The organism is Winogradskyella sp. A3E31 (assembly GCF_046720935.1).
Classification (GTDB): Bacteria; Bacteroidota; Bacteroidia; order Flavobacteriales; family Flavobacteriaceae; genus Winogradskyella.
This window is the reverse complement of record NZ_JBHNWH010000004.1, coordinates 173,015-279,281: the sequence shown is the minus strand read 5'-3', so window position 1 is coordinate 279,281 and position 106,267 is coordinate 173,015. Positions and strand designations below refer to the sequence as shown.

90 protein-coding genes (1 of these 90 only partly in view) are annotated in these 106,267 nt (G+C 35.8%); 23 read left to right on the top strand and 67 right to left on the bottom strand.

Annotation, left to right across the window (positions count from 1 at the left end; genetic code table 11):
* Positions 1 to 295 precede the first annotated feature (295 nt).
* From ACFEMA_RS07215 to ACFEMA_RS07200, 4 genes are all read right to left on the bottom strand, one after another.
* Positions 296 to 2,257, bottom strand: coding sequence for a putative porin (locus tag ACFEMA_RS07215; RefSeq protein ID WP_411767402.1), 1,962 nt, complete (start codon positions 2,255 to 2,257; stop codon positions 296 to 298).
* A gap of 115 nt (positions 2,258 to 2,372) precedes the next feature.
* Positions 2,373 to 3,137 carry a hypothetical protein gene (locus ACFEMA_RS07210; RefSeq protein ID WP_411767401.1) on the bottom strand — a complete coding sequence of 255 codons (765 nt, stop codon included), beginning with the start codon at positions 3,135 to 3,137 and terminating at the stop codon, positions 2,373 to 2,375.
* Positions 3,138 to 3,148: 11 nt separating this feature from the next.
* Positions 3,149 to 4,639 carry a RagB/SusD family nutrient uptake outer membrane protein gene (locus ACFEMA_RS07205; protein WP_411767400.1) on the bottom strand — a complete coding sequence of 497 codons (1,491 nt, stop codon included), beginning with the start codon at positions 4,637 to 4,639 and terminating at the stop codon, positions 3,149 to 3,151.
* Between the two features lie 11 nt (positions 4,640 to 4,650).
* Positions 4,651 to 7,686, bottom strand: coding sequence for a SusC/RagA family TonB-linked outer membrane protein (locus tag ACFEMA_RS07200; protein ID WP_411767399.1), 3,036 nt, complete (start codon positions 7,684 to 7,686; stop codon positions 4,651 to 4,653).
* A 204-nt stretch (positions 7,687 to 7,890) separates the two neighbouring features.
* On the opposite strand from ACFEMA_RS07200, the gene ACFEMA_RS07195 reads away from it, so the two are divergent.
* From ACFEMA_RS07195 to ACFEMA_RS07180, 4 genes are all read left to right on the top strand, one after another.
* Complete coding sequence (locus tag ACFEMA_RS07195) at positions 7,891 to 8,493, top strand: ribonuclease HII (RefSeq protein ID WP_411767398.1); 603 nt, start codon at positions 7,891 to 7,893, stop codon at positions 8,491 to 8,493.
* A gap of 31 nt (positions 8,494 to 8,524) precedes the next feature.
* Positions 8,525 to 10,897 carry a ribonuclease HII gene (locus ACFEMA_RS07190; RefSeq protein WP_411767397.1) on the top strand — a complete coding sequence of 791 codons (2,373 nt, stop codon included), beginning with the start codon at positions 8,525 to 8,527 and terminating at the stop codon, positions 10,895 to 10,897.
* Between the two features lie 80 nt (positions 10,898 to 10,977).
* Positions 10,978 to 12,546: an OmpA family protein gene (locus ACFEMA_RS07185; protein ID WP_411767396.1), complete on the top strand. Its 1,569-nt coding sequence runs from the start codon at positions 10,978 to 10,980 to the stop codon at positions 12,544 to 12,546.
* 152 nt (positions 12,547 to 12,698) lie between these two features.
* Entirely contained in the window at positions 12,699 to 13,748 is a 1,050-nt protein-coding gene (locus tag ACFEMA_RS07180; RefSeq protein WP_411767395.1) for a nucleoid-associated protein, read from the top strand.
* On the opposite strand, the gene lipB is transcribed toward ACFEMA_RS07180, so the two are convergent.
* Entirely contained in the window at positions 13,718 to 14,443 is a 726-nt protein-coding gene (gene lipB, locus ACFEMA_RS07175; RefSeq protein ID WP_411767394.1) for a lipoyl(octanoyl) transferase LipB, read from the bottom strand. The two genes, ACFEMA_RS07180 and lipB, sit on opposite strands and share 31 nt — an antisense overlap.
* Before the next feature lie 16 nt (positions 14,444 to 14,459).
* A complete protein-coding gene (locus ACFEMA_RS07170) occupies positions 14,460 to 14,618 on the bottom strand; it encodes a YqaE/Pmp3 family membrane protein (RefSeq protein ID WP_411767393.1) in 159 nt (52 codons plus the stop codon).
* A gap of 119 nt (positions 14,619 to 14,737) precedes the next feature.
* Here ACFEMA_RS07170 and ACFEMA_RS07165 point away from each other — a divergent pair, with 119 nt between their 5' ends.
* The 4 genes from ACFEMA_RS07165 (at position 14,738) to ACFEMA_RS07150 (ending at position 20,943) form a co-directional block, all read left to right on the top strand.
* Positions 14,738 to 15,784: a response regulator transcription factor gene (locus ACFEMA_RS07165; RefSeq protein WP_411767408.1), complete on the top strand. Its 1,047-nt coding sequence runs from the start codon at positions 14,738 to 14,740 to the stop codon at positions 15,782 to 15,784.
* Between the two features lie 109 nt (positions 15,785 to 15,893).
* Entirely contained in the window at positions 15,894 to 16,298 is a 405-nt protein-coding gene (locus tag ACFEMA_RS07160) for a DUF1573 domain-containing protein (RefSeq protein ID WP_411767392.1), read from the top strand.
* A gap of 296 nt (positions 16,299 to 16,594) precedes the next feature.
* Positions 16,595 to 18,286, top strand: coding sequence for a lysine--tRNA ligase (gene lysS, locus ACFEMA_RS07155; RefSeq protein WP_411767391.1), 1,692 nt, complete (start codon positions 16,595 to 16,597; stop codon positions 18,284 to 18,286).
* 269 nt (positions 18,287 to 18,555) lie between these two features.
* Complete coding sequence (locus tag ACFEMA_RS07150; RefSeq protein WP_411767407.1) at positions 18,556 to 20,943, top strand: zinc-dependent metalloprotease; 2,388 nt, start codon at positions 18,556 to 18,558, stop codon at positions 20,941 to 20,943.
* A 100-nt stretch (positions 20,944 to 21,043) separates the two neighbouring features.
* On the opposite strand, the gene ACFEMA_RS07145 is transcribed toward ACFEMA_RS07150, so the two are convergent.
* From ACFEMA_RS07145 to ACFEMA_RS07120, 6 genes are all read right to left on the bottom strand, one after another.
* Positions 21,044 to 21,865, bottom strand: coding sequence for an alpha/beta hydrolase (locus tag ACFEMA_RS07145; RefSeq protein WP_411767390.1), 822 nt, complete (start codon positions 21,863 to 21,865; stop codon positions 21,044 to 21,046).
* Positions 21,825 to 22,703: an alpha/beta hydrolase gene (locus ACFEMA_RS07140; protein WP_411767389.1), complete on the bottom strand. Its 879-nt coding sequence runs from the start codon at positions 22,701 to 22,703 to the stop codon at positions 21,825 to 21,827. The genes ACFEMA_RS07145 and ACFEMA_RS07140 overlap by 41 nt, the downstream gene beginning before the upstream one ends.
* 30 nt (positions 22,704 to 22,733) lie before the next feature.
* Complete coding sequence (locus ACFEMA_RS07135) at positions 22,734 to 23,306, bottom strand: GDYXXLXY domain-containing protein (RefSeq protein ID WP_411767388.1); 573 nt, start codon at positions 23,304 to 23,306, stop codon at positions 22,734 to 22,736.
* Positions 23,303 to 24,595 carry a DUF2157 domain-containing protein gene (locus ACFEMA_RS07130; RefSeq protein WP_411767387.1) on the bottom strand — a complete coding sequence of 431 codons (1,293 nt, stop codon included), beginning with the start codon at positions 24,593 to 24,595 and terminating at the stop codon, positions 23,303 to 23,305. Before ACFEMA_RS07130 ends, ACFEMA_RS07135 begins: the two co-directional genes overlap by 4 nt.
* 78 nt (positions 24,596 to 24,673) lie before the next feature.
* Entirely contained in the window at positions 24,674 to 25,156 is a 483-nt protein-coding gene (locus ACFEMA_RS07125; protein WP_411767386.1) for a hypothetical protein, read from the bottom strand.
* A 31-nt stretch (positions 25,157 to 25,187) separates the two neighbouring features.
* Positions 25,188 to 25,655: a hypothetical protein gene (locus ACFEMA_RS07120; protein ID WP_411767385.1), complete on the bottom strand. Its 468-nt coding sequence runs from the start codon at positions 25,653 to 25,655 to the stop codon at positions 25,188 to 25,190.
* A 308-nt stretch (positions 25,656 to 25,963) separates the two neighbouring features.
* Between ACFEMA_RS07120 and ACFEMA_RS07115 the strand changes: the two genes are divergently transcribed.
* Entirely contained in the window at positions 25,964 to 27,448 is a 1,485-nt protein-coding gene (locus ACFEMA_RS07115) for a hypothetical protein (protein WP_411767384.1), read from the top strand.
* 90 nt (positions 27,449 to 27,538) lie between these two features.
* The gene (locus ACFEMA_RS07110) at positions 27,539 to 27,994 is read left to right on the top strand and encodes a hypothetical protein (RefSeq protein WP_411767383.1); all 456 of its coding nucleotides are present in this window, start codon (positions 27,539 to 27,541) and stop codon (positions 27,992 to 27,994) included.
* 37 nt (positions 27,995 to 28,031) lie between these two features.
* Here ACFEMA_RS07110 and hemL read toward each other — a convergent pair whose 3' ends face one another.
* Genes hemL through ACFEMA_RS07095 form a run of 3 tightly spaced genes read right to left on the bottom strand, consistent with a single transcriptional unit; the run spans position 28,032 to position 31,051 of the window.
* The gene (gene hemL / locus ACFEMA_RS07105; RefSeq protein WP_411767382.1) at positions 28,032 to 29,321 is read right to left on the bottom strand and encodes a glutamate-1-semialdehyde 2,1-aminomutase; all 1,290 of its coding nucleotides are present in this window, start codon (positions 29,319 to 29,321) and stop codon (positions 28,032 to 28,034) included.
* 4 nt (positions 29,322 to 29,325) lie between these two features.
* On the bottom strand, positions 29,326 to 30,138 hold the full coding sequence (locus tag ACFEMA_RS07100) for a glucosaminidase domain-containing protein (RefSeq protein WP_411767381.1): 813 nt from the start codon (positions 30,136 to 30,138) through the stop codon (positions 29,326 to 29,328).
* A 1-nt stretch (position 30,139) separates the two neighbouring features.
* A complete protein-coding gene (locus ACFEMA_RS07095) occupies positions 30,140 to 31,051 on the bottom strand; it encodes a 1-aminocyclopropane-1-carboxylate deaminase/D-cysteine desulfhydrase (RefSeq protein ID WP_411767380.1) in 912 nt (303 codons plus the stop codon).
* Positions 31,052 to 31,496: 445 nt separating this feature from the next.
* Between ACFEMA_RS07095 and ACFEMA_RS07090 the strand changes: the two genes are divergently transcribed.
* The 5 genes from ACFEMA_RS07090 to ACFEMA_RS07070 all read left to right on the top strand — a co-directional run bounded on the left by ACFEMA_RS07090 (position 31,497) and on the right by ACFEMA_RS07070 (position 36,369).
* Positions 31,497 to 31,661, top strand: a complete 165-nt coding sequence (locus ACFEMA_RS07090) for a DUF5522 domain-containing protein (RefSeq protein ID WP_411767379.1) — start codon at positions 31,497 to 31,499, stop codon at positions 31,659 to 31,661.
* A 3-nt stretch (positions 31,662 to 31,664) separates the two neighbouring features.
* Positions 31,665 to 33,665 (top strand): urocanate hydratase, encoded by a 2,001-nt coding sequence (locus ACFEMA_RS07085; RefSeq protein ID WP_411767378.1) that lies wholly within the window; start codon positions 31,665 to 31,667, stop codon positions 33,663 to 33,665.
* A gap of 16 nt (positions 33,666 to 33,681) precedes the next feature.
* A complete protein-coding gene (locus ACFEMA_RS07080) occupies positions 33,682 to 34,248 on the top strand; it encodes a DUF4136 domain-containing protein (protein ID WP_411767377.1) in 567 nt (188 codons plus the stop codon).
* A gap of 116 nt (positions 34,249 to 34,364) precedes the next feature.
* The gene (locus ACFEMA_RS07075; protein ID WP_411767376.1) at positions 34,365 to 36,041 is read left to right on the top strand and encodes a SulP family inorganic anion transporter; all 1,677 of its coding nucleotides are present in this window, start codon (positions 34,365 to 34,367) and stop codon (positions 36,039 to 36,041) included.
* Between the two features lie 136 nt (positions 36,042 to 36,177).
* Positions 36,178 to 36,369, top strand: coding sequence for a cold-shock protein (locus ACFEMA_RS07070; protein ID WP_411767375.1), 192 nt, complete (start codon positions 36,178 to 36,180; stop codon positions 36,367 to 36,369).
* Between the two features lie 49 nt (positions 36,370 to 36,418).
* On the opposite strand, the gene ACFEMA_RS07065 is transcribed toward ACFEMA_RS07070, so the two are convergent.
* From ACFEMA_RS07065 to ACFEMA_RS07045, 5 genes are all read right to left on the bottom strand, one after another.
* Positions 36,419 to 37,795 (bottom strand): amidohydrolase family protein, encoded by a 1,377-nt coding sequence (locus ACFEMA_RS07065; RefSeq protein WP_411767373.1) that lies wholly within the window; start codon positions 37,793 to 37,795, stop codon positions 36,419 to 36,421.
* A gap of 35 nt (positions 37,796 to 37,830) precedes the next feature.
* Positions 37,831 to 38,895, bottom strand: coding sequence for a bestrophin family protein (locus ACFEMA_RS07060; RefSeq protein WP_411767372.1), 1,065 nt, complete (start codon positions 38,893 to 38,895; stop codon positions 37,831 to 37,833).
* A 54-nt stretch (positions 38,896 to 38,949) separates the two neighbouring features.
* Complete coding sequence (locus tag ACFEMA_RS07055; protein WP_411767371.1) at positions 38,950 to 41,037, bottom strand: thiamine pyrophosphate-dependent enzyme; 2,088 nt, start codon at positions 41,035 to 41,037, stop codon at positions 38,950 to 38,952.
* A complete protein-coding gene (locus ACFEMA_RS07050) occupies positions 41,038 to 42,105 on the bottom strand; it encodes a branched-chain amino acid aminotransferase (protein WP_411767370.1) in 1,068 nt (355 codons plus the stop codon).
* Positions 42,106 to 42,221: 116 nt separating this feature from the next.
* Entirely contained in the window at positions 42,222 to 43,493 is a 1,272-nt protein-coding gene (locus tag ACFEMA_RS07045) for a dihydrolipoamide acetyltransferase family protein (protein WP_411767369.1), read from the bottom strand.
* A 200-nt stretch (positions 43,494 to 43,693) separates the two neighbouring features.
* Here ACFEMA_RS07045 and ACFEMA_RS07040 point away from each other — a divergent pair, with 200 nt between their 5' ends.
* The gene (locus ACFEMA_RS07040; protein ID WP_411767368.1) at positions 43,694 to 44,167 is read left to right on the top strand and encodes an Lrp/AsnC family transcriptional regulator; all 474 of its coding nucleotides are present in this window, start codon (positions 43,694 to 43,696) and stop codon (positions 44,165 to 44,167) included.
* Between the two features lie 28 nt (positions 44,168 to 44,195).
* Here ACFEMA_RS07040 and ACFEMA_RS07035 read toward each other — a convergent pair whose 3' ends face one another.
* From ACFEMA_RS07035 to ACFEMA_RS06960, 16 genes are all read right to left on the bottom strand, one after another.
* The gene (locus ACFEMA_RS07035) at positions 44,196 to 44,792 is read right to left on the bottom strand and encodes a transferase hexapeptide repeat family protein (protein ID WP_411767366.1); all 597 of its coding nucleotides are present in this window, start codon (positions 44,790 to 44,792) and stop codon (positions 44,196 to 44,198) included.
* Between the two features lie 81 nt (positions 44,793 to 44,873).
* On the bottom strand, positions 44,874 to 45,626 hold the full coding sequence (locus ACFEMA_RS07030) for an enoyl-CoA hydratase/isomerase family protein (protein WP_411767365.1): 753 nt from the start codon (positions 45,624 to 45,626) through the stop codon (positions 44,874 to 44,876).
* Between the two features lie 268 nt (positions 45,627 to 45,894).
* Entirely contained in the window at positions 45,895 to 48,396 is a 2,502-nt protein-coding gene (gene paaZ / locus ACFEMA_RS07025; RefSeq protein WP_411767364.1) for a phenylacetic acid degradation bifunctional protein PaaZ, read from the bottom strand.
* Between the two features lie 6 nt (positions 48,397 to 48,402).
* A complete protein-coding gene (locus ACFEMA_RS07020; protein ID WP_411767363.1) occupies positions 48,403 to 49,005 on the bottom strand; it encodes a short chain dehydrogenase in 603 nt (200 codons plus the stop codon).
* On the bottom strand, positions 49,006 to 50,214 hold the full coding sequence (pcaF, locus tag ACFEMA_RS07015) for a 3-oxoadipyl-CoA thiolase (protein ID WP_411767362.1): 1,209 nt from the start codon (positions 50,212 to 50,214) through the stop codon (positions 49,006 to 49,008).
* Positions 50,215 to 50,267: 53 nt separating this feature from the next.
* Positions 50,268 to 50,675, bottom strand: coding sequence for a PaaI family thioesterase (locus ACFEMA_RS07010; protein ID WP_411767361.1), 408 nt, complete (start codon positions 50,673 to 50,675; stop codon positions 50,268 to 50,270).
* 76 nt (positions 50,676 to 50,751) lie between these two features.
* Positions 50,752 to 51,945: a 3-hydroxyacyl-CoA dehydrogenase NAD-binding domain-containing protein gene (locus ACFEMA_RS07005; protein ID WP_411767360.1), complete on the bottom strand. Its 1,194-nt coding sequence runs from the start codon at positions 51,943 to 51,945 to the stop codon at positions 50,752 to 50,754.
* Between the two features lie 49 nt (positions 51,946 to 51,994).
* Positions 51,995 to 52,960, bottom strand: a complete 966-nt coding sequence (locus ACFEMA_RS07000; RefSeq protein WP_411767359.1) for a pyridoxal-phosphate dependent enzyme — start codon at positions 52,958 to 52,960, stop codon at positions 51,995 to 51,997.
* A 56-nt stretch (positions 52,961 to 53,016) separates the two neighbouring features.
* Positions 53,017 to 53,799 carry an enoyl-CoA hydratase-related protein gene (locus tag ACFEMA_RS06995; RefSeq protein WP_411767358.1) on the bottom strand — a complete coding sequence of 261 codons (783 nt, stop codon included), beginning with the start codon at positions 53,797 to 53,799 and terminating at the stop codon, positions 53,017 to 53,019.
* A 204-nt stretch (positions 53,800 to 54,003) separates the two neighbouring features.
* Entirely contained in the window at positions 54,004 to 54,504 is a 501-nt protein-coding gene (gene paaD, locus ACFEMA_RS06990) for a 1,2-phenylacetyl-CoA epoxidase subunit PaaD (protein ID WP_411767357.1), read from the bottom strand.
* Positions 54,505 to 54,659: 155 nt separating this feature from the next.
* Positions 54,660 to 55,415, bottom strand: coding sequence for a 1,2-phenylacetyl-CoA epoxidase subunit PaaC (paaC, locus tag ACFEMA_RS06985; protein ID WP_411767356.1), 756 nt, complete (start codon positions 55,413 to 55,415; stop codon positions 54,660 to 54,662).
* Between the two features lie 95 nt (positions 55,416 to 55,510).
* A complete protein-coding gene (gene paaB, locus ACFEMA_RS06980) occupies positions 55,511 to 55,795 on the bottom strand; it encodes a 1,2-phenylacetyl-CoA epoxidase subunit PaaB (RefSeq protein WP_411767355.1) in 285 nt (94 codons plus the stop codon).
* A 40-nt stretch (positions 55,796 to 55,835) separates the two neighbouring features.
* The gene (locus tag ACFEMA_RS06975) at positions 55,836 to 56,186 is read right to left on the bottom strand and encodes a four helix bundle protein (protein ID WP_411767354.1); all 351 of its coding nucleotides are present in this window, start codon (positions 56,184 to 56,186) and stop codon (positions 55,836 to 55,838) included.
* Between the two features lie 31 nt (positions 56,187 to 56,217).
* A complete protein-coding gene (gene paaA, locus ACFEMA_RS06970; RefSeq protein WP_411767353.1) occupies positions 56,218 to 57,174 on the bottom strand; it encodes a 1,2-phenylacetyl-CoA epoxidase subunit PaaA in 957 nt (318 codons plus the stop codon).
* Between the two features lie 70 nt (positions 57,175 to 57,244).
* Positions 57,245 to 58,318, bottom strand: a complete 1,074-nt coding sequence (locus tag ACFEMA_RS06965) for a 2Fe-2S iron-sulfur cluster-binding protein (RefSeq protein WP_411767352.1) — start codon at positions 58,316 to 58,318, stop codon at positions 57,245 to 57,247.
* Between the two features lie 134 nt (positions 58,319 to 58,452).
* On the bottom strand, positions 58,453 to 59,022 hold the full coding sequence (locus tag ACFEMA_RS06960; protein WP_411767351.1) for a TetR/AcrR family transcriptional regulator: 570 nt from the start codon (positions 59,020 to 59,022) through the stop codon (positions 58,453 to 58,455).
* Between the two features lie 50 nt (positions 59,023 to 59,072).
* On the opposite strand from ACFEMA_RS06960, the gene ACFEMA_RS06955 reads away from it, so the two are divergent.
* The gene (locus tag ACFEMA_RS06955) at positions 59,073 to 59,378 is read left to right on the top strand and encodes a rhodanese-like domain-containing protein (protein ID WP_411767350.1); all 306 of its coding nucleotides are present in this window, start codon (positions 59,073 to 59,075) and stop codon (positions 59,376 to 59,378) included.
* On the opposite strand, the gene ACFEMA_RS06950 is transcribed toward ACFEMA_RS06955, so the two are convergent.
* The 3 genes from ACFEMA_RS06950 to gldB all read right to left on the bottom strand — a co-directional run bounded on the left by ACFEMA_RS06950 (position 59,373) and on the right by gldB (position 61,475).
* Positions 59,373 to 59,987 carry a DUF4230 domain-containing protein gene (locus tag ACFEMA_RS06950; protein WP_411767349.1) on the bottom strand — a complete coding sequence of 205 codons (615 nt, stop codon included), beginning with the start codon at positions 59,985 to 59,987 and terminating at the stop codon, positions 59,373 to 59,375. The genes ACFEMA_RS06955 and ACFEMA_RS06950 overlap by 6 nt on opposite strands.
* 187 nt (positions 59,988 to 60,174) lie before the next feature.
* On the bottom strand, positions 60,175 to 60,513 hold the full coding sequence (gldC, locus tag ACFEMA_RS06945; RefSeq protein WP_411767348.1) for a gliding motility protein GldC: 339 nt from the start codon (positions 60,511 to 60,513) through the stop codon (positions 60,175 to 60,177).
* Positions 60,513 to 61,475, bottom strand: a complete 963-nt coding sequence (gldB, locus tag ACFEMA_RS06940) for a gliding motility lipoprotein GldB (protein ID WP_411767347.1) — start codon at positions 61,473 to 61,475, stop codon at positions 60,513 to 60,515. Before gldB ends, gldC begins: the two co-directional genes overlap by 1 nt.
* A gap of 84 nt (positions 61,476 to 61,559) precedes the next feature.
* Between gldB and nadE the strand changes: the two genes are divergently transcribed.
* Positions 61,560 to 62,348, top strand: coding sequence for an NAD(+) synthase (gene nadE / locus ACFEMA_RS06935; protein WP_411767346.1), 789 nt, complete (start codon positions 61,560 to 61,562; stop codon positions 62,346 to 62,348).
* A 137-nt stretch (positions 62,349 to 62,485) separates the two neighbouring features.
* Entirely contained in the window at positions 62,486 to 63,115 is a 630-nt protein-coding gene (locus ACFEMA_RS06930) for a response regulator (protein WP_411767345.1), read from the top strand.
* On the opposite strand, the gene dnaG is transcribed toward ACFEMA_RS06930, so the two are convergent.
* Entirely contained in the window at positions 63,112 to 65,079 is a 1,968-nt protein-coding gene (gene dnaG / locus ACFEMA_RS06925) for a DNA primase (protein WP_411767344.1), read from the bottom strand. The two genes, ACFEMA_RS06930 and dnaG, sit on opposite strands and share 4 nt — an antisense overlap.
* A gap of 319 nt (positions 65,080 to 65,398) precedes the next feature.
* Between dnaG and ACFEMA_RS06920 the strand changes: the two genes are divergently transcribed.
* Together ACFEMA_RS06920 and ACFEMA_RS06915 are read left to right on the top strand one after the other, a co-directional pair.
* The gene (locus tag ACFEMA_RS06920) at positions 65,399 to 65,815 is read left to right on the top strand and encodes a carboxypeptidase-like regulatory domain-containing protein (protein WP_411767343.1); all 417 of its coding nucleotides are present in this window, start codon (positions 65,399 to 65,401) and stop codon (positions 65,813 to 65,815) included.
* Positions 65,816 to 65,838: 23 nt separating this feature from the next.
* Positions 65,839 to 66,852, top strand: coding sequence for a hypothetical protein (locus ACFEMA_RS06915; RefSeq protein ID WP_411767342.1), 1,014 nt, complete (start codon positions 65,839 to 65,841; stop codon positions 66,850 to 66,852).
* A gap of 6 nt (positions 66,853 to 66,858) precedes the next feature.
* On the opposite strand, the gene ACFEMA_RS06910 is transcribed toward ACFEMA_RS06915, so the two are convergent.
* From ACFEMA_RS06910 to ACFEMA_RS06880, 7 genes are all read right to left on the bottom strand, one after another.
* Entirely contained in the window at positions 66,859 to 67,740 is an 882-nt protein-coding gene (locus ACFEMA_RS06910) for a pseudouridine synthase (RefSeq protein WP_411767341.1), read from the bottom strand.
* 75 nt (positions 67,741 to 67,815) lie between these two features.
* Positions 67,816 to 68,763 carry a carbon-nitrogen hydrolase family protein gene (locus tag ACFEMA_RS06905; RefSeq protein WP_411767340.1) on the bottom strand — a complete coding sequence of 316 codons (948 nt, stop codon included), beginning with the start codon at positions 68,761 to 68,763 and terminating at the stop codon, positions 67,816 to 67,818.
* A complete protein-coding gene (locus ACFEMA_RS06900; protein WP_411767339.1) occupies positions 68,763 to 69,665 on the bottom strand; it encodes a geranylgeranylglycerol-phosphate geranylgeranyltransferase in 903 nt (300 codons plus the stop codon). Before ACFEMA_RS06900 ends, ACFEMA_RS06905 begins: the two co-directional genes overlap by 1 nt.
* Before the next feature lie 36 nt (positions 69,666 to 69,701).
* Entirely contained in the window at positions 69,702 to 70,631 is a 930-nt protein-coding gene (locus tag ACFEMA_RS06895; protein ID WP_411767338.1) for a mevalonate kinase, read from the bottom strand.
* 20 nt (positions 70,632 to 70,651) lie between these two features.
* Entirely contained in the window at positions 70,652 to 71,767 is a 1,116-nt protein-coding gene (locus tag ACFEMA_RS06890; protein ID WP_411767337.1) for a diphosphomevalonate/mevalonate 3,5-bisphosphate decarboxylase family protein, read from the bottom strand.
* 1 nt (position 71,768) lies between these two features.
* The gene (locus ACFEMA_RS06885; protein WP_411767336.1) at positions 71,769 to 72,302 is read right to left on the bottom strand and encodes a DUF1697 domain-containing protein; all 534 of its coding nucleotides are present in this window, start codon (positions 72,300 to 72,302) and stop codon (positions 71,769 to 71,771) included.
* The gene (locus ACFEMA_RS06880) at positions 72,299 to 73,513 is read right to left on the bottom strand and encodes an NAD(P)/FAD-dependent oxidoreductase (RefSeq protein ID WP_411767335.1); all 1,215 of its coding nucleotides are present in this window, start codon (positions 73,511 to 73,513) and stop codon (positions 72,299 to 72,301) included. Before ACFEMA_RS06880 ends, ACFEMA_RS06885 begins: the two co-directional genes overlap by 4 nt.
* Positions 73,514 to 73,594: 81 nt before the next feature.
* Here ACFEMA_RS06880 and ACFEMA_RS06875 point away from each other — a divergent pair, with 81 nt between their 5' ends.
* Positions 73,595 to 74,404 (top strand): hypothetical protein, encoded by an 810-nt coding sequence (locus ACFEMA_RS06875; protein WP_411767334.1) that lies wholly within the window; start codon positions 73,595 to 73,597, stop codon positions 74,402 to 74,404.
* A 7-nt stretch (positions 74,405 to 74,411) separates the two neighbouring features.
* Here ACFEMA_RS06875 and ACFEMA_RS06870 read toward each other — a convergent pair whose 3' ends face one another.
* The 9 genes from ACFEMA_RS06870 to msrB form a co-directional block, all read right to left on the bottom strand.
* Positions 74,412 to 75,653 (bottom strand): DUF2254 domain-containing protein, encoded by a 1,242-nt coding sequence (locus ACFEMA_RS06870; protein ID WP_411767333.1) that lies wholly within the window; start codon positions 75,651 to 75,653, stop codon positions 74,412 to 74,414.
* A 47-nt stretch (positions 75,654 to 75,700) separates the two neighbouring features.
* Positions 75,701 to 79,414, bottom strand: a complete 3,714-nt coding sequence (locus tag ACFEMA_RS06865; protein ID WP_411767332.1) for a metallophosphoesterase — start codon at positions 79,412 to 79,414, stop codon at positions 75,701 to 75,703.
* Between the two features lie 78 nt (positions 79,415 to 79,492).
* The gene (locus tag ACFEMA_RS06860; protein ID WP_411767331.1) at positions 79,493 to 80,431 is read right to left on the bottom strand and encodes an L-histidine N(alpha)-methyltransferase; all 939 of its coding nucleotides are present in this window, start codon (positions 80,429 to 80,431) and stop codon (positions 79,493 to 79,495) included.
* A 1-nt stretch (position 80,432) separates the two neighbouring features.
* The gene (gene egtB, locus ACFEMA_RS06855; protein WP_411767330.1) at positions 80,433 to 81,602 is read right to left on the bottom strand and encodes an ergothioneine biosynthesis protein EgtB; all 1,170 of its coding nucleotides are present in this window, start codon (positions 81,600 to 81,602) and stop codon (positions 80,433 to 80,435) included.
* 2 nt (positions 81,603 to 81,604) lie between these two features.
* Positions 81,605 to 82,822 carry an alpha/beta fold hydrolase gene (locus ACFEMA_RS06850; RefSeq protein ID WP_411767329.1) on the bottom strand — a complete coding sequence of 406 codons (1,218 nt, stop codon included), beginning with the start codon at positions 82,820 to 82,822 and terminating at the stop codon, positions 81,605 to 81,607.
* 3 nt (positions 82,823 to 82,825) lie between these two features.
* Entirely contained in the window at positions 82,826 to 83,107 is a 282-nt protein-coding gene (locus tag ACFEMA_RS06845; protein WP_411767328.1) for a DUF427 domain-containing protein, read from the bottom strand.
* Positions 83,108 to 83,140: 33 nt separating this feature from the next.
* Positions 83,141 to 84,703: a protein adenylyltransferase SelO gene (locus ACFEMA_RS06840; protein WP_411767327.1), complete on the bottom strand. Its 1,563-nt coding sequence runs from the start codon at positions 84,701 to 84,703 to the stop codon at positions 83,141 to 83,143.
* Positions 84,704 to 85,243, bottom strand: coding sequence for a peptide-methionine (S)-S-oxide reductase MsrA (msrA, locus tag ACFEMA_RS06835; RefSeq protein WP_411767326.1), 540 nt, complete (start codon positions 85,241 to 85,243; stop codon positions 84,704 to 84,706).
* Entirely contained in the window at positions 85,236 to 85,688 is a 453-nt protein-coding gene (msrB, locus tag ACFEMA_RS06830; RefSeq protein WP_411767325.1) for a peptide-methionine (R)-S-oxide reductase MsrB, read from the bottom strand. Before msrB ends, msrA begins: the two co-directional genes overlap by 8 nt.
* 167 nt (positions 85,689 to 85,855) lie before the next feature.
* Between msrB and ACFEMA_RS06825 the strand changes: the two genes are divergently transcribed.
* Positions 85,856 to 87,139 carry a Pycsar system effector family protein gene (locus ACFEMA_RS06825; RefSeq protein WP_411767324.1) on the top strand — a complete coding sequence of 428 codons (1,284 nt, stop codon included), beginning with the start codon at positions 85,856 to 85,858 and terminating at the stop codon, positions 87,137 to 87,139.
* Here ACFEMA_RS06825 and ACFEMA_RS06820 read toward each other — a convergent pair.
* From ACFEMA_RS06820 to ACFEMA_RS06770, 11 genes are all read right to left on the bottom strand, one after another.
* Positions 87,129 to 89,507: a GAF domain-containing protein gene (locus ACFEMA_RS06820; protein WP_411767323.1), complete on the bottom strand. Its 2,379-nt coding sequence runs from the start codon at positions 89,505 to 89,507 to the stop codon at positions 87,129 to 87,131. The genes ACFEMA_RS06825 and ACFEMA_RS06820 overlap by 11 nt on opposite strands.
* Positions 89,508 to 89,592: 85 nt before the next feature.
* The gene (locus ACFEMA_RS06815; protein WP_411767322.1) at positions 89,593 to 91,695 is read right to left on the bottom strand and encodes a glycoside hydrolase family 97 protein; all 2,103 of its coding nucleotides are present in this window, start codon (positions 91,693 to 91,695) and stop codon (positions 89,593 to 89,595) included.
* Positions 91,696 to 91,757: 62 nt separating this feature from the next.
* A complete protein-coding gene (locus ACFEMA_RS06810) occupies positions 91,758 to 93,425 on the bottom strand; it encodes an alpha-amylase family glycosyl hydrolase (protein WP_411767320.1) in 1,668 nt (555 codons plus the stop codon).
* A complete protein-coding gene (locus ACFEMA_RS06805; RefSeq protein WP_411767319.1) occupies positions 93,422 to 95,314 on the bottom strand; it encodes an alpha-amylase family glycosyl hydrolase in 1,893 nt (630 codons plus the stop codon). Before ACFEMA_RS06805 ends, ACFEMA_RS06810 begins: the two co-directional genes overlap by 4 nt.
* 7 nt (positions 95,315 to 95,321) lie before the next feature.
* Positions 95,322 to 97,754, bottom strand: coding sequence for a TIM-barrel domain-containing protein (locus ACFEMA_RS06800; RefSeq protein ID WP_411767317.1), 2,433 nt, complete (start codon positions 97,752 to 97,754; stop codon positions 95,322 to 95,324).
* A gap of 110 nt (positions 97,755 to 97,864) precedes the next feature.
* Entirely contained in the window at positions 97,865 to 98,845 is a 981-nt protein-coding gene (locus ACFEMA_RS06795) for an alpha/beta hydrolase (RefSeq protein ID WP_411767316.1), read from the bottom strand.
* A gap of 1 nt (position 98,846) precedes the next feature.
* Positions 98,847 to 100,793 carry a glycoside hydrolase family 13 protein gene (locus ACFEMA_RS06790; RefSeq protein ID WP_411767315.1) on the bottom strand — a complete coding sequence of 649 codons (1,947 nt, stop codon included), beginning with the start codon at positions 100,791 to 100,793 and terminating at the stop codon, positions 98,847 to 98,849.
* A 53-nt stretch (positions 100,794 to 100,846) separates the two neighbouring features.
* Positions 100,847 to 103,153 carry a glycoside hydrolase family 65 protein gene (locus ACFEMA_RS06785; RefSeq protein ID WP_411767314.1) on the bottom strand — a complete coding sequence of 769 codons (2,307 nt, stop codon included), beginning with the start codon at positions 103,151 to 103,153 and terminating at the stop codon, positions 100,847 to 100,849.
* 42 nt (positions 103,154 to 103,195) lie between these two features.
* Positions 103,196 to 103,870, bottom strand: coding sequence for a beta-phosphoglucomutase (pgmB, locus tag ACFEMA_RS06780; RefSeq protein ID WP_411767313.1), 675 nt, complete (start codon positions 103,868 to 103,870; stop codon positions 103,196 to 103,198).
* Between the two features lie 6 nt (positions 103,871 to 103,876).
* A complete protein-coding gene (locus tag ACFEMA_RS06775; protein WP_411767312.1) occupies positions 103,877 to 105,247 on the bottom strand; it encodes an MFS transporter in 1,371 nt (456 codons plus the stop codon).
* Between the two features lie 129 nt (positions 105,248 to 105,376).
* Positions 105,377 to 106,267 carry the 3' portion of a LacI family DNA-binding transcriptional regulator gene (locus tag ACFEMA_RS06770; RefSeq protein WP_411767311.1) on the bottom strand. The gene runs 150 nt beyond the window's last position, so only the last 891 of its 1,041 coding nucleotides appear in the window; its start codon lies beyond the right edge, outside the window; the stop codon is at positions 105,377 to 105,379.

The window sequence follows — 106,267 nt, the reverse complement described above, 5'->3', positions numbered from 1 at the left end:
AAATATAAAACCCTTTTTTATTTCCTACAACTACAATCCAAAAAAAAATAAATTATTTTTTTTAAACCATAAACATTACCGGAAATGAACTACCATTAACAACCAAAAACCCGTCGCTAACGGGGCGCAAATATAAAACCGTTTTTAACTTCAAAACAAACTTTTTATGGAATTTATTTTTATAATTTTTTAAAGGTCTATTAAACAGTATTCTATAATCGAAAAAAGTTTAAGTATTGAACTGAGTGAAACAAACACCAGTCAACCTGATAATGCAAAAAAAGTGGCAAAAACTCTAAAGAAAGAAATTCCAGACCAATCCAAAGCGAACCGTAAAATCCCTAAACGGATAATTCGGCGCTGAAAAATAGTCGTAACCAGTAAAAGAAGAATTGAAGTGTTCTGCTTTTAAGAATATTCTTGTTTGTCTGACTTTAGCATTTATGAAAAAATCCAGTCGTGGGAAACCACCAAGCTTAGTTTCATTTTGGGTATAAAACTCTGCTAATAATGGGTCGTATCCATTCATATTATACTCAGTGAAATAGTTTAAGGTTACCCCTGTTTGCAGCTTTAGGGATTTTTTGAATAATTCATCCGAGAAATAAAGTGTATTCCTTGTTATAAGCGCAGGGACATTTAACACGTCTATATCACTGGTAACGTTTTGATACATTACCGTGTTATCTAAAGCAAATTTTCCAAATTTAAATTCCTTTTGCACTTTCAGCTTTAAATACTGGAGAGCGTCTTGATATTGAAAAGGCTTTGTTGTTTTTTCAATAGCACTAGGATCACTTACCCCAAAATAAGTGTAGTTGTCAATATTAGAAATGCTAAGCGTAGCATTTAAATATTTATCTGAAAGAATTCCGAAGGTAATTTCTTGAGTTCTTACATTTTCAAACTCATTTTGATTATCCCAGTTATAATTAACGTAATCGCTTTGATATAATAAATGATTAAAGTTTGGAAGCCTTGAGTTTATATTTAAACCGGCTAAAAGACTAAAATTTTCTGATAGGTCGTAGCTTAGTCTTGTGTTTAAAAAATTACCTTTTATCTCATCAGATAAGTTTGCTCCTATATCGCCTGATAAGATTACATCCCCAAATCTATTTTGGTAGCTTCCCTTAAAGCCTAAAAAATTGGTCTTTATCCTATTAGTAATTGTTTCATCTTCTAGAACAACAATGCTATTATACCCGTAGTTAATATCTGTATAATTTAATTTAAATGAAATATCTCCCAATGTTTTATTCTGAAATAAAACACCAAAGTCCATATAAAAATCTTCTAGGGTCACTTTATCATTGATGTTATTGGAAAACGAATCCCCAAAAAAGGTATTATTAACGTTGTCTTGATAAAACTGATAGTATTTATCCTGAAAACTCAGTGTATTTGTAATTGCAAGTTCTGTAGTTGAAAGCGTGTCCTTCTTTCGCACTAAATTGTAATGCTGATCTAAATAAAAGCGCTTGCCTTCTAGAATATTTTCAGAATTCTGAAGATTTGGATCAAAAACGGATCGGTCTAAAAAGTCCTCATTCCCAGTTCTAAAATTTTCAACATCAGAATCTGTAAGCCCGCCATTTTCTTGATTTAACAAATCTTGCATGGTAATATGTCCACGCATCTGGTAACGTCCATTCTTAGTTTTATAATTTGTTATAAACCTAAAATTGCCTGTACTTGTCAACACATCTTGATAATTACCCAATGAGCGCAGTCCTTTATAGGCAATAGACAGATTTAATTGCTTTGACGTATTCACCGTAAAAAAGGCATCTAATGTTTGTCCCTGCTCAAATGCAGTCTTATAATACAACTCCGTTAAGGGCGTCGGAACATGATAATAAAATATATCATCTGTTTCCATATAATTAAAGTGTCTTGCTCTAGCAGCAAATAATGGCACAATGTCATTAGAGGAATTCTCTAAACTTAGGCTATTATAGCTTTGACCTGTATTTGCAAAAGGCATTAAACCGAAAAGGTCTTTTCTTAAATAGTTGTACTTGTAGTGTTTTTTTATAGTTAATGTAGTGTCTACAAAAGTTGTATCCTTTGTTAAAGAGATGATTTGGTAGCCTGAGATTTTTGCCTTGCTCTGTGATTTAAAATTTGAATTTTGAGACTTAATACTATCACTCTCTTCATCAGTAAAGGTAGAATTATTAGATCTTTTATTTTCTTGACTAAAAGATGGCTGTGCTAAAAAAAACACGCTAAAAAGAACTATGAAATACCTCATCAATTGAAAAAAGATTGCTTTGTTTAAGAACGTCAAAAATAAACGTTTATTAACCCAATGGCAATAAAAAAAGCCCGACAATGTCGGGCTTTTATATTATATAAGTAAAATACTTCTATTGGTTTACACAGAAATCTGTAGATTCTTCAAAACCAGGAACAGTATCTAGCTGTCCACTACCTGAAGCATGAACAATATTACCGCAAGTCACTAAATAAGAACCTGAAGCTTGTCCATCCCCATAAGAATCAAAGATTGTAAATGTATAACAACCGTCTTCTAAAGTAACAGCTGTATTAAATGTATCACTACCTGAACCACATGGCGTAAGAGGTCCTTCTGAAGCTACAACAGCTCCTGTTGAATCTGTAATCTCCCATGATGTTTCACAACCCCATGCATCTGTAATGATTTGAACATTTAAGTCATTACAAGGAACGTTATCATCAACGATAGTAACTGTTCTGCTTGTATTAAACAAACCTTCACCAGCAACACCTACTGGTAAACCACTAGATGAAGACAATGTTAACACGATATCTACATCACCATCTATATCATCGTTATCAACTGGGGTAACTGTAAGACTTGCTGACGTTTCACCAGCAGGGATACTCAAACTTGCACCAGGAGATAGGGTATATCTCGACGCTGCTGCCGATCCAGAAACATCAAAGTTAACGGTAACTGCAGAAGATTGTGGCTCACTTAATAGTGCTGTAATAGTAACACTTTCTCCACCATTCTCTACTAAGGAAGCACTGGAGCTTGAACTTAGTTGAACAAATGCATCACCAGAATAGACAACTAAGTCTTCTTCACAGCTTTGGAATAAAACCACTGTGACGCATAAAGTAAATAATTTAAATAAGTTTTTCATAATCATTTTTTTTAGTATCCAGGATTTTGCTGTTCAGCAATTCCAGGGTTTCCGTTAATTTCTATTACAGGGATTGGTAACGTAAATCTAAAGTCTGTAGATGGTAAAGTACATGGAGCACTATTAACACCACAATCTATAGGATCTCTATCTATACCTTTATTTGCTGCTGCTCCCAATCTCTTAAGATCTTTGTAACGATGACCTTCAAAACTTAATTCGATACGTCTTTCATCTAAAACACCCGCAAAAGCTTCAGCTTGTGAGCCATATACAGGAAGCATTTGAGCTGAACCAAACCTAGCATCTCTTAATTGCTTAATTAAGTTAGCTGCTCCTACTAAATTGTTCTGAGCTGCTCTAGCTTCTGCTGCAATCAATAACATTTCTGATGATCTAAATACCTTAAGATCATTCATCAATGGTTTACCTTCTGAACCTGGATATTTTTGAATAACCAAAATATCTGTGTTTACAGGGTCAGGTGATGTGTCATAATCTGGATTGATTACTGACGTTGGAGCAACGTTAACATCGTAACGAATATCAGCTGGATCCATTAAGTTGAAAAGACCTCTGTCCATTTCAAAATAAGGCGACCCTGCTAAAGTTGCAGTTACGAACGCAAAACGAGCACCAGCCCATCCCCCTGCATTAACAGATCCTGTAGCACCTTGACCGTCATAAGGATCATTAACCGTTCTTTGTAGATTCCATATAACCTCAGAGGTATCGTTATCTAAGAACATATCAGCATATTCAGTTCTATCAGCTAATGGGTAACTAGATAATAAGCCCATTGCTAAACTTTCAGCAGTAGGATAATCCCCTTTTTCCATAGCGATTCTAGCTCTCATAGCTCTAATTGCATCTTTTGAGATAAAGAATGGGTCAGAGTTAACATTAGACAAGCTATTTGCCATGTCTATATCAGACTCAATGAAATCCCATATCTCACCGGTTGTGTTTCTTCTTGGTTGAATTCCAAGACCAGGCACAAAATCAATTAATGGTTGTGCTAAAGCATCGTTGTTTCTAGCATCAGGACTAAAATACAATAGCATTTCCATATTAGCATAAGCTCTAATAAAATAAGTTTCTGCTAATATATTGTTATAATCTGCTTGATCTGCTGCATCTACTTCTACACTAGCTGCAGCTTCTAAAAGTACTGTAGCCCTATTGTTAACTCTAAAGTTTCTCACCCAAAAATTTTGAGCAGCAACACTACCTGCATTTAGGTTAAAGTTATAAAGAGCTAATCCTTGTCCACCACTATCAAAACCAATTGTGACTTCATCACAAAAATTAGATGCAAATGCGATTTCTGGTGTTAAATCCAGTTCATTGTACACCGCAAGAACACCAGACCTTAAATCATCAATTGACTGGAATGCACCTGACGCATCTAAACGACCTGGTTGGCGAATGTCTATAGCGTCATTACAGCCCATTAAAAGAGCTAATAACCCTACGAATATTATTTTATTTATTTTTTTCATAATTTTTTTTTTTAAATACCTAATTCTAAACCGAAAGAGATTGTACGAGGTGTTGGGAATGATCTTGAGCCAGCTCTAGAATCAGCATCCCATCCTCTCCATTCTGAAAATGTGAATAAGTTCTCACCGTTTACAAATAATCTTAAGTTAGTCAATCCTGACCCCTCTAATTGAGTAGGTGTAAATGCATATCCAAAAGACGCAAAACGCAATCTTACAAAATCAGCGCTACGTAAGAAACGTGTAGAACCAAAGTTTAAGTTGTTAGCGTTAGGAGATGGTATATCAGTGATATCCCCTGGCTGTGTCCATTCTCTAAGAACATCAGTAGAGTGTCTAAATTGACCTATGTTCTGTTGATTTATCAAAGACGCATAATCATTATCAAAACGATCAACACCGATAACATAGTTCCACTGCGTTGTTAAGAAAAACCCTTTATAATCAATGTTAAGATTTAAACTACCACTCCAGTCAGGGTAAATATTTTTATCTAACCATACACGATCAGTGTCAGCACTTGGGTTTTCAGTTAAGTTACCATCTGCTGTCTTATACAATAAATTACCTGTTGCTGGATTAACACCTGCGTACTCAATAGTAAAGATTTCAAATAACTTTCCACCGTTTCTACCTAAGCCGATAATCTCTCCATCTTCATTTGGCAATTCATCTAATTCTGTCTCGTTGTAGTTACCAACAACACCTAAAGTAACATTTAATCCACCTTCTGATGTAGAACGAACGATGTCGTAAGTGACGTCAAAATCTATACCTCTGTTAAACAATAGTCCAGTATTTGCTGGTTGTGCAGTAAATCCAGTTACAGCTGATAACGGTGTGTTTTGGAATAAATCAGAAGTTTCTCTTTCATACACATCAAAACTACCTCTAAGTCTATTGTTCCAAAGTCCAAAATCAAGACCAATGTTTGCAGACGTAATAGTTTCCCATCTTAAATCTCTGTTACCAATTTGCGCTAAGGCTAACGAATTAGCATTACCATAACCAGCTTGAGATGTAAACAAGTCTAAATATCTATCTGGTGCAGAGAATAAACCTCCACCAACAATATCTTGGTTACCAGCAGTACCATAAGATGCTCTCAGTTTTAAGTTATTAAACACCGAACCATCCATAAATGCTTCGTTAGAAATATTCCAACGACCAGATACAGAATAAAATGTTGCCCAACGATTAGATCCAGAGAACCTATAAGACGCATCTCTACGAACTGTTGCACCAAAACCATATCTTTCATCATAATCATAATTCATCGATCCAAAGTATGAGAATAAACCTGCGTTTAAAATATTTGCGCTTGCTGTATCAATAAACAAACCGTTTGCTGTACCAATCAACGCATCACCATCACCTGGGAAGAATTGAGAAGGCACTAAACCGTTAGAGAAGTAACCGAAGTTTCTAAAGTGTGCTTTGAAGTACTCTGTATATAACCCTAAGTCAACAGAATGCTTACCAAATGTTTTAGCAGCATTTAATGATGTGACTTGGTTATATGAAAATGCTCTGTTACTAATTTGCTGTTGGAAACCAGAAGTTGGGTTTTCAGCACCACCAAATAAAATAGCATTAAAAGATGTTGGTCCCTCTGCTCTTGTTAAAAACTCAGCTTGGTAATCACCACCCATAACCATTCTTGCAGTTAACCAATCTGTGATTGCATAACTAAAATCAGCACTACCTACTATTTTTACCTCTTCTTCAAAACGAGTATAGGTTCTTAATCTATCTAATAAGAAAAGAGGAGTATTAGTAAATGACAATGGTGATAAAAGATCAGCACCAGTTGTATAATCATCAGCAGTAATATATGGCACTGATTGTAACGCACCTAATACATAGTTACGGTTAATTGCACCAGAACCAATACTGTTTGGCTCATTTGACTTAGAATAGTTAATCGTTAAGTTTGTTGAATAATTAAATTTCTCATTTTCAGATTTACCTGCAACGTTTGAACGAATGTTAAAACGTTTCAAATCACTCTGCTGAAGAATACCTTCAGTATCAGAATATCCAAAAGAGGTAAACTGAGTAGTTTTTTCTCCACCACTACTTAAATTCACAGTATGGTTTTGAGAAATACCTGTTCTAAAGAAAAAGTCCGTCCAGTCAAAATTTGGAGCTGCAGCAATTTGTGCATCTGTTAGTGGAGAACCATTCCCAGGGTTAAAAACACCTGAACTGTTTCCTGCACCAGCACCATTACCTCTGTCTCTTTCGTATCTTAATTGCTCTTGAGCTGTCATTGGATCATAGTCAGTATCCTGTAAGGTACTGTAAGACATAAATCCATTGTAAGAAATCTTTAATTCTTGACCATAAGATCCACCTCTAGTTTTAATAACAATAACACCATTTGCACCCCTGTTACCATAAATTGCAGTTGCACCCGCATCTTTAAGCACATCGATAGATAAGATATCCTGAGGATTTAATGATCTAAAGTTATCTTCATCAACTGGCGTACCATCAATAATGAATAACGGTTCAGTATTACCACCAATAGAAGCAACACCACGCAATTGAACTGTTGAGTTACCTCCAGGTTGACCACTACTAGTTACAATGTTAAGACCTGGAACTTGACCAGCTAATGTCTGAACAAAACTTGCATTTGGCCTATTTTCAATAGTTTCTGAAGATACCCTAACCTGAGACACGTTTGATCTTGTCTTAGTCTGAGTGGTATAACCAGTAACAACTACTTCATCTAGCGCAGCAGCATCTTCCACCATTGCTAAATTAATTGTAGAGCTACTTGTAACAGCCTGTTCTACAGTTTTAAATCCAAGGTATGAGAAAACCAATACATCCCCTGTGTTTGCTTTTAAGGAATAATTTCCGTCAAAGTCTGTTTGCGCACCTCTAGTGGTACCCTTAACAATTACATTTACGCCCGGTAATGGCAAACCGTCTGAAGCGGCCGTAACTGTTCCTGTAATGTCCCTTTCTTGTCCAAAAGAAAATTGCATTACAAACGCCATAAATAGCGTTAATAACCATGTTAACTTTAATTTCATAAAACAATTATTTGAGTTAGTCTTGCGCAAACATCTTAATAAAATATTAAATATCCAAGTGAATACTATAAAAATATGTTAAAGAAATAACTATAAAATCTACATCTTATTGATTTACTAGATTTACCATTGAGATGTATATAAATAAAGAGCTTGTTAATTGCCAATTAATCATTTTGCCCTATATTTCTAAATTTAAATATTATGAGTTTGTTAACCAAATTTTTTAACGGTTCTAAAGAATGTGGCACAGATGAAGCTGGCCGTGGTTGTTTAGCTGGACCAGTAACTGCTGCAGCGGTTATTTTACCTCTGCATTTTGACAACCTTAGACTTAATGACTCTAAGCAATTATCAGAAAATCGTAGGACAGAATTAAAACCCATTATAGAAACTGAAGCATTAACCTTCGGAGTACACCATATATATGAAGAAGAAATTGACACCATTAATATATTAAACGCCTCCATTAAAGCCATGCATCTTTCTATTACACAATTAAACCCTCAACCAGAATTTATAATTGTTGATGGCAATCGCTTTAAACCTTATAAGGATATTCCTCATCAAACTATTATAAAAGGAGATAGTAAATATTTAAGTATTGCCGCCGCATCCGTTTTAGCCAAGACCCATAGAGATGCTTATATGGAAAAAATCCATGAGGAGTTTCCCATGTATAACTGGAAACAAAACAAAGGCTACCCTACCAAAGAGCATAGAGCTGCGATTAAGAAATATGGCATTACAAAATATCATAGAAAATCTTTTCGCTTACTCCCAGAACAATACCGATTACAATTCTGAGTCTATTATATTTGTAAAAAAGAATTAGCCCATGAGACAATATATATTGTGTGCCCTTATTTTCACGTCAATATTTTCTTGTCAGAAAAACAACTCCTCAAAATTTACAGCTTCAGATTTTATTTTGGAAGAAGACCTTATTATTAAGGTAAACGCCTTCAATGATTTTTTAACTGTTGCCGAAACGGACGATGCATTTTCAAAATTTAATAATTCATCCGCTAAGAGCCTTACCAAACTATTAAGCCATTTTAAACCTAAAGAGGAGTTTTTAATAACATTTACGGAAGACTCTATTACCCCTATCTATAGTTTTATTACCAAACAAGATTCTACACTTCTTGTTCTGGATTCAGTTTCAAACGTACTTTCTATAACTCTAGGAAAAACCGGAATTAAAAAAACTATCATTGATACAGACACATTATACCATACTATAAAGAATGGTTATTTCTACGGAAGCAATAGCCAACAAAAAGTTGAGACTATTGAGCCTACAACATCCAGCAATGCATTAAAGTCATTATTAAAAACAACACATTCCGAAAAGACAGCTTCCTTCGTTTTTAAGAACACAGCTAAAGTGGCTTCCAACTTTTATTTAAATCATCTGGGTAATGACGACACTAAAATTACTAACTATACGGCATTAGATTTTGAATTTGATAACAACTCAATGCGGTACAACGGTATTACTGAAGCGGATTCTAGTTTCGTCCTAAACGTCTTTAATGAAAGTAATCCGCAACCTTTACAAACAGCCAAAATTGCTCCTTCAGATTCAAAAGGATTTGTCAGTGTTTCCTTCGATGATTTTAAAAGATTTGATTTACAACTAAAAAAGCGGCTTAAAAAACCAATAGACAGCAGCGCCACTTTTCTGGATTACAGTAATGAAATCGGACTGATAGAAACTCCTCAAGGTGATGTCATTGCTGTTCATGCTTTAGATGTTGAACTTATAGCGGAAATCATAACTTTACAAACCTTTTCTGAAACCTACAGAGATTTTGACATTTATACCTTCAATCAAAAAGACACATTTCAATCTCGTTTTGAACCTTTCATAAGTTTGGATGAAGTTAACTATATAGTTAAGGTAGATGATTTCCTTTTGTTTTCTCAAAACTCTGATGTCCTAAAAGAAATCATCAGTGATCATCTCAACAATAAAACGCTCAGCACTTCTGAGCAATTTAAAGACATGTACACCTACCTTAGTGATGCCTCTTCTCTTTTTATTTACAAAAATGGAAAAGCTTTGAGTGATGCACTTGGTAAAGATTTTTCAGATTATGATACAAATGCAGTTCAGTTAGTTTATGATAATGACTTTGCACATATTAACGGTGTTGTAAAAAAATACACAAAGCGCCGACCTACTAATAGTGTCACAGAAGAATTTAATGTGTCGCTGCCAAACACTATTCTTCTGCCTCCCCAAACGGTGAAAAACCATATTACCAAAGGAAGCGATATTGTAGTGCAAGACATCAACAATATTCTTTACCAAATTTCTAGTAGCGGAAAAACACTTTGGAAAAAACAATTACACGGCCCTGTTCTTGGCAACATTGAACAAATAGACATGTACAAAAACGGAAGGCTACAACTAGCATTTGCAACACCAAACCGTGTGTATGTGTTGGATAGAAATGGTAACGACGTCGCTCCTTTTCCTCTAAAATTTAATGATAAAATTACTCAGCCACTTTCTGTTTTTGATTACGACAATAATCGCAACTACAGGTTGTTAGTAACACAAGACAAAGAGCTATTGATGTATTCAGCCAAAGGGGAATCAGTCAATGGCTTCGATTATTCTAAAACTGGCACCATCACTTCACAGCCAAAACATTTTAGAATCGGAAGAAAAGATTACATTGTATTTAGTGCCAAAAATAAATTGAAAGTTCTGAGTCGCCAAGGTGATATTCGAGTTAACGTTTCTGAAACTATAGACTTTTCAGATAATGAAATCTTTTTGTATGAGGATAGATTTACGACTACAAATAATTCAGGAAGCTTAGTGCAAGTGGACACTAGAGGGCGAGTCACTAAAGAAAACCTTTCACTTCAGCCCAATCATAAGATTTATACTACTAGTAAAACTTTAACCAGTTTTTCGGATAGTCGCTTAAGTATAAAAAGTAGGACTGTTGATCTTGATTTTGGAGATTACACGGCCCCAAAAATCTTCTATCTTAACGATAAAATCTACATCACAATTACAGACAAGCAAACAAAGCAGGTCTATCTATACGATAGTCAGGCGAAAGCAATCCCTAACTTCCCGGTCTATGGAGTTGAATCTGCCATACTCGAAAAACTAGATACTTCAAGAGGATTAGAATTGATTACTCAAAGTGACGACAAAAGCATTATTGTTTATAAATTGAATTAAATCAGTGTTGTAGAAAATTTTCATTTTTTGATTTCAATAGTTATCACTAACTTTAGACGGCTATTAATCATATACTTACAATGAAAACATCAATATCCCTCAAGCAAATAATACTAATTTTTAGTGTATTGCTTTTTGCTGCACCATTACTCAAAGCACAAACCAAAAAAATTAAACGTCCAAAAAGTAAGGTCGGCATTTCTAGCACCGATAATTTTGTTCAAGAGTCTTTTGACCTATATGATAAGGTTTACAAATATGATGGTTATGCATCGGCTGGGACATCTCTAGACGATGATGACATTGACGTTTTGGAAGATGCTTTAGACGAAATGACAGCGCTTAGTGATAATGCACCAAATATTTTGAGTGACTTAAACGGACAAGGAGCACTTAAACAGGCAAAGGCAACTTTACAAATTAACAAGGCGAAAAAAGCTCTAAATTATAGCATAAAAACAGCTAAGGAGTTGCTCCTTGGGCAACGTGAACACGAAAGCGATTCTGAAAGCGAAGATGAAACTGAAGATGATGAAACTACCGAAGCTGATGATGAAGACAACAATGAATCTGTAGGTGATACCAATTCCGAAGAAGTAACTGAAACTGTCCCTTCAAACGTTTCAGATGGATTGGAAGCTTATAGTAGATTCGACTTTGTCCCCGGAGATAAGTTGTTGTTTTTCGATGATTTTTCACAAGATTTCATAGGTGATTTACCAAGTCGCTGGAACACAAATGGTTCTGGAGGAATTGTAAAATTCAATAAAGTTGATGGTAATTGGTTAGAGCTAAAACCAGGCTATAGACTATTTGTAATTCCGGATATTAATAAGCTCCCCGAAGACTATACTATTGAGTTTGACGTACTTTCTTCTGGTCTTGCAAAAAATTTAGGAAACAGTGCACGGTTGTATATTTATTTAAGCGATACGGACAAATTCAGTGCTGGAGACAGTCATCATATTAAACTATCAATTCCATTTGGTCAGTATGCTCCTTACGATGTTACAGCCTACAACTTCTTTAACCGTAAAGCAGGTAGAATTAATAGTAGCCTAAAGGCAGATCTACGTGAAGAAGTAAAAAACAATCCACATATTTCTATTGCAGTGACAAAAGAACGGCTTCGCTTATGGGTAAATCAAGAAAAGTATATTGATATTCCTCGTATGGTTGAAGAACTAAATGTACTCAACTATATTAAGTTTCATATTTACGGGTTTAAGCCTGGAGAAGAACGAGTATTTATAAGAAATCTTAAAGTAGCCGAAGGCGGAGAGGATTTAAGGCGGAAATTATTGGCCGAAGGTAAAATTTCTACCAACGGAATTTTATTCGATTCTGGGTCTTCAAACATACAACCCCAATCTATGGGAATCATTCGTCAAATATCGCAGGTATTAATGCAAGATGGAAGCATGAAACTAAATATTATCGGTCATACCGATTCTGATGGCGCCGATGAGGCCAACCTTAAATTATCTAAAGACAGAGCTGTAGCTGTAAAAGATGCATTGGTCAGGGTTTATAATATTTCGGGAGAGCGATTAACAACTGAAGGTAAGGGCGAAAGTGAGCCTGTCGATGATAATAGCACTTCGGATGGGAAGTCTAAAAATAGACGTGTGGAATTTATAAAAATGTAGCAGTAACCAAACCTAAGTCCCTGAATCTGAAAACACCAAATTATTTTGGTGTTTTCTTTAGTTTTAAGCCCTACCTTTTGTAGTATTGCAGAACATAATTTTCTCTTATTTAAAAACAGTTCTAAAGCCTCATCAACGGTACAATTAATAAAATGATTAAACGTCAAAAAGCTTCAATAAAGCAACTCATTATTCATAAAGTTGGCAACAAATTCAACGACACCAAAAATAAATTTTCTGACGAGACCATTGATTTTGATGAAGCCACCTACAACCTTATTTTACCATACTTATTAAAGCCTTTTGTGAGTGTTGCGGAAACCTATCGTTTTCATCACCATTCTGATGTTAACCTCAATGAAATCAACACCTACAGTGATCAGATATTTGAAACTGAATCAGAATTTATTCCTGTTTCTAAACATATAGTTACCCACTTGTTTGAGCAAAGCAATTCCGCCCAAATTAAAACTGGTGATGTACTTGTTTGCCATTTTGAAAACATCCAATACGAAGATTATTTTACGGATGCCGTCGGCATATTTAAAATTGAAAATAAGACAGAATTTTTTCAGACATATCTTGAGGATAATAGCTACGATATTGCTGTACAAAAAGGCATACAAGCCAAAAAAGTGGATAAAGGCTGTTTGATTTTAAATACCTCGGACAGAGAAGGAAAAATTGTATTGAGTGTGGATAACAATTCGTACGACACGCAATACTGGATAAAGCATTTCTTAAATATTGCATATCCCGATGACAGTAATCAGCACACCAAAAATTACATTGAGCTGTGTAGAGAATTCTCAAAAGAAGTGCTACAAACCAATTTTGGGGGGCAAGAACAAAGCAATTTTTTAGCAAAAACAGTTGACTTTTTTAAAGAAAACGAAATTGTAAATATCGAAACCTTTAAAGAAGAAGTTTTTGAAGAAGAAGACCAGATTCAGCTCTTTGAAGATTATAAAAAATCCTATGAGAGCGACAATAAGGTTTTAATTAGAAATCAATTTGATGTTTCAGAGATTGCACTAAAGAAGCAAAAACAAAAGATTAAAACGGAAATTAAGCTCGATACTAACATCCAGATAAAATTAGATGTTGATGCACCAGATGCCTCTGCCGAATATTTAGAACGTGGCTATGATAATGACAAAAAAATGCATTTTTATAAGGTGTTTTTTAATGCGGAATCGTAATTCAGTTCAGCTTCAAACATTGTCTTAAAATGCTTTAATAACTTTTCCTTAACCTCAGCTTCATCAACTTTGTCAACGCCTAACTCAACATTTAAAGAGGTTACCGCTTTACCTCTAATACCGCAAGGAATAATATTATCAAAATAGCCTAAATCAGCATTGACGTTTAAAGCAAAACCATGCATGGTGACCCAACGACTGGCACGGACTCCCATCGCACAGATTTTACGCGCAAACGGAGTGCCAACATCTAACCAAACTCCTGTTTCACCAGGGCTGCGTTCGGTCTTTAAACCATACTCAGCCAAAGTGAGGATGATGACTTCTTCAAGAAAACGTAAGTACTTATGAATATCCGTGAAGAAATTATCTAAATCTAAAATGGGATAGCCCACAATCTGTCCTGGTCCGTGATAGGTTATATCTCCCCCACGATTGATCTTATAAAACGTTGCCCCTTTTTCAGTCAGTTGCTCTTCATTTAATAGAAGATTAGACATATCACCACTTTTTCCCAAGGTATACACATGAGGATGCTCTACAAATAGAAAATTATTATCAGTTTCTAGCCCAGCATCTTCCCTTCTATTCTTAATTTTTGTGTCTAGAATAGCTTTGAATAGCGTCTCCTGATAGTCCCAGGTTTCCTTAAAATCCTTTGTGCCTAAATCTTGAACCTTTACCGTTTTATTCATGCCGCAAAGATAGTAATTATCTATTCGGATTGTTTAAAATAACCAAGGCTGCTATGACGCCGGGCACCCAGCCACAAAGCCACAATAAAAAGACGATAAATATGGAGCCACAACCTTTATCTATAACAGCTAATGGCGGGCAAATAATGGAGAGAATAACTCTAAAAATACTCATGTATTGATTTGATTTGATTGATGTAACTATATGTCGAAAATAGGTGTCATTTGTTACAATTTGAAGGTTCTCTACACTTAATTTATAAAAAATTAAGTAGATTCGTTTTTGTGAAACAGATGATCCTTTTAGGTTTTCTTTGTGTTGCTAACTTCTGTAGTGCGCAATTTTCATTCTCGGGACAGATAAATCCTGAAGAATGGCAAAGCACCGTTTATTTATCCATTGTTGAAGATTTTAGAAAGCTAAATGGCGTCTATACCGAACAAATTATAGCAAAAACTACTGCAGACGAAGCGGGCTATTTTGAATTTAAAGGTAATTTTCTAAATCCCGACAATCGTATCTACCGCATCCATATCGATAATTGCGATGTATTTCAACAAGACATCAATCATTTTAATGGACACTGTCCTGATAGCCGTGAGCTGTTATTTATAGCCAACAATCAAGACACTTTAAAACTACCCTACTCTTTCGATAAACAAATTTTTTGTAACATCGATTCCACAAACCCCAACGCCAATGCCTTGGTAAAGATAGATTCTTTAAAGGCCGATATGCGCTTTGCTTACGGTGATTTAAGGACTGAAGCCAACAGAAAATTGAACAATAAAAAGTGGTTTAATACACTTCAAAATTTTGGAGATTCGCTTAACGAACCATTAGCCAATTTGTATGTCTATTCCTTTCTATCGGATCGCAGTAATGAGTTTCATAGTTATTATGTTGAGGATTTAAAGGATAATGACTATTATCAAAATCTTGAAACTAATCTAAATTCAAAATACCCAAATACGGCTTATACACTGCAATACAACAACGAACTTGCTGCAGATACCTATATGATTTCTACTACGGAAGAACCTGAGTCCAAGTTTAAGTACTATGCTTTAATTGCCTTACTTGTTTTTTCTTTAGGGCTTAACATTTGGGTCGCTGTGAAATATTATACCAACAAAAAGCAGAAAAAAGCACATCTCAAAGAACAGTTATCTAAACAAGAGCAGGTGGTTTTAGACCATTTGTTAGAAGATAAATCGAATAAAGACATAGCTGAAGCTCTATTTTTAAGTGTTAGTACCGTAAAATCACACACCAATAACATTTACAAAAAGTTAAACGTGCAATCTAGAGACGAAGCTAAATCTCTGTTTGTCAAATAGTTTTAAAATTCAACCGTGGTACTAGTACCAATTTCCAACCTTTGTTTTCCAGAATTTTGAATCATTTCGTTGAAGTTTGTTTCATTATTAATCATAAAAACTTTTTATCATGAAACGAACAGTAAACACATCGTTTTTTATTTTATTTATTGCTGGGCTATTAAGTATGGCCCCAACAAAATCCACAGTTGAAAATGCTGTAGCCATCCTAACTTTCGAATCGGAAGTTGTGGATTACGGCACTATTGAGCAACATGCTGACGGCACCAGAATCTTTACCTTTAAAAATGAAGGTGATGCGCCTTTGATTATCTCAAAGGTTAAAACAAGCTGTGGCTGTACCGTACCTAATTACTCAAAAGACCCTATTTTACCAGGGAATTCAGGAGAATTAGAGATTAAGTACGACACTAAGAAGCTTGGTGCCTTTACAAAAACAATTACTGTGCTCTCTAATGCAAAAGAAGGAGAGAAAACCCTAAAAATTAAGGGAACGGTTGTAGCTGCTAAATAAGACCATTCCTAATATAAAGGCTGTCAATACAATCAAAGTATGTCACCTTGAGCGCAGTCGAAAGGTCTTTATATATTTGCTTATTAAATAGGTTTCGACTGCGCTCAACCTGACATCAAATCTCGATTCTTTATATAATTAAAACTTCAACTACATTTACCATATCAAACCATTTGGTTCAACTCATATTTTATGAGATTCTTCATTTCATTCAGAATGACACTTTTCGAACAGTTTCTTTGTTTTATTGTTGCTATAAATAACGTAATTTTGCATTCTAATTTTAGAAATAGACCATGCAGCTTTCAGAACAAGAACTAGTACGACGCGAGAAGCTTGAAAAATTACGTAACCTCGGCATAAATCCCTATCCAGCGGATTTATTTGCTTTAGATCACACGTCTAAACAGATAAAATCTAATTACGAAGAAGGTAAAAAGGTCGTTATTGCGGGGAGGTTGATGTCTCGTCGTATCCAAGGGAAAGCTTCATTTGCTGAACTTCAGGATAGTGAAGGACGTATTCAAGTCTATTTTAACCGTGATGAAATCTGTCCTGGTGAAGACAAAACATTATACAACGAAGTCTATAAAAAGCTTCTAGATATTGGTGATTTTATTGGGATTGAAGGTGTATTATTTACAACACAAGTTGGTGAGAAAACCGTCATGGTAAAGGGTTTCACCCTTCTAAGTAAAGCATTAAAACCATTACCACAACCTCGAGTGGATGCTGATGGAAACGTTCATGATGCTTTTACTGATCCTGAGCAACGCTACAGACAGCGATATGCAGATTTGGTGGTCAATCCAAAAGTAAAAGAGGTTTTTGTAAAACGCACAAAGCTCTTTAATGCCATGCGTGATTTTTTTAATAATGCTGGTTATTTTGAAGTAGAGACACCAATTTTACAACCCATTCCTGGTGGTGCTGCAGCACGACCATTTGTTACGCACCATAACAGTTTAGATATTCCGCTTTACATGCGTATTGCCAATGAATTGTACTTAAAACGGTTAATCGTTGGTGGTTTTGACGGTGTTTATGAGTTTTCTAAAAACTTCAGAAATGAAGGTATGGACAGAACCCATAACCCTGAGTTTACCGCTATGGAAATCTATGTGGCTTACAAAGATTATAACTGGATGATGGAATTCTGCGAACGTCTTTTAGAGCATTGTGCTGTAGCTGTAAATGGGACAACTGAAGCGACTTTTGGAGAGCATCATGTAGATTTTAAAGCTCCATACAAACGCATTACAATGCGTGATTCTATTTTAGAATTTACAGGTTTTGATATCTATGGAAAATCTGAAGCTGAAATCAGACAAGCAGCTAAGGATATGAATATCGAAGTGGATGAGACGATGGGCAAAGGTAAACTCATCGATGAGATTTTTGGCGAAAAATGTGAAGGCAATTACATTCAGCCAACTTTTATTACAGACTACCCAAAAGAGATGAGTCCGTTGTGTAAAGAGCATCGTGAAAATCCAGAATTAACAGAACGTTTTGAACTGATGGTCTGCGGAAAAGAAATTGCCAATGCCTATTCGGAATTAAATGATCCTATCGATCAACGCGAGCGTTTTGAACATCAATTAAAATTGGCACAAAAAGGTGATGATGAAGCCACAGAATTTATAGATCATGATTTTTTACGCGCGTTAGAATATGGAATGCCTCCAACCTCTGGTATGGGAATTGGTATGGATCGACTCATCATGTTTTTAACCAATAATCAATCGATACAAGAGGTGTTGTTCTTCCCTCAAATGAGACCAGAACGTAAAAAAGTGGAAATGACTGAGGAAGAAAAAGCAGTGTTTTCAATTTTAAAAAGCAACTCACCTATTGATTTGACTGAACTTAAAAATCAATCTGGGTTAAGTAATAAAAAATGGGACAAAGCCATTAAAGGACTAACTAAAAATGGTGTGGCAAAAGTGAATAAAACTGAGGAAGGTTTATTTGTAGAAATAGTATAATCTACACAAAGTTTCAATATAAGCATCATAGACAAATTCCTATAGGTATTACTTTTTTTTTGAAAGTGCTGTGCGTTAAAGAAATACTAAAATCGTGTTTTTTAGGCTAGCCTCAACCATTATATCCTTATTTTCACAAGAATTTTTAAAAAAACCGACATATTTTGAAACACCTAACTATCCGACTACTGTTTGTAGTTACCGCATTTTTAGCGTTTTCTTGTTCTACAACCAAGAAAGCTAGCAAATCTAAATCTGGCGCTTCAGCCATGGCAAAACCGCCTTCTAAAAAACCTGGCAAGAATGATATTCAGCCTTATGACAAGGTTATAACTAAAGAGGCTAAAACTGATGAAGGACTTTTCGATGTCCATAAAATCGATGATAAATATTTCTACGAAATTCCTGACACATTATTTGAAAGAGAAATGTTAATGGTTACCCGTATCGCTAAAACGGCTTCTGGTCTTGGTTTTGGTGGTGGAAAATTGAGCGAGCAAGTATTACGCTGGCAGAAAAAGGACAAGAAGATTCTTCTTAGAATGGTCTCTCATAGTGTTGTTGCTGCAGATTCATTGCCAGTACACGAAGCTGTAGTCAATTCAAACTTAGAACCTGTTATTGCTACATTTCCGATAAAAGCTTTCAGCAAGGATTCTACTAAAACAGTTATTGATGTTACTGATTTATTTGCTAAAGATGTTAAGCCTTTAGGGTTTCCACAACCTAGAAGACAACAATACAGAATTACCCGTTTGGATGGGCAGCTTTCATATATTGAAAGTTTAAAATCCTACCCTACAAATATTGAATCTCGTACTGTAAAAACATACTCAGCTGGTAGACCTCCTTCAAACTCCAATACCGGTGCTATCACTTTAGAGATTAACAACTCAATGATTTTGTTACCTAAAGTACCGATGCAACGTCGTTATTTTGATCAGCGTGTGGGTTGGTTTACTAGTGGAACAACAGATTATGGCTTAGATGCTCAAGAAAGTAAGCGATTAACGTATTTAGATCGCTGGAGACTTGAAGTTAAAGACGAAGATGTTGAAAAATTTAAAAGAGGTGAATTAGTAGAGCCAAAAAAACCTATTATTTATTATGTAGATAGAGCAACCCCAGACCAATGGAAGCCTTACATAAAACAAGGAATTGAAGATTGGCAAGTTGCCTTTGAGGCCGCAGGATTTAAGAACGCCATTATTGCTATGGAGCCGCCAACTGCAGAAGAAGACCCAGAATGGAGCCCAGAAGATGCCCGCTATTCTGTAGTTCGTTATTTGGCTTCTCCAATCCCTAATGCCAATGGGCCTCACGTTAGTGATCCACGTTCTGGTGAGATTTTAGAAAGTGACATTAACTGGTATCACAACGTCATGACGTTATTACGTAACTGGTTCTTCGTACAAACTGCAGCCATCAACCCAGATGCAAGAGGTGTAGCGTTTAAAGATGAAGTGATGGGACGTTTAATCCGTTTTGTATCAGCTCACGAAGTTGGTCATACACTTGGATTACCACACAACATGGGTTCTAGTGTTGCTTATCCTGTAGAAAAATTACGTGATCCAGAATTCACAAAAGAATACGGAACAGCACCATCTATTATGGATTATGCGCGTTTCAACTACGTGGCTCAACCTGGCGACGAAGGAGTAGCATTAATGCCTAATATTGGGCCTTATGACAAATATGCTATTGAATGGGGTTACCGTCCAATTTTAGACGCAAAGTCTGGCGAAGATGAAAAGAAAACTTTAGATAGTTGGATTTTAGAACACGCTGGTGACCCAATGTACAGGTTTGGTCGTCAACAATTTAGTGTTATAGATCCAAGTTCTCAGACAGAGGATTTAGGTGACGATGCTGTTTTAGCTTCCGATTATGGTATTAAAAATCTTAAACGTATCGTTCCTAATTTAATCGAGTGGACTGCCGAAGACGGTAAAAACTATGACGATTTAGAAACTATGTACGGTCAGGTTTTAGGTCAGTTTAATCGCTATATGGGTCATGTTGCTGCCAATGTTGGTGGTGTTTATGAGATTTATAAAACCTTTGACCAAGAAGGAGCTGTTTATACACCTGTGGCTAAAGATCATCAAAAGAAAGCGCACATGTTTTTACATGAGCAACTCTTCGAAACTCCAGAATGGATGCTAGACGAAAACATCTTGAATAAATTTGAAAGTGACGGTAGCATAGAGCGTATTAGAGGAACTCAGGTTAGAACATTAAATAATCTATTAGATTTTGGTCGTATGCAACGTATGCTTGAAAACGAGACCATGAATGGAAATGACGCTTATGAATTATATGACATGATGAAGGATTTACGTCGTGGTTTATTTAGTGAATTACGTACAGGAAGATCTATCGATATCTATAGAAGAAACCTTCAACGTGCTTATATTGAGCGTATGGAGTATTTAATGACGCAAGAGCAGCCTCCTATCCCGGCACAGTTCAGACGTTTTATTAGTAGTACACAAGTAAATGTAAGTCAATCTGATATTAGAGCTATCGTTAGAGCTGAATTGAAGTCACTAAGAAGTCAGTTGCGATCTGCAGGTGGACGAGATGCTATGAGCAGAATTCACATTGCTGATGCTATTGAGCGTGTTGACAATATCCTTAACCCTAATGATTAAATAGGAACCGTCAATTCGAGTGAATTTTAGCATTAAGAATGCGTAAAATTAATATCGAGAATAATTAATTAAAAAGGCTTCAATTTAAATTGAAGCCTTTTTAATTCAACACTTTTTTAAGGTTCTCGTGATAGGCCATATAGTTTGCTAAATCATTGTGCCCTCCACCTTCAATAGTTATCATTTCTATTTTATTGGAGTATTTTTCTTTTAGCTCTTTACCAAATTTATAGGGCACCACATCATCCGCAGTACCATGAAATATAGTAATCGGACAATCAACATTCTTTAAATACTCTACAGTTGGTAATTTATATTTTAGAAGTGTTTCTACCGGAAAAATTGGAAACCTATGCTTCCCAACATCAACAATTGTGGTATATGGCGTTTCGAGAATAAGTTGTTGTATGTTATTCTGAGAGGCTAATTTCGAAGCGATTCCTGTACCTAATGACCGACCATAAATGATGATGTCTTTGTCATCAAAGTGCTCTTTTGTATAACCAAAAAACAACTGTGCATCTTCATATAAATTCTTTTCACTTAACGCACCTGTACTTTTTCCGTAGGTTCGATAATCCATGACAATAACATCATAATTATACTTAGTAAATGGCTCAACAATCAAGCCCCAACGGGATAAATCACCAGCGTTTCCATGAAAATACAAAACAACTCCTTTGGGGTTCTCAGCCTTAAAATGAAGCCCATTTAATCGCGACCCGTCTTCCGTTTTAATGAAAAGTTCTTCGAAAGACGTTTCAAACTTATACTGATAATCTTGCTCCAAAGTGGTTGGAAGAAATAAGATTTTTTCTTGAATAGTGTAAAGTATAGTCCCTATCATAACGTAAAGTCCAACAGCCCAAAGAATGACTTTCTTAAGGTTTGATTTTTGATTTTTTAGAGCTGTGAATGACATTAATACTTGTGGTTGATAGGTCAATTTTCTTAGCTTCATCTTCTAGTATTTCTTGAAGCATGGCATGATAAGATTCAAAAGTATTCAAATTTTTGTGTCCACCCCCAATAACTGGATGCAACTTGGTCAATTTCGGATTAACCTGTGCCAACTTTACACTTGTTTTAAAAGGAATTAATTTATCCTTTGTCCCATGTATAATATGAATAGGACACTGTACATATTTCAACCATTTGTAAGTAGGCAGTGGATATTTCATCAAAATAGATAACGGCATAAACGGCATATAACGTGCCGTAACTTTAGTTAAACTGTAATAAGGAGCATCTAAAATTAAAAGTCTTGGATTATTAGTAGATGCGAGTTTAGCCGCAAAGCCAGACCCTAGTGAACGCCCATAGATGATAATATTTTCTTCAGCTGTAAATTCCTTCATTTTATTATAAATGACCTGAAGATCCCGTTTAATGGCTTTCTGTGAACGCTTACCAGTACTTTTTCCAAAACCACGATAATCACCCATAAGTACATTATAACCCAAACGCGTAAAATCAACCGCAAATTTACCCCAGCCTTTAATACTTTTAGAGTTGCCTTTAAGATACAGCACAGTACCTTTTGGCTTTCCTGATGGCATGAACAATAATCCATTTATCGTGGCGCCATCACGAGTTTCAAGATTGTATTCCTTAAACTTTTGATTATCGTAATTAAACTGAAAGTCCTTTGGTAGTTTTTCTGGCTTAAAGAGCATGTAGTCCTGCAGGTAATATAAAGCAATACTAATACCAACATAAATTGCAAGAATGGTTAATATGGTTGAAACCCAATAGGTCATGGATATTGATTTTAAACTTCAAGATACAAATTAATGCTTACCTTGTTTTTCAACATACTCAGCAATCGGAATATCATCAATAAAAACATTAGTTAAAACAGCTTCTCCTGATTTTACAGCGACAAGAGCATAGGTTGGCTTTTCAACAGGTTTTCTCTGCCTCTGGGAAATAATATAAGCTTCCTCTGCTGGTTTTGCTTTATACTCGTTCATGTAAAATCTATCAAAAGGTAAATTAAAATTAACTGTTTCGTTCTTCGGCATTAACCATCTTACTTCTGCTTCAACATAATCTAAGTCAATATCTAATTTATTTTTACTGATTCTATTCAATTTTGCATATCCTAAACTGTCTTCAAAGTATACCAAGACTTTATCATCTCTTTTTATGGTAGAATCTTTACTAATTGCCGAATTTATGTCAAATCCTAATGAAATATATTTTCCCCTAAAAGGATCATTTGGATCAACAGGTCGTGTTTTAAATTTGTAATACTTACCTGTTTCTAAAATTGATTCCCTATCCAAAATCATTTTAGATGGAATAAACAATTGAACTAAGACAAGTATGACAAAAATTATAAATACATATATTGTTTTCATGATTTTTCGGTTTTAATTTTGTTTTGATTTTTTAGCATATAGTAATTGGTAAGGAAAAAGCTTGTGCCTACACCGAGGAAAAGTATTCCCCTTAATACAAAACTCATATCCGTATCAAAAAATCTACAGGCCACTAAAGCAGTAATTATTAGTAGTCCATAATTTGAGGTTCTAAAATCAAATTCTTCGACTCCTCTCTTGATAGCTCCAAGCCCAAAAAGAAAGAGCATAATATTTATTGACACCACACCTATCAATGCATTGCTAAGACCTATAAAAAAGAAAAAAGTAAATACTATAAAAATGTAGTTTGAAAAATTTAATGTAGTATAACCATGCTTTGAAACTGAATAAATCAGTGCAGATATAGATAAGGTAAACAAGATTATTACAAAGAAAACTTCTTGACTTAAATACATATAAGTTTCATGATTAAACTCTTGCCAAAACCCTTTAAAACTTAGAGTTAAAAGTAATACTACAGTACCTAACGAGCCTAAAACCTTAAACCCATTATTTCTAAGTTTAAAGTTTTTAAAGTAAGGTAGTGTGCCAACATTATAAATAAAGCCAAATAATAGAACATACATTAAAAAACCTAAGTGCCATTGTTCTTCTACAAAAGTGCCCAAGGCTATTATTAAACTTAAGGGCACAATCCAATTTAAAATTCTCACGGCATTAGATTTTGAATGGCTTCTGAGGCAATAAATATAAAAGGGTATTACACTTACAAACAGTAATAAATAATACCAAGGTGTAGCATTAGATCCAATTAGTGAATAACCAGCTTCAACACTATAATATGTAGCAAAGACAATGCTCAACATTGCAACCGATTTAAATTTAGCAAGGTATACCAAGGGCACGCACAATAGAAGCCATGTGAGTAAAAAACCACTTAAATTCCCTGGAATATGATAAATCTGACTTATAAGAGAAATGCAAGCACCAACTGAAAAGAACAGGAATACTGCTGAAGCCTCTCTCCAAACCGCGCTTTTTTGCTTTAAAATTGAATATCCACAAACTATCTGCCCCAGTATCAAAGGTAAAAATGCCAAACTGGTCTTAATTGATTTTGAAAAATTGTCCCAGTTATGGGCTAGAATTAAGATGATTCCTAAGCCTATTAAACTAGAGCCAAGGATTCCAAAAATCATGAATAACTTATTAGGCTTTTCACCTGATTTTGCATTGTAATACGAATCAATGCGTGAAGCAGTATCAGCTGATATCACTTGATTCTCCAACAAATCTGAAATTTCATTTGAAAACTTTGATTTCATAAGGTTTATTTTTTTGAGTTTGAATTTAAAACCCCGCAACCGAAGTTACGAGGTTTTGGGTTAACAATTAACCTACCATCAAAAGAGAAAAATCATATAGATGATAATACCTTCTGCAATACCGGTAACGATACTCATTCCTAAAATGTCTTTAATTTTACTTCTTAGAAAGAATACAGCACTAAGTATGGCAATAATCCCTGCAAGTAATATTTCTAAGGCATCAATTTGAGACAACAGCCATGTAATTCCTGTAAAGACAGCAGTAATCCCAACAGTTAATAAGGCAAATTTTAATATTTTGTCCTTAGTATAATTACCTTCGACAAAACCCTTTTTTATATCCCTTAAAATTGACAGAATAAATAGCAAAGGGACAACTGATAAGAAAGGTGCAAAAATGACTTTAATGCCTTTTATAACACTTAAGTCGTTATAAAAGAAAAAAGCAATAGCAGTAAAGGCTAATAAACCTGTTACGATAATGGTTTGAAAATTAAACAATGTTTCACGCTTGTGTGAATTTGTTACTGTGTTTGAGTTACTGAAAATTTGATTCATAATAGATTTTTTTGATGATTAATATTTGATGTTAAGCGGATATAAAAAACATATGAATTGCTATAGCCAAAAGCGCACCGCTTAAGATACCATTGGCTTTTAAATTATTGTACAAAATGAAATTAAGGGCATAAGAACTTATTGTTGTTGAGTTTATGAGATGTGCAAAAATAAGATTGTCTTCTAACTTGCTCTGGGTCAAAAATTCAATTCCATTTATAATTCCAATGATTAAAGCAAATGAGACTAGAAGCAAAAGAATAGCTGGTCTCTGATTTTTTAATTTATATTCATCTGTATTTACGGGCATAAAATGCTGCACAAGAATAAACCTTACGAAAAATAACATCGGTAAAGGGAATACGACCGAAGCAAAAATCTTAATGACATCTTTAACTGTTTTGATTTCATCGTACCCTAAAAAAACGAGATAAATAAAAACTGCCACTGAAATACCAGTAGTAATAAAAAAGGCTGTATTTAATTTATTCTTATTCATTAAAATCCAATTGGGTTTGATGTAGGTTTACAGTTAGAACTTATCATATATACACATTTTTCAAATTGACCATTGGCGAAGGTTTTCAAAGGTTCTGAAAACGATAAAACGGCAAGAGCTAATCCTAAGATTATAGTTTTGATGGTATAAGATTTCATATCTGTTTCATTGATTATTACTGAGCAAATATGAAGAGTATGAGCAACAATTGAAAATCAGATTTTTCAAAATACTAATGATATTTTTTAAGTATATTCGCATATAACCATCTATTCATGAGATATTATTAATTTTATTCTGATGATATAATGTTAAACATTAAATCCATAATAGAGACCTTTTCAGCTGAAGAACAAATCCAATTTTCAAACTACTTAGAATCTAAAAACAAGCGAAATGACACCAAGAATGTAGAATTATTCAAGTTACTTTCAAAAGAAGACTTAAACTCAAAAGAGATATGCCAAAAGCTATATGGCAAACAAAATAGACCTGCGTATCACGCTCTTAGAAATAGGCTATTTAATTCTCTAATTGACTTCACAGCGAACAAAAATTTAGAAGGTGAAAATTCTGTTGACATGCAGATTATAAAATACCTTTTGGCCTCACGTTCATTCCTACTTCAAAAAAACTATAAGGTTGCATTTAAGCTTTTAGATAAAGCAGAAAATTTAGCTGATGAACATTCTCTCTTCCCTATCCTTAATGAAATTTATCATACTAAAATTCAATATTCTCATACGTTTGCTAAGGCAGACATTAACGACTTAATTTTAAAACAACAACAAAACCGAATATACCTTCAGCATGAAGATGACCTCAACATCATTTATTCAAAATTGAAATCAATACTCAATGACATTAACAGAAAGGGAGAAATAATAAACATAGAAGCAACTCTAAAAACATTATTGGCAGAGCACAATATTACGCTGAATGATTCGCTTTCTTACAAATCCTTATATCAGCTGCTATCCATTTTTGATGTTTCAGCCTATGTTACAAAAGATTATTCATCAATCCGAGATTTTGCCATCGAGTGCTATGACATACTCAATGAAAAGAAAAATTTAGTTAAGCAAGTTCATTATCGCATCCATTGTCTATACATCATTGCCAATACTCATTTTAGAAATAGACTATTTACAGAATCTATGGACTATATTAATGAAATGGAAGAGCTAATCCATCAGAATAGAGGTAATTTATTAAAGGATTTTAAATTAAAAATTACGTTGATAAAAGCCCTTAATCTTAACTATACAAATAATCAAGAAGACGCTATAATCCTTATAGAATCCATAAAGGACAAAAATCATAGTGATATTGAATCATTGCTCGATTTAAAATTGTGCCTTGCAATGTTTTATTTTCAAAACGAAGAGTTAAAAAAAGCAAAATCAATAATTTCAAAATTTTATCATACTGACGAATGGTATAAGGACAAAGCCGGACTTGATTGGGTTATTAAGAAAAATCTTGTGGAAATTCTATTGTATTTAGAAATGAATGAGGATGATCTTTACACTTCTAGAATAAGAAGTTTTAGGCGTAAATATAGCCTCTATCTCAAAGAATCCAACCAAGATAACATTCTGTATTTTTTAAAATTGGTGGGAAATTTTTATAAAAACGGCTACCAATTAGAGGATACTTATTTAATTAGTATTACAACTAATGACCTGTCTAAAGTTGACATATTCACTTTAAGTTTTCACGCATGGATAAGATCAAAAATTGAAAATGAAAATTTATACAAAACCACAATCAACCTTTTAAATTCTAATTAAGCACTTATAAACTTTTGTTAAAAAAAATAGTAATTTTAAACGCTTTGGATTTTATATGGTCTTAAAGACAAACAATTAAAAAACAATATCATGAAAACATTAGTCGTATTTGCAATAGCATTTTGCACCTTAACTGCAACAGCCCAAGAAAAAAAGAGAAATTGGGAAGATTATAAAAAGGAACGCGGGTTAGACAGCAAGGGTAAAATCAACCCGAAAGACCGCGCGGAATTAGAAAGCAAAAAATTAACTTTAGCTCTAGATTTATCAGAAGACCAGCAAGAAAAAGTTGAAGATTTATTACTCACTCATTTTACTAAAGCTGAAGCCAAAAGAAAGCAAGCGAGTAAAGACAGAAAAAAATTAAGTGAGGAAGAAAAATTAGCGATTAGAAAAGAGCGATTAGATACTCAAATAGCCCTGAAAAAAGAAATGAAAACAATCTTAAGTGCCGATCAATATGCCAAATACGAAAAAATGCAAGGTCGCAGACACCAAAGAGGGATGAAAAAAATGAAAGAAGTAAAGCAAAAACAAAGAAGATAATTTTCATAATAAAAAAAGCGCAAATTGGCGCTTTTTTTTATGATTCTTCTTTTGCAAATTGCCTTACTGCAGCAATGGTTTCATCCAAGTCGTTATAAGAAAGTGCATCTGTTATAAACCACGTCTCAAATGCGCTTGGAGCTATATATACACCTTGTTTTAGCATACTGTGGAAGAAACGCTTAAACTGTTCATTATTGCCGTTTGCAGCAGTTTTAAAATCAACCACAGGATCTTTATGAAAATGGACAGAAATCATTGACCCAATTCTATTTATCGTATGCACAATCTCATATTCATCCAAAACTTTTGACATACCGTCGTTCAAATACTCAGTTTTTTCATCAAGTCGATGAAATAGTTCTTTATCAGAATTTATAGCTGTTAGCATTGCCAATCCTGCAGCCATCGCTAATGGATTACCGCTTAACGTTCCCGCTTGATAAACAGGCCCCAAAGGAGCCAAGTGGTTCATAATTTCGTTACGAGCAGCAAATGCACCCACAGGCAAGCCCCCACCCACAACCTTTCCAAAACAAACAATATCAGCATCTATCCCTTTCAATTCTTGCACACCGCCTTTGGCTAGCCTAAAGCCAGTCATCACCTCATCAAAAATCAAGAGCACATCGTGTTCGTCAGAGAGTGAGCGTAAGCCTTCTAAAAAACCTAATGTAGGTGGAATACAGCCCATATTACCAGCAACAGGCTCAATAATTATCGCAGCAATACCACCTTTATTAGCTTCTAAAAGCTCTTCAACATTATCTATGTCATTGTAGTTAGCAAGAAGGGTATCCTTAGCTGTGCCTTGTGTAACACCCGGACTGTTAGGGGTTCCAAATGTACTTGCACCGCTTCCTGCAGCAATTAAAAACGAATCACTATGCCCGTGATAACATCCCGAAAATTTTATAATCTTATCCTTCCCTGTGTAACCTCTAGCCAAACGAATGGCACTCATACATGCTTCTGTACCAGAATTAACAAATCTTATTTTGTCGATATTGGGCACCATTGAAACAGCCAACTCTGCTATCTCAGTTTCAATTTCAGTAGGCATACCGTAAGAGGTTCCTAACTTTGTCCTTTCAATGACGGCCTCTACTACCGGTGGATATGCGTGACCCAATAACATCGGCCCCCAGGAATTAATATAATCTATAAAACGATTTCCGTCTTCATCATAAACATAAGCTCCTTTTGCAGATTTAGCAAAAACAGGAGTACCTCCTACTCCCTTAAAAGCCCTTACAGGCGAATTGACACCACCTGGTATGACCTCTTGTGCTTCTTTAAACAAAGCACTACTTCTTTGGTATAACATGGAATTAATTTTCGTTAATAGTTAGCACTTGACCAACAGCCAAGTCATTTGAAGTTAAATTATTTAAGGCCTTTAGCTCATCAACGGTTAAACCATATTTTTTTGAAAGTGAATACAAAGTTTCTCCTTTCTTTACAATATGCTGCAACTTAATTTCAGGTCCCTTACCGTTTCCTAAAGCTACTTTTCCTAAGACCTCATTATCGTATTTCCAAAGTTCATAGCGCTCTATAAGACCAATGAGCTTTTTTGGATATCTTGGATCGGTAGCGTAACCAGCGGCCTTTAAACCTCTCGCCCAACCTTTATAATCTTCTGTATCTAATTCAAATAGTTTTGAATAGCGCCCTCTTCCTGTTAAAAATTCGGAATGGTCTTCGTAACTTGAACCTGCTTCTCTATATTTTCTGAAGCATTCTTGAGAACGATCGTCGTCATGATAAATCTTCTGCCCCGTCCACCCATGACATTTTATACCAAAATGGTTGTTGGCCTCCACAGCCAATCTTCCTTGACCTGATCCAGATTCTAAAATCCCTTGTGCCAATGTGATACTTGCAGGAATTTTTGACTTTCGCATCTCATCCATAGCAATAGTAGCATAGCTGAGGATATATAATTCTGTTTTACTGAGATTATCGGCTACAATAACCTTTTCTGGTATCGTTACAGTTTCTTCAACAGGGTTTGATTCAATAGGCTTAGCTATAGTTTCAACCTCCGTTTTTGTTTTACTCTTTTTGGTCACTATGCCTTTCTTTGGGCCACAGCCCATAAAACAAAGTAAAATTGAAAAAACAGTTAATCTTTTTAGCATTTTATATTTTAATTTGAGGCTTATTTTTAGATGACAACTTCTTGTTCATCCCTTCTATACCTTGTAAGCCACCGGTATGAATCATGAGTATTTTTGAACCTGATGGAAAATAGTCTTTGTTCATCAAATCAAAAATACCATAAGCCATTTTTCCCGTATAAATAGGATCTAAAAGAATATTATATTGGTCTTTAAACTGATTTATGAACGCAATTAATTCATCCTTTATTTTGGCATAACCACCAAAATGATAGTCCGTTACCAAGTCCCAATTATTCTTGTTTGCAAATTTACGAATATCTTGTATTAAAAAATTCCCTTTTAAGGCTGAAAATCCCAATACGTTTTGATGATAATTTGATGCATTTACAAGACCTGAGACCGTTCCTCCTGTACCAACAGAGCAACAAATAAAATCAAAATCCTCGTCCTCTTTATTTAAAATCTCTTCACAACCCTTAACGGCTAATTCGTTTGTACCTCCTTCAGGTAAAAGATAAAAACTTCCAAACTTATTTTCTAATTTCTGAATAAAATCAGGTTCTGTTTTTTTTCGATAGTCTTCTCTTGACACAAAATAAAATTGCATGCCACATTCCTCTGCAAATTTTAATGTGGGGTTTGAGCCTATTTTAGCTTTAAGTTCCTCGCCCCTAATAACACCAATAGATGTTATTCGCTGTTTTTTGCAAGCCAAGGCTACAGCAGCGATATGGTTAGAGTAAGCGCCACCAAAGGTTAGAATAGTATCTAAACCACTCTTTTTTACTTCAATAAGGTTGTATTTTAATTTTCGGTATTTGTTACCAGAAACAATAGGGTGTATTTCATCCTCTCTCTTGATAAATAATCGCACATCAGTTTTTAAATTGTGATGTATTTCTTGAATGCGAGATGTAATTAAGTCATCCATTTGGGTTTCAAAAATACTTGATAAAATTCCAAGTCGAACGATTTTTTAAATAGTTTACGTTTCTCTCATTATTATAAGCTTCACGCTCAAAAGAAATAGACTTATAAGCCGTATTCCAATGTTTGTATATTACAAGTCTGACTAAAAATTCGCATACATAAATGACATAAAACGGAAAAACCAATAATTCTAACTGTTGCCTTAGATGAATTTTTTCATGATTTATAAAAACAGTATTATTCCTTAGATAATGATTCTTAACAAAAATAAACGGGAATAATGTTATCCCTATATAACCTTTTGGCACCAAATATTTTGAAATGATAATCATATCTAGAATTAAGCAATAATTAAACCATTCCCGTTTTCAAGGGAATGACAGACTATTAGGAAACCTTGTCTCTGTAAAGAAACTTTCCTCGAATTTACATTATCTTTGTTTACCATGAAGAAATATGTCCCAATAGAAGATGGTGATTACTACTTAACCCCCGAAGGTTATCGCTGTTTTACCGAACAATACCACCTTAAACGTGGCTATTGTTGCGAGAGTGGTTGTAGACATTGCCCTTATGGATTTAATACTAAAACAAATACACGTCAAAAATAGAATATGGAGGCAACAGTAGCGGGTTTTAAAACTCAAATATTAGAGGGAATTCCTGACGAATTACCAGCCACTAAAGTTTATGATACAACTGTAAATCATGCTCCAAAACGTAAAGCTATCTTAAACGAAGAGGAGACTAAACTAGCTTTAAAAAATGCACTGCGTTATTTTGAACCAAAGCATCATGCAACTTTACTCCCAGAGTTTAAGGAAGAGTTGGAAACCTACGGTAGAATATATATGTATCGTTTTCGCCCTGATTATAAAATGCTTGCTAGACCAATCTCTGACTACCCCGCAAAGTCAAAACAAGCAGCAGGAATCATGTTGATGATTCAAAATAATCTCGATCCTGCCGTTGCACAACACCCTCACGAATTAATTACCTATGGTGGTAATGGAGCAGTGTTTCAAAATTGGGCTCAGTACAGACTAACCATGAAGTATTTGTCTGAAATGACAGATGAGCAAACACTGGTAATGTATTCTGGCCATCCTATGGGCTTATTCCCTTCTCATAAAAAAGCTCCAAGAGTTGTGGTCACCAATGGTATGATGATTCCCAACTATTCCCAACCCGATGATTGGGAAAAATTTAATGCATTGGGTGTTACCCAATATGGACAAATGACCGCAGGGAGTTATATGTATATCGGTCCTCAAGGTATTGTACATGGCACTACCATTACTGTTCTAAATGGCTTTAGAAAGATTAAAAAATATCCTAAAGGTGGACTATTTGTAACATCTGGACTTGGTGGTATGTCTGGCGCACAACCCAAAGCAGGCAATATTGCTGGCTGTATCACAGTTTGCGCAGAGGTCAATCCTAAAATTACACAAGTACGTTTAGACCAAGGCTGGATCAATGAAAAAATCACCGATATTGATGAGCTCGTAGCCCGTGTTAAGCAATCAAAAATCAATAAGGAAGTTGTTTCTATCGCTTATTTGGGAAACATTGTAGAGGTCTGGGAAAAATTTGATGAGACAAGTATCCAAATTGATCTTGGTAGTGACCAAACCTCACTACACAATCCTTGGGCGGGTGGTTATTATCCTGTTGGACTTTCTTTTGAGGAGTCCAACGACATGATGGCTGATAGACCTGAATTATTTAAAGAAAAAGTTCAGGAATCTTTACGAAAACATGTTGATGCCATAAACAAACATGCAAAAAAAGGTACTTATTTTTTCGATTATGGAAATGCCTTTTTATTGGAGGCTTCTCGTGCCGGTGCAGATATTATGGCTGAAAATGGTATTGATTTTAAATACCCAAGCTATGTTCAGGATATTATGGGACCCATGTGTTTCGATTATGGATTTGGGCCTTTTAGATGGGTTTGTGCCTCAGGTAAACCAGAAGACTTAGCAAAAACTGATGAGATTGCATGTGATGTGCTATCAGAAATGAAGCGAAATTCACCTGAGGAGATACAGCAACAAATGGCCGATAACATACAATGGATTAAAGGGGCACAAGAGAATAAGTTAGTGGTAGGCTCTCAAGCACGAATACTTTATGCTGATGCAGAAGGACGCATTAAAATTGCCAAAGCTTTTAATGATGCTATAAAAGCTGGACATATTGGACCTGTTATTTTAGGAAGAGACCATCATGATGTCTCAGGAACAGACTCGCCCTATAGAGAAACGAGTAATATTTACGATGGTTCTCGTTTTACAGCTGATATGGCAATTCAAAATGTTATTGGTGATAGTTTTAGAGGAGCAACTTGGGTAAGCATCCATAATGGCGGAGGTGTTGGCTGGGGAGAAGTGATTAATGGAGGATTTGGTATGATTCTTGATGGTACTATAGACGCAGAAGAACGTCTTAAATCCATGTTGTTTTGGGACGTTAATAACGGAATAGCACGAAGAAGTTGGGCAAGAAATGAAGGTGCAGAGTTTGCAATTAAAAGAGCTATGGAAGCGCAGCCCAATTTAAAAGTAACTATTCCTAATGCTGTAAACGAAAAATTATTAGAAGGACTCTAACTCAAATATTTAAACTATGAAAAAGATATTACACTATTTAGCTGTTACAGGATTGCTTGCAACTTTTATGTCTTGTAGCTCTGTAAAGGTAGCAGCAGATTATGATCGTGAAGCAGAATTTAATGATTACAAAACATTCGCTTTTTTTAAACCAGGAATTGATAAGGCAGAAATCAATGATATTGATAAGCGTAGAATCTTAAGAGCAATTGAGGCAGAATTATTAGCCAAAGGCTATACAAAATCAGACAACCCAGATGTATTGGTTAGCATGTTTACTAAATCTAACCAACGTGTTGACATCTATAACAACTCTTGGGGCGCAGGTGCTTGGGGATGGGGCTTTGGCCCACGTTGGGGATGGGGTCCTGGATGGGGCCTTGGCTGGAACGGTGGTAACAATGTCTCTACTAGAACCGAAGGAGTCTTATTTATTGACCTTTTAGATGCCGACAAAAAACAATTAATCTGGCAAGGTAGCGGAACAGGATATTTAGTAACCAATAATGTTGAAAAGAAAGAAGCTAGAATAAAAGAGTTTGTCTCTAAAATGATGGAGCAATATCCACCTGAAGCTAAATAACTTTATAAATAATACACGTAAGAAGCACTTCATTTTTTGAAGTGCTTTTTTTATGGAACACTTTTATTCACAAAATGTAAAAGGTTATCTTTGCCGACTTATAAAATACACAAGTTATGATCCTTGGACACACCACGCGTAAGAATTTTACACAGAACCCAAAGAACGATATTTTATCTGGTCTTACAGTTGCCTTAGCATTAGTACCAGAAGCAGTAGCATTCGCTTTTGTAGCAGGAGTTGACCCATTAGTAGGCCTTTACGGTGCTTTTATGATGGGAATTGTAACCGCATTATTTGGTGGTCGTCCAGGCATGATTTCTGGAGCAACGGGAGCTATGGCAGTCGTTATGGTACACCTTATTCAAAAAGGTAATGAGGTCGGATTAGGACTAGAAACACCCATAGAAAACTTAGGGTTGCAGTGGCTCTTTATTACATTATTATTTGTTGGAGGTATTCAGATACTGGCTGGTGTGTTTAAATTAGGGAAGTTTGTACGTTTAATTCCTCATCCTGTAATGATGGGGTTTGTAAACGGATTAGCAATCGTTATCTTTTTGTCGCAATTAGGTCTATTTCCAAATGCGGTACCAAAAGATATTTCATTTTTTAACGACACTTCAGCGTGGTTTTCTGCCTTACTTTCAAATGCTACATTTTGGAAAATGATGGCATTCATAGGATTGACTATGGGCATTATGTATGGGCTCCCTAAATTGACAAAGAAAATACCAGCTGCATTAATCGCTATTATCGTTGTTGCGTGTATTACCATCTTTGGTGGCATTGAAGTAAGTACAGTTGGTTCTTTTATTTCTGATGGAGGTGGAAAAGGATTACAAGGAGGATTGCCTACGTTTCAAGACCAAATATTTAGTCTCTTTAACACCTTATCTGGTCACTGGGACTTAATCCTATCAACAGCATTTATATTAGCAGCTGTTGGCTTAATAGAATCGTTAATGACATTAAATCTCATAGATGAAATGACAGAAACCAGAGGGAATGGAAATCGGGAATGTGTTGCACAAGGAGGAGCCAATATGTTAAACGGGCTCTTCGGCGGTATGGGCGGTTGTGCCATGATTGGGCAATCCATTATTAATGTGGATTCGGGAGGTCGTGGACGTCTTTCTGGTGCTGTAGCAGCCATTGCCTTGTTATGCTTTATTTTATTTGGAGCTCCATTGATTGAGCAAATTCCAATTGCTGCATTAGTTGGCGTTATGTTTATGGTTGTTATAGGTACGTTTGCTTGGTCTAGTTTTAGAATTATTAGAAAAATTCCTTTATCTGATGCTATTGTTTTAATTGCTGTATCAGCAATTACAGTCTGGCAAGACCTAGCTATAGCTGTGATAGCAGGTGTTATTATATCTGCGCTTGTTTTTGCATGGAAAAATGCAACCATGATTAGAGCACGGAAACGCATCCAACCCGATGGTACAAAAACCTATGAAATATGGGGCCCTTTGTTTTTTGGGTCCATTCAGAATTTTAATACAAAGTTTGATGCAAAGAATGATCCTGAAAACGTGGAAATTGACTTTGTAGAATCCCGTGTGAGTGATCATTCCGCTCTGGAAGCTATTTTCAATCTGGTCAACAAATATGAAGCTGAAGGCAAAAGCCTTAAATTGAAGCATTTGAGTCATGATTGCAAACAATTGATGTATAAGGCAAGCCCAAAATTTAAAGAGGTTATCATAGAAGACGTTGATGACCCTAGATATCATTTAGCGGCAGATCCTGAGAAATTCACCAAGCCACTTTCAGAATACAACATGTAAACAAGAAACTCAGTGAATCGTTAGGTTTTAGATAGTTACAGGTCGATTTAGATTGCATTTTGAAAAAAAGTACTTAAAAATAATTGAGAATCAATTATTTAGACTACTTTTGCCACTTAATTTAATATATTTTAATATGAGTACTGGTACAGTAAAATTTTTTAATGACTCTAAAGGTTTTGGATTCATAACAGAAGAAGGAAACGGCAAAGAGCATTTTGTACACATTTCTGGTTTAATCGATGAGGTAAGAGAAGGTGACAATGTTGAATTCGATTTAACCGAAGGAAAAAAAGGATTAAATGCAGTAAATGTAAAAGTTATATAATTATATCTTTCAATCTTTTTAGAACAAGCCCATCATTGATGGGCTTTTTTTATTTACCAATGTTAGCTTCAGCAATTTCAGCTAACCTCGAATCTATATCTTCTTTAGACAACCATTGTCCCTTAACCATGACGCCAGTAAGATTCTTGAGTGCCGATAAGTCTTCCAAAGGGTTGGCGCTTAATAACATTAAATCAGCACCCAAACCTTCTTTTACCTGTCCAAAACTATCCGTAGCATTAAAATAGACCGCAGGATTTAGTGTCCCTGACTGAATAATCTCTAATGGTGTTAAGCCTGCTTTTCGCATGCCTTCAATTTCATGATGAATAGAAAACCCTGGCACATTAAATAATTGAGGAGCATCTGATCCTAATAGCATTCCATGACCATCTTTTTGAAGCTTCAACATCAATGCTCTTCGTATAGTATTAAAGTTTTCCCACTGTGTTTCATCAAATGCTTCATTCTCGGTATAACGCGCTTTTATGGACTTCCAATTATCTAACGTCGATTTTGCCATGTATTTCATTTCGGGTTCTTCGAGTAATTCCTCAGCAGTTATCGGTGCAAACCAACGTTCAAACAAACTTTGAGTTGACACAATCCAAACTTTATGCTCTTTAGACATTATCACCAATTCGTCCATATAATCTTTATCAGCCAATGCTGTAAAATTGTATCCAAAAAAACCATTGTCGTTAGGGTTTACATTTTCAGAATCTGGAACTAAGCCTTCCAAAAACCCATCAATATGGTCAATAGAGGCATATCCGCTTTCCATTGCATGCCTTACACCGACATCTACAGGAACATGACCAGCAAAAGGAATACCTACTTCTTTTGCCGTATTTATAGCAGCATCAAACACCTCTAACTGAATACCCGGGTGAATCTTAAGGAAATCATACCCTTCATTTTCATAACGAGCTACTTTTTCTTTGGCTTCGGCAACCGTCTTTATTGTATTTCCATTTAACGACGGGCTAGACGTGTAAATTCTCGGTGCTAAAATCTCATTATTCTTTGATTTTTCCCTTAAATTTAAATGAGATGGATGTCCAAGCATACCTCGTATGGTAGTAATACCATTTGAAAGATATAAGAAAAGAGTTTCGTCCACAATACCAGGATTAGTTTCAGAAGGCTGTGGAATATGAGCATGCATTTCCGCCAAACCTGGCATTAAAAATTTATCCTTTCCATCGATTTTTTTGGTGTATAACTCTGCATGTTTAATGCTTTCAGAAATTTGACTGATTTTTCCTGAATCAATAATCACATTTTGACTTCTCAGAATTTCACCACTTGCAACATCAATGATATTTACATCTGAAATCAGTGTCGCAGAAGCACTTACATCTCCTTGATTCTGAGCACATGAAGCACTAATAACAAAAACTAATAAAAGAATTAATTGTTTCATAAACCTATTATTAAAAATTAAACTCTATTATGCAACTACATTTGCACATGTTTCTCTTCAGGGAATTGACTTGGTATGTCATTTGGATCTTCATCCAACATTTGTCGTAAATCAATTTCAATACCTCTTGCAATGGTGGATATTGGCACATCATTGGAGGTTCCTTCAAAAGGGTTTTCACCTGTTCTTGCCAAGCGCTCCATAGTATGAAACGCCCATGAAACCACACCACAAAACGGCACTGCAACCCATATAAAATATTTTCCTATTAAATAAAAGCTATCTACCATTGTTTCCCCTATTTCGGCAAACTCCGGAATTAACCCAAATGGTAATAAAATTGCAAAAACACGTGTTAAGTATAAAGACAAACTTGCATATTGCCGAGGGTAAGGAAAGTTTTTTATCCGTTCTGATTTTCCTTGATGGGTAAACAGAGATTCTAAAATATTTTCCAATTCCAAGAATGCAAACTCCCAAATCAATCCCACATCTTTTAATTTTCTGATGTGCTGTGACTGTAAATACAAAAGGGCTGTTTGCTTATTGGACTTGCTCATTACATAATGCCGTTCTTCGTCCGATAAATATAATTTGAGATTATCATCCAAACTTGAAACTTCTTCAGGAATATGAATCATGTCCCTCCACTCTCTATTCGTTTTTGCTTTATGTTGAGTTTCCCAAGGCTTCCGAGTCCGCATGGCATAGCGTAAGGCGGTCATCCAAGCAATATGGCGATAGATTAAATCTTTAATATGAGATTTTACTTCAGCTTCAGGCACATGTGGATTAGGGTTATGAGCATTATTGACCATATCTTGGACTTTCATTCCCCAAGTTCGAGATGTATTGACTATTGCTCCCCAAATCATTCTGGCCTCCCAAATTCGACCGTAAGCAGAGTTGTTTTGAAAACCGACTAAGAAGGCTACAGCAGTACCAATTAAGGCAACGGGAGTCCACGGTACGTTTAAGAACGTAAAGCCAAATACTTTGTAAAGAACAGTGATGAGACCAGCATAAAAAAGATAAATTAATGTCTCACCTCTAGTCCAAAGCACCATGTCTTTGACCGAGTATCGTTTTTTAGTAAGCATGCAGTTGGTTTAATTTGAACCTAAGATAAGGAAAATCTTAAATCAACTTAATTACTAATACTTTAATAGCTGTTCTATTTTAACTTTTACCTTATCCGTAGAAGGAATCATTGTTTCCTCTAAAGTTGAATTTAATGGAATTGCTGGCATATTTTCGCTACCAATTGTCATCACTGGCGCGTCTAAATATTTAAAACATTCTTCTTGGATTTTTCCGGCTAAAGCTCTTGCAAAACTATTGTTTGAAGGCTCTTCGGTAACCACCAGACACTTTCCTGTTTTCTTTACAGATGTCATTATGGTGTCTTCATCTAACGGGAATAATGTTCGCAAATCAATAATTTCAATTTGGTCGCGCATATCTAATTCTCCCGAAGCATTGTATGCCCAATGTACTCCCATTCCGTAAGTGACTATGGTTAATGTTTCTACATTTTCCTGTTTCCAGATTTCTTGAAGTACCCAAGCTTTTCCAAAAGGCAATACATAATCTTCAGATGGCTCTATAGAAGTCGCTGTTTTTGTTCCAGGGACTTTGGACCAATACAATCCTTTGTGCTCTAGAATAACAACAGGATTTGGGTCGTGGTAGGCAGCCTTCATCAACCCTTTTAAATCGGCACCGTTACTTGGATAGGCAATTTTTATTCCTCGAATGTTAGTCACTACACTTTCTACCGATGACGAATGATAAGGTCCTCCACTTCCATAAGCACCGATTGGCACTCTTAAAATCATACTTACAGGCCATTTACCATTAGACAAGTAACAACTGCGGCTAACTTCTGTAAATAACTGGTTTAATCCTGGCCAGATATAGTCTGCAAATTGAACCTCAACAATTGGTTTTAAGCCAACTGCAGACATCCCAACGGTTGACCCTACTATAAATGCCTCTTGTATTGGTGTGTTAAATACTCTATCATCTCCAAACTTTTGAGCCAGTGTTGCTGCTTCTCTAAAAACGCCACCGAGTCGTCCACCAACATCTTGCCCATAAAGCAAACATTCTTTGTGCTCTCGCATTAATTCTTCAACAGCAAATAACGCACAATCGACCATCACTACTTTCTCAGCACCTTCTGGTGCACGTGTCCCTTTTTCTTCGGTAATTGGTGTTGGAACAAAGTCGTGCGTAAATAAATCTTCTGGTTTTGGGTCTTCCGCTTGTAAAGCTTTCTCAAAATCTGAGGCCACGTTATCTTTTGCTTCTTTTTCTATGGCATTAACATCCGACTCTGAACATCCGCTATCTAATAATTGCTGCCTTAAAACAGGATAAGGATCGCGAGAACGAGCTTCGTCTAAATCATCACGATACCATTCCATTCGAACACCCGAAGTATGGTGATTTAATAACGGCACTTTTGCGTGAACTAAAAATGGTCGGCGTTCTTTACGAATCGTAGCTATGACCTTTTCCAATGCCTCGTAACTTTCTGCAAAATTTGCTCCATCTATTGAAATCGCTTCCAACCCATGAAAGCCTTGTGCATATTCATAAGCATTTTGCGCTCTGGTTTCGGCTTCGTTGGCTGAAATGTCCCAACCATTGTCTTGTACTAAATACAGGATTGGCATCTGCTTTAAAGCTGCCATTTGAAAAGCTTCAGCGATTTCACCTTCGGTTACTGATGCGTCGCCTAAACTGCAAACGGTAATCGGTTTTTGTTGAGATTCTTCGTCCCGATAGTTATCGGGACTCTGAATGACATTAGAATTTGTTAAACCTTGTTTTTCCAAATACTGCATTCCCATCGCAACACCAGTTGCAGGAATCGCTTGCATACCTGTAGCTGAAGATTGATGCGGAATTTTAGGTTTATCATCATCCTTTAAACTTGGATGAGAATAATAGGTTCTTCCACCTGAAAATGGATCTTCTTTTTTAGCTAATAATTGCAGCATTAAATCATAAGGCTCTAAACCAAATGACAATAACATGGCGTCATCTCTATAGTAGGGAAATGCATAATCTTGAGGCAATAATTGCATCCCTAAAGCTACTTGAATAGCTTCATGCCCGCGAGAGGTTGCATGTACATATTTTGAAACTTGTTTGAAATTTTCTTCGTACAGTTCAGTCATTGCCTTTGCTGTACATAGTTTTGAAAATCCTTTTTTTAGTATGTCTTTATCCATTTAAGCTAATTCCTTGTTTGTTTTCAGCATCCACCCAAACTTATCTTCTATTTTCCCTGTTTTTATATCGCTTAAGCGTTGATTTATTTCTATACCTATCGGACTATCTTTAGACACAAAAATATCATCGCCTTCGTATCCAATTCTTTCTATATAGGCAATTCCGACAGCTGTTCCAGTACCGAAAGCTTCCTTAAGACTACCATCCTTGGAGGCCTCTTGTATCTCATTGATAGTTATTTTTCGTTCGGTTACCTCAAAACCACGATCTTTCAACAAATCAATAACACTCTTTCTAGTAATGCCGTCTAAAACACAACCGTCTAATTCCGGAGTAATAAACTTATCATTAATCTTAAAGAAAATATTCATTGTGCCTACTTCCTGAATGTATTTATGCTCAGCTGCGTCTAACCACAGCACTTGGTCATAGCCCTTGGCTTTAGCCAGTTCTGTAGGACGAATTGCAGCTGCATAATTTCCTGCCGCTTTTGCTTCTCCGGTTCCTCCTTCTGCAGCTCTAATAAATTGCTTTTCTGCCCAAAGCTTTATACGCTTACTAAAAAACGGCCCAGCAGGTGATGCCATAATTATAAATTTATAATGTGTAGCTGCTCGCATACCAATGAATGGTTCGTCGGCATACATAAATGGCCTTAAATACAACGCACTTCCTTGTTGTGGTGGAATCCAGTTATGTTCTAAGCTTACCAATTCTTTTAGCCCTTCAACAAATAAATCTTCAGGTAAATTTGGCATTCCCATTCGGTCTGCACTTAAATTTAATCGCTTCGCATTTTGCTCCGGTCTAAAAAGCATAGGCTCACCCTCGGTATCCTTGTAGGCTTTCATACCTTCAAAAATAGCTTGTCCATAATGTAAGGCCATCGCCGCTGGATGTGTTGGAATCAGCCCCATAGGAACAATTCTTGGGTTTACCCATTCTCCATTTTCATAATCACAGATAAACATGTGGTCTGTAAAAGTGGTTCCTAATGGAATATTATTAAAATCTAATTGATCTAGATTAGATTCTTCTACTTTGCTTATTGAAATATTATAGTTCATAACATGTATTTGTTTGTCATTGCGAGCCTGCCTGTCTGCATACAGGGACGAAGGACGTGGCAATCTCTTGATGAGATTCTTCGACTCCGAATATATTCGGAATGCTCTAAATGACATTAAATTTTTCTATTTATATCAAATTGTTCAAAATAATCAGCAACGCGGCGCACAAAGCTTCCTCCTAAAAAGCCATCAACGACACGGTGGTCAAAGGATAAGGATAAATACATTATACTTCGAATTGCTATTTCATCTCCTTTTTCGGTTTCGATAACTTCTGGGCGTTTTTTAATGATTCCCAATGCTAAAATGGCAACTTCGGGCTGGTTGATTATTGGTGTTCCCATCACGCTTCCAAAAGTTCCAACGTTGGATATCGTGAACGTACTTCCTTTGATATCGTCACCTGCTAACTTGTTTTCTCTGGCTTTATTTGCCAATTCGTTGACGTTTTCAGCCAATGTTTTTAAATCTTTGGTGTCTGCGTTTTTTACAACAGGTACAATTAAGTTACCACTTGGTAATGCAGTTGCCATTCCGATATTAATATCTTCTTTTACGATAATATTATTACCATCTACTGAAGCATTTATATTCGGAAAATCCTTAACCGCTTGTGCTACTGCTTCCACAAACAAAGGTGTAAACGTTAAACGCTCACCATACTTTTCTTGAAATGCTTTTTTATTAGCATTTCGCCAATTCACCATGTTGGTTAAATCGGCTTCCACATAAGCCGTCACGTGTGGCGATGTATGTTTTGAATATACCATGTGATCAGCAATCATCTGGCGCATTCGATCCATCTCTATGACTTTCCCTTTTCCTTTATCGAATGTCAATTGCGGTATGCGATATGCTGTTGGGTCTTGCGTTACTGGTTGTGCAAATTTGTATGGTCGTCCTTCCTCTATATAATTGAACACATCACTTTTTCGTAATCTACCTTCATTTCCTGTTGCAGGAATTCTGGCCAGTTCCTCAAAACTGATGTGGTGTTCTTTAGCTATTTTTATGATTAATGGTGAAAAGAAAGTGTTTGAATTTGAAGTTGAAAATGAAGTTGAAGTTGAAACCGATTGTGTTGATTTTGGTCTTTTGACTGTTTTTTTCTTTATTTGAGATTCTTCGCTATCGCTCTGAATGACATTTTCCTTCTTTGAAGAATTAATTTCTTCTGAAACTTCTAAAATAGCTAGAACCTCTCCTACTGGAACTACATCTTTTGCTTTAAACAGGGTTCTCACCAATGTACCTGAAGCAGGTGCTGGCACTTCGTTATCAACTTTATCTGTAGCAACTTCTAAAATGATATCTCCTTCCTCAAATGTATCACCCTCATTGACCAACCAATTAAGGATAGTCCCTTCCGTGATACTCTCTCCCATTTTGGGCATTTTTAATTCAAAATTTTTCAAACTTAGACTCATTTTAATTCAAGGATTAAAGATACCAAATATTAGTTTTTTCAGATGTTAAAAGCTTTTAAATTAACCCATAAAAGAATTTCATTCTTATTTTTATTTATATTGAAGTTTTTTATTCTTTTATATTTAATATTTTTAAACTCTCATAATAAAATTTTCTTATGGCTATTGTACTCGATAGAATTGACACACAAATCCTAAGTATCCTTCAAAATAACAGCAACCGCACCACAAAGAGTATTGCTGAAGAATTAGGCATGACCACTTCACCAGTTTTTGAACGGATTAAAAAGCTCGAAAAAGAAGGCTATATCAAAAAGTATGTTGCAGTTTTAAATCATAAAAAAATAGGCTTAAAGCTTACAGTTTTTATTGGTATAACATTACAGGGACACACAAGAAGTTATCTTGAAAAATTCGTCAAAGAAATCAATAATTTCCCTGAAATTGTAGAGTGCCATAGAGTCAGTGGAAATTTTGACTACCTACTTAAACTTGTTGTTGAGGATATTGAAGCTTACGAGACGTTCATCATTTCAAAATTGACGCTTCTACCCTATTTGGGTAATGTACAGAGTTTGATAACGCTTTCGACAGGCAAAGAAACTAATGAGATTGATTTGAGTAGGGTTTAAATCTGGCTCTTGGCTCTTGGCTAAAGTTTTATTTCTTGAAAGTTTCTCTCAAAGTTTTATAAATATCATCTTGAAGTTTCATGTTCTCGGGAACTTCTCTAAGCGGTTCTACTTCCCTGAGAGATTCATGGCAATCTTCTGGTAATTGCTGATAAAGCTGTGTTCCTTTTGTTTTCCATTCGATCATGTCGTCGCTCACTTGTTTTACCACTTTTGCTGGATTACCAACCACCAAACTTCGCATTGGAATTATAGTTTCGGCCTTAACAAATGCCATGGCTCCTACGATAGATTCATCGCCAATTTCAGCATCATCCATGATGACTGTGTTCATACCAATTAAGCAATTACGACCTAAATTAGCACCGTGAATGATAGCTCCATGACCAATATGCGCACTTTCTTTAAGTGTTATGGACTTACCTGGAAACATATGCACCGTACAGTTTTCCTGAACATTAACTCCATCTTCCAAAATGATTTGTCCCCAATCACCACGAATTGCTGCGCCTGGACCAACATAACAGTTTTTACCAATGATGACATTGCCTGTGACCGCTGCCAAAGGATGCACAAAACTGCTTTCGTGAACGACTGGCGTATAGCCTTTAAATGAATAAATCATATTTTTTGAATATGTCATTCAGAGCAAAGCGAAGAATCTCATCATGAGATTGCCACGTCCTTCGTCCTCGCAATGACGTTCTTATTTATATGTTTTCAACTTTTCTTTTGTAAACTCACTCAACACCAATCTTCCACTAGTTGCTGCACGTTCTGCCAATAACTCATCCCAATCATCTGTGCCTTTCCAGAAGACTTTTTTCATTTCGAGCATTGCTTCTGTGTTGTAAGTACATAAATGCTCTACGGTTGTTTTTACAGCTTCGTCTAATGCTTCTGTGCTTTCATAAACATGTGTGAACAATCCTTTTTGTTTAGCCCATTCTGGTGGGTAGAAAGAATTGGCATCAATAGCAATTTGCGACATCGCACTCAATCCCATTTTGCGCTCAATAGCTGGTCCAACTACAAATGGTCCGATTCCAATATTAAGTTCACTCAATTTTATGGCTGCAAATTTTGTTGCCATACAATAATCGGTTGATGCTGCGAGTCCTACTCCTCCACCAACTGTTTTTCCTTGAATTCTTCCAATGATGAATTTAGGACATTTACGCATCGCATTAATCACATTAGCAAAACCTGAAAAGAATACTTTTCCTGTGGCTTCATCGTTGATGTTAATCAGCTCATTAAAACTTGCGCCTGCACAAAACGTTCTGTCTCCTCCACTTTTTAGAACGATAACTTTAATAGCATCGTTTTGTCCAGCTTCAGTAATTGTATTTGCTAATTTTGCTAATACATCTCCTGGCAAGGAATTGTGTGCAGGGTGGAAAAATTCTATGTATCCTACTTCGTTTTCTATGGTTTGTTTTACGTATGGGTCACTCATGTTTCTTTATTTGTCATTCCACACTTGATGCGGAATCTATTTTTATTTCTTTATGTTCATTTTGTCTTGAAACAAAACGAACCAAAAATTCAAGTTGAAATGAGGAATTTTTCAATCTCTTATCGAGCTTGAAAACCAAAAATAAAATCTAAATTTCTTCCAAGGCTTCAGAAATTTTTAACGATTTGATTTTTATATTCTGTATTTCAACATTACCCACTTGCTGTCTTTCTTCTAAAATCTAACAGCGTAGCGGTCTATTTTCTATTTACAATAATCCGAACTGCTCGAAATGATGATTCAAATGTTTTCTTTCCAACAAATACGATTCGTATTTATTCAACTCTCCAAAGACTAAATTCTTCAATTTAGCATCTGGATTTTCTTTAAAAAACTCAATATATTTCTCGCGTTGGGCTTTAAATTTCTCAATGGCTGTTTGTAAATCTGGATGCTTTAAGTCATCCAACTTATCTTTTTCTAACAAAGGGAAATTAGTGTTCTGTGGAAATTTATCGTAGTTGTATAAACTAGTGTGTACCTTTTCTAATATCTTTTCAGGGGTAGCGATTTCAAAATCTTGAATTTCACCTGAAGCAATTTTATAGGTGTACTCCAAATGCTCAATCATGTGCTGTGGTGTCATGATTCCCCATTTTGGTTTTGTTTCTTCAGAAAGTTTAGACAAACATTCATCAATCTTTTCATCTGTCATTTCCACAAAGGTTTCTTGCTTTTTCTGAACCATTGTCAATACCGTTGCAAATGCCACTTTCTCATCGTTGTTTGCGTCAAAAATTTCGGCATACCATTTTACAATACCGCTAGGATGTTCCGCAGAAGCCACATCTCTATCTACTTTTTGCTTACAGGTTAGTCGAACATAAATTGTATCGTTATGATATAAAGGACGAAGGAATCTACACTCTTCTAATCCATAATTTGCAGATACTGGCCCTTTATTTGGATAGACAAATAATCCTGCTGCTGCCGAAATGATAAAATAACCATGCGCTGTTCTCTTCTCGAAAATACTTCCATCTAGTGATGTGATATCTGTATGTGCGTAGAAATGATCCCAAGTCAGATTGGAAAAGTTAATGATATCAGTATCTGTAAATGTACGGTTGTGGGTTTTCATGGACATTCCTGGTTCGATGTCTTCCCAATGGTATTTAAATGGATGCTGTTCGGCTTCCTTATACTTTGCATTTTGCTGATAGATGCCAGTGATTTCAGTCAATGTGGTTGGCGACCCTTGAATGGCTGTACGTTGCAAATAATGTTTTATACCTCGCATGCCTCCCATTTCTTCTCCGCCACCTGCTCGTCCAGGACCACCATGAACTAAATATGGCAATGGTGAACCATGACCTGTACTTTCTTTAGCCATATCACGATTAATAACCATGATTCTTCCATGATGTGATGCTGCATTCACTACATAATCTTTAGCAATCTTATCGTCGTTGGTTGCAATGGAAGATACTAATGATCCTTTACCCATTTGCGCTAACTGAACTGCTTCGTCCATTGACTTGTAAGGCATAATAGTACTTACTGGTCCGAAGGCTTCACGTTCGTGAACAATTGTGTTTTGGAACGGATGGTCTGTTCTCAATAAAATTGGACTAATAAACGCTCCTTTTTTAGCATCTGCTCCAATAGTTTCGATTTTATCTAAATCTCCATAAACAATTTGTGCTTCTTTTGCTAAGTCGTTTACAGAATCTCTTACTGCCTGTACTTGTTGACGACTCACCAAAGAACCCATTCTAACTTCTTTAAGTCTCGGATCTCCAATGGTGACTTTATCTAATGCTTTTCCTAAGTGGATTTGAACGTCTTCTACTAAATTTTCTGGCACAATAATTCTACGGATTGCAGTACATTTTTGACCTGCTTTAACAGTCATTTCTTTTCGAACTTCTTTGATAAACAAATCGAATTCAGGTGTGCCAAGCACTGCATCTTCTCCTAATATAGAAGCATTTAAAGAATCGGCTTCCATCGTGAATGGCACAGATTCCTGAATCAATCTTGGATGTGCTTTTAACAGTCGACCTGTTGAAGCAGAACCTGTAAACGTTACTACATCTTGAGATTCTACTGTATCTAGAATGGATTTCACTGTTCCGTTTATAATTTGAAGTGCGCCTTCTGGTAAAATGCCAGAATCTATAATAGTTCTCGCTACAGCTTCCGCTAAATACGATGATGATGGTGCTGGTAAAACGACTGCTGGCACTCCAGCCATCCAATTAACAGCACATTTTTCTAACATGCCCCAAACTGGGAAATTAAAGGCGTTGATATGAACAGCCACACCTTTTTTTGGCACCATAATATGATGCGCCATAAAGCGTCCACCACGCGATAAATCGATTGGATCGCCTTCCACGTGAAAGGGTTGGTTTGGAAACAATTTTCGTAATGATGCATTGGCAAATAGGTTGCCAAAACCACCTTCAATATCAATCCAACTATCTACTTTGGTTGCTCCAGTTCTGTAACTTAAGTCGTAAAATGAATCCTTTCTTTTGGTAAGATATAATGCTAACTTTTTTAGCATATTTCCACGTTCTTGAAAGGTCATTTTACGAAGTGTTTCGCCTCCTTTTGTTCTTCCGTAGTTTAAGATTTCTGGAATATCTAACCCTTCAATGGCGACGCTTGTGAATGCTTCACCTGTTATTGCATCTAGGATTGGTGTTCCTTCTTCTTTTCCTGATGTCCATTGTCCTTGGACGTAGTGTTGTATTTTTCTCATAATAAATTAAGCCATTATTCTAATAATTCTTCCTGTAATTTTCCCTTCGATTGATTTTACATATCCATCGACAATTTTGCGCATTGGCACTGGTGTATTGCCAGGGAAATAATCTTTGTACTTCTCATATGCATCTTCTACCAAATCTGAAGAAACAGCATTAATTCTTATTCCATTTTCTAATTCTAGGGCTACTGCCTTTACAAAACTGTGAATTCCACCATTAACCATTGCTGCACTTGTTGTCATATCTACTGGGTCATCTGCAAGAATACCTGTAGATAGCGTGATGGAACCATTTGGGTTTAAATAATCCTTACCAATCCGAACAACATTAACTTGTCCCATCAGTTTACTTTTTATACCAATGTAAAAATCGTCTTCGGTTAGGTTATTAAATTTATCCCATTTTGCATCTCCAGCAATGGCAACGATAGCATCTAATCTTCCGACATTTTCAAACATCGATTTTATAGATTTAGCATCTGAAAAATCGACAATTACATCACCAGAATTTCGACCAGCAACTAAAACTTCATGCTTTGCTGAAAGTCTTTCTGTAACTTTTTTACCAATGGTTCCGTTTCCTCCTATTATTAGTATTTTCATTTACACTCGTTCTATAATTGCTGCATACCCTTGTCCAACTCCAATACACATGGTTACCAAGGCGTACTTTTTATTTTGTTCACGTAATTCTAAAGCTGCTGAATAAGCAATTCTTGCTCCTGTTACTCCTAATGGATGACCAATTGCGATTGATCCTCCATTTGGGTTTAATCTTGGATCATCATCTGCAATTCCCCAAGCTCTGGTGCATGCCAAGGCTTGTGCTGCAAAGGCTTCGTTGAGCTCGATGATATCCATATCATCCATAGTTAATCCAGCTTTAGCTAATGCTTTGTTTGATGCTTCAACAGGACCTATACCCATAATTCTTGGTTCTACTCCAACCACTGCCGAACTTACAATTCTTGCTAATGGTTTAAGATTATATTTTTTTACTGCGTCTTCTGAAGCGATAATGGTTGCTGCAGCGCCATCGTTTAATCCTGAAGAATTTCCTGCGGTTACGCTTCCTTTTTCTTTTTTAAAGGCTGCTCTTAATTTTCCTAATACTTCCAAAGATGTATTTGGTTTTACAAATTCATCTTTAGAAAATTGGATTGGGTCTTTTTTGCGTTGCGGAATTTCAACAGTTACAATTTCCTTTGCTAGTCTTCCATTTTCTTGTGCCTTAGTCGCCTTCATCTGGCTCCAATACGCAAACTTATCTTGGTCTTCTCTTGAAATATTATATTTTTCAACCAAATTTTCAGCAGTATTTCCCATGCCGTCTGTACCGTACATTACTTCCATTTTCGGGTTGATAAAACGCCATCCGAAACTACTATCATACATTTTTGCATCAGTCCCAAAGGCACTTGATGGTTTTGCAATAACGTATGGTCCACGAGTCATATTTTCTACGCCTCCAGAAATAAACACATCGCCATCTCCAGCTTTAATCGCTCTATTGGCATGTATTATTGCTGATAAACCTGAACTGCATAAACGGTTTACTGTTTCGCCAGGCACTGTAAAGGGCATTCCTGCTAATAGTGATGACATACGCGCTACATTCCGATTGTCTTCTCCTGCTTGATTGGCACAGCCCATGATAACATCGTCGTAGGCTTCTTTTGGAATGTTTGGATTTCGTTTTACGATTTCTTCAATGACAATGGCTCCTAAATCGTCTGTACGAACAGCTGATAAAGTGCCTTTGTAACTTCCTATTGGTGTTCTTATTCCGTCTATTATATATGCTTCTTTCATAATTATTTTTATGGATTCCGCATCAAGTGCGGAATGACAAACTATTTAAAATCTTACTCTTCCCAGTCTTTTTTTGTGCGATACACTACACCTTTAAAAAGCGCAACTAATTCTTCGCCTCGTTTTACTTCTACTATATTAAATCCTAATTTATTATTAACCTTTTCTATAATGCATTCTGCAACTAAATAATCTCCTTCATTTAATGCTTCAATATGGTTGATGCTCGTTTCTATGGAAACTGCATATTTTCCATGCGTATTTGATGTAAACCCAAATGCAGTATCAGCCAAAGTATAACTAACGCCTCCATGAGCATAGTTCATGCTATTCAACATTTCTCTTCGAATCGTCATCCCTATTTTAACGCGACCTATTTCAGATTCAATTATCTCGATTCCCATCCAGGTACTGAATGCATCTTGACTTAACATTTTATGTGGGATATGTTCTCCTTTCATATTCATTTTGTCATTGCGAGGACAAAGGACGTGGCAATCTCATTGAGAGATTCTTCGCTTCGCCCTGAATGACATTTTAGTTAAAAAATGTTTTATTTTCTTTATTCATTTTTCGCAACAGTGGACTGCAACGATATCTATCTTCGTGATATTCGTTATACAATTCATCCATTTTACTCACGCACCAATCGATGCCTTTTTCATCTGCCCAAGCCAATAATCCTTTTGGGTAATTAACGCCTTTTGTCATAGCATTGTCAATGTCTTCTGCGGATGCTATGTTTAAAAATAGTGCATCTGCCGCTTCGTTGATTAGCATGACTAATACACGATCGAATATTTTTTGTTCTAGTTCTTTATCATGAGATTCCTTCGCTTTGCTCGGAATGACAATGCGACCGTTTTCATCATAATCGTAATACCCTTTTCCAGACTTACGGCCTAAATACCCTGCTTCAGCAAAACGTTTTTGTGTAAATGCTGGCTTGTATCTTGGGTCGAAATAAAAGGCTGTGAATACGGTTTCGGTTACTGTGTAATTGACATCATTACCTATAAAATCCATCAACTCGAAAGGTCCCATTCTGAAACCACCTAGTGTTTTTAAGCTGTGATCAATGGTTGCAAAACCCGCCTGACCGTCGGGCAGGTCGGCTATACCTTCTTCATAGATTCTTAATGATTCACCGTAAAATGGTCTTGCCACACGATTCACTATAAATCCAGGTGTGTCTTTTGCAACGGCAACAGTTTTTTTCCAATTCTTAATGGTTTCAACAGATGTATCCAAAACAGCTTTTGAGGTCTGAATCGCAGGAATTACCTCAACCAATTTCATTAATGGCGCTGGATTGAAAAAATGAATTCCGATGCAACGCTCTGGTTTTTGCAATGAGGCTGCGATAGATGCAATTGATAAACTCGATGTGTTTGATGCAATGATACAATCATCTGCCACATAGCTTTCTAATTCTGAAAACACCTTTTGTTTGATGTCAAGATTTTCAATAATCGCTTCTATGGTCAGGTTTGAATCTGATAAATCTTTTAAGCTATCGACATAATAAATATTAGATTGAATCCTTGTTTTTTCGGCGCCATCAATTCGACCTTTTTCAATAAGACGACTTAATATTTTTTCAAGACTTGTTTTGGCTTTGTCTAAAGCAGCTTGATTGGTATCGTATAATTTTACAGTACAACCAGCAGTAGCCGCTACTTGAGCAATGCCGCTTCCCATTGTTCCGCTTCCTATTATTCCTACGTTCATATTTTATTTTTCATTTTGATGAGATCCTGAAACAACACTTCGACTGCGCTCAGTGTGACAGTTCAGGATGACAAACCTTTAAAAATGGAAGGTTTGTTACATCTACATTTCCGCCAGATAAAATGATTCCGACGTTTTTATTTTTAAACTCTTCTTTATTCTTTAATACCGCTGCAAAAGGTAGAGCGCTTGATGGTTCTACTAACACCTTCATACGCTCCCAAATCAGTTTCATAGCTTCGATAATTTCGTATTCTTCAACACGAATAATCTTATCGACATACTTTTTAATAATTGGAAAATTTCTATCCCCCAATTGAGTTCGCAACCCATCTGCAATGGTATTTGCTATCTTATTAGTTTCAATTTTACCCGAAGCTAAAGAACGATAAGCATCATCTGCTTCAGAAGGTTCAGCACCTATCACTTTGCAGTTATCTGAAAAATTATGCACTGCCAGAGCTGTTCCGGCTATTAAACCACCTCCTCCAATCGGTGTTAAAATCACATCCAAATTTGGTTGCTTCTCTAACAGCTCTATAGTAGCTGTACTATTGCCATAAATTACCTCATCTTGATTTGATGGATGCAGAAATGACGCACCTTTTTCTTCTCTAACTTTATTGGCTGCAGCTTCTCTCGCTTGAAGTGTTGATTCGCATTCTATAATTTCACCTTCATAAGTTCTTACACCATCTTTTTTTACTTGAGGTGCGCTTTCTGGCATAACGATATAGGCTTTTACACCTAATTTTTGTGCTGCTAATGAAACTGCTTGTGCAAAATTACCAGACGAATGTGTGACTACTCCTTTTTGTCTTTCATCTTCTGATAACGATAGTATAGCATTGGTTGCTCCACGCATTTTAAACGCACCCATTTTTTGAAAGTTCTCACACTTAAAAAACAAATTACAGCCTGCTTTTTCATTCAATAATTGTGATGTTAACACAGGTGTTTGGTGAATAAATGGTTTTATTCGGTTGTGGGTTTGTATGAGGGTTTGTTTATTCATATTGGTTCTCGATACAAAATTGCAGAAAAAGCAATTTCACTCGAACTGACGTTATTCTAGTTTCCTTTAAAATTTGGTTTCCGTTTTTCTATAAACGCTGCAACACCTTCTGCATAGTCATCACTTCCTGCAGCGGTTATTTGGTTTTTAGATTCTAAAGCCAATTGTTCCTCTAAATTATTAGTTAATGACTTATTAAATGTTCTTTTGATAAGACCCAATGCCTTGGTAGGTAAATTCGCCATTTTAGCAGCTACATTATCAATCTCTTCCTTGAATTTATCTGAAGGTACATATTTATATATCATTCCTATTCGCTCTGCCTCTTCTGCAGAAACCTTATCTCCTAACATCGCTAAAGCAGAAGCTTTTTGAAATCCTATTAACCGTGGTAAAAAGAATGTCCCAGCGCTATCCGGTATAAGTCCAATAAGGCTAAATGCCTGAATAAAACTTGCCTTCTCATCCGCAATTACAACATCGCATGCAAGAGCAATATTTGCTCCAGCACCAGCTGCAACACCATTCACTGCTGCAATTATTGGCTTTTCTATATTTCGAATTCTTGATATTATAGGATTGTAATGTTCTTCGAGTATTTTCTTAAACCCAGGATTTAATTCTGGACTTGTCACTTCCTTTAAATCCTGACCTGCACAAAAGGCCTTTCCGCTTCCTTTAACAACAATTGCCCTTACTTCATCATCTGCCTCACAATCATCTAAAATATTCTGCAAGCGTAATGCCATTTCTCGATTGAAGCTATTAAAAACTTCTGGTCTGTTTAGCGTGATATGCGCTATATTGTTTTCTATTTTTAATAATATGCTTTCTGACATAAATCAATTTTATATTAGATTCCGAATCCCCGCCTGACGGTCGGGCAGGAAGTGCAGAATGACAAAATATTTATTTGTTCTCGATACACCACGCTTTTGGCGTGGCACTCGAACTGACGTTAACTTTAATTTGATGAGATTCTTCGCTTTGCTCTGAATGACATCTAGTTCTTTTTATGAGATTCCTACTTTCATAGAAATTTGTTACTTCAAACATTTAAAATAGTCAAACGGTTCTTGGCAATCCTCACATTGAAATTGTGCTTTACATGCTGTTGAACCAAACTGACTCACCATCCTAGTATTTTGCGAACCGCAATTGGTACACTTCACAATTCGCTTACCATTAAGCAATACCTCTTTATCTGCTTCTGCATCTAAAGGTGCTGCTATTCCGTATTCTTCTAATGCTTTTCGTCCTCTAGGTGTAATCCAATCGGTTGTCCAAGCTGGATGAAGAATCAATTCTACTTGGGGATCATAACCTGCATCTAATAAAGCCTTTTTTATATCATCACCTATGACATCCATTGCAGGGCAACCACTATAGGTTGGTGTAATTTCTACTTTTACAATATTATTTTCAATGATTGCAGAACGAACAACTCCCATATCCATGATGGATAATACTGGGATTTCTGGGTCAGAGACTTTTTCTAAAATCTCAACCAATTTTGAATCTATGTTTTGTTCTGTAGTTGTCATATTTACTTCTCGATACAATTTGCTCATTCCTCACAAATCACTCGAAGTGACGATTTATTTATTTTCAATGAGACTCTTCGACTGCGCTCAGAGTGACACTTAATTTCAATTGATGAGATCCTGAAACAAGTTCAGGATGACAAATCAAAGATTTGTTACCATTCCATATTAGGATACGCACGTTGCATATACTGTAACTCAGCCAAGATATATCCTAAATGTTCTGTATGAACCCCTTTTTTACCTCCTTTTTGAAAATACTTAGACTCAGGAACTTCTAAAGTAGCCTCTTCTAAAAGTTCTTTTACATTCTTAAAATACGCATCTTTTAGCTTTGTCACATCAACTCCTATCCCTTCAGAAACCATAGCTTTATCAGCTTCTGTTTGGTGGAATAACTCATCGGTATATGTCCATAGGTCATCTATAGCTTCTTGTGTCTTCACTTTACTTTCTTCCGTACCATCACCTAAACGCTTAATCCAATCAGATGAAAAACGTTCGTGATAACTCACTTCTTTTATGCTCTTATTAGCAATTGCTGAAAGGGTTAAATCTGTACTTTTCTGTAATTCGTTTAGAAAAGCTAAATGATAAACATCAAATAAAAATTGACGTCCCAAAGTATATGCAAAGTTTGTATTAGGTTGTTCTACTAATAATACATTCTTGTAGTCACGTTCTTTTCGTAGCATTGCGATATCATCTTCAGTTCTGCCATCATCTGCAATCTTACTTGCGTATTGGAAGTAACTCCTTACTTGACCAAACAAATCCAAAGAAATATTAGTACATGCAATATCAGTTTCTAGACTTGGCCCATGTCCACATAGTTCGCCCATCCTTTGACCAAGGATTAAGCTGTTATCAGCAATACCAAGAATGTAGTTGTATAAGTTTTCGTTTTTCATTTTTACTTCAATTGAGACTCTTCGACAAGCTTAGAGCGACATTTCGTTTTGTTTTTTTAATGAGATGCTGAAACGAGTTCAGCATGACGCAAGCGTCACATATGCTTTACATCGTCTGGTAACTCATAAAAGGTTGGGTGACGGTACACCTTGTCCTGAGCAGGCTCAAACAACTCCCCATTATTTTCAGGGTTTGAAGCAGTAATATGTTTTGATTCAACAACCCAAATACTTACACCTTCATTTCTTCTAGTGTAAACATCGCGAGCATTTTCTAATGCCATATCTGAATCAGCAGCATGCAAACTGCCACAATGCCTGTGTTCTAATCCGTTTTTACTTCTTACGAAAATCTCCCAAAGGGGCCAATTTTTACTCATTTGAAAATGAATTTGAAATTGAAGTTGAATTCGAATCGCTTCAATTTATATTTTTAATTCTTGTTACTATAATTCTAATTAATTGATCATTTTCGTCTTTTAAGACCTTTAAATCTTCTTCTGAAAATAATTTTGCTTTAGTTTGAATATTCAAGTTTCTTAACGATTCTCTTAATTCTTTTAAGCAAATCCTCAGTTTATTTATTTTGTCTCTATCTGTTCCAGCACCTAAAACTTCGCCATAATTTAATGCTGAAGAGCAAGAAGACCGAATTATTTGTTTTGCTAAATAATCTCCCGCATAAGACAATGGTTTTTTATCATATAAAAGAATAACAGCTGCTGCGAAATCCTCTAGTCTTTCAGTTAAATCAAACTTTATATCGGGCATATTTCAATTTCATTTTCGATTTCAACTTCAATTAAACTGCTTGTTTTTCTTTTCTTTCTTGCTTTTTTACAGCATGCGCCATTGCGGCATCTCTCACCCACTCACCACGCTCCCAGGCACCAACTCTTGCTTTCATACGTTCCTTATTGCATGGGCCATGGCCTTTAACTACTTGCCAAAACTCATCCCAATCGATCTCTCCAAAATCATAACTCTGTCGATCTTCACTCCATTTTAAATCTGGGTCTGGGATTGTTAAGCCTAAAATATCAGCTTGAGGCACGGTCTGATCTATAAACTGTTGACGTAGTTCGTCATTGGTTTTACGCTTTAACTTCCACTTCATAGATTGCTCCGTATGAACAGATTTATCATCAGTGGGCCCTAACATCATCAAACTAGGCCACCACCATCTATTTAATGCATCTTGTGCCATATTCTTTTGCTCTGCTGTTCCGTTACAAAGTTTTAACATGATTTCATAACCTTGTCTCTGGTGAAAACTCTCTTCTTTACACACACGAATCATGGCTCTTGCATAAGGCCCAAATGATGTATTACAAAGTGGCACTTGGTTAATAATCGCTGCACCATCAACGAGCCATCCAATAGCTCCCATATCTGCCCAAGTCAGTGTTGGATAATTAAAAATACTGGAATACTTAGCCTTACCAGTATGCAATTGTTCGTACATTTCTTCACGAGAAATCCCTAAAGTTTCTGTCGCTGAATATAAATACAACCCATGACCTGCTTCATCTTGCACTTTTGCCAACAGTGCTACTTTTCTCCTCAATGAAGGTGCTCTTGTTATCCAATTACCTTCTGGTAACATCCCCACAATTTCGGAATGTGCATGTTGTGACATCTGACGAATATGCGTCTGACGATACTTCTCGGGCATCCAGTCTTTAGGTTCAATTTTCTCGTCACGTGCAATACGCGCTTCAAATTGTTCTTCTAGATTTTTTATTTGTTCTTCACTCATAGTTTTAGCTTTTGGCTATTAGCTCTTTGCTTTTAGCTAGTGAAACTTATTTTTCTTTTTTCAATATTTTTTAAACGTCAAAATCAACAACGACACTTTCTGATGTTGGTACTGCTTGACAACTCAGTACCAAGTTCTGTGACACTTCCTTGTCATCTAAAGCATAGTTGATTTTCATTTCAACAGAGCCTTTTTTGACTTCGCACTTACATGTACTACACACTCCACCTTTACAAGCAAAAGGCAAATCTGCCCCAGCACCAAGTGCTGCATCAAGGATGTTGTCGTACTCTTTAGTCATTGTAAACTGAAACTCCTTCCCTCCATCTACTATGGTTACTTCTGTTCCTTCAACTTTTTGCTTTGCTAAACGCTCGGCACGTTTTATGTCTTCATCAGAAAGACCAGTCACAAACAATTCAAAATGCACATATTCCTTGGGCAACCCTGCTTTAATAAGGTAATCACCCACATACTTCACCATCTGTTCCGGACCACAAAGAAATACTTCACTCGTGTCTGGTATATCAATAAAAGTGTTAGTCAACACCTTCATTTTATCATCATCGAATCGTCCGTTAAACAATTCTATATCTCGCTTTTCCTTGGTTAAGAAATAGTATATCTCTAATCTTCCAAAATAGGTGTTTCTTAATTGTTCAAGTTCCTCTTTAAAGATAATTGATTTTGCTGTTTTATTAACGTAAAACAGTTTACAAGTTGAGTTCGGCTCTTCTGATAAATGCGTTTTTATCATGGATAGAATTGGCGTAATGCCACTACCTGCACTAAAGAACAAATAGTTTTTAGCTATTTTTTTTTCCGCTTCAACCCCAAATGTCCCACTTGGCTCCATCACATCTAAATAGTCGCCTGTTTTCAGTACATTGTTAATGTAGGTTGAAAATTTACCTCCAGGAATTTGTTTAACTGCAACTTGCCATTTGTTTTCAACAGGACTAGAGCATAACGAATAGGAACGACGAACATCTTCTCCGTCAATATCAGTTTTCAAGGTTAAATGTTGTCCTTGTCTAAACTTAAATCTTTCCTGAAGATCATTCGGAATGTCAAAAGTTACCACTGAAGTATCTCCAGTTTCCTTATATATATCTGCAACTTTTAAGTTGAAAAACTCTGCCATATTGTGAATTAAATCAAACTAACAACTGTTAGTTTATGTTACAAAGATAAGAAATTTAAATCAGATTCCCATATCCATGGGAATGACAATTAAACTGAAACCTCAATGCTAAGCATTGAGGAATTTATTTTCAACTATTTGTTAATTCCGGTAAGTAGGATTTGGCACAGATCTCTTGATAACGCTTGTGGATCCACAATATCTTTTTTTGGTATCCATAGGTAAAGAGATCGTAATGTTGATAACATTGAAAACATAAGGACCTCAGGGTTTACTGGCTTAATTTCGTTTTCTATAATACCCTTTTCAACTATACTTTTAAAATTGGCTTCATAAGTTTGGCGGAGGCTTAAATAATAACTTAGTTTACCTTCTAGATGCATCCAGTCCGAATTTAATGCAGCCAGCCCATCCGCATTTTCAACAGCAATATTGACGTGTAATTCAATAATTTTCTGAAGCTTAACAAAGCTATTTTCATTAGAAGCTACAACAGTATTCATCCCTTTTGTAAAATCTTCGGCTATTGCTAATACTATATGCTGAAGAATGGCTTGTTTAGAGTCAATATGGTTGTAAAGACTTGCGGCTTTAATGCCCATTGCCTCTGCCAAGTAGCGCATAGTCACAGCACTATAACCTTTTTCTTTAAAAAGCTTGGCTGCTACTCTAATGATTTCTTCTTTTCGGGTTTCTTTACTCAATACTTAAATTTTTTACTACACAATTTGTAAATTTAAGCAAAAAAGAACCTATGGGATTTTGGGATTTTATTATTGGTACAAAAAAGAGGCAAGTTGAAAAGTTTTTAAACAAAGGTGCTGTCATTTTGGATGTGAGGACACAACGCGAATGGGACAAAGGACATATTGAAGATTCTGTACATATTCCTTTAGATGAATTAAACAATCGTGTTGAAGAGCTAAAGCAGCTAAACAAACCTATTATTGCGTGTTGTCAAAGTGGTGTTAGGTCTGCCAAAGCAGCAAAATTTTTAAACCTTCATAATATTGAAGCGACTAATGGCGGTGGCTGGGTAAGCCTTAAAGAAAAGCTATAATTTGATATCCTGAAGTTTTTCAGAAGATGTAATTGGCATTTCATTGTACTTTAAAGTCCACCCCAAGGAGTTGGTGAGAATATAAAATTTACCCAGTTCGCTCAATAACCTATTCTGTGCATTTGACTTAAGGTCTGACCCTTCAATCTTTTTCATTAATGATTTTTTGACTGTTTCCTTAATATCATTATAATCTTTAGCTTCAAATTGATTAAAAAAATCAGCCTGAACATCATAATATTCTAAATCAGGACTAATTTTTATTTCCTCATCAGGAATCGAAAGAATATGTAAGGTTTTAGACGGCTCATCTAATTCATATTCAATTTTTGACAAATCGTAGGAAACGGTAACATCGGCATTGACTACTACCAATGCCGTTTTCTCAGCAGATAGCAAATCCCCAAAATAGGCTTTTGAGTTTTTATAGCTAAAGACCTCACTAAAATGACCTTCAGTAACAATCAGCTTGCTGACATTTTTTAATTGTTCTTGAATTAAAGCTGAATTCTCCTTAAGGATAATCTCATCCTTGCGTTTCTCCCCACAATACTTAAACGTAAATAACACGAGTAATGTCACAACAACACCGAATAAAATCTTTCTCATACTGAAATGTAGCGAAAAATTAGTAATTGAGTTATTAATGAGCTCCTAATATCTTGAAATACTGTGTAAAAAAAACGCTAGTCGCTTTCGACAATGAAAGCCTGACTAGCATTTAATCCTTAATTAATAGCAGTGTAAACATACCTCTATTAATTGTAAGAAAATTAACCTTAAAGTTAAGTAAAGGTTAATTTTTTTTAAGCTCTAATTTTTCAGCAAAATAATCGCAAAAATCCTTCATCGTTGCTGTCATTTTTTCGTCTTGTGTTGCACGGTGAAATGTATCGCTCATTGTAACCAGCGTTTGATGAAAAAACAACTTCATCTCATCAACAGGCATATCTTTTGTCCACAGATCAATCTTTAAGGTTTCTTGTGCCTTACTATCCCAAACAGAGAGCATAATGGCTTTAGCCTCTTCATTTTTTACTCCTCCATCTTCGGCTGACCACTTTAATTTTTCTGGAACACGGTTTTCATCCAATTCCACATTAAGTTCTATCTTAGATGTAATTACTTTCGACATTATTTTTTTGGTTTATATTTTGAATCTCTAAAAATGGTTTCTGGTTTTGTTTGAAGGATTGTTTTAAAATCGGCACCAGTTTTCTCAGCATAGGTCCTAACAATTTGCCACCCCATAAACTGCCCTAATCTCCCTGGTGACTCATTATCTAACTCTAAATAAAACTTAGAATACGGTGCAGGTGCAATAAATCGGGTCACTAATTTTGGGTCAGTACTATACAAAAGTTCTTTTTCAATAAAATACGTCCAAATTTGGTTTTCATTGATTTCCGCCCAATCGAATTGCCCTTGTGTGTATCCTATTTTTTCGGCATCTGTTTTAAACGGAATCATAACATCCTTAAAATACAACAGCTTTCCGAAGAAAATCATTTCATCCAAAAATGTTCTTCTATTTGATTGATATGTATACGTCTTAGCCATTTCTTCTGCAACATCTGGCACTATTTGATCTTTTGTCATATTTGCTGCGATATAGCGTTGAATATTCTGGTAAAACCGATGATCTTCACCTAGATAATTATCTAATGCTATTAAAGCCAAAGTATCATTAACAATGGTCTTATTTCTATAGTCCACATCATTGGTTAAGGTAATAACCCTTGGAATAGAAAAATTCGTATCATAAAATTTTAAATGTTGAAAAAGAGACTTAAGTTCTGAAGTCGTTGTTTTAAAATCCCCAAATGCATCATCCACTTCATTTAATAGTTCATTTTGAAGCGAATCATTAAGTCTCGCTACCCATATAGAGTCTGGCACACGTCTAGAAAACAAAAAAGGGTATGCTGCTTTTAGTTTTGGCAAATCATTAGCCGTAGCATTTGCCACAGCCCTATCAAAACGCTCAACAGTAAAATCAACATCTACTTTTGCGATTTCATTTTCTAAAGAAGTATGTTCATCGCAACCCAATGTTAGTAAACAAAAAACCAAAAGAGCATACTTTAACGATTTCATATCATAAAACATTTTCAATCCTAATGTGTTTCGATTATTTTTGAACTGCAAAGGTACACTTCTTAAAACAAAATAATTGAAAATATGCAAACGGAAAAGGTTGTCCATTTCATTACAAATTGGCTAAGGGATTATGCTACAAATGCTGGTATTAATGGATTTGTTGTAGGCATTTCTGGAGGTATTGATTCCGCTGTAACCTCAACGCTTTGTGCACATACGGGCTTACAAGTTTTATGTATTGAAATGCCCATACACCAAGCGGAAAGCCATGTGAGCAGGGCTCAGGAGCATATTGCCCAATTAAAGGAACGTTTCGATAATGTTGATGATACTCGAGTAGACTTAACGCCGGTTTTTGAAGAATTTAAAACAGAAGTAAGCCTAGATGGCGCTGAAGCAACTGTAGATATGGCTTTGGCTAATACTAGAGCAAGGCTTAGAATGACCACGCTCTATTATTACGCTGGCTTATTAGGTCGACTTGTCGCTGGCACTGGCAATAAAGTTGAAGATTTTGGTGTAGGATTTTACACCAAATATGGAGATGGCGGAGTAGATTTAAGTCCTATTGCAGATCTGCTTAAATCTGAGGTTTACGCTATTGGAAAATTTCTAAAAGTACCCGAGTCTATTATGGAAGCTGCACCAAGTGACGGGTTGTTTGGTGATGCGCGTAGCGATGAAGATCAGATTGGTGCCTCATACCCAGAATTAGAATGGGCCATGCAGATGAAAGATGAAGGAAAATCAGCTGACGATTTTGATGGAAGACAAAAAGAAGTCTTTCAGATATTTATGAGATTCAACAGAATGAATCATCACAAAATGATTCCAATCCCAATTTGTGAAATTCCTAAAGAATTGAAATAGATTTTACTTTTTTAGCATTAAAACCCGTATCTCACTTAATTTTTGATTATTTTTGTTTAACAAATCTTCTGTTTTGTTATTCTTGACCATCACTTATTTTAACTAACCAAGATGTATTACATCTAAAAATTAAGGCCATGGTACAAATTTTAGTTGTTGACAATCACCCAATTGTAAGAAAAGGTCTTGAGTATTTTATAAATAACCAAGACAACCTTAACGTTATTGGCAGCCTATCTAGCGGCATAGAAATATTTGAATTCGTGCGCAGGAACAAGGTTGACATGATTATTTCAGAAATAGACCTACCCGAACTTAACGGCATTACAGCACTTAGAGCTATTAAAAAAGAACATAAACATATTAATGTTTTAATGCTCAGTAGTCAGCCAGAGGAAATTTATGCCATAAGTACTTTAAAAGCAGGTGCCTCGGGGTATGTACACAAATCAGCAGGCCTCGACAAAATATCCGAAGCTATAAATACATTGATTGAAGGAAAAGTGTATCTCAGTGAAAAAATGGACAAGCATTATAAGTTTGAAGACACACGCCGAACAAGGACTCGTATGTTCAAGAAACTATCTACAAGAGAGGTAGAAGTATTAAAATTGCTATCTGTCGGTAAGAAAAACAAGGAAATCGCCGAGGAATTACAGATTAACGAAAAAACGGTAAGCACCTACAAGGCGCGTTTGTTCAAAAAATTAAATGTCACTAATGTTATTGACTTAATCCACCAAGCTAAGCACCACGATTTGGCTTAGCCACCAATAACTTTCCCCAACTTACGAGATAGTAACATTTTAAGGCCTACATAATCTTTAACATCTTCAATTATTGATTGATTATCAATGTCCTCTTTTAAGGTTTCGTCCTTAAATGCAGCCACTTTTTGGTCTATTAAGTAACAACGCAGACTTAATATGGTTTGATTTACCAATTGAGAAATGGTATGCTCTTTCTCTTTTGGTATAATATGATTGCGCTCCCAATCGTGCAGATTGTACTTTTCATCTTCCATTAAAATACTGGTCACCATTTGTGCCATATCCTGGTCTAATTGGTTGATGAAATTTTTAGTAGAAAATTCTTCGTCTTGATTAAGACGATCAATCAGGGAATAGTATAAATTCTTAAAACGGACATCACTAAACTGCATTTCGTCTTCTTGAAGATCTAAATAAATTTTCTCGAAAACCCGAGCTTCCTGTATTACTGGCTCTAAAATTAAATCACCCGAAACCTCGTCTTCTTTAAGAACCAAATCTTCAAACTGTTCTTTCTTTTCGCCATATAACAAGAGGATTTCAATGATTTTTCGTTCTAATTCATATTGAATATCAACTTTTTTCTGGGTCTTAGGTTCTGATTTTACAACTTGAAATGCCTGCTGTTGTTTTTTATAGGCTTTATTAGCATCGGTGGCTTCCTTTTTGCTGATTTGTGCGAGTGTACTAAAGAGTACATTTTCGCTAATATCCATGATGCGAGCACACTCTTGTATGTAAACTTCTCGCTTTATCTGATCTGGAATTTTAGCAATGCTGTTAACTATGTCTCTTATGGTTTCAGCCTTTTTTATGGGGTCGTTACTAGAATCCTCAACTAAAACAGACGCTTTAAACTGAATAAAATCTTTTGAATTTTCATTAAGGTATTCTGTGATTTCGTCCAAGGTATTAGACTTGGCAAAACTGTCTGGGTCTTCACCGTCAGGGAAACTACAAACCCTCACATTCATCCCCTGCTCTAGTATTAAATCTATACCTCGTAATGACGCTCGCATACCTGCTGCATCACCATCAAAAAGCACCGTAATATTATTAGTTAACCTATTAATAAGTCTTATTTGCTCGGAAGTTAATGCGGTACCCGATGATGATACCACATTTTTAATCCCTGCTTGATATAACTGAATAACATCTGTGTATCCTTCGACCAAATAGCAATTATCTTCTTTGGCTATGGTTTGCTTGGCAAAAAACAAGCCGTAAAGCACTTTACTTTTATGGTAGATTTCACTTTCTGGAGAATTAAGGTACTTGGCTGCTTTTTTGTCATTGGTTAGTATGCGTCCTCCAAATCCTAAAACCCGTCCACTCATACTATGGATAGGAAACATGACGCGTCCTTTAAAACGGTCGAATCGTTTTTCGTCTTTTACAATAGTTAAGCCCGTTCCTTCGAGATAATCAATGTTATATCCTTTTTTAAGAGCTTCATCTGTAAAGGCTTGCCACTCATCCAAGGCATAACCCAGTTGAAATTTCTTTATCATTTCATCCTTAAAACCTCGCTCTTTAAAATAGCTCAAACCGATCGCTTTTCCTTGGTCTGTTTTGTGTAATATTTTTTGAAAGTAGTTATTGGCATATTCACTCACCAAATAGAGGCTTTCCTTGGTATTTGCCTGTTCCTTTTCTTCATCCGTACGCTCGGTTTCCTCAATCTCAATATTATATTTCTTAGCTAAGTATTTAATGGCCTCAGGATAGGTGAAATGCTCATGCTCCATTAAAAACGTTACGGCATTACCCCCTTTACCACTAGAAAAGTCTTTCCAAATTTGTTTTACAGGCGACACCATAAAACTTGGAGAGCGCTCATCACTAAAAGGGCTTAAACCTTTAAAGTTACTCCCTGCTTTTTTTAGTTGTACAAAATCACCGATGACCTCCTCAACCCGGGCGGTTTCAAATACTTGTGCTATGGTATTTTGTGAAATCATATAACTTCCTGCGAAAGCAGGAATCCAAAGATTATTTTCATGGTTTTTGAACAGTTTCCCACCTACGTGGGAACGAATGGTAAATTTACTATAAACTAAGAGTTTAAAAAATTAATCCTAACGAGTATTTACATTAACCGAACCCTAAATATTAACATTCTTCTTAAACTATGATACGGACATTTTCCTTAACTTTATAGTCTTTAAAGGGTTACTCACTAAAATGGTGATTTGACGTAACAAGAAGTTGTTCTTACTCATTTCTCTTTTTTATTAATCCTTAATACCTATAGATTTGAATGAATCAAAATAAAAAATTATGAAAACGCAAGCATTTACCCGAACAAACCCTCTTAAAGCACTAAGCTTTTTTAGCATTCTAATGATGGCATTGATTTCTTTTAATCCAGCATTCTCACAAGATACTGCACAAGCAAAAACAATTAAAGGTGTTGTCACTACTGACGATGGTCCTCTTTATGGAGCTAATATTATTCTAAAAGGCACCAATGTAGGTACAACTACTGATGAAAATGGAGAATTCACCTTTCCAAGAGCCCTAAAGACAAATGATGTTCTTGTTATTAGTTATTTAAGCTATGAGAAGCAAGAAATAAAAATCACAAACGATAAGAGCTTTTACAGAATAGCTATGACCGACGACTTAATAGAAATCCTTGGTGCACCTGCTTCTGAGAAGCCCTACAAGTCTAAACGTCCAAAAAACAAGCAATAAGACAGCTACTCCTAACTTTTAAAATGAGAGTATTTAAGCTTATTTTTAGCTTTGTCATAATCTTTCAATCACATGCTCAAATTTCTGATTTTGAGCATGTTGATTTTTCAAAGGCAGATAGTATTGCTATTGCCAATAAAAACGAAAGTCTTCGTAATCTTCCTGAACTCACATACAAACTAACTGCTGACTTGGATAGTGATGTTGAGAAATTTAGATCCCTTTTTAAATGGATTTGCACAAACTTATCAAACGATTATGGTCTCTATGTAAGGAATAAGAGGAAACGTTTTCGTTTTAAAGACGATAGTCTCAAACTAGAATCTTGGAATACGGAATTCAAAAAAATAATATTCAAGAAAATGGTCAACAAGAAAAAGACCATTTGTACAGGATATGCCTATCTGTTGAAAGAACTTTCGGATTTAGCAGGTCTTAAGTGCGAAATCGTACATGGTTTTGGTAAAACTAGCACAACCCCTATCGATGAAGATACAACACCAAACCATTCTTGGAATGTTATAGAACTTAACGGAAAATGGTATTTGGCAGACCCTACATGGGCAAGCGGCATTCCAAATCCTGAAACCAACAGATTTGAATTTTATTTTAATGAAGGGTACTTTTTAGCCAGCCCAGAGCTATTTTCTATCAATCATTTTCCACTTGAACAACGCTGGGCTTTATTAAATGAAAAATCACCGGATTTCCAAGACTTTTTGGATGCCCCAATTCTATATGGCAGCGCCTATAGGCATTTAACTGGTATCGCTTCCCCAAAAAAGATGCATAATGAAATCTCTAAAAACGAAAATGTTATTTTTAATTATCAATTATTGACAGCGATAAATGAAGATCAAGTAAAGTTAATGATAGATAGCGGAAGTAACAACAGAGAATTTAAGCCAAAAACCCTAACTATTGACGAAGATCAACTCACTATAGCACATAGATTTGAGCATACAGGCTTTTATGATGTCCACCTACTTATAGATAACAAACTGGTTTCAACCTATACTGTAAAAGTTAATCGTTAGACACGATTAAAGCATCTTCAACGTATTTACCTCTTGATTGGTTAAATGTTTCCAATGACCTCTAGGAATATCTTTCTTTGTTAAATGACCAATAGCTACACAGTCAATTTTAACAATATCGTATTTTAGTTCATCAAATATAGTCCTGAGAATACTGTTGCCCGTATTTTTAATTTTTATGCCTACCTGATTCTTGGATTGTCCCTCAATATAGCTGACTTCTTCTACTTCTAACAATTTCCCTTCAACTTTAAAGCCTTCTTGTATTTTTTTTAGGTCTTCGTACTTTAAATTTTTATCCAATTCAACCTGAAATAACCGCGCTACACCATTTTTAGAATTGGTGAATTTCTTATGGATTTTCTCATCGTTAGTAAATAACAATAACCCCATTGAGTTACGTCCTAATCGTCCAATAGGTCTAATCTTTGCATTGGTAGCATTAGCTACTAAATCCATCACTGTTCTTCCTTTACCTTCGGCGGTTGTTGTCGCAAATCCCTTAGGTTTATTTAAAAGCACATAGGTGTTTGGTTCTGGACTAATGCGGGCTCCATCGAAACGAACTTCATCATCTAACTTCACTTTATAACCCATTTCAGTAATAATATTACCATTAACACTTACTAGACCTATGGCAATATTTTCGTCCGCTTCACGGCGAGAACATACCCCAGAATTAGCAATGTATTTATTTAAGCGAATCTCATCAGGATTTGATGAACTCTTAGCAGTTGCTTTCTTTTTTACTGGAGCATTCCCCCTAGCAAAATTTTTATTCGATTTTTTATTTGAAGGCGTTGCTCCACGGCCTGTACCAGGATTAGCAGCTCTACTCCCTCTTCCTGAAACTTTACGTTTTCCTTTACTTCCTTGATGTCTACTCATAACCTTATAATATACTATTTGAAATTCATTTCCAAATAATTAAGCGGGCAAAGGTACAACAATAGTTGATTTTACCTATTTAAATTCTACAGTACTTTGACGCTCAGTATTAACCATCAACTTTGTAACATCTGGTCTAGAATAATGGCCTACAGGGTCAAAATTTTGTCGCTCCTCGAGTACCCGGCTAAAATCAATATCTTTAATAATTAAACCTTCTTTATTAAGAACCGGCTCAACTATCCATTCCCCATCAGGGCCTGCAATGCAACTGCCACCATTAGCCAAAGTCTCAGGAGCATTTTGTAGGATAGCCTCTAAGTGTGGAGTGCCCTCAGGGAAATCATTTCTCGACATTAAGCTTGAAACCGACACTACATAAGATCTTGATTCTCTTGCAATAAACCGGGTAATATCCTTAGTATTATGGTCACTACCTGGCCATACTGCGATATGTAAATTTTCACCTAAACCGTAGAGTGCAGCCCTTGGTAAGGGCATCCAATTTTCCCAGCAGTTTAATCCTCCAACTGTAAAATCTTTAAGGGAATGCACCTGTAAACCGTTTCCATCACCTGGCGACCAAGTAAGGCGTTCGTCATAGGTGGGTTGCAATTTTCTATGTACGGATTGTATTTCTCCAGTAGAGTCAATATAAACTAATGAAGCATAAATACTATGGCCGCCACGATCTAATGGTCTTTCCATTATTCCTAAATAGATGGCTATGTTATTTTTCTTTGCTAATTGACAAATGGAATTTAAATCTCCTTTTTCAATACAAATTGAATTATTCACATAATGCGCATGTAATTCTTTATTTATAGCCGTATTCCATTCAGCACCTCCTGTAAGAGCGAGCCAAAAAGGATAACCAGGAAGTAAGGCTTCCCCAAATACTATTAATTCAGATTTAGACTCAGCTGCTTCATTTATAGAATTTTCAATTTTTTGCAATGTGGCCTCCTTATTTAACCATATAGGAGCAATTTGAGCCATCGCTATTTTTAAAGTCTTATTCATTATATTCTATTTAAAACTAAATCTATATCTATTAAAGTGATTGAAAACACGCCTGCAAGTATTATAAATTTTAAGGTATTGTGCAGCAACAGATAATGTGTCTTTGTCTTTGATTTCCATAATAATAGTACAAAAAGTAGCATTAAAATGACGCTAGCATAAAAATAATAATACATTCTACCCACCTGGAAATAAAAGACAAGTACTAATGCTGTAATGATGGTTAATAATGCCACTATAGTAAGCATTAATTTAGATAATCTTTCTCCATAAACAACAGGCACTGTGCGATAATTCAGTGCTAAATCACCCTTAATATTTTCTAAGTCTTTGGTCACTTCTCGCATGGACACCAATAAAAACAAAAACAACGCATGGATAAAAATCACCGTCTCGAAGTTTTTATAGTAAATGAAAATGGCAAAGAAGGGTGTTACTGTCAATATAGCTGAGACAATATTACCTGTCATTGGCATTTTCTTTAAACGATGTGAATAAAACCAAATAGCAAATATGTAAAGTGAGAAAAAGACAACTGCTTTAAACGACACATAGCTGGCAAATATGATGGCCAAGAAATTTAAGACAAAATAGAAAGACAATTTGGTGTTTTGACTGACTAAACGATCGAGCATTGTTTTATGTGGACGATTGATTAAGTCCTTTTCTGAATCATAAAAATTATTGATAATGTATCCTGCAGCAATAGTAGCCGAAGACGCCAAAACCAACATCAACAAATTCAAATCGAATAGTACATTTTTAACTGGCTTATCGTGTGCAAAAATGTAAACTGAGGCTAAATATTGTGCAATAACTACAACGAGAATGTTATAGCCACGAACTACTGAAAACAGACCGAACAATTTTTTTAAAAAATACTTTTGCTTTTTGTTCGGCATAAAGACAATTTAGGATGTTTATCTCATAGAAGGTTCCTAGAAATTATAAACCACTTCTAGCTTATGATCTTTTAAAGCAGCTTTAGCTTTATCTATATTTTCGGTAAAGCCTAGGATATAACCGCCACCACCAGATCCGCATAATTTTAAATAGTAGTCATTACTCTCTAAACCTTTTTTCCATAAATCATGAAATGCTTTAGGGATCATAGGTTTAAAATGATTCAACACCACTTTAGATAATTGTTTGGTATTTTTAAACAATGATTTTACGTCTCCTTTCAAAAAGTCTTCTACACAAGCGTCAGTGTGCTTTATGAATTGATCTTTCAACATTTTTCTGAATCCTTCCTGCTTCATGTTCTCCATGAAAATACTGACCATTGGAGCTGTTTCACCAACAGAGCCACTGTCTAATAAAAACACAGCACCTTTTCCATCTGTAGCTTGTGAGGGAATCCCTGTGGCTTCAATATTGTCTTGAGAGTTAATAAGAATAGGTAAACTTAAATAACTGTTTAAAGGGTCTAAACCAGAGGACTTACCATGAAAAAAAGACTCCATTTCAGAAAATATAGCCTTTAATTTCAATAATTTATCTCTTGTTAGATTCTCTAATACCGTGATTTTATCTTTAGCATATTTGTCATAAATAGCAGCAACCAATGCTCCACTACTTCCTACCCCATAACCTTGAGGAATTGATGAATCAAAATACATTCCGGACTGAATATCGTCATTAAGCGAATCTATATCAAACTCTACCAAGTTCGCATCGATTTTTTTTAAATAATCTGCAAATTGCTTGAGTTTGTTATTGGATTGTTTTGCCGAATCAGATAGATTGTCATCTAATTTCAGTGCACCGTTGTAAAAGTTATAAGGAATTGATAATCCCTTAGAGTCTTTGATAATTCCGTATTCGCCGAATAACAGAATTTTTGAATAAAAAAGTGGTCCTTTCATAGTATTTGAGATGAGTAAAGTTACAAATGTTTTGCACCATACCCAACAGTATCACAAATATAGTGACCGTTTTGGCAATATGCAACTAACTCTGTCTTAATGAAATCTAAAACTTTTTCCGCCTCAGCATCCGGATAAAGGAGATGAACATTTGCACCAGCATCCAAAGTAAAACACAGTTTAGACCCTGTTTTAGCTCTGTAATTCCAAACAGAATTTATAATTTCCAAAGTATTTGGCTTCATTAAAATAAAATAGGGAGAACTCGTCATCATCATGGCATGTAGCGTTAAGGCTTCACTCTCCACAATGTTAATAAACTGATCTAAGTCACCATTCTTGAGAATGGTCGCAAGTTCACTTAGATTATTATGTGCCTGTTCAAAACGTCTTTCAGAAAATGGGTGGCCATGCATAAGATTATGGCCCAAAGTGCTACTGACTTGTTTTTCGCCTTTATCGACTAACAGTATGGTATCCTTATAATTTTCAAAATTAACATGAATATTCTCGTTAAACTTCACGCCGTATAAGTCTGAACTATGTTCTATTTCTTCATGACTTCCCCATACCACTAAAGGCCCTTCAATACTTCTACAGGCACTTCCAGATCCTAATCTTGCTAAAAAAGAGGCTTTTTGGTTAAAATAGTGATTTGATTTCTCGGTGCCGCTTCGAGCAGCCTCAGCGACCAAACCCTGAGTAACAGAAAGTTGTTCTTCAATACTCATTAAACACAACGCCAATGCACTCATGCCAGAAGCTGAAGATGCAATGCCCGAACTGTGTGGAAACGTATTTTTAGTCTCTATTTTGAAATGATACTGTCGCAAAAATGGTACATAGGGCTCTATACGTTCAAAAAAGGTTTGAATTTTTGGCTTAAAGGCTTCATTTGCTTCCCCTTCAAAAAATACTTCAAAACTAAAATCATTCCCTTCTTTTTTTGAAAAGGTAACCTCAGTAATGGTTTTACATTCACTTAGCGTGAAACTGATTGACGGGTTTTCGGGAATTTGATTTTTTTTCTTGCCCCAATATTTTACCAAGGCAATATTACTCGGCGATTCCCATGTCACCTTTCCATTTTCAACACTAGTATCAAATCCTTTTAAGATAAAGTCTTGTTCTGTCATCTCAATTAATATCGGACAAAGATAATAACTTTAGCATGGTATTATAGTTTCTTGCGGTAGCTTCTGTATTCAAGATTTTTTCAAAATATTTAAGGTTGAATTTTGTCTGGCCATAGCCTTTAGAAGGGTACAAATAAATGCACTCCTTAGCAATCCTAAAATCATCATCTGGGTACTTTTTTTGTGAAGCAATATCAATTAATTCCTTTGAGGGTTTCTTTTTAAAAAGAATAAAATAGCTTTTTGCTTTCTGCTCTTCTACAAATGGACAGTTTTCAAAAATAAGGTTTAATTCTTCTCTTGTTTTTACTAACACAGGAACTTCAAAACCAAATGTTAAGGCAATCTCTTTTTCTATCGCTTCTTCAAGTTTTTGGACATCCTCCTCGATGGTTTGAAACACCACATTACCACTCTGTATATAAGTTTTTACATTTTCAAATCCCACTTTAGAAAGTAATTCTCTTAAATCTGCCATTGGGACTTTTCTGTGTCCTCCGACATTAATTCCTCGCAAAAGTGCTATATATGTCATAAGGTTATATGTTGTGCAACAATATAAGCGCTTGTCCAAGCATTTTGAAAATTGAATCCTCCCGTCACCGCATCTACATTGATAACCTCTCCCGCAAAATATAATTTCGGCACAATCTTGCTTTCAAAGGTCTTAAAATTAATCTCTTTTAAATCTACACCACCTGCAGTAACAAACTCTTCTTTAAACGTACTTTTACCATGTACTTGAAAAATAGCTTTTGTTAGTTGATTTGCTAAACTTTCTATCTCTTCCTTATTAATATCAGCCCAACGCTTTTGGTCATCGATACTAGCAGCCAACACTAATTTTTGCCACAGCCGCCTAGGAATTTCAAACTGCGGAAATTTATAAACTGTTTTTCTGGCAAGGGTGCTTTTAATTGACTTTAGTTCATTTACCGCATCTTCAAAAGATAACTTTATAAAATTGACTTCAATTCTAAATTTGTAATTACATTCAGCAAGTTCTACAGCACCAAAGGCAGATAGTTTCAATATAGCTGGAGCGCTCATACCGACGTGTGTTATAAGCAATGGCCCTTCTGAATGCAGGTCTGTATCAACAACTTGAACTGATACATCCTTGACTACCACACCAGGAATTTCAGCAATTCGCTCATCATTAATATCAAAAGTAAAAAGAGAGGGTACCGGGTTAACAATACTATGCCCTAAGTTTTCTAATAGCTTCCAGATTTTCGGGTTACTACCGGTAGCGACAATAACTTTATCAGCAAAAATCTCTCCTTGGTTTATTGAAACCCTGAAAGTTTCTTCACTTAAAGAAATATCTTTTACGGAAGTATTATAGAGCACTTCAACATTATTTTTTTTGGCCTCAGACAAAAAGCAATCGATAATGGTTTGAGAGTTATCTGTAATCGGGAACATCCTCCCGTCCTCTTCTATTTTTAGTTCAATACCACGTTCCTCAAACCAAGCAATAGTATCTCCCGTCATAAACGTATGAAAAGGCCCTAAAAGTTCTTTCTTACCTCGCGGATAATTCTCAATGAGTTCTGAAGGAATAAATTCAGCATGGGTTACATTACAGCGTCCGCCACCAGAAACTTTCACCTTTTGTAATCCTGTTTTACCGCGCTCAAGAATAATAACACTCAAACTTGGATTATGAGTCGCAATATTAATCGCAGCAAAAAAACCGGCTGCACCTCCCCCAATAATGACAATGTCTTTTTTTTTGCTCAATTTATTTTTAAAGAAATATTATGAAATTAATCTTGTTATTCGCCTTTGCTTGGGCTATTTTGAATTTTTAATAAAATTACAATGTTCTACAGCAATAGACTAATCATACTCCTTTTTATTCTTATCTCCTGTCATACGGGGAAACTCACACTACTGGGAAGTATAAATAGCGGCTTAAAGGAAGTGTCAGCAGCTGAATTAGTTAACGGTTCTAATTTGGCTTGGGTCATAGAAGATAATGGCAATGCTAACAACCTTTATGGTTTGACTTATGAGGGAAAAATCGAAAAATCTATTGACATCATTAATTCCGAAAATGATGATTGGGAAGACCTCACGTCTGATGAGAAAGGAAATATTTATATCGGTGACTTTGGAAATAATAGTGAAAGCAGACAGCATTTTACAATTTATAAGGTCTCAAAAAATGACTTGAAAAAACAAGACGTAAAAGCTGATAAAATAGAATTCACACTACCGAAGAAAAAAAATTCTAGAGACTTTGAAGCCTTTTTTTTACTAAACAATCATTTTTATATTTTTAGTAAGGAACATAAGGAAACAACGGTATATAAAATCCCAAATATCGAAGGGAAACATAGAGCAGAATTTGTACTAAAACACGATTTTAAATCCAAACATATTAGAATTACCTCAGCAGATATTGCAACCGACGGCACAATAGTGTTATTAAACCATAAAAAAATGTGGTTGCTAAAAGACTATCCCGAAGATCAATTTTTTGATGGTAAAATTGAAGAAATAGATTTTAACCATAACTCACAAAAAGAAGGCATCTGTTTTTTTCCTAAAGAAAAGAATGTTTTAATCAGTGACGAACGTAAAGGCGCTGATGGGGGTAATTTCTATCTACTGAAAATCAAGGATTAAAATCTAATTATTTACTCTTGTCATAGAGTTTTTCAATCATTATTAAATCCTTTTCATTATTGATATTTTGCTTTGCGTCGTATAACAGGCTTTCCATTTCAGACATAATGATATTCTTATATTGAGGCTCTGCATGCTCCTCAGCGATGGATAAGGCGCTTAACATTTGAAACAATTTCCGGATTAATAGCACGTCATTTTTACAATAGGTTCTCAAAGATGCCATGACCGAATACATAAGTGTTTCAAAATTTAAACTTTTAATAAAAATAATGGGGTGCCCATCGTCATTTCGATATACACTTGTATCTCTTTTTTTTAGCCTTAACCTAAACAGTTCAGTAAGGTAGTCAATAGCATTAATAGCAGTTCCGGGATCATTAATGCCGGGTGACATGGCCTTAACAGCGACTTCTGTAATTTGTTTAAACGCCAATACATAATTCTCTTCTATCAGTTCTCCTTTAGAAAATTTAAGGGCATCGTAAATATCCTCTATTAATTCATCATCGATTGATTTATTGATTTTGAGTATTGCATTTCCTTTTAGCACAAAAGATCCTTTTATGAGAAGTGTCTCAATTTTTAGGTCATTCGTCTCACAGATATTTCGCAAATAAGGAAAATTAGCATCTTGAAAATACCCTGTTTCCATCGAATTTAAAATTATCCACTCATTAGTGTCTTCCATTTCAAAATCTTGGTTTTCGTGTTCCAGTAAATAGGATAAGCGATTTTTAGCTTTTAAAAATATTTTAGAAAGAATAGTGCCGACTTGGATTTCTTGAGAAATAGAATGGACAAAATAAATGAATGCTCCTAGACATGTCGTCATAAATAAAATCGACAACAATACCGAAAACCCTGGTAATTGATAAGTGTCTCCTGTAGGCTCAATAGTTATTAGGGTAAAAATACAATACAATAAGCAGGCATTGTAAATCCCTAAAATATATTGGTGCCTTCGATTAGAAATTAAACCTGGCAAAACCCGTGGTGAAAAATTACTTGACGCCTGATTTAAAAGTATCATTACCATTGAAAAACTAAAAACCATAATGGATATTAAACCGGCAATAAATGTGGTAAGAATAACTCTTGCTGTATCAATATTGTTAATCACCAGCCAAGGCACATGCTCCACAAGGTATTTTGAAACACCTACATTTTCTGCATAAACCATAAAAAAAGCAAAAAAAGCACCGAAAAGACTAAAGATAGTTGGGTAAAAAGCAATTTTACTTTTCAAGTTTAGCAAGTACCCAGATATTTTCTTTAGATATGTTTTCATAAAACTTAGAAATTAAGACCAAAACCAAATGAAAACCTAAGCCCGTCTTCGCCATTAAAAAAGTTAAATGTACCTGCTATACTATTTGCTGCTGCAACCCAAAATCCACCACCATAGTCATTATGCCATTTTTTAGAAAAATCACCTTTATTCCAAACTCTCCCAACATCTGCACCTGTAAATATCCCAATCTGTACCGGGAACCATTTAGTTTTAAAGCTCTCAAAAGCATATCTTATATCAGCTCTTCCAACCAGTGAATTTTTACCAGTAAAGCGTTCTGTCCTGTAACCACGTAAACCTGCACCATCGCCAATATTAGCAGCCTGATAAAATAAAAAATCGTTACCAAATCTAATTTGGGTCCAGAGATCTGTTTTTAAGACCAATTTTCTATTTCTGTTAAGAGCATTAAAAAAACCTAAATGCGCATTAGTGTATGCATAGGTTCTCTTATAATCTTTTAACTCTGTTTTTAGGCCTCCTGCGATATTAAAATCCATACCTCTCGTCGTCTCAATCTCATCATCCGCACTATGATAATTATAATCCCCTTGAAAGCCTGCAAAATAACGTCTTGCATAAAATTCTTCATTAGGTGATGGTACAAAATCAGTGATAAACCTATTGTCTGTATCGTCTACTTCAATAGCCTGAAGCATTAATTTCATCCCATAGTCACTACCAAAACTAGACTCTTTCAGTAAGCCCAAATCAACCTCAAAAATGCTCATTTTAACACGGTTAAAATCAAAATCCAATTCATCATCATTATTTACCGTCTCATTTCCAAAGCCAAAAAAGTTCCTTGAAAAGTTTTTACTTGTGAATTTAGCTCCGGCTTTAAAATTCCAATCTCCAATAAAATGGGCAAACTCCCCTTGGTAATTCAGCTCATACCCACCTACTGCAAAATAGTAACCTCCATTAAAACGGTGTTCTTGAGAAAAAGGGTTTCTTTCAAATCCTTTTTTGGTAACATGAAATGCAACACCTAGCTTAAACCCATCATCTGGATTAAAACCAATGCTCGGTGTTATTAACCCTCCTTTTTTAATATGTTTTTGAAAGTCGTATAAATTAGAATTGTAATCATCCGTTAATTTAATATGACCCCCTTCATTTTTTTCAATCGTATTTGGTTTTGATTTGTGATCGTACACCTTGATTGCCCTTCCTTCGTTAATGATATATCTATCATTATTCTGTCCTCCAATTATTCGAATATAGATTGGATTGTCTCCCTTTCCATTAACTTCAAAAACATCATCATCATCAAGTCCATATACCCATATTTCGTTGGTTCTATCTTTATTATATGTTCTATCTACCAAAACCTCACCTTTTTCTCCATCTTTTATTCTGGCAATGTTTATATGGGTTTCTTTGTTCCCAGTTCTTGTGATTGTAAAATAATCATCTTTATCAGTTCCTGTAAGGATAATCAGCTCATCTAGATAGGCAGAATAACGTTCAGCTATATCCAACAAATTACCGCGTCTCGCTTTAAGCTTTGACTTAATATCTAATAATGTTTCATCTTGAATTTCCTCTGGGACGTCATCAAAAGCATCATCTATAACGTCATCTGTTATCCATTCTTGAAGATGTTTGGCTTGCTCGAGCCAAACGGATTCATCGGACTGTTGAATCAGCGCTAAATCTAATTTATGTCCAGCACTGTTCATCCAGCGAATGTTTTTCAACTCCCCATCATAAACTTGAAGTTGTTTTGTGGAGCTCGAAATATTTCTCCCCAAATCGAGTAAAGCTCCATCAAAATTTGAAAATACTTGATCCCTATCTCTGGGGATTGGCTTATACAAATTATCACCATTTGGAAGATCGAATTGTGCCCAACGCCATTGGTCTTGGTGCCTATCCCAATCTCCAATCAACATATCAAAAAGCCTAGATCTTATGTATTGTTCTTCGTCAATCTTGTGCTTTTCATCCTCCCTTATTTTGGCAATAATATCGTGTGTACTTTCAATATCATCTGCATATCCAAAATTACGCTCTCCTTCATAATTATCCTCAGGACGTTCTTCTATCATATAGAGTTCATCTCCGTATTCCAGATTATAATCACCAAGTTCTTTATGCTTTGGGATATAAAAGATTTTGGGGTTGGTATGGAATAGCCTAGCAGCATTCGCTAAATCCGGAATAACCATAAATGCATAAGGATGGGCAGCTGTATAAAAATCTAAAATAATATCTTCAACAACGGTTTCATCATATTCATCCTTAATATAAGTGTCCTTGAAAACAACGGTTTGAATATATTGTGTAGCACTTTTACGAAGCGCCCTCATATTTAGCTCCCTTCCATCTTTGTGTTTTAACCGCAGTGATTTAGTTTGATGTCCTCCACCTGCTCTTACCACTTCAAGACCACCATACAACGTGTCTAAAGTTGCTACTTTGGCCTTAATTTTTCTGCTATAAATATCCCTGTAGTTTTCCCCCCAAACAAATTGATAAAATCCTGATTTATCAGTCTCTTCTTTAGTATAAATAGAGGCTTCAATTTCTTGAGGGAAGCTGTCTGGCAAAGACGAAATATTATAATTGGTTTTTAAAGGTTCAACCACTTTACGGGTATACATTACTTCTGGCACACCATTTACTGCACTAAAATATTGCACCCAAGAACTACCGTCCATAAAAACAATAAGCTTAGCAAATCCCTGGCCACCATACACAAATTGACCTGTTTTACTCAATGCTGCAAACGACTCTTTAGCACCAGAGCCAGACACCACTTGTTTAACACGCCCTGCTTCATTGTATTGTAATGTATGTTCGTGACCAGAAACCAAAACCAATCGATCTGATGCTACAACCAATGTCTCTAGCCGTTTCATTAATTTATTATAGCGCTCATTGTATCTATCCTGGATAGAAACACCACCCTGTGTTCTTATTTGTGCAGTTAATGAAGCCAAGATTGGCATCGGTATTTTTTTCTGTAATGGGTATAAATGCTTTGCTGCAGCAAACTCACCACCATGTGTTCCGTTGGTGTACATTGGATGATGCATAGCAAACACAATTGTTTTGTCTCCAGATTTTTTTATCTCCCCTGCAATCTCTAAAAATAAACGCTCCCTTGTCTTTATTTCACACTCGTCATTCATGGTAGGGTGATTCCCCCAATCCTCCAAATACCACTGAGAATCAATAATAATAAGGTTTATGGTCTCACTCACTTCAACAACTTTTAGCGGGCAACCGTCTTCAGGTAAAAATGTGTTTTTACCTAGAGCATCTTCAATATACTTTTCCTGTCGTTCTACTCCTTCTAATCCTCCGGCATACCAATCGTGATTCCCAGGGATAAAAACAGTTTTTCCCTTAAAGCCCTCTAAGGATTTTACTTGCGCATCTAAAGCGTTTACAGCTTCAGCTCTACCTTCGTCACCTTTAGCCGGTAAGCCGTCAGGATAGATATTATCACCCAGAAATAACGTGTAGTTTTCTTCTGTAGTTTTTTCCGTTTTTATGTGTGCATTGAATGCTTTTAAGGCATCTGACATACCTCCCATCGGAGACTTGCCTGCGTCACCAACCAAATAAAAAATATTATCAATCTCCTTAGAGGGTAAGACATTTTGTTTTTCTTCTTCCTTAGCATATTGAGCTTCGAAAGTTGCACAAGAATGGATAAAAAGAATAAAAATTAAATAGAGGAAATATCTGTAAGAAAAACGCATAGAAAAACATTAAGAAGCAAAGCAAATTGTTTTTGCTGAGATCATTTAACTGTATTGCTAAAGATATTAATTCTTAAACTATTTTTCCCAGAGGCTATCCGTAAAATAATGCTTACAATCTAAAAAATTGGTATTAACTATAAATCCGGATGATTTAGCCAGACTTTCAATTTCTTGTAGCCCGTATTTTTTCGACAATTCTGTCCAAATAAGTTCATTGTAATCTAAATCGATAGTAATGTCTAATTTTGATAATCTTACTTTTTGAGCCCTTAAACTCACTAAATAACTCTTTACTTCACCTGTTTCTGGGTTATAATGGCAATAAAAATCAAAATCATCTATCTTAAAATCAGCACCTAACTCTCTATTCATTCTCAACAACAGGTTAAGATTAAATCGTTTGGTAATGCCATGTGGGTCAAAATAAGCTTTATGAATAATGAGTGGATTTTTCTTTAAATCAATACCGATTAAGAGCTTGTCCCCTCTATTCATGTTTTTATAGAACAATTTTAAAAGGTCAAAAGCTTTTTTATTAGGATAATTACCAATATTTCCGCCCAAAAAGAGGAGTAAATTAGGCACATCTGCTTTTTTATAAGCTTTCAGAATTTTAAAATAATCTCCTACTTGAGGTTTAATTTTTAATTCTGGAAGTCTTTCACTTAACCTCTTGGTCAATGATTCAATAGCTTTTTTTGAAATATCTATCGGTACATAATTGAATTCAATGCCTTCCCCTACTAAGAATTCGAGTAACTTAAATGTCTTAAATCCATCTCCAGGACCGAGCTCTAAAATATTAAAGGTAGAAGAAAATTTAAGGGAATCAAAAATCTGTTTTGCCTGTAACGATAAAATTTCGAACTCAGCATCGGTTGGATAATACTCAGGCATTTTCATTATTTCCTGAAAAATGCGACTGCCATTATCATCGTAAAAATACTTGGAGGATAAATATTTGTGTGTTGCCGTAAGACCGGCTCGAACATCTTCTGCGAAGGAATTATCCATACTATTGGGCCAATCTAATTCCTGCAAATTGCCATCTCATATTTGGATGAAAAAAATTGCGATATGTTGGTCTACTATGTCCTTTTGCAGTAGCTACTGAAGCTCCTCTCAATACCATTTGATTTACCATAAATTTTCCATTGTATTCCCCCAATGCCCCTTCAGCTGTTTTAAAATTTGGATACGGCAGATAGGCGCTATTGGTCCATTCCCACAACTGTCCATAATCAATATGTTTTGAAGCAACCTCCCATTCAAATTCAGTAGGTAAACGCATGCCTTTCCATTGTGCAAAGGCAGACGCCTCGTAAAAACTAATATGATTAACCGGTTTATTTGGTTCTAACTCTTTTAACCCTTCTAATGTGTAAATTTTATAACCTGTTTTGGTTTTGTGCCAATACATCGGAGCTTTAATTTTATTGACTTGAATGAACTCCCAACCGTCAGCATGCCACAAGTTAAAATTTGAATAACCATCATCCTCAATGAATTCTAAATATTCTTGATTTGTAACTAATCTATTTGCAATTTTAAAGTCATGAATGTATGTTTTATGGACTTCCAATTCATTATCAAAGCAAAATCCATTTCCTTTATGCCCAATCTCGTAAACACCTTCTTCGAAACTTTCAAAACCTAAGGGTTCCAGTTCATCCTTTAAACAAGCTTGATTATTTAGCGTAGTGAAAGAAGGTTGATGTCCAAAAATATATTTAATGTCATAAATCAACAATTCCTGATGCTGCTGCTCGTGTTGCAATCCAATTTCAATAGTATCAATAATCTCTTGAGACAAATCTTCTGAAATAAATTCAGATAACTGCTCCGAAACATATTCTCTGTAGCTAAGAATTTCATTTAAAACTGGCCGAGTCATTAGCCCTCTGTTTGGGCGCAAAACCCGATCACCTACATTGTTGTAATAACTATTAAAATAGTATGAAAAATCGGCGTTATAAATCTTATAATTCGGTTTGTATTTAGAAAGCACAAACTCTTCAAAAAACCAAGTGGTGTGTGCCAAATGCCATTTTGGTGGTGAGACAAAATCAACAGGTTGAATGACGGTGTCCTCTGGCTTTAACGAATGGCAAATCTCTTCTGTGCGCGAGCGACTATTTAAAACCCTCTCTTTTAAAGACGTTTTATTTAAGGTAAGTGTCTGCAAAATTAGTCTTCTATAATTTCTGTTGAAAATTTAACTTCACTTGCAAGCGTTTTATGCACAGGACAACGTGAAGCAATATCTTTTAACTTTTCTACCTGTGCAGCCTCTAAGTTACCAACAAATTTTAATTTTTTGGTAATGAAATCAATCTTTTTCGAAGATTCTGACTCAGCATCTTCAGAATGTTTTTTTGAATGCGATGTATAAACCAAGACTTCTTTTAAGTCCCATTTTTTTCTTTCAGCGTACATTTTTAAGGTCATTGCCGTGCATGCGACAAGTCCCGCATTTAATAATTCATAAGGTGAAGGTCCAAAATCATTACCGCCTACAGATGCAGGTTCATCAGCAATTAAATCGTGTGTTTTTGTTTGAATGGTCGTTGTAAAATCATCTTCAACTATGTTAAGGTGCCCAACGACTTGCTCTCCCTGTGGATCTAACATTTTATGCTCCTCAATCGGAAAATAGCGCTTTACCCAAGTCCCTATAACATCCCCTACGTACTGACTATCTTCTGATTTACTTAATAAATGGTCTGCCTGATCTAAGGTGATAAAACTCTTTGGATGGTGGGCTTTTTTATAAATATTTTCTGCATTTTTTATACCAACAATGGTATCGACCGGAGAATGTAAAATCAATAAAGGCTTTCTTAAGTTTTCAATTATAGACGGTAAGTCTGTTTCCTCTAGTTCTTTTATAAAATTACCATCGATTGCAAATGGGCGACCACCAATGTTCACTTTCGCTGTATCATTCTCTTCTAAACCATCAATCTGATCCGAAAACAAATGTTTAACGTGGTCCACTGTAGCAGGAGCTCCAATTGTGGCAACCGCCTTAATATCTTCTAATTTCGATGCTGCTACCAAAACCGCCGCTCCACCTAATGAATGTCCAACCAGTAATTTTGGGGCTTGGTAATTTTCAACCATGTAGTGATGAACATCAATCAAGTCCTGAACATTGGCTGAGAAATGGCTATCCTTAAATTCCCCTTCGCTTCGGCCAAGGCCTGTGAAATCGAATCGTAAGACCCCAAAACCATCTTGAGTCAATGCTCTAGAAATATTTCTAACAGCAGACAAACTACTACTACAGGTAAAGCAATGCGCAAATATGGCATAATGAGATGGTTTTTGGTTCGCAGGCAACTCTAATTGCGCATGCAACTCAACCCCTTTACTATTCTCAATTTTTAATTTTGAACTTTTCATATCCTATTCTATTACTTCAACTCCTTTCCAAAAGGCAACGTGATTCTTAATGCCTTTTGCCAATTCTGAGACTTCTGGATAATACCACGCAGCATCTTTGTTTTCCTCTCCATTAACTTCTACTGTATAATAATGAGCTTCGCCTTTCCAAGGACATGTGGTATGAGTTTCACTGGATTTGAAATATTCTGATTTTATACTTTCATGGGGGAAGTAATGATTCCTTTCTATGACAATGGTTTCATCACTTTCGGCTATTACTGTATTATTCCAAATGGCTTTCATAATTTATAAGCTTTTATTGATTATAATTTTTTATTAGGAGCTACAAGATAACATTGAGCAGCCTACTTTATGCCTTGCCCACTCAGGTCGTTTAGCGAACCATTTTTTAAATTTTGGTTGTTCATCGTAAGGTTTTTTCAACACACTGTAAAGTTCATCAAGGACACTATAATCACCATTGTCAGCAGCATCAATAGCCAATTGTGCCATGTAATTCCGTAAAACGTATTTTGGGTTTACCTTGTTCATTTCAATCTGTCTTTCTGAATCGTTCAAACTCTCATTTTTAAGCCTTTGGTTATAGTCTTTAAACCATTGTTGCCATTGACTTTTTATAGTCTCAGAAAGTTCTTCTGGTTTATAAAAACTATCTGAAACAATCTCTAAAGCGTTTTCAGATTTCCCTTTTTTAAATTGGGACAATAATCTAAAAAACAAGGTCATATCTGTTTCGGTTAGCAACAAACACTCTTCAAGTCTTTCCATGAGATTTTGGTCTTCATTTTCTTTATTTATTAAGCCTAATTTTGAACGCATCATTTTTATAGATTGCTCTTCAAATTGTGATGAAAACTCTTGAAGAATGTCCTCTAGGGGCTTAGTCTCTTCAATAAGCGGGTAAAGTGCATTGGCTAGTTGCATTAAGTTCCAAAGTGCAATGTTAGGCTGGTTCCCAAAACGATACCGTTTATTTTGAGCATCCGTTGTGTTAGGTGTCCAACCAAAATCAAACCCCTCTAACCAACCGTATGGACCATAATCAATGGTCAATCCCAGAATGGACATATTATCTGTATTCATTACTCCATGGACAAATCCTACACGCTGCCAATGAATGACCATCTCTAGAGTCTTGCTGGTCACCGCTCTAAAAAATTCGATATAGGTTTCTTTGGAAGATTCTCCTAACTCTGGATAAAAATGTCTTATTGTATAATCGGTTAATATTTTGAGGTTCTTGTGGTCTTTTCGGGCAGCAAACAATTCAAAATTTCCGAAACGGATAAAACTAGGTGCCACACGAGTAACGACAGCTCCTTTTTCATAAGCAGCATTGCCGTCGTAAAGCATGTCTCTTAAGACATCATCACCTGTTAGCATTAATGACAAAGCGCGTGTTGTAGGTATTCCTAAATGATACATCGCCTCACTACATAGATACTCCCGGATTGAAGATCGTAGCACCGCTAGACCATCACCCTGGCGAGAATATGGTGTTTCTCCCGCACCTTTTAATTGAATCACCCAACGTTTTTGGTCATTTATAACCTCAAATAAGTTAATGGCTCTTCCATCACCTAATTGCCCTGCCCAGTTTCCGAACTGATGCCCAGCATACGCCATGGCATAGGGCTTTGTGTTAGGGTATATCTTTTTTCCTGAAAAAACATCTAAAAACTCTTGAGACATTGCGTCCTTTGAAGTTAAACCTAAAGCATTGAGCATAGTCTCTGAAACATGAACCAGTTTCGGATGTGTTGGTACCTTTGGTGTAACATAAGAATGGGTTGCCTCAAATACCTGCCGTCTATGATTATCTAACACATCATCTGAAGGTAATTGCTCTATAAAAGTATTACTGAAATTAAATTCCATCTAAGAACCCTTTAATTTATCTGCATATAGTTTTCTGAGCTTTCTCAACTTTGGATCTATGACAAACGTGCAATAGCCTGCTGTTTGGTTACGTTGATAATAATCTTGATGCTCTTGTTCTGCTTCAAAAAACTCTGGTAATGGACTTACTTCTGTTACGATTTTATCATCATAATATGGATTGAGCTCCTTTAAAACCGTATCGGCTACTTCTTTTTGATCCTCATTATGATAAAAAATAACAGATCGGTATTGAGTGCCTCTGTCCGCACCTTGCCTGTTTAAAGTCGTTGGATCGTGTGTTGTCATAAAAATAATAAGTATCTCTTCATAAGAGATTACATTTGCATCATATTCTATTTGAATGACCTCTGCATGACCTGTTAATCCTGAACATATTTCTCTGTATGTCGGTCTTCCAGGGACATTGCCACCTGCATAACCAGATATCACTTTTTCAACACCTTTAACCTCTTGAAATACTGCTTCCGTACACCAAAAACAGCCACCTCCTAAAGTTGCAGTTTGTATATTAGACATTTACTTTTTGGATTTTAATAGCCTCAGAATTAACACAATACCTTAATCCACTTGGCTCTGGTCCATCCGGAAATACATGCCCCAAATGAGCGTCGCAAGTGTTACAAAGTATTTCTACCCTTACCATACCCAAAGTTGTATCCTTTAAATACTTAATAGCATTTTCTTTTATTGGCTGTGTAAAACTCGGCCAGCCAGAATTACTGTTGTATTTAATAGTTGAATCGAACAGCTTTGTATCGCAGCAGACACAGCTATAAATACCAGCATCATGAGTGCTGCAGAGTGCACCACTATGTGGAGCTTCCGTTCCTTTTTGTCTTGTGATTCTATATTGCTCTGGAGTTAATTGCTCTCTCCATTGCTCCTCAGATTTTTCAATTCTTTGATCTGGTTCTGGATTGCCATTTACAGCAAAATCCATTATGTGTTTCCAATTTAGCATTTGTAAATTACTTATTTATATGAAGCAAAAATTTAGTCGATAAGACGATTGTTTTCTTACATTTGGTTTAGCTTTGAAGTTACGATATATGCTTAATGGAAAGCACTAACAAAATGTTAAGTCTTCAATTTTTCGTATTTTCGGTATCATAATAAATATAACAATCCATGTCTAAATCTCTTCTTAAAGATACCCAATCTTTTGTTTTTGATCTTTTCAAAAACGAATTAGATGCGTCTTTTTTGTATCACAATTACAAGCATACGGAACGTGTTTTTAAAAGTACTGAAGAAATCATTGAAGGGTCGGACGTTTCTAAAGAAGACCAATTGGTATTACAATTAGCGGCATGGCTGCATGACACCGGTTATACCAAAGGCTGGGAAAACCATGAGGAGGAAAGTGTAAAAATTGCAGAAGCGTTTTTAAAAGAAAAAGAGGTTGATGACAAAGTCATTAAAAAAGTTTCAGACGTTATTATGGCCACTCGCTTTAATAAACCTCCTGAAAACAAATTAGAGCGTATTATTAGAGATGCCGATGCTTCGCATTTTGGGAAAGACTATTTTCAGGAGGCAAGTGAGTTTTTAAGAAAGGAACTAGAAATACAAGGGCGAAATTCTTACTCAGCCCAAGATTGGCGAGCAGAAAACATAAACGTATTAACTTCAAAACATAAGTTTTACACAGATTATGCCTTAAAAAATTGGCAAAAGCAAAAAGATAAAAACCTCTCTAAGCTTTTAGGCAAAAAGAAAAAACGCAAGAAGAAACTTAAAAAAGAAGAGCTTAAGGCAAAATACAAAGCACAGTATAAGAACGATAGCCCAGAACGGGGGATACAAACGTTTTACAGGGTTGCCTTGAGAAATCATATTAAATTAAGTGATATTGCGGATACAAAAGCTAACATTCTACTTTCAGTAAATGCCATTATTGTATCATTAGTCTTAGCAAATTTAATTTCTAAATTAGACACAAACCCTTATTTATTATATCCGACAGCCATCTTTACATTCTCTAGTGTGGTCTCTATGATATTATCTGTAATTGCTACACGCCCAAACGTTACTAGTGGAGAGTTCACAAAAGAAGATGTAAAAAACAAAAAGGTAAACCTTACCTTTTTTGGAAACTTCCACAAAATGCCATACGAAGATTACAGATGGGCTATCAATGAAATGTTGACAGACAAAAACTACATCTACGACTCATTAACTAAGGATTTATATTTCTTGGGTAAAGTCTTAGAGCGAAAGTATCGCATCTTGAGAATTACCTATACCATTTTTATGGCAGGTATAATTATCTCTGTTTTATCATTTGCTGTAGCTATTAAAACTCAGCCTGAAGCAAGTATTGACGATGTATTACCTGAAGGTGTTAATACAAATACCTCACAAGTATTTATAGAAAAAGATGCTAAAAAGAATGTGTTGGTTATGATTTAATGGTTTCCATTAAATCATCGTACGTATAGTAATCACTATCATCCTTTGAGCTATGGTACAAAATACTAACTCTCAAAGCCTTTAAGCCAGTAACGCCCTGAAGGTCCTCTAGCTCTAAAAATTCAAGATCGGTGTCCAGTGATTTTTTAGACTGTAAAAAACGGATGTAACGTTCATATTCTTGCTCGTCTTCTTTTTGTGAATAGACAATTGTCAATTTACCTTTTTCCGTAATTCTCTCTTCAGTACCTTTTATAAAGGCCTTATCCACTCGTTTTTTAACGACCTCGTACCTGGCATTGTAGGTCCCATCCACATCAAATCGTTTTTCGTCCATTCTAAACCTAATGGATAATGGTTGATTAAAAACCAGTACCATTGAAGCAACATCTAAACCTACTGGGTACTCATGTTGATTTTGATAAAATTCGTTCTCCATTTCGCACATCACCTGCAATTGCCATAATCTTAGGTTATACAAATAAACATCGTTAAAGCTATCGTGCTTGGTAATCGACTCCCCAATATACATGTTGTGCTCAACCCCATCTGTTTTAAAGCGTTCAAAGAAATGTGGGTACATTTTTTGAGCTTCTATCTGCTTGTGGTCTAAAATTGTAGACATGTTTTTATTAATGAGCTTAATAGTATCGTCATAGTGCTTACGATAGAAGTAAATAACGTCTAGCTCATCATCTATCTTGGAGAGATAATCATTTAAATCCTCTTCAATTTCCGTATTGAATTTTGAAGCTACATCTAACACAGGCCTTACATCCTCTCTTAAAAATAAACTGATGCTATGCTCGCTATCTACTTTAAACTCATTTTTTAACGAATCGTTATAGGTTTTGATTTGAAATTTTGTCTGTTCTAATATTGGAAGTTTTTTAACTTCCATCGCCTTATCGATGATTTTTCCAGCCATACTCAGTTGCATGGATAAATCCTTCTGTGTTGCAGTATTCCTTGCATCTGAAGAGCCCTTAACATCAATTTGACCAAATAAAGGATATACATTCTCAAAAGAAATCTTTTTGAATGTCGGCATTTCACCTGGCTCAAACTTAGTTTTTATAAAGTCTTTGGCCTCATCTTTAAATTTCCAATGCACACTAGGATGAATCGAAGTACATTCTTGCTGAATAATAGCCTCAATTAGGTTAGCCTCTTCTCTCCTAGAGCGCTCTACAGCCATAATTACAAATGGCATAACATCTTGCAACTTGTTAGCATTAATGCTATTTAAAGCGCCTTTTTGTTTTGAAACTAACTCCATAACTCCCAATAGGTGATCATTGTTAGCTATTGGTGCCAAGATTGCACTTTTAAAACCTGCTTTCTTTAAAATTTTGTGCTGTGGAGCTTTACCATTGGATTTCTTATAAGCCTTATCGATATCTGCGATAGCAATCAGCTCTTTTTCCTTTAACAGCTTTTTATATGAGTAATCGCACAATGCGCTTGCACATTTATTCTCTTCTGTTCCGTCAGTTAAATAACTATCAATCTTTTCTCCATAAACGGTTTCAAAAGTATCATTTTCCTCATTGTAGACCGAAAAACCAACTTCTATATCATCTATATCATATAATGATCTAAAAGTTTGGTGTAAATCATTTATAAAATCTTGATTTTTCTCTGTAACATCACCTATTAAATTCGATTTGATGTTAGAAATAGACTGATCATCAGTAACATCAACCATATTTGCAATGGCAAAACCTCTAAAATTATAACTAAATGGAGGTATTTTTCTCTTCCATAGTTCAAGGTCTTGGTAATTATCAATCAGTTCTTCATAATCGGACTGAGTGATTTTTGGTGCGTCCTCTGAAGGTTCTATCTCAATAAAATCTGCATTATATAAAATTTTATAATATCGCTTTAAGCCTTTATCATTTGGGATTTCATAGTAGTATGGGCGTTTAAAACTGGTGCCATATCCATAGCAAACATTAAGAATAACCATCCCTGCAATAACGTAAGCGTCATCGTCAGGCATATTTTTAATTTTAAGCTCAAACTCTTTGCCAGCATTATTTAAAATTGACTTGAAGCGCTCTGACTCATTGAAAATGACATTCTGAAAGGGAATCGTTGCTGTTTTAATTTCATTTTCCGTTAAAACCTCACTAAAACAATCTTGAAGAATGAATTGTATTTCGTTCTTTAATTCTTCTAGGTATTTAATATCCGTAAACCCATCTCTTAAAATTGGATTCTCATCGGCAACCCTAATAATTTCCTTGGCCTTTTTGGCCATAAAAGAATCCTGGCTGTCCTTCAAAACTTCATATTTACTGAGAAGTTTGTTAAAGCTCAACTTTACATTTAGTGGTGAATCTATGTTATTTGTAAAATCCAAATCCAGATATTATTTAAGACAAAGTTAGTCAATTAACTTTAAGTCGTTTAAAACAAGACAGACTTACAGTGCCATTGTTACATTTCTAGTCCGTAATTTTTATGAGGCTCATGGCAAAGCCGCCTCCTTCTTTCATATTTACGGTTAATGAGGTATCCTTGGTTCTTGAAATGGTCATTTCTTCTATTTTTATGGCAGTAGGGTTGTTGTCCCAATGTGCATCTTCAGCGTCTTTATACAAAACAGCTTTGTAAGTGGTGTCGTCATCTAGAAAATCAAAATCGATAGTTGCCATTCGTGCGTTTTCGTCTGTAATTCCGCCAATAAACCAATTTCCTGTTCCTCTTTCCTTGCGAGCAATCGTTACATAGTCTCCAACTTCTCCATTGAGAACTTTTGTTTCTTCCCAATCCACACCTACATCCTTTATAAACTGTAATGGTTCTGGGTTGGCTTCATAATGTTCAACTAAGTCGGCTGCCATTTGCACAGGGCTATAAATGACCACATATAAGGCCAATTGTTGGGCTAAAGTTGTATTGACCTGATTGTTTGCCTTATATTCATCAAACTTAATATTAAATATACCTGGCGTAAAATCTATAGGGCCAGATAACATTCTGGTAAAAGCTACTATTGGCAAATGCTCTGGCGGGTTTCCTCCGTCTTCCGCCCACGCATTAAATTCTTGACCCCGCAACCCTTCTCTTGAAATAGTATTTGGGTATGTTCTGCGTAAACCCGTCGCTTTTATAGGCTCGTGTGCATTAATGGCCACTTTGTACTTAGCCGCTTTTTCTACTGTATTATTGTAATGGTTGACCATATATTGTCCGTGATGGTACTCACCCTTCGGTAGAATTTTACCTACATAACCTGTTTTTACGACGTGCATGCCATACTTTTCCATTAAGGCAAAAGCAGAATCTTGTTGTTTTGTATAGGTTTCAGTAGCAGCAGAAGTTTCGTGATGCATTATAATGTCCACCCCTTTTTCTTTACTGTAACGCACTACCTCATCAATATCGTAATCTGGGTAAGTTGTTACAAAATCGAATACGCCTTCTCGGTCTTCAAAACCAATCCAACGTTCCCAACCTGTATTCCAACCTTCGACTAAAACACCACCAATATTGTTTTTTGCTGAAAAATCGATGAAATTCTTAACATTTTCAGTTGTTGCTCCATGTTTTCCGTGCGCTCCGCCTGTATCTGTCCAAGTACTCATATTTTGAGTCATGCCGTAATCCCATGACGATTTTCCTAAATGCATTTCCCACCATACGCCAGTATATTTCATGGGCTTAAACCAAGACACATCACCTAATTTATTTGGTTCATTTAAATTGACAATCAATTTAGATTCAATCAAGGCCGGGGCGTTATCCGTAATTTGAATCGTTCTCCATGGTGTATGGAATGGTAAGGTCCGTTTTACTTTATAATCTGTGTTTTCTGAGCCTACCAGATTACTTTTTAAATTCAAATTTTTAGTGTCCACCTTTAAAGTCATCCCAGAATAGTCCACCAATGCTGCTTCATGAAAACTTAAGTGCACACCATCAGTACCAATCATTGTCACAGGTGTGTTAACAGCATTTTCTGGGATGTAAGTTTGAGCAAGATTTACATGATCTGAATAAGACTTGGCATCAATTTCCGATAATTTTGTTGTGCTATATAAATGTTCATAAATGTCCCAATCTCCAGGAATCCAAAAGGTTTTATAATCTTCGGTGAGGTTAAATTCTGTATGCTCGTCTTTTATCAAAGCTTCATTCCAACCTTGTTGTTCTGGGAATTCATATCTAAAGCCAATACCATCGTCATAGGCTTTAAAAATAATATTTAATTTTCGTTTTAATTCTGAAGCCTCCTCTAATTCAATCTTTAATTCATTGTAATGGTTCACCACTTTGAGCTGCTCACCCCAAGGCATCTGCCAGGTCTCATTAAATTGTGACGTTGAGCTTTTCAATAGTTGTAGGCTATCGGAAATTCTTTCAGTATTGACAAACTCAAATCCTAAGAAGGATGTGTCAACAACTATTTTGTTATTGAACCTTACCGTATAAAAAGCACGCCCTTCTTGATTAAGATCAAAAGCAATTTTAATATTTGAATTTGGAGAAGATACTTCCATAACCTCATCTTCTTTTGTTGCACATGACATTATAAAAAAAGTCATAATACATATTACCAATTTGATTTTCATACTATTTTAATTTTAGTCTTTCTTGATAATTACACCTAATTTTTAAGCTCAAGAAGCACAATGTCAAAGTCTGAATTTAACTTTACTTTTCCCTTGTCAACTTTAGCTGTTACACCAGAATAGGCATCATAAACCATATTTCCATCTTCAAATACTTTAGAGACATCCACGCTCTTTTCGCCTTTTTGAAGTCCTAATCCAACCACTACTATATCTTTGGTATCTTCCATAGTGTAGCTTCTATAAAACACATAGGGACCTTCTGTAATCATTTGATGCACACCCGCACCAACAGCAGGGTGCTTCTCTCTAAATTTACCAAGTTTTTGCCAATGCGTCAATACTTCTTTGGTAGAATCACTATTTGTAATAGCTTCCCAATTCATAAACGAGCGTAAGTTAGCATCACCTACCGCACTATCTACCGCCAATACTCTTGCTGATTCATCCCCATAATAGATCTGTGATGCACCAGGAGTTAATAATAATCTGGTAGCTGCTTCAAAAGGTTTTTTGCGCATAGGGTCAAAAGGCTGACCATCATCGTGGGAGCTCACATAGTTTAAAATACCATAGCCCTTTAAGTTAGAGTTTAAGCTTTTTGAGTAATTACTAAATTGGGTTTCATAATCTTGTTGAGCAGCATTCCATTTCATTTCAAAATTTATAAGGCTATTGAAAGCGTCATCAAAATAATTGACTTTTTTATCACCAAAATCAAATGCCATCCCTGATGAAATGCCATAGTTATATACCTCACCAACCAAATAAAACGGCGTATCATCCAAAACCTTATCAGGATTAGACTCTTTAAACCTTTTAAAAGCAAAGTCACATTCATCTTTAAATTCTTGCCACACAAATTCTTCTGTGTGCTTTACTGTATCCACCCGATACCCGTCAATACCATAATCAGTAATATAATCGGTTAACCATTTCATAATGTAAAAACGAGGTGCTCTTGGGTGACCTGTACGCTCAAAAAAAGCATCAAGTTCCTTAACCTCTTGTTCGTAACGTCCCTCAGCCTTCCATTTTTCGACCAATTGAGGAGGTAGTTCTACGGCTTCATTACTTTCCGTTTTAATGTCTGGCAAGTTTTTAACTAAGGTGCAAGTCACTGTGTTTTCGTAGCTATCATAGGCACATTGAGGCTCTGTCCTTACCCATTCGTTTGGCCAAACAGGGTCCTTTTCAGTTACAGGCCCAGTATGGTTTATTACGGCATCTAACAGTATGCGTATTCCATTATTGTGAGCTGTCTCAACCAATTGTCTTAAGTCTTCAGGAGTTCCGAAATTAGGATCAATGGTCGTCCAATCCTTTGTCCAATAGCCATGAAACCCATAAGATAGACCAGTACCTTCATCTGTGCCTCCATGAATTTGTTCTACAATTGGCGTCATCCATATTGCATTAATCCCTAAATCTGAAAAGTAACCTTCTTTTATTTTCTCCGTAACGCCTTTGATATCCCCACCTTTAAATCCGCGTAATTTTCCAGTCGTTTTTGTTCTATCAAAATTGATATCATTCGACGTATCGCCGTTATTGAATCTATCGGTCAATAAAAAATAGATATTAGCTCCTTCCCAAACAAAATTGGTTTCTGTGGTTTCCTGAATGTCTTGGGCTTCTTTTTTATGATCCGATTTACAAGCGAAAACTAAAACTCCTGAAATGACTAAGATTATTTTTTTCATATTTCAATTTTTAAAATGAACGATTCTAACGGTTTAATATCTATACTTGCTTTAGCCATACCTTTTTCAACTTTTAAAGTGGTTGAATAGTTACCGTACAATTGATCTTTTATTGTGTATTCACCTTCTTGAATATCTAGTTTTGAAACTAAACCGTCTGGTAGTTGTAACTCAAAACTATAGGCATTCTCTCCATTAAAGTTTGAAATAATTATCAATTTTTCATCATCTGACCAACGTACAAAGGACAGCACTTTATCATTATACCCTTCTGTTTTTTCTTGGTTATACGCATGGATATCTTGGTATTTACCCATTAACGCAGAACTATTAATGGTAAAATTTAACAAGCGCTTGTAAAAATCCCTTAACTGTAGTTCTTCTTCTGTAGATTGCCCACCATCAAAATTCTTACCGTTCACCCAGCGCACGACACTAGACACACTTCCGTAGTCGAAAATTGACGTTCTTGTTGGATCTCCAAAGCCTAGATCTTCTTCGGCTTTTTCACCTAATTCTTGTCCAAAATACACCATGGTCGGTGCGGTAGTCGATGTTGCAGACACTACCATTGCCGGTTTTCCTTTAAGCGCATCGCCAGCAAAATCTGGACTAGCAATCCGCTGCTCATCGTGATTCTCTAAAAAATGAAGCATGTGGTGTTCAATATCTTTTAAGTCTTCAAAAATTGGCGGAATATTGTCGGTTTTTCCATGACCTTGCATCACGTGTTTTAGGGTGTCGTACAATTGAACTTTATCATAGAGATAGTCCATTTTCCCTTTTTTGATGTAATCGCGATACAAATGCGGTTGATAAACTTCAGCTAAAAGAAAGGCATCTGGATTCTCCATTTTTATATGCGAATTCATGTAACTCCAAAACTCAACTGGCACCATTTCCGCCATATCAAATCGGAATCCGTCTACTCCTTTAGCTGTCCAATACATAGCAATATCTTTAAACTTCACCCACGAATCAGGCACTACTTTATCACTCCAGTACTCAAAATGTGTTTTGTAATCTTCATTTTCAAAACCATCTGGTAGTTCATCAAAGTCTTTTTGACCTTCTGGAGAAATACCGTAATTGACTTTTACAGTTTCGTACCAGTCATTCATATCTGGTTGGGAAGCTCTTGACCCATTACCTGTCCATTTTGCAGGATGTTCTTCAAACTTTCCATCTGCCATTGGATGATGTTCACCACCAAGTGGTTTGTAACCGTTTTTCCATTCAGGCACTTTAAAAGCTTCTCCTGGGTTGTAATAAAAATTGTTATTAACTGCGTATGTAACGGTTTTATCATCATCTGCTCCGAAATCTGAAGTGCCCTCTGGATTAGTAATACTTTGATAGTTTCGAGCCACATGATTGGGCACTATATCAATAATAACTTTTAAGCCGTTATTATGTGTTCTTTCAATCAATGCTTCAAATTCCTGCAACCTGTTATTAACATCTTCAGCCAAATCGGGATTGACGTTGTAGTAATCCTTAACAGCATAAGGCGAACCAGCTCTTCCTTTTACCACATCTGGGTCATCATTAGAAATACCATAGTCTGTATAATCTGTAATCACATCGTGGTGTGGCACACCAGTGTACCAAATATGTGTCACCCCTAAATCTTTAATTTCAGCCAAAGCTTTATCCGTAAAGTCATTGAATTTACCCACACCATTTTCTTCAAGTGTTCCCCACGGTTTGTTAGTTGTATTAGTGTTGCCAAATAATCGGGTAAAAACTTGATAGACTACTTCTTTTTTCTTCATAGCTTTTTTTACATCTTCTTGATTTAGTAACATTTTTTGTTCTTTTGTGTCGTTTTTACACCCACTTAAGGTCAGTATTGTTACAAATAATATGAAAAGTCTGAAATGTTTCATTTTAAAATTATTTACTAAGTTTAACTCTGACTTCCATCTCCTGGGAAGTATCCCAATTAAATTTTATAGTTAGGGTTTTGTATTGTGAATTGTAATTGCCCGAAACTCGTTTTCCGTCAATTTTAATACGCTTTGGTTCATCTTGAACATTATGAATTGTAAAGTCAATTGTCTTGGTTTTAGTATTGTAATTTTCTGCTGTTTCAGCTTCAAAATCAATGTCTAGCCAGCGCCTTTCTTTTTCAGCTTCAAATTCAAGAATTTGATATTCCCCTTTATTAATAGGATCGACAGTATTTCCGTCATCGAAATAAACCGTTCTTTCAGACTCTTCAATGGTATCATGATGATAGTATTGTAATTGAATATAACTATCGTCATAATCTTTTGTGGACTGCATGGGTTTTGCCAAAGGAATGAAAGCTCCTGCTCTAACGTAGGTAGGTAGAAAATCTTCGTTAAGTTTTACTGATTGGGTCTGTCCACCTGCAATGATTTCATCCGTTTCTATATTGAACCAATAAGACGTTTTAGGAAAATAAACCTCCTGATGTGAAATTGAATCTTTCAACACAGGTGATACCAAAATATCATGTCCCCATAAATAGGTTTTTAAATACTCAAATAACTCGGTATTCTCAGGTTCCTCAAAAAATAAGGGCCGCATAAGCGGAGCACCTTCAATATGATTTTTTGCCATTAAATCATAATTGTATGGCAACATTCTGTACCGCATTTGAATGGCATACTTAGCCAATCTTTTAGCCTTTTCACTTCTAAAAACAGGTTCACTTGCTACATCTTCTTGAGCATGTGGTCTATAAATAGGCTGAAAAACCCCGTATTGTAACCAGCGAACATATAGCTCATCATCTAAATTAGCGCCAGCAAAACCACCTAAATCACTATGCATATAAGCAACGCCTTGCATTCCCATTTGCAGAGCAATTTCTGGCTGTGACTGCAAACCACCCCATGTTCTGTTGACATCCCCAGACCATGGCACCATCCCATAACGCTGAGACCCTGAATAACCTGCACGCATTAATATAAAAGGTCTTTTGTTAGGGCTTGCCTCTAGACTGGCTTCATACACTAATTTTGCCCAATCGTGGCCATAAATATTATGTACTTCAGCAGCTGAACCAGTAGCATGTTGCACCCAATTTGGGTGCACTTCGGGTTCTCCTAAATCTCCCCAAAATCCGTTGACTCCCATATTAGCCAACTCTTTGTAAATGCTTTTAAACCATGTTTCTCCTTTTGAATTGTAAATATCGATGATACCTGTATTACCAAAATAGAAATCGTATTTGGCAGGGTTACCTATAGAATCCTTAGCCAATACATTTTTATCCACGGCCTCTTGCCAACGGTTTGATGTTGTTAACACAAAAGGTTCGGTAATAAGTATCGTCTCAACATTTTGAGTTTTTAAGTCGTTGATCATTTGCTTTGGATTGGGGAACGAATCTTTATAAAACTCTAGATTACCCATCGTTCCTTTTAATTCTTTTCCAAACCAATACAAATCCAAAATTATGGCATCAACAGGAATTTTTTCATCCTTAAATCTATCAATAGTTTCTAGGGTTTCTTCTTGGGAGTGATATCCAAAGCGACTTGAAAAATTACCTAAGGCCCATCTTGGCAGCATGGGTTGTTTTCCTGTTAAATCAGTATAGTTGTTGAGCAAATCATACCATGTATCACCAACTATCACTTGATAGGTTTTGCGACCAGAAATAGTTTCATAGGTCAAGGTATTATCTCCTTTGCTATCAAGGTCTAAATAGCCAATTGGAGCGTTGTCAAAATGAATCATGTATTTATTTGATGACAACACAATTGGCATGGTATAGTTCATCAATTGAGATTCGGTTTCGTAACCGTAATGAGCTCTGTTGAATAATGGTAAACGGTTGCCTCTACGATTCATGCCCAAGGCTCTGGCACCTCCGCCGTATAGCACCTCATCTTTGGTGAGGTTGAATTCTATTTTTTCAGTAGAATCGGCGACAATATTGTCTTTTACCATATCCATTGGTTGGTGAACACTTTTGTAATAACCACGTTTTTCGGATGTGATGAGTTGGTCTTTGTAGTAATATGAGATTTGGAATGGTCTTTTGGTGATCTTAACTTCTATACCATCAGTAAATATTGTTGCTGTACTATTGTCTTCCCTAATAACTGAATTGCTGATGTTTGACTTTAATATTACAGCATGAGAGTTCTTACTTTCATTTTCATCCGTCGGTATAAATGTAGTTTCAATAACTTGAGAAGAGTAACGCGAAATTAAATACTTTCCATCATTTACATTGACTTGAAAATACGTGTGTTTATCCTCAATGCTTTTAAAAACACGTTTTGTGTTTTGAGCAGTAAGTGAAGCTGCTGAAAGTATAAATGTTATTAATAGAATTATTTTTTTCATGTTCGTTTTATACCTACAAGGTTCTTGAAACCTTGCAGGATATTTTTAAAATAGATTCCTCATCCCCGCCTGACGGTCGGGCAGGAAGTGCGGAATGACAAAACAGTCGTCTAGTTTTTATTTAACAAAAACAATAACGGCTGGTCTAACCTAGCATTCCATGAATTTTCTGAATGGTCTGTACCTTCAAAAAACAAGTTCTTTGAATCCTCGTTTGTATATCCTTTCTCTTTCAAAATGGCATCTACTCTTGGAGCATATTGAGGATAGTGCTGATCTAAAGTTTGATTTCCATAATCAAAATATAATTTATGACTTCCCGCTTTCGGTAAATTGTTTTCCATATAAGAAAAAATAGCATCGGGCATTGGATTATCCTCTCTAGGGGCTGCTCCAACCCAATGTGTAGAAATACAAGCTGCCCCTCCAAAAACATCTGAATATTCTGCAACCGCATACATAGACATTAAACCACCCATACTAGAACCCATAACAAATGTATTTTCTTTGTTTGGGTAAACAGAGTAAGTATTATCTATGATAGGCTTTAATTCTTTAACCAAAAAATTAAGATAATTGTCTCCATTAAATTTTGTATCAATATTCGCATTAGCTGATTCACTCAAAAGCTTCTCCTGAACTGATTTATCTATAAGTTTGAATGCTTTCTGCGGAAATAAATCTTGCCATCGAATCTCCGGAATGTTATGGATAGCCACAACAATAAAATCTTTTGCTTTCCCTTCGTTCATTAATTGAGCCGCCCACTCATCAACTTTCCATTCTTGCTTATTCCATGTGGTTGTACTATCGAACAACATTTGTCCGTCGTGCATATATAAAACACTATACTTCTTTTCTATTGAATAATCTTCGGGCAACCAAATGTCGACAGGTCTTGGTTGTATATATTTTGAAGGAAAACTATCCAATCTCATCAATTTTCCTTCAAATAGCTTCGTGTTTTCAGCCCTTTTAAATTGGTGAGTTGAACTGGTAGCATCATTCTCAGAATTGCCTCCTGTGTTAGGATTTTCATTTTTACACGAAAATGTAAAAACAACTATTAATATGTAAACTAGATATTTCATGCTACAATTTTGTAGTAACTATTTTGCTGCCTTTTGTATTTAATTCAAGCTTGTCACCCCAAGTTATGGTTTCACCAGTAATTACATCCGTTAAGGTTTTATTGTCAATCCCTAACTCTTCAAAACGTGTAAGATCTAAAGTATAAGGGTCTTCATTTTTATTTAGAATATGAACCACCGTTTCATCATCTAACACCCTGGCTAAAACATAAACTCCTTCTTTTGGTGCAAAATGTACTGTTTTACCCTCATGAATGGCTTTACTGTTTTTTCTATAATTAAGAACTTTGGTTAAATAGTTCTGCATTTCTTTTTGATCTTCTGTTAAGCCTTTACCTTCAAAAGCATTGACAGTATCGCTTTCCCATCCGCCCGGAAAGTCAGTTCTGATTAATCCATGATCTCCTGGGTTTTCAAAATCGTCCATTAAAATTTCGGTGCCATAATAAATCTGTGGAATTCTTGGTAGCATTAGTAAATAACTCAATGCCATCTTAGTATTGACGATATCCCCATTGAGCTGAGTGAAAACACGACTCATATCGTGATTGTCGGGAAATACCATAATATCTTTTGGTGAGGTATACCCAAAATCATTCGCCAACCCTTCGTACATTTTCACAAGGCCTTTATCCCAAGATTCATCTTCATTTAAGGCATCAATAATATTTTGCTTCATGGCAAAATCCATTGTAGAAGTTAAGTTAGAATCATAGCCATCTTTATTTTTATGGCCCTCCTGCCAATAGGCAATGAGTAGAGGATTGTAGCTCCATTCTTCGCCAACGATACTAAAATTAGGGTACTCATTCATAATGGCGCCTGCCCAATCGCTCATAAAATCTTTGTCGGGGTATGGATAAGTGTCTTGACGAATACCACCTAGATCCAAGGTTTCTATCCACCATATACTATTTTGAATAATATAGTTGGCCATAAAAGGATTTCGCTGATTTAGATCTGGCATACTGGATACAAACCAACCATCCGAAAGTTGCTGTTTGTCAATGTTAGAAGCATAAGCATCTTGATTAACCGTACGTCTATGGTTCGATGTTTTTGTGGTTTGCCAATTCCAATTGTCCTCGTTCTCTTCATAATGTTCTTGATAATTCACCCAGTCTTTAAACGGTAAATCGGTCATCCACCAATGCTCAAGCCCACAGTGATTTGCAATCTGATCCATGATAAGTTTCATATTGCGCTTTTTCATTTCTTCAGACAAGCTCTTGTATTCCTCTAAAGTTCCAAAACGGGGATCCACTTTGTAATAATCGGTAATCGCATACCCGTGGTATGAACCTTGGGGCATATCGTTAATCAATAGTGGCCCTGGCCAAATTGCTGTAAACCCCATAGTGTCTATATAATCCAAATGCTCTGTTATCCCTTGAATGTCTCCACCGTGCCGAGCATAATCATCATCTCTATTAATAGTCTTTTCATTTAAATTATCAAATACATCATTAGTAGAGTTTGCATTTGCGAAACGGTCTGGAGTAATTAAATAAATAGCGTCTGAGCTATCAAATCCATTATAGGCTTCACCTCCTTTCTTTCGCTCTTTCAGTTCATAAGTCTGAACTAAATCTTCTTCATTTTCTTTCTTAAAATGAATATTGAATTGACCAGGTTTTGCCGCATCTGAAATCTCAAAATCCAAAAACAAATAATTTGGACTATCTGCTTTATGAAATTCTTTTAGGGTAACACCTTGGTGATTTACCTCTGGTGTATACTCTCCTATATTGGGATGCTTTACTAAAATTTGAAGTTTAGGGTTTTTAAGGTTTACCCACCAATTTGGTGGTTCAATTCTGTTAATATCATTAGATAATTCTACCTCTTCTTGTGGATTATTAACGGTCTCATTGCTTGCAGGCTTCTCCTTACAAGAAACCATTACAATTAATGCGAAGCAAATTCCTATTGTTTTTAAAATATTCATAATATGATGAGTTTAAAAAGCCTTACCAAAAATTCAAGGCAAGGCTTTATCTATTAACTGGTCACTAAATCATTTGGTCTGACCACTATTATTTTTCCATCGACTTTAATCTTTAATTCGCCTTGGCCTTCGAGTTCAAATTTTGTTTCCTCTTGGCATACGTTCACTTTTAAAATATGATTTCTAAAGTTTACTTTAAACGAATAGGCTTGCCATTGCTCTGGTATTCTCGGACTAAAAACCAATTGGTCATTTTTAACTCGCATGCCTCCAAAACCTTCTACAATACTCATCCATGTACCAGCCATTGAGGTAATATGTAAGCCTTCGTGTACTTCGTGATTGTAATCGTCCAAGTCCAATCGTGATGTCCTCAAATAGAACGTATATGCCTGATCCATTCTATTCAGTTTAGCTGCTTGGATGCTATGAATACATGGTGACAATGAACTTTCGTGTACTGTGAACGGTTCGTAAAAATCGAAATGACGCTCTAATTCTTGCGTTGTAAAATGGTCTTCAAAGAAATAAAAACCTTGTAAGGTATCTGCTTGTTTAATGTATGGTGACCTTAGGATTCTATCCCACGACCATTTTTGGTTGATTGGTCTTTGATCATTTGGCAAGTCTGCTACAGTAATCAATTCTTTATCTAAGAAACCATCCTGTTGCATATAAATATTCAATTCTATATTGAAAGGAAGATACATTTCATCAGCTACCTTTTTCCACCGATGCAATTCTTCTTTACTTAAATTGACTTTACCTAAAACGCGTTGGTGATCTTCCGGATAGCCTTCTTCGACCTGTTTTATGGTTTTTAAACAATAATCAATGCACCATTTTGCGATGTAGTTGGTATACCAATTGTTATTGACATTGTTTTCGTATTCATTAGGGCCTGTAACTCCAAGAATGACATATTTATCTTTAGCCGTTGAATAGGTAGCTCTTTGATGCCAAAATCTGGCAATACCAATAAGAACTTCTAAGCCCATTTCTGGTATGTAGCTAAAATCCCCAGTATATCGATAATAATTAAATATGGCAAAAGCAATGGCCCCATTACGATGAATTTCCTCAAAGGTAATCTCCCACTCATTATGGCACTCTTCACCATTCATAGTAACCATAGGATACAATGCTGCTCCATTTTTAAATCCTAATTTTTCAGCATTTTCAATGGCTTTACCTAAATGTCTGTAACGGTATTCTAAAAGATTTCTGGCTACTTTTTGATCTTTGGTTGCCATGTAAAACGGCACGCAATATGCTTCCGTATCCCAATACGTACTTCCGCCATATTTTTCACCTGTGAATCCTTTTGGACCAATATTTAATTTAGGGTCGGTGCCTAAATACGTTTGATTTAAATGAAATATATTGAAACGTATGCCTTGTTGGGCTTCAACATCACCTTTAATTGTAATGTCTGCCATGTCCCAAATTTTTGCCCAAGCTTCTCTTTGCTGATCCAATAGTTTTTCGAATCCTGTTTCAGTCGCTTTTTTGAGAACCCTTTTAGCAACATTGACTAAATCATTTTTATCATGATTTCGATCAACCGTATAACCTCCGAATTTATGAATGCTATACGTTTCACCTTCATTAACTTGGTGCGCGTAGCTAAATGAAGCATAAGTGGCATCAGCATTGATTTTTGGGTTAATCATTACAGACTTACCTTCAATAAAAACTTTCGATTCCATGAATGTACATGTGTAGAAATCAGTTTTCATGGTTTTAGCTTGGATGAAGGCTTGATTATTTTCGTGACTTACCTTTTGGGTATCCCAAAATTTGTCGTCCCAATTGGTATCTTCATTGGTAATACCACTATCTAAATATGGCTGGTATATAATCGTAGCATCGCCTTTAAGCAAAGTAATATTATAGTTAATAGCACCCAATTCATCGTGGGTAAGACTTAAAAACCGCTTGGTATTTACCTCAACTTCGACATTATTCTTAAGTACAGCTTTGAAGGATCTGGACAACCAGCCTTCTTTCATGTTGAGTTCTCTTCTAAAATCGGAAACGCTCTTACAAGTATGCAAATCCAATGGCTCATCATTGATGGTTACATTTATGCCTATCCAGCTAGGTGCATTAAGCACCTTTGCAAAATATTCTGGGTAGCCGTTTTTCCACCATCCCACACGGGTTTTGTCTGGGTAGTACACCCCAGCGATATAACTTCCCTGAAAAGTTGGACCTGAATACTGTTCTTCAAAATTGGCACGTTGTCCCATGGCTCCGTTACCGATACTAAATAAGCTTTCGGAAGATTGAACGCGATTCACATCAAATCCTTCTTCTATGATTGACCAGTTGTCTGGTTTTATATAATTCTGATTCATTCCTTTTTGATGTTTTTTAGTTATAAACTACATCGTTGATTATTACGCCTTATTGGCGTACTTTTTATTGATTAATTCTTTTATAAAGTCACCTGGCAATTCTGTAAAGTCTTTAAATACAAAATCTGCATGACCCAGCACCTCTTTTGACCCGATGCCAATAGAAACCATGTTTGCAGAATTTGCTGCAGTTACACCTGCTACAGAGTCTTCAAATACCACACAATCTTCTGGTTTTACATTTAAAAGTTTGGCTGCATTAAGAAAGACCTCAGGATCTGGTTTTGCTTTTGAAACATCATTGCCATCCACAATAACATCGAACAAATCGTTAATGCTCGTTTGTTTTAAAATGCGTCGTGCATTTTTACTTGCAGACCCTAATGCTATTGGCTGTTTTTTACTCTTTAGATCCTTTAATGTTTTTAGAACATCGGGTAATAATTCCGACTGATCCATGTCATCTATATAGGATAAATACTCTTCGTTTTTAGATGCCATTAAATCATTAAATTCGGTTTCTGAAATGGTTTTGTTACCCCATTCTAATATTTTTTGAAGCGACCGAACTCGGCTCACCCCTTTTAGCTGTTCATTTTCCTCTTCTGTAAATTCAATATCCAGACGTTTAGCCAATCGCTGCCATGCCAAAAAATGATATTTGGCAGTATCGACGATGACCCCATCCAAATCGAATATAAAAGCTGTTTTACTCATTGAAATTTATTCTGTAGGTTGATAAGAAATGGCCGATTTATCTGTAATTAAAAAATTGCTTAGACTCGCAATCAGAAGACTTATTCCTGCAATAGTCATTGCATTTATTGCTTCCTCTCCTATAAGGCTAGATACAAAGTTGATTCCTCCTAATGCTGCTATTATTTGTGGGATGACAATGAACATGTTAAAAATTCCCATAAACATTCCCATTTTCTTAGGGTCAACCGAACTAGACAACATTGCGTAGGGCATAGACAAAATACTTCCCCAAGCAACTCCAATTAAAATGAAACAATACTTAAGTTGTTCTGGAGAGACGATATTCATGAGTAGAAAACCTACTCCACCTAATGAAAGAGAAAGCATGTGAACATATTTTCTATTAATGTTTCTCTTAGAAGTATAAAACACAAATAATAAAGCAAACGCCATAGAAGACAATCCGTACACACCCATTGCAGAACCAACTGAATTAGAGGATTTTTGAAACGCTGTATTTTCTATGTCAAATGCTTCTTTGTCTAGAATATTTGACATATCGTAACTCGATTCAATTGGTGCAGGAGTTTTATAAACATGCTCTGTTAATGCAGGGTTTGCCAAACTCCACATAGTAAAAAAGGCAAACCAACTAAAAAACTGAATAACTCCCAATTTTTTCATAGTTGTTGGCATGTTCCCAATATTATTTACAATGTCTGAAACGAAACTGTTTTTCTCTTTTTTCTCTCTTTCAAACTCTTCCATATCCTCTGGAGGATATTCAGTTGTTGTAAATACAGTGTAGAGAATACTCACTAAAAAAACGAAAGCTCCAATGGCAAAAGCTATTTTTACGGAATCTGGCACAACACCTAAATCCGCCGAATCGCTTACACCCATTTGTGATACTAACCATGGTAGATTACTTGCTACCCATGTTCCAATACCAATAATAAGAGTTTGCATAACAAACCCATAAGTCCGTTGAGATTCTGATAATTTATCAGCAACCAATGCACGGAAAGGCTCCATCGATATGTTTATAGAAGCATCTAAAATCCAAAGAAAGCCTGCAGCTACCCATAAAGCAGGTGAGTAAGGAACAAAAAATAAAGCCAGTGAGCTTAATATGGCACCGATGAGAAAATAAGGTCTCCGACGACCCCATCTCGGACTCCAGGTTCTATCACTCAAGTAACCAATAATTGGCTGAACCAATAAACCAGTTAGCGGAGCCGCAATCCATAATAATGGAATTTCATCTTTACCTGCGCCGAGAGTTTGAAAAATTCGAGACATAAAGCCTCCTTGTAGAGCAAAACCGAATTGAATTCCCAGAAATCCAAAACTCATGTTCCAAATCTCCCAGAATCCAAGGATACGCTTTTTCATAATAGTATGAATTAAATTAATACTATCCTGACAAGCTATGCTTATCAAAACTTATGGTATAGAAGTGAAAATATAAGTTTTGACTTGGCGTAAAGATATAAAAGATTTTAAACTGACAATGTTAAATTTCTATTTGGTGCTCTCCCGTTCAATTAAATCGGTCTCAATAACTAAGGTTTTATAATGTTCGTCTTCTTCCTCAGTCTCTAAACGATCTATCAATAAATCAGCAGCTTTCTCACCCATGGTTTGGGCATGCTGGCTTACTGTTGTAAGGCTTGGTGTGGCGTGTTTAGAAAGCACCCCATTGGTAAAACCGATAACCTGAATATCTTCTGGGATGCGGTGCCCCAACAATCTGGCAACTTTCATTGCGGAAAGGGCATAAAGTTCATTGACAGCAAAAATGCCGTCAATTTTTTCATTGGCTTCAAATAGTTGTCTTATCTCAGCTTCAAGTTTATCTAAATGCACTTCGTAGTCCATACTATCATCCAACTTTAAAATAAGATTAGCTTCCAACTCTATATGATTATCACTTAAAGCTTCTAAATAGCCCTGTGTTCGTAACTTCCCCACACTAACGTAATCTTTGGTAGTTACCAACGCTATATTTCTACAATTATTATCGATTAATTTTTGAACTGCATTCTTAGCTCCTTTAAAATCATCCACAATAACCTTATCGCAATTAATCTCATTAATCACACGATCGAACATAACAATGGGCATACCTTGATTCATCGTTTCAGTAAAATGGTGATAATCCTGTAATTGTTGGGTTTCCTTAGAAATGGACAGAATAAAGCCATCAATACTTCCACTTGCCAACATCTCCATGTTTATGACCTCTTTAGAGAAGGACTCATTTGAAAGTCCTACAATAACATTATAACCACGCCTATTGGCTACAAGCTCAACGCCTCTAATAACTTTTGAAAAAAAATGGTGTACAATCTCTGGTATTAAAATAGCTATGGTATTCGTCTTCCTGTTCTTTAAACTAAGGGCAATATTATT

What these genes read in the sequence shown, in the direction of transcription:
- ACFEMA_RS07135 (WP_411767388.1), bottom strand. Translation starts at nt 23,306, where the DNA reads ATGAAAACAATATATGTATTTATAATTTTTGTCATACTTGTCTTAGTT.
- ACFEMA_RS06800 (WP_411767317.1), bottom strand. Translation starts at nt 97,754, where the DNA reads ATGAAAAAAATAATTCTATTAATAACATTTATACTTTCAGCAGCTTCA.
- ACFEMA_RS06905 (WP_411767340.1), bottom strand. Translation starts at nt 68,763, where the DNA reads ATGAATAAGACTTTAAAAATAGCGATGGCTCAAATTGCTCCTATATGG.
- ACFEMA_RS06860 (WP_411767331.1), bottom strand. Translation starts at nt 80,431, where the DNA reads ATGGATAATTCCTTCGCAGAAGATGTTCGAGCCGGTCTTACGGCAACA.
- ACFEMA_RS07070 (WP_411767375.1), top strand. Translation starts at nt 36,178, where the DNA reads ATGAGTACTGGTACAGTAAAATTTTTTAATGACTCTAAAGGTTTTGGA.
- ACFEMA_RS07170 (WP_411767393.1), bottom strand. Translation starts at nt 14,618, where the DNA reads ATGAGTATTTTTAGAGTTATTCTCTCCATTATTTGCCCGCCATTAGCT.
- pgmB (WP_411767313.1), bottom strand. Translation starts at nt 103,870, where the DNA reads ATGAGTAAAACAGCTTTTATATTCGATTTGGATGGGGTCATCGTCGAT.
- ACFEMA_RS07115 (WP_411767384.1), top strand. Translation starts at nt 25,964, where the DNA reads ATGTTAAACATTAAATCCATAATAGAGACCTTTTCAGCTGAAGAACAA.
- ACFEMA_RS07130 (WP_411767387.1), bottom strand. Translation starts at nt 24,595, where the DNA reads ATGAAATCAAAGTTTTCAAATGAAATTTCAGATTTGTTGGAGAATCAA.
- ACFEMA_RS06825 (WP_411767324.1), top strand. Translation starts at nt 85,856, where the DNA reads ATGTCTAAATCTCTTCTTAAAGATACCCAATCTTTTGTTTTTGATCTT.
- ACFEMA_RS07110 (WP_411767383.1), top strand. Translation starts at nt 27,539, where the DNA reads ATGAAAACATTAGTCGTATTTGCAATAGCATTTTGCACCTTAACTGCA.
- ACFEMA_RS06930 (WP_411767345.1), top strand. Translation starts at nt 62,486, where the DNA reads ATGGTACAAATTTTAGTTGTTGACAATCACCCAATTGTAAGAAAAGGT.
- ACFEMA_RS07020 (WP_411767363.1), bottom strand. Translation starts at nt 49,005, where the DNA reads ATGAAAATACTAATAATAGGAGGAAACGGAACCATTGGTAAAAAAGTT.
- ACFEMA_RS07095 (WP_411767380.1), bottom strand. Translation starts at nt 31,051, where the DNA reads ATGGATGACTTAATTACATCTCGCATTCAAGAAATACATCACAATTTA.
- ACFEMA_RS07030 (WP_411767365.1), bottom strand. Translation starts at nt 45,626, where the DNA reads ATGAGTGACCCATACGTAAAACAAACCATAGAAAACGAAGTAGGATAC.
- ACFEMA_RS06895 (WP_411767338.1), bottom strand. Translation starts at nt 70,631, where the DNA reads ATGAAAGGACCACTTTTTTATTCAAAAATTCTGTTATTCGGCGAATAC.
- ACFEMA_RS07210 (WP_411767401.1), bottom strand. Translation starts at nt 3,137, where the DNA reads ATGAAAAACTTATTTAAATTATTTACTTTATGCGTCACAGTGGTTTTA.
- dnaG (WP_411767344.1), bottom strand. Translation starts at nt 65,079, where the DNA reads ATGATTTCACAAAATACCATAGCACAAGTATTTGAAACCGCCCGGGTT.
- ACFEMA_RS06885 (WP_411767336.1), bottom strand. Translation starts at nt 72,302, where the DNA reads ATGACATATATAGCACTTTTGCGAGGAATTAATGTCGGAGGACACAGA.
- ACFEMA_RS07190 (WP_411767397.1), top strand. Translation starts at nt 8,525, where the DNA reads ATGAGACAATATATATTGTGTGCCCTTATTTTCACGTCAATATTTTCT.
- ACFEMA_RS07185 (WP_411767396.1), top strand. Translation starts at nt 10,978, where the DNA reads ATGAAAACATCAATATCCCTCAAGCAAATAATACTAATTTTTAGTGTA.
- msrA (WP_411767326.1), bottom strand. Translation starts at nt 85,243, where the DNA reads ATGTCTAATATACAAACTGCAACTTTAGGAGGTGGCTGTTTTTGGTGT.
- ACFEMA_RS07165 (WP_411767408.1), top strand. Translation starts at nt 14,738, where the DNA reads ATGATCCTTTTAGGTTTTCTTTGTGTTGCTAACTTCTGTAGTGCGCAA.
- ACFEMA_RS07045 (WP_411767369.1), bottom strand. Translation starts at nt 43,493, where the DNA reads ATGGGAGAGAGTATCACGGAAGGGACTATCCTTAATTGGTTGGTCAAT.
- ACFEMA_RS06910 (WP_411767341.1), bottom strand. Translation starts at nt 67,740, where the DNA reads ATGAGTAGACATCAAGGAAGTAAAGGAAAACGTAAAGTTTCAGGAAGA.
- paaD (WP_411767357.1), bottom strand. Translation starts at nt 54,504, where the DNA reads ATGACAACTACAGAACAAAACATAGATTCAAAATTGGTTGAGATTTTA.
- lysS (WP_411767391.1), top strand. Translation starts at nt 16,595, where the DNA reads ATGCAGCTTTCAGAACAAGAACTAGTACGACGCGAGAAGCTTGAAAAA.
- paaB (WP_411767355.1), bottom strand. Translation starts at nt 55,795, where the DNA reads ATGAGTAAAAATTGGCCCCTTTGGGAGATTTTCGTAAGAAGTAAAAAC.
- lipB (WP_411767394.1), bottom strand. Translation starts at nt 14,443, where the DNA reads ATGAATAAAACGGTAAAGGTTCAAGATTTAGGCACAAAGGATTTTAAG.
- paaZ (WP_411767364.1), bottom strand. Translation starts at nt 48,396, where the DNA reads ATGAGAAAAATACAACACTACGTCCAAGGACAATGGACATCAGGAAAA.
- ACFEMA_RS07080 (WP_411767377.1), top strand. Translation starts at nt 33,682, where the DNA reads ATGAAAAAGATATTACACTATTTAGCTGTTACAGGATTGCTTGCAACT.
- ACFEMA_RS06915 (WP_411767342.1), top strand. Translation starts at nt 65,839, where the DNA reads ATGAGAGTATTTAAGCTTATTTTTAGCTTTGTCATAATCTTTCAATCA.
- ACFEMA_RS06785 (WP_411767314.1), bottom strand. Translation starts at nt 103,153, where the DNA reads ATGAATCAGAATTATATAAAACCAGACAACTGGTCAATCATAGAAGAA.
- ACFEMA_RS06865 (WP_411767332.1), bottom strand. Translation starts at nt 79,414, where the DNA reads ATGCGTTTTTCTTACAGATATTTCCTCTATTTAATTTTTATTCTTTTT.
- ACFEMA_RS06965 (WP_411767352.1), bottom strand. Translation starts at nt 58,318, where the DNA reads ATGGCAGAGTTTTTCAACTTAAAAGTTGCAGATATATATAAGGAAACT.
- ACFEMA_RS07140 (WP_411767389.1), bottom strand. Translation starts at nt 22,703, where the DNA reads ATGACCTATTGGGTTTCAACCATATTAACCATTCTTGCAATTTATGTT.
- ACFEMA_RS06815 (WP_411767322.1), bottom strand. Translation starts at nt 91,695, where the DNA reads ATGACTTTTTTTATAATGTCATGTGCAACAAAAGAAGATGAGGTTATG.
- ACFEMA_RS06805 (WP_411767319.1), bottom strand. Translation starts at nt 95,314, where the DNA reads ATGAAACATTTCAGACTTTTCATATTATTTGTAACAATACTGACCTTA.
- ACFEMA_RS07075 (WP_411767376.1), top strand. Translation starts at nt 34,365, where the DNA reads ATGATCCTTGGACACACCACGCGTAAGAATTTTACACAGAACCCAAAG.
- nadE (WP_411767346.1), top strand. Translation starts at nt 61,560, where the DNA reads ATGCAAACGGAAAAGGTTGTCCATTTCATTACAAATTGGCTAAGGGAT.
- hemL (WP_411767382.1), bottom strand. Translation starts at nt 29,321, where the DNA reads ATGTTATACCAAAGAAGTAGTGCTTTGTTTAAAGAAGCACAAGAGGTC.
- ACFEMA_RS07065 (WP_411767373.1), bottom strand. Translation starts at nt 37,795, where the DNA reads ATGAAACAATTAATTCTTTTATTAGTTTTTGTTATTAGTGCTTCATGT.
- ACFEMA_RS06810 (WP_411767320.1), bottom strand. Translation starts at nt 93,425, where the DNA reads ATGAAAAAAATAATCTTAGTCATTTCAGGAGTTTTAGTTTTCGCTTGT.
- ACFEMA_RS07060 (WP_411767372.1), bottom strand. Translation starts at nt 38,895, where the DNA reads ATGCTTACTAAAAAACGATACTCGGTCAAAGACATGGTGCTTTGGACT.
- gldB (WP_411767347.1), bottom strand. Translation starts at nt 61,475, where the DNA reads ATGAAATCGTTAAAGTATGCTCTTTTGGTTTTTTGTTTACTAACATTG.
- ACFEMA_RS07000 (WP_411767359.1), bottom strand. Translation starts at nt 52,960, where the DNA reads ATGAATAAACAAACCCTCATACAAACCCACAACCGAATAAAACCATTT.
- ACFEMA_RS07005 (WP_411767360.1), bottom strand. Translation starts at nt 51,945, where the DNA reads ATGAACGTAGGAATAATAGGAAGCGGAACAATGGGAAGCGGCATTGCT.
- ACFEMA_RS06840 (WP_411767327.1), bottom strand. Translation starts at nt 84,703, where the DNA reads ATGGAATTTAATTTCAGTAATACTTTTATAGAGCAATTACCTTCAGAT.
- ACFEMA_RS07085 (WP_411767378.1), top strand. Translation starts at nt 31,665, where the DNA reads ATGGAGGCAACAGTAGCGGGTTTTAAAACTCAAATATTAGAGGGAATT.
- ACFEMA_RS06975 (WP_411767354.1), bottom strand. Translation starts at nt 56,186, where the DNA reads ATGCCCGATATAAAGTTTGATTTAACTGAAAGACTAGAGGATTTCGCA.
- ACFEMA_RS06920 (WP_411767343.1), top strand. Translation starts at nt 65,399, where the DNA reads ATGAAAACGCAAGCATTTACCCGAACAAACCCTCTTAAAGCACTAAGC.
- ACFEMA_RS06795 (WP_411767316.1), bottom strand. Translation starts at nt 98,845, where the DNA reads ATGAAATATCTAGTTTACATATTAATAGTTGTTTTTACATTTTCGTGT.
- ACFEMA_RS07055 (WP_411767371.1), bottom strand. Translation starts at nt 41,037, where the DNA reads ATGGATAAAGACATACTAAAAAAAGGATTTTCAAAACTATGTACAGCA.
- ACFEMA_RS07180 (WP_411767395.1), top strand. Translation starts at nt 12,699, where the DNA reads ATGATTAAACGTCAAAAAGCTTCAATAAAGCAACTCATTATTCATAAA.
- msrB (WP_411767325.1), bottom strand. Translation starts at nt 85,688, where the DNA reads ATGCTAAATTGGAAACACATAATGGATTTTGCTGTAAATGGCAATCCA.
- ACFEMA_RS07125 (WP_411767386.1), bottom strand. Translation starts at nt 25,156, where the DNA reads ATGAATCAAATTTTCAGTAACTCAAACACAGTAACAAATTCACACAAG.
- ACFEMA_RS07150 (WP_411767407.1), top strand. Translation starts at nt 18,556, where the DNA reads ATGGCAAAACCGCCTTCTAAAAAACCTGGCAAGAATGATATTCAGCCT.
- ACFEMA_RS06900 (WP_411767339.1), bottom strand. Translation starts at nt 69,665, where the DNA reads ATGCCGAACAAAAAGCAAAAGTATTTTTTAAAAAAATTGTTCGGTCTG.
- ACFEMA_RS07035 (WP_411767366.1), bottom strand. Translation starts at nt 44,792, where the DNA reads ATGATTTATTCATTTAAAGGCTATACGCCAGTCGTTCACGAAAGCAGT.
- pcaF (WP_411767362.1), bottom strand. Translation starts at nt 50,214, where the DNA reads ATGAAAGAAGCATATATAATAGACGGAATAAGAACACCAATAGGAAGT.
- ACFEMA_RS06955 (WP_411767350.1), top strand. Translation starts at nt 59,073, where the DNA reads ATGGGATTTTGGGATTTTATTATTGGTACAAAAAAGAGGCAAGTTGAA.
- ACFEMA_RS07205 (WP_411767400.1), bottom strand. Translation starts at nt 4,639, where the DNA reads ATGAAAAAAATAAATAAAATAATATTCGTAGGGTTATTAGCTCTTTTA.
- ACFEMA_RS07160 (WP_411767392.1), top strand. Translation starts at nt 15,894, where the DNA reads ATGAAACGAACAGTAAACACATCGTTTTTTATTTTATTTATTGCTGGG.
- ACFEMA_RS07050 (WP_411767370.1), bottom strand. Translation starts at nt 42,105, where the DNA reads ATGAACTATAATATTTCAATAAGCAAAGTAGAAGAATCTAATCTAGAT.
- ACFEMA_RS07010 (WP_411767361.1), bottom strand. Translation starts at nt 50,675, where the DNA reads ATGAAAGGAGAACATATCCCACATAAAATGTTAAGTCAAGATGCATTC.
- ACFEMA_RS06845 (WP_411767328.1), bottom strand. Translation starts at nt 83,107, where the DNA reads ATGAAAGCCATTTGGAATAATACAGTAATAGCCGAAAGTGATGAAACC.
- gldC (WP_411767348.1), bottom strand. Translation starts at nt 60,513, where the DNA reads ATGTCGAAAGTAATTACATCTAAGATAGAACTTAATGTGGAATTGGAT.
- ACFEMA_RS06995 (WP_411767358.1), bottom strand. Translation starts at nt 53,799, where the DNA reads ATGTCAGAAAGCATATTATTAAAAATAGAAAACAATATAGCGCATATC.
- ACFEMA_RS07120 (WP_411767385.1), bottom strand. Translation starts at nt 25,655, where the DNA reads ATGAATAAGAATAAATTAAATACAGCCTTTTTTATTACTACTGGTATT.
- ACFEMA_RS06890 (WP_411767337.1), bottom strand. Translation starts at nt 71,767, where the DNA reads ATGACAGAACAAGACTTTATCTTAAAAGGATTTGATACTAGTGTTGAA.
- paaA (WP_411767353.1), bottom strand. Translation starts at nt 57,174, where the DNA reads ATGAGTGAAGAACAAATAAAAAATCTAGAAGAACAATTTGAAGCGCGT.
- ACFEMA_RS06875 (WP_411767334.1), top strand. Translation starts at nt 73,595, where the DNA reads ATGTTCTACAGCAATAGACTAATCATACTCCTTTTTATTCTTATCTCC.
- ACFEMA_RS07090 (WP_411767379.1), top strand. Translation starts at nt 31,497, where the DNA reads ATGAAGAAATATGTCCCAATAGAAGATGGTGATTACTACTTAACCCCC.
- ACFEMA_RS06790 (WP_411767315.1), bottom strand. Translation starts at nt 100,793, where the DNA reads ATGAATATTTTAAAAACAATAGGAATTTGCTTCGCATTAATTGTAATG.
- paaC (WP_411767356.1), bottom strand. Translation starts at nt 55,415, where the DNA reads ATGAAAAACGAAAACTTATACAACTACATTCTTGGTATTGCTGATAAC.
- ACFEMA_RS07145 (WP_411767390.1), bottom strand. Translation starts at nt 21,865, where the DNA reads ATGTCATTCACAGCTCTAAAAAATCAAAAATCAAACCTTAAGAAAGTC.
- ACFEMA_RS07215 (WP_411767402.1), bottom strand. Translation starts at nt 2,257, where the DNA reads ATGAGGTATTTCATAGTTCTTTTTAGCGTGTTTTTTTTAGCACAGCCA.
- ACFEMA_RS07040 (WP_411767368.1), top strand. Translation starts at nt 43,694, where the DNA reads ATGGCTATTGTACTCGATAGAATTGACACACAAATCCTAAGTATCCTT.
- ACFEMA_RS07200 (WP_411767399.1), bottom strand. Translation starts at nt 7,686, where the DNA reads ATGAAATTAAAGTTAACATGGTTATTAACGCTATTTATGGCGTTTGTA.
- ACFEMA_RS07195 (WP_411767398.1), top strand. Translation starts at nt 7,891, where the DNA reads ATGAGTTTGTTAACCAAATTTTTTAACGGTTCTAAAGAATGTGGCACA.
- ACFEMA_RS06775 (WP_411767312.1), bottom strand. Translation starts at nt 105,247, where the DNA reads ATGAAAAAGCGTATCCTTGGATTCTGGGAGATTTGGAACATGAGTTTT.
- ACFEMA_RS06850 (WP_411767329.1), bottom strand. Translation starts at nt 82,822, where the DNA reads ATGAAAAGTTCAAAATTAAAAATTGAGAATAGTAAAGGGGTTGAGTTG.
- ACFEMA_RS07100 (WP_411767381.1), bottom strand. Translation starts at nt 30,138, where the DNA reads ATGCTAAAAAGATTAACTGTTTTTTCAATTTTACTTTGTTTTATGGGC.
- ACFEMA_RS06950 (WP_411767349.1), bottom strand. Translation starts at nt 59,987, where the DNA reads ATGAGAAAGATTTTATTCGGTGTTGTTGTGACATTACTCGTGTTATTT.